We start from the raw sequence: 115,343 nt of genomic DNA on the forward strand, positions 1-115,343 counted from the left end.
GAACAGGTGCAGGAGTTTCTGCGCGTCGTGCCACTCGTCGAACGCGCGATTATTCATTCAGGCGTGATTCTCCTCAAGTACTGGCTGGAGGTGAGTCCCGAGGAGCAGACGCGGCGGCTCGAAGCGCGCATCAAGGACGAGCGCAAGATCTGGAAGCTTTCTCCGATGGACATCGAATCGTACCGGCGCTGGTACGATTATTCACGCGCCCGCGACGATATGTTCGCGATGACCGATACGGAATTCGCACCGTGGCATGTCGTGATTTCGAACGATAAGAAGCGGGCACGCCTGAATCTCATTAGCCATCTATTGAGCCAGATTCCGTATGAGCCCGTGCGACGCGAAGCAATTCAATTGCCGTCGCGACAGAAGGCGAAGAGCTATCAGGAGCCCGCTTATCCGTATAAATATGTACCCGAAAAATTCTGACACGGGTTATACGGTTTGCGTATCCAGACGACTTGCGCACGATATATCAGCGCTGCGAACTTCGGCGGTGTGACGGCGGCTCATGCCCGTATTCCAGCCCTGAAACGCAATGCGGCACGTCATTCCAACGGCGTTCAGGCTATGTGCGGACAGCCTCAATAGACCCGGTGAATCATTCAGTCTTTTTTACTTGGTCGAGATCGAGGGTCAGTCAAATATTAGGGAAAATCTGACAACAAGCCTGTCATTTCATTACGCTTAAGTATATCTTTCTCAAAAGACGCGCAGACGGAACATCGTCTTAGCCGGGCCCGCGGTCGAATACTTCGCTATTAGTGGATCACTGCTGAATTCACAGGTCGGTGCGCTGGCTCGTCAGCGAGAAGGTTCGCGGCCACGCGGCAAGCATCGGCTGCAAACTGCTGCAAATCGACGTTGCTGCTCGACACCGTAAGGCATCCTACGGAGAGTTCGATCATGAATGGTCTCAGGCATCATCATCGCAACGTAGTGTCCGAAGTCGTGGCAGCAGTTGAGCGGCTCATTTCTCCAGGGCGGGTTCGCGCCGCCGCTTCCGGTTCAGCGCTCGAGCTTATGGCGGGCACAATTAGGACACCCATGCATCTGCACGACGCAGGATTCCACCTCCCTCGCGACCGGTCGGCAGCGGGTCAGAATGCCGTGCGTCGGGACCCGCGCAGCACACGCGCGCACAGGCATTCCGCGGTAGCTCAAGCCGGACGGGCGAGCCGATTGAGCGCTGTGCTAGCCGGATATATACCCTGGTGGCACCGCCGCGCGAACGACGCGCCGTCTGCCTACGCAGGCGCCGATCTGAGGCCGCTGCTGGATGCGATGCCTGTTGCGGTGATGGTCGTCGATGACGACTATCGGGTCATGCAGGTCAATGAACCGGCGGCGGCGCTGTTCGGGTATACGACAAACGAACTGTGCAGCCTGTCCTTCATGCAGTTGTGTCCGCGCATGGCGGACGACACCGCGGACGACGCAGCGCACGACACAGCCGATCACACAGCCGACGACACAGATAAGCAGGCCATACCCTCGGGCGCCTTCGTGCCGGGTTCGCGCGCTGGGACCGCAGGCGTGCGACGCATGGCGGTCGCCAGATGCAGGGACGGCGGCGAGCGTCCGGTCAGCGTGCAATGCACGCGATATGAAGCGGGCGCATCGCCGTGGATCGTGACTATCGTCGATCCGTGCGAACACGCGCACGCCACCGCAGACGACCTGAAGAGTGTGCAACCCGCGCGGGTGTCGGATCTGAGCGAAATGGCGGCGGCTCTCGCGCATGAAATCAATCAGCCGCTCACCGCGATTCTCGGCAACGCGCAGGCGGCGCAGCGATTTCTCCAGTCGCCCGTAAGCGACCCTGACAATTTGCGGGAAGCGCTCGCGGACATCGTCGACGACAGCTTCAGAGCCACTGAAATTGTTCGCAAACTGCGCCAGCTGGTCAGAGGCGCGACGCCCGAAACGCGGCCGCTCGCGATCGACACCCTCGTGCGCGGCGCGACCCACCTGATGCGCCGCAGTGCGCTCGCACTTGGCGTAAGCGTCACGCTCGACGTCGAGAAGCATTTGCCGCAAGTACGCGGCGACAACACGCAGTTGCAGCAGGTGATGATCAATCTGTTGCAAAACGCATTCGACGCCGTCGAACAGTGCAGTGCGGAACATCGCGTGGTGTCGGTGAGAATCAGGGCAGCGCCTCAGCAGGCAGGCGTCAGCATCACCGTGAACGATCGGGGGCAGGGGCTCAATGCGGACCAGGTCGGCGACGTATTCAAACCTTTTTTCACGTCGAAGATGCATGGGCTCGGCCTTGGCCTGTCGATCAGCAGTTCGATAATCTCGATGCATGGCGGCCGTCTGTGGGCCGACAACAACGATGATGGGGGTGCAACATTTCACATCCTGCTTCCATCGGCGGGCGGCGCTGAAGGCCTGGCATCCGGTTCTCGCTATACGTCGTGAACGCTTCCGCTCCCGTGGTGTTCATCGTCGATGACGACGAACACGTCCGTACTGCTCTGGCACGACTGATCCGCTCCGCGGGGCATCGCGTGGAAACGTTCGCCAGTGCGGAAGCGTTTATCGAAGACGCCGATCTGGAAGCGTCTCCGGCATGTCTGTTGCTGGACCTGCAACTTCCCGATCTGAGCGGACTCGCGCTCCAGCGCCGGTTGCACGAGTGCGTGCCGGTCATTGTCATCTCCGGTCATGGCGACCTGGATTCCGCCATCGATGCAATGAAGGCCGGCGCGGCTGACTTCCTGCCGAAGCCTGTCCATGACGCCGTGTTGCTCGACGTGCTCGAGCGTGCGCTAGAAAGGGCACGGCGCATTTTCGCGGCGCGCGCGGAACTCGCCGACATCCATAGCCGCCTGAATCAGCTTACGCCGCGCGAGCGCGAGGTGATGATGCTCGTGGTGGAAGGCTATCTGAACAAGCAGGTGGCGAGCGAACTGGGAGCGGCGGAAAAGACCATCAAGATCCATCGCGCACGTGTGATGGAAAAGATGAAAGCCGGTTCGCTTGCTGAGCTCGTCCGTCTTGCCGAGAAGGCTCGTTTGGCACAGAGCGCAGACCCCGGGCGCTAGCGGAACGCACGCGTGTCATCCGTGTACCGGCGTTCTGCCTAACCGCAAATCGTTGCAATTCCTCGCAATCCTTCGCAATCCGTCAGGGCACGAGACCAAAGTCCTATTTCCGTCTACGCGCCGGACGGCTACGCTTCTCTACTCAATCGCCTTTTTGCCGCACCGTCTGAAAGGTCCGACACACCATATGGGTAATGCCACACCAACAACGGCCGTGGTCGACGATGAAGAGTCGGTCGGAAGGGCGATCAAGCGCCTGCTGAGGTCGGTTGGCATGGAGGCCGAGGTCTTCACCACAGGGGAACAGTTCCTCGACAGGCTGTCGTCGGTTCCGTCATTCCGTCCTGGCTGCGCGGTTCTCGACGTTCAGATGCCCGGCATCAGCGGACTCGATGTGCAGCGCCGGCTGGCGGGAAGTCTGATTCGCGTCGTCATCATAACGGCTCACGACGATGCCGCCGTGCGGGAGCAGGTTCTGGCCGCAGGCGCAGTCGGCTATTTGCGCAAACCATTCAACGGTTCGGTCCTGATCCGCACGGTCCAGATGGCGCTGGGCATTCCGCTCACGCCCTGACGCCGCTGTTGCCGCGTCTGCTACGCAGAGGCGCACGCGCCGCGATATGAGACCAAAGTCCCATTGCCCTGCCTTTGCGCGATGACCAAACTGGAATTCCCGCAGCCGTCAGCCGCGCTGACGCCATCCGGAGAATACGGTGATAAAGACCCCGGACGCATTTAGCCGGAGCATGCGATGAATACTGCCTCCGTTACCTGCTTGCTGCCAGGGCTGCCGGTGCGTCTTTCTCGAGCGCTGACGGGCACGCCCGACGATGCTGGGCCTATCCGGCATTCGCAGTCGACACTGCGGCAGTTGCTGATCCCGTTGCTGATGTCGATGCTGGCTCTTGCGCTGCTCGCGCTCGTCGCGGGCTGCGGCAAGAGCGAGGCATTGCCGCAACCCAGTGCGCCCGAAGTCACTGTGATGACGGTGACGCCGCGCGACACGCCTGTGCAGTTTGAATTCACCGCGCAGACAGAGAGCTCGCGCGAAGTTCAGATACGCGCGCGGGTCGACGGCTTTCTCGACCGGCGCGCGTACGTCGAGGGCTCGCTGGTGAAGACCGGGCAGACCATGTTTCTGATGGACCCGAAGCCGTTCGAGGCCGCGCTGCGTACCGCAAAAGGTCAACTGGCGCAGCAGCAGGCGCGGCACCAGGTGGCAAAGGCCAATCTGGCGCGCGTGCAACCGCTGGTGGCGCAGAACGCGTTGAGCAAAAAAGATCTCGACGACGCGGTCGGCGGCGAAGCGCAAGCCGCGGCAGCGGTCATCGCCGCCAAAGGCGAAGTGGACACCGCGAATCTGAACCTCAGCTATACGACGATCAAATCGCCGCTGACCGGCCTGTCGAGCTTCGCGCGGCAACAGGATGGCAGCTACGTCACGGCGACGCAATCGGGATTGCTGACGACCGTCTATCAGTTGGATCCGATGTGGGTCAACTTCAGCATCTCCGAGAATGAAATGCTGAGATACCGCGATCAGATTGCCACCGGACGTCTGCGCTTCCCTCCAAATAACGGCTTCACGGTGTCGCTGGTCCTGGCCGACGGCGGGGTGTATCCGGAGCAAGGCTCCATCGACTTTGCCAATCCTGCTTTCAGCACGGAGACGGGAACCTTCCTCGTGCGGGCCGTGTTCGACAATGCGAAGTCCGTCCTGCGTCCCGGACAATTCGTGCGCGCGCGCGTGGCCGGCGCGATCCGGCCCAACGCGATTCTCGTGCCTCAGCGCGCGGTGCTGCAAGGCTCGAAGAGCCACTTTCTGTGGGTCGTGGACAACGAATCGAAGGGCCATCAGCGGGTCGTCGAAGTCGGTGAATGGCAAGGTGACGACTGGTTCATCACAGACGGACTGAAGGCCGGCGAGCGTGTCGTCGTCGACGGCGCGATCCGCGTGACGGCCGGCGTGCCGCTAAAAATCGTCCAGCGGCCGACAAGCGCCGGCGGCACGCAATAAAGGACGGCAACGATGAGTATTTCCCACTACTGCATCGACCGGCCGATCTTCGCGTCCGTGATCTCCATCGTCATCACGCTGGGAGGCGCGTTGACGATGTTCTCATTGCCCGTCGCCCAGTATCCGGATATCACGCCGCCGCAGATCACGATCTCCGCGACCTATCCGGGAGCGAGCGCCGATGTCGTCGCGAACAATGTGGCCGCACCGATCGAGCAGCAGGTGAACGGCGCGGACAACATGATTTACATGAACTCGTCGAGTTCGTCGACCGGCAATCTGACCATTAACGCGTTCTTCGAAATCGGCACCAATCCGCAACTCGCGCAGGTCGACGTACAGAACCGCGTGAACCTGGCACTGCCGCAGCTGCCGCAGTCGGTTCAGGCGCAGGGCGTCCAGGTGCAGAAGAAGTCGTCGGCATTCATGATGGTCATCGCCATCTATTCGCCGGACCAGCGCTTTAACAGCACGTATATCGCGAACTACGCGAACATCTATGTGCTCGATGCACTGAAGCGCATTCCCGGCGCCAACCAGTCGAGCATCTTCGGTACGCCTGACTACGCGATGCGAGTGTGGCTAAAGCCCGACCGCATGGCGCAGCTCGCCATCACGGCGACCGATGTGCAAACCGCGGTGCAGAACCAGAACCAGCAGTTCGCGGTCGGCCGCATCGGGCAGTCGCCTACGGGATCGCCCGTCGAACAGTCGTTCGCGGTGACGACGAGCGGCCGTCTCGCCGAGCCGGCGCAGTTCGAAAACATCATCCTGCGCGCGGCCAGCGAAGGTTCGGCGATCGTGCGGCTGAAGGACGTAGGCAGGGCCGAACTCGGGCAAAAAGACTATTCGATCCGCAGCCGTTTCCAGGGCAAGCCCGCCACGATCATCGCGGTTTATCAGCAACCCGGCGCAAACGCGCTCGATGTGTCGAAGCAGGTGCGTGCGAGTCTTGCGGAACTCAGCAAGTCGTTCCCGGAGGGCATCAAATACGACATCGCGATGGACACCACGGAGTTCACGCGAGCGTCCATCTCCGACGTGATCCACACGTTCTTCGAAGCGCTGGTGCTGGTCGTGATCGTCGTGTACATCTTCCTGCAAAGCCTTCGCGCGACGCTCATCCCGGTGCTGGCAGTGCCGATTTCGATTGTCGGGACGTGCATGGGCATGGCGCTGCTGGGTTTCTCGATCAACATGCTCACGCTCTTCGGGATGGTGCTCGCGATCGGCATCGTGGTTGACGACGCGATCGTGGTGATCGAGAACGTCGAGCGCAACATGACGGTCCACAAGCTCCCTCCGAAAGAAGCTGCCAAGGCGGCGATGGACGAGGTTGCGGGACCGGTCATTGCGATCGTGCTCGTGTTGTGCGCGGTGTTCGTGCCAGTGGCGTTCGTGAGCGGAATCACCGGTCAGTTATACAAGCAGTTCGCTATCACGATTGCGATCTCGGTGGTCATCTCCGGTCTCGTGGCACTGACCTTGTCGCCGGCGCTGGCCGCGGTGCTGCTCAAGAGTACGCACAAGGAGAAGAAGGGTTTTTTCCGCTGGTTCGAGAATGCGTTCGCGCGAATGACAAGCGGCTATTCGCGCGCGATCCAGTTCATCATCAAGCGCTTCGTACTAGGCTTGCTGATCTTTTTGGGCATGATCGCGCTGACCGTGGTGATCGTTAAAGCCATTCCGGGTGCGTTCCTGCCGCCCGAGGACCAGGGCTATCTGCTCGGCGCGGTCCAGTTGCCCGATGCCGCGAGCCTGGATCGCACGGCCTCCGTATCCGACCAGGTTACCGAGTACTTCATGAAGCAGGAGGCGGTCGGCAGCATCACCACGGTCGACGGTTACAGCTTGCTGGATGTGCAGAACAAGAATAACGCCAGCACCTTTTTCGTCGGCCTGAAGGGTTTCGACGAGCGCTACACGCGCGCGAACCGCAGCACGCAAAACGCAAAAGCGGTGCTGACGGACGCTTACCGGACCTTGTCGAAAGTGACGGCCGGGCTCGTCATTCCGGTCAATCCGCCATCCATTCCAGGCCTCGGCACAACGGGCGGAACCGAAGTCTGGATACAGAGCAAGGGCGACGCGACGATTGATCAGCTCGCCGGCGTCGTTCAGCAATTCATCGAACAGGCGCGCAAGCGCCCCGAACTTTCGCGCGTCACGACGACGTTCAACGCTTCGTCGCAGCAGTTGCTGGTCGAGGTGGACCGTGAGAGGGCGCAGACGCTCGGCGTGCCGATTGAAGACATTTACAGCTCCATGCAGACGATGTTCGGCTCCCTCTATGTCTCGCAATTCAACCGCTCCAGCCGGCTGTGGCAGGTCATCTTGCAGGCTGATCCGGTGTACCGCCTCAGGCCTCAGGATCTGGATCAGATCTTCGTGCGCGGCAAGAGCGGATCGATGATTCCTCTGAGGGCGGTCGCGACTTACCGATACGTCACGGGTCCGGATCTGCTGACCCGTTTCAACAATTTCCCAGCGGTTCTGGTCACGGCGAATGCGGCACCCGGCTACAGCTCGGGCCAGGTGATCAGCACGCTGGAAGAACTCGCCGCGCAGATGCCCGCCGGCTACGGCGTAGCATGGAGCGGTGAGGCTTATGAAGCACGCAAGTCCGGCGGGACCTCCGGCGCGGTGTTCATCTTCGGCCTGATCATGGTGTTCCTGATCCTCGCCGCCCAGTACGAAAAGTGGTCGCTGCCGGTCGGCGTGCTGATGGCGGTTCCATTTGCGCTATTCGGGGCATTCCTCGCGATCATGATGCGCGGCCTCGAAAACGACATCTATTTCCAGATCGGTCTCACGATGCTGGTCGCGCTCGCGGCGAAGAATGCGATTCTCATCTTCGAGTTCGCGGTGATCAACCGGGAGGCGGGCGCGTCGGTCCTGGATGCGACCGTGCGCGCGTCCGAAGAGCGGCTGCGCCCGATCGTCATGACCTCGCTCGCGTTCATTCTCGGCTGCGTTCCGCTCGCCATCGCGGTGGGCGCGTCGGCGAACAGCCGGCATTCGATCGGCACCGGGGTAATCGGCGGAATGCTCGGCGCAACCGTTATCGCGGTGTTCTTCATCCCAATGTTCTATTACGTGCTCGAATCGTGGTCGTCACGCAAGAGCGGACCGAAGACCAAGCCGGGGGCGGACGCCGGCACTCCGGTGCCGGTGACGCCTGTGGTGCCCGTGGTGCCCGCTGCGGGCGGTCCCGGTGCGCCCAACGCCACGCCTTCAGCCAGGCACGAGGACGACTGACATGCGTGGACCGGCATTCGAGCGCCTGCTCGCGGTTCTTGTGCTGACCAGCCTCTACGGCTGTCTGCTCGGGCCGAACTACGAGCGGCCAAAAACCGAGGTGCCGGCCACGTTCCGCTTCAGCATGGAACAAACCGCCGAGACCGCGAACACCGTCTGGTGGGAGCAGTTTCAGGACCCCGTTCTGAACGAACTGATCGCCGCGGCGCTCGCCGATAACCTGGACGTCAAGATCGCCGCTGCGCGCGTCGAAGAATTTCGCGGTCAGTTCGTGACGACTCGCTCCGGGCTCTTTCCGCAAGTGGGAGCCAACTTCGATGCGTCGCGCCAGCGCGCGTCGCAGAGCGGCGCGGTGCCGCTGCCGGCCGGTGTCGGCGCCGTCTATAACCAGGTCGATGCGAGTGTGTCGGCGTCGTGGGAAATCGATCTGTTCGGCAAAATCAGGCGTCAAAGCGAAGCCGCGCGCGCGAATCTCCTCGCCAGCGAAGAGGGCCGCCGCGGGACGATTCTTTCTCTCGTGGCTTCCGTCGCTTCGTCCTACATCAATCTGCGCAGCCTCGACAAACAGTTGGACATTGCCAAAGCGACCGTGCAGAGCCGCGCCGACTCGGTCAACGTATTCACGTTGCGCTTCAAGGGCGGCGAGGTATCGCAACTGGAACTGGCGCAGAGCCAGTCCGAATATCAGGCGGCCCGCGCGACGCTTCCGCAACTCGAAGCGCAGATTGCAGTGCAGGAGGATGCGCTCGCCGTGCTGCTGGGACGCAATCCCGAACCGATCGTGCGCGGCCACGATCTCGATGCGCTGGCCGCGCCGACAATCCCGTCCGGTCTGCCGTCCGATCTGCTCGAACGCCGCCCCGATCTGCTGCAGGCCGAGCAGAATCTGGTCGCACAGAATGCGCTGATCGGCGCAGCGCGTGCGCTGTATTTCCCGTCGATCTCGCTGACCGGGCTGTTCGGCTCGCTCAGCACCGACTTCGCCAGCCTGTTTTCCGGACCCGCGCGCATATGGTCGTTCGCCGGTGCGGTGTCGTTGCCGATCTTCACGGCCGGCAATATCGAAGGGCAAGTGCATCAGGCGGAGGCACGGCAACAGGAAGCGCTTTTCGCCTACCGAAAGGCGATTCAGGTCGCGTTCCAGGAAGTCTCCGATGCGCTCATCAACCTGCAAAAGTCGGGCGAACAACTGAGCGTGCAGGGCGACCAGGTGAACGCGCTCGCCATGTACGCACACCTCGCGCGGCTGCGCTACGAAGGCGGATATACGAGTTACATCGAGGTGCTCGACGCCGAGCGGAGTCTCTTCAACGCGCAGTTGAGCTACACGCAGACGCAGGGCGTCCAGTTGACGTCGTTCGTGAATCTGTACAAGGCAATGGGCGGCGGCTGGGTTATCAAGGCACAGGAACTGACGCAGCCGCCCGCCGTCCAGCAGCCGATAGCGGGCGCGCCGACAGCCGAGGCCCAACGATGACGCGCGCCACTCTTCTCGCCTGTCACGAATGCGACCTGCTGCAACGGGATGCAGGTGTTCCCGAAGGCGGCGTGCTCCGGTGCCGGCGCTGTCATGGCGAGCTTTACCGCAATCGGGCTGACTGGCTCGGCCGCGCGTTCGCGCTCTCGTTAGGCGCGACCGTTTTGCTCGTGATCGCCAACTCGTTTCCGATCGTGGGGCTCTCGGTGAACGGCACGCTGGTCAACACCACGCTGATCGGCTCGGTCCGCGTGCTGTACAGGGACGGAATGTGGCCGATCGCCGGGCTCGTTTTCGCCACCACCATTCTCACGCCCATCCTGCACATTGCGACGGTGCTGTGGTTGCTCGTGCCGTTGCGTTTGAATCGCGTGCCGTGGGCCGCCGGCGTTGTGTTCCGGCTGTCCCGTCTGGTTCAGCCGTGGGGCATGATCGAGGTGCTGATCCTTGGACTGCTGGTCGCGCTCGTCAAGCTTTCCCACATTGCCAGCGTCGTTCCGGGCATCGGCCTGTGGTCGTTCGGCGCGCTCACGCTGACGCTCGCCGCGGTGGGCGCGGCCTTCGATCCACGCAGCCTGTGGCTGCGCATCGGCGCGCTGGAGCAGGGCGGCAGCAACGCGTCCGGCGAGCGTTCCGTGCTGCGCGGCTGGCTGAGCGCGGCCGAGTGCGGGCTGGTGCAATGTCACGACTGCGGCCTGCTTGCGAGGGCGCCCGCCCATGCGCACGAGCTGTCGTGTCCGCGCTGCGGAGCCTCGGTGCATCGTCGCAAGCAGGACAGCCTCGCGCGCACCTGGGCGTTTCTGTTCGCTGCAATGGTGCTGTACGTTCCCGCCAACGTGCTGCCGGTCATGTACACGAGTTCGCTTTTCGGGGCCGCGAAAGACACCATCATGAGCGGCGTCGTTTATCTCTGGACGTCGGGCTCGTGGTTGCTCGCGCTCGTGGTGTTCATCGCGAGCATCGCGGTGCCGATGCTGAAGATACTGGCGATCGCGTTTCTCTCACTCTCGATACAGTTTCATTCGCGCTGGAATCCCGAACAGCGCGCGCGCATCTATCGGGTGGTCGAACTGGTCGGACGGTGGTCGATGCTCGATATCTACGTCATCACCATGCTGGTCGCTCTTGTCCAGTTCAAGGCGCTGGCCACGATCCAGGCAGGACCGGCCGCCGTCGCGTTCGGCGCGGTCGTCGTACTGACCATGTTCGCCGCCATGTCGTTAGACCCGCGTCTGATCTGGGACGAGGCCACGCAAGATCATGCCGGAATCCGGAAACACACCTGAGCTGCCGGATCTTCCGGAGGCCGTGGCTGCGCCGCGCGCACGCTGGCGGCTGCAAGTCGTATGGCTCGTGCCGATCGTCGCCGTGCTGATCGGCGGATGGCTGGCCGTGAAGGCGGTTCTCGACGAGGGGCCGAAGATTGCCATCACATTCATCACTGGCGAAGGGCTGGAGGCGGGCAAGACCAGGATCAAATACCGCGACGTCGATATCGGCGTCGTCAAGGAAGTCAGTTTGTCGAGAGACCACAAGCATGTGATCGCGACCGCCGAGGTCGTGAAGGATGCGTCCGATCTGCTCGTGGACGACACGCGTTTCTGGGTCGTGCGCCCGCGCATTTCCGGCGGCACGGTATCGGGCCTTGGCACGCTGCTCTCCGGTTCGTTCGTCGGAATGGATGCGGGAGGTTCGCCCAAGGCGCGCCAGCAATTCACCGGGCTCGAGACGCCGCCCGTCATCGCAAGCGATATTCCAGGGCGCGCTTTCGTGCTCAAAAGCAAGGACATGGGCTCGGTGGATGCCGGCACGCCGATCTTTTACCGCAGGTTGCAGGTGGGACAGATCACATCCTTCGCTCTCGATCCGGATGGCAGAAGCGTGACCTTGCACGTGTTCGTCAATGCACCGTACGACAAGTTCGTGAGACCCGATACGCGCTTCTGGCATGCGAGCGGCGTGGACATTGCATTGGACACCAATGGCGTGAAGATCAACACGCAATCGCTCGTGTCGATCCTGGTGGGCGGCGTCGCTTTCGACACGCTCGAGCATTCGCTTAACGAGCCGCCGGCCGCGGCCGGCGCATCATTCACGTTGTTCGAGAACCTCGGCGAAGCCATGAAGCGGCAAGACCGCATTGTCACCCGGTTCGTCGCCGAGTTCGACGACTCGGTGCGTGGATTGACGGTCGGCGCGCCGCTCGATTTTCGCGGCATCACGATCGGCGAGGTGAGCGGCATCTATACGCGGTTCGACCGCGAGGCGAGAAAGCTCAGTATCGTGGTGGAGGTCGCCTTCTATCCCGAACGCTTCACGAACCGTTATGAGAGTGGACCGACGGGCGGACCAGTGGTGAAGAACACGCGCGATTTCGCCGATTACCTCGTTTCCAAAGGCCTGCGCCTGCAATTGAGAACCGGCAATCTGCTGACCGGGCAGCGTTACCTCGCAGTGGACTTCTTCCCCGATGCCCCGAAGAGCAAAATAGACTGGAACAAAAATCCACCTCAATACCCGACCGTTCCCAACACGCTGCAGTCGCTACAGGATTCCATGTCGCGGCTCGTGGCGAAACTGAACACCATTCCGTTCGAGGCGATCGGCAAGAACGCGCAAGCAACCCTGCAAAGCGCGAATTCGCTGCTTACGCATGTCGACAAGGACGTGGTTCCGTCAGCGAGAGACGCGTTGACCGCAGCGCAGGGAACCATGACTTCCGCGAACGGCGCGCTGCAGCCGGACTCGGCGCTGCAACAGAATGTCGGCGACGCGATGAATCAGCTCGCGCAAACGGCGGCCGCCGTGCGCACGCTCGCGGATTACCTCGAGCGCCACCCCGAGGCGCTGGTGCGCGGCAAGCGGGAGGAACAGCCATGAGACGCGGGCCTTTGTTTATCGTCGCGATGTTAGCCGCACTAATCGTGCTGCCGGTGCTCGCAGGCTCGCTGCTCGGCGCGTGCGGCAGGTCGGCTACGGCGAGCTTCTACACGCTCGGCCCTGACCGCACGCTCGGGCCGCTTACGCCGGCTACGCCGGTGAACGTGGTGGTGAGTCCGGTCACCGTGCCGGACATACTGGACAGGCCGCAGATCGTGACGCGCCTCGGTAGTAACCAGGTGACGCTCGACGAGTTTGCCCGCTGGGGGCAGCCGCTCAAGGGCGGCATCGCGCGTGCGGTCGCCGGCAACCTGGCGACGCTGCTCGGATCTCAACGGGCGTCGATCTTCGATACCGGTCTGGACGCAACGCGTACGTGGCGCGTGCGGGTGGACGTGATGCGTTTCGATGCAATGCTGGGCGAATCGGTCACGATCGAGGCGCTGTGGACTGTGCTGCCCCCGGGCAAAGCCGTGCCCCTTGCCGGAAAGTCGCTTGTGCGTGAGGAGATGAGCACGCCGGGTTACGAGGCTCTGGTGTCGGCCAGCGACCGGGCGCTCGGCGGCGTGAGCCGCGAGATTGCTGCGGCCATTCAGACGAGCGCGCCTCAATAGGAAATGCGTCGGCCTGGTGTGCTGTGCATTCACGAGCGTTGCAGCGAACAGAAGCCGGCAATGCGTCGCCACTCTGCAGGGCGGCGGCGCCAGTCACGCGACGTATCGCGCAATTTGCTCGACAGAGCGGGGCCTGACGATTGTGGCGGCCGAACGCCAGGTCCGGCTGATTATCAACGCTGTGGCTGCACTTCTGCCCAGCCGGGTCCGGGATCGAACGACGTCATCGCCTTCGCTTTGGCCGCGCTGTCCGGACCCAGGTCACGCTCGTAGACCTGGCCCGCATGACTGACCATGAAACTTTTGATACCCGTGTCGCCGTATCGCACGGGCCACGCGACGACAGCAAAGCCGCCATAGAGCTTGCCATGCGCGAGATAGTCGTAAGCACCGCCTGGTGCGTGCGGTCCTTGCGAGGTCAGCAGCCTGTATTGGTAGCCGTGATAACCGGCATCCGCTGACTGACGCGCGCGCGCCTGAATGAACGCGGGTCCCAACGGGCTGGCCGGCGTGTTTGCCTGCGTCGGCCAGTAGAGGCCGTCCTGTCTTCCGGGCGAACTCGCGAGCTTCGACGCATAGGAAAGCAGGCCGTCGCCATCGTGGTCCGTGAGCGCGTAGTCATGCTGAGCGTCATAGATAGCAAGCATCGTCTGGATGACGGCAAGTTCGTTGCGGCCGATCCGGCGTTCCCGCATTTCTTCGGCGCCCGCGTTCATGTCGAACTGCCATCCTGTTGTCCGCTTCACGAGTGGGATGGGAAAAGTCCAGTTGTCGGTGCCGACCGCAATGCGCGCATGACGATCGTCGATCTGCTGCACTGTATGCGACTGAGCCCATTCATCGAGAAAGCGGCTGCGGATCTGGGCGCCGACGGGTGGAATGAGCGTGCGGAAGTTCTGACCCAGAATGGATTGCAGTGCCGTCTCTTCGTTGCGGCTGACCGCTTCGCCCAATGCGTTCATCGCGGCATCGGGAGAACGAAAGTCTTGCTCCGCATGCGCCGAGGGCAATCCGCCCAGAGCCATTGCACATGCAAACGTGAAGATGCGCAATGCGCTGTTTGCGGTGCGCCGCCGGATTCGTGACATCGATGACATGTTGTGGTCTCCCTAACGTCTTCCACCGCGTCCACCGCCCGCGCGCATGCCACCTCCGCCTCCGCCTCCGCCGCTCGGGCGGCTGAAGTTCGAGCTTTGCATGCTGGAACGCCCGCGATCGGCGCTGCGCTGAGTTGCGCCGCCCGCGCCTACGCCCTGGAAGGCATTGTCGCGCCCTCCGCCGGCAGCACCGCCTGCGCTGCCTGCGCCTACGCCGCCGCCTGTGCCGCCTGCGCGGTCGCTGGCGCGGGACACTTCGCCGGTACTCGGGCGGTTCGAGACGCCGCCGCGATCGCCTGCGCTCGACCTGTCCGCTGTTCCTCCGCGATTGCCTGCATTCGACCTGTCGGCTACCGAATCACGATTACCCGCATTCGATCTGTCCGCCGCCGAATCGCGATTGCCCGCATTCGAGCGGTCGCCGGTTCGGCCTCGATCGCCTGCGTTCGCACGGTCGGCAGTATTGGCACGTGCGCCGTTGCCGGAGTCGCGGCCGCGAAAGTCGTTACGCCCCTCGGCCCCACCGACGTTGCGCGAATACTTGTCGCGAGTGGCATTGTCGCGATACGCGACGCCCTGGCGATGGCTGCCGTCGTGCTGCCAGCGTCCGCCGCCCTGGACCTTGGTGCGATCGAAGTTGCGGTCGATGTTGGCGGCCTTGTTGACGTTGATGTTGACGTCGCCGCCTCCCCAGTTGCAATTACCGAAGATCGCACCGGCGGCCGCCAGCCCGACGCCCCATGCGAAGCCGGTCATCAGCGCGCCGCCCGGATAGTAGGCTGGGTAGGGCGGCCAGTAGGTCGGCGGATAAGTCGGGTAGCTCCACGAGCCGTAGACCACAGTCGGGTTATACGCGGGTACGTAAATGACCTGTGGGTTCGAAGGCTCGATTTTGACAATGGTTTGCCCACCGGCGGGCGCCTGCTCCACCACGACGTTCTGCTGTTCGTTCGACTTCAGGTTGCCCGATTCCTTGGCGCGGGCGCGGAGTCTCTGAACGGCATCGAGTACGTCTTTCTGCTGTGCCAGGAATGCGTCGCCGAGTTTCTGCGTCCAGTCGAGCTTGTCGTTCATCGGCTCGAGAATTTGCGGGAAGGCAACCATCGATTTAACGCTGACATCCCACGGCTGATTCTCGACGGCTTTCACGGCGGCGTCGCCCTTGACTTTCGGATTGGATTTGACCCAGCGCGCCGCGTGCACGATCTCGAGCGGATACGTGGAGGCCATGAGCACCTGCGACAGCACCGAGTCCGGATAGAGAGCGATCGGCGCGACCAGCGCCTCTATTTCTTCGGGCTTGAATGGCTGCGTTGGCGGTGCAGCGTCGTTTTGCGCATGCGCGATACCTGTCGTCATGGCGACGCTCAGGGCGACGGTCAGGGCGACCAGTGACCACCGGCATAGCGCCGTGCTCCATCGTTGATTCCACAGGAACATGGCCGCTCCTTCGGGATGGTAAGAAGGTGTCCGAAATAATCGGGCCGGTTGTGAACGACGGTGAATTGCAGATACTATGCTGAACACGAAATAGTGCTTAATACAATCTTAGAACATCCCCGGGATGTTGGAACCTTAATGCCGATATCATTTGCCGATTTCATGCGGCAGATCGCGAAGTTTTATTCACCGCGAGCCGCTACGCTTCGTTAATCGATGCGGCGCTCGGGGCAATTGCGAGAGCGTGACACGGTCGCCATTCATTCATCGAATGGCTTCGCGGGCGATTGGCGGATTTTTCATGACGATGTCTGAAATGTACCGCCGGCCCGAGAGGTGCCGATACGAACTGGAGTGCGTATGCGCAGCACAGCCATGAAGTCGGCTTCAAACCAGTTGCGCGCGCGGCGCCACCGTGCGAACAGTAGGGCGATAACGTGCGCGGGTATCGTCCTGATTGTGATCTCCTTGCAGTCCCGCGCGCAGGTCGCGCCGGATGCGCTGTCGAGCCGCGCCGTTGTAGGCGGTAACGTGAAACGGCACGCAGATGCGGTACTCGCCGTCATGAGCTACACGACAGTACCCGATGTGACCACCAGTTCGCTTTCGATCAATAGCGGCACCACTGGCAATCCCGGATTCGGCCAGACACAACTGGGCGGTGGCTTCACGCTCAGCAAGTCATTTCCTTTGTATCTGGAAGGCACGCTGGCGTATAGCCGCTACGATCCGACATTCGTCGCCACGGATGGCGCGCAACAGCGGCCGTTGCCGACGCGCTGGAACACGTTCAGCACGACGGCGGGCATCGGGTGGGACTTCCACATCACAGACGAGCTGGTTTTTCGGCCGATACTGAACGGCACCATCGGGCGCGTTTCGAGCGATCTGAGGGTAGGGCAGACGGTTATCAATCGCGTCACGGACAGCAATCTGCAGTTTCTCGACAACGGCTCACTCGACGCATACGGCTATGGCGGCTCGCTCATGCTCGATTACGAGCACTATCGGGAGAACTATGAAATCGACGTCGAACTGCGTGCGACCGATATCTATCTTCGCAGTTTCGGTGGCTCGTCCGAGGCGGTGCAGGGTTCGGCGACCGCGCAGCAGTTCAGCCTGTGGGCCCGCTGGCGCGCGCCTACCGGTTGGCACGCGCTGGACCGGCCGGTGCGCTACGTGCTCGAAACTGCCTATTCGCACTATTTCGGGGACAGCGCGGGCGTACTGGGATTCAACGACCTGACGTCATTGGGTGTGGGACTTGAACTCGATAGCAGCAGGTATCCCGTTGTCATCACCCGCACACGGTTGATCGCAAGGTATGTCTTCGGGCACAACGTGCACGGCGTTTCGATCGGCTTCGCTGTGAGTTTTTAACGTAGCGGGCGGCGAGAAGAATGCGACTCATGTCTTCCTGCCACCGCTGCACGGCCCTCGCGTTGAACGGCGCTGGTTTTCTTCGGCACGTATACGACCAGTTCTGGAAAACATGGCCCCGCCGCACTAATATGTTTAGAGAACCAGCGCTGATTGCCGAGGTCGTGATGAAAAAATCGGAAAGACGGGTTGCGATCGCATTGGTCGGCGTCGCTATCTGGCTGGCTGGTCTCTATGCGACCATCACTGGCTTGCTGTACGACCGCCAACCCGAATTCCGCTATGGCGTACTCGCGGTTTTTCTGGGTATCGCGATCGCGGTGATTGCGCTCAACCTGATATCCGTTCCAGGCCTCTCCAGCAAAAAGAAACCGGTCTCACGATAGCCCTGTGCGTGCTGCGGACCAGCTTCTCACCCGAGTGGCGCGGGCGGTATGTTCTTTCCCTTCTTGATGACGTTCTGGATAGCGTTCCGCTGCAACTGGCTGGCGGAATCAACGCGTATCCGATACACGGAGACATCTCATGTGCCGCTGGCTCGCTTATTCCGGCAATCCCCTTCAGCTTGAAACCGTGCTTTTCAACGCGAAGCATTCGCTGATCGATCAAAGCCTTCATTCGCGTCTCGGCCACACGACCACCAATGGCGACGGTTTCGGGATCGGCTGGTACGGCCATCCGACCGACATTCCGTTTCGCTACCGCTGCATTCAGCCGGCATGGAGCGACCGCAACCTGCGCGAAGCGGCGCGGGCAATCCACGCGCCGATGTTCATGGCGCACATCCGGGCCGCGACCGACACGCCGTCACAGGAGACCAACTGTCATCCGTTTCGTCATGGCCGCTGGCTGTTCGCGCACAACGGTGTCGTGCGCAAGTATCCGGCCGTGCGCCGCGACCTGATGGTCGCGATTGCGCCCGAACTGTTCGCTTCTATCGAGGGCTCGACCGACTCGGAAGTGCTGTTCTTCCTCGCGCTAACCTTTGGTCTGGAACTCGCGCCCGTCACTGCGCTCGAGAGGATGGTCGCGTTCGTCGAAGAAACGGGCCGCCGCCACGGCGTTGAAGAGCCGCTGAACATGACCGTCTGTGCAACCGACGGCGAGCAGATTATCGCTGTGCGTTATTCGAGCGAACGGCAGTCCCGCACGTTGTTTCACAATACGTCGTTCCGTCAAATGCACGAGTTGTATCCCGACGATCCGCGCATTGCGATGGCCGGGCAGGACGCGTTTCTGGTCGTGTCGGAGCCGCTCGCCGATTTGCCGGGCTGGTGGCAGGAGATTCCGGAGAGCACGGCGGTGGTGGCGCGCGGCGGCGAGGTCGAGCGGTTTGCATTCGAGCCCCGAGCGGCTTGAGGATCGTCGCAAGCGCCACGCTTGTCCACGGCGAAGCGTTAATACCCTCTCGTGTAAAGCGAGAGATGGTTGCTCACCGACGTTACACCCGGCACGCTCATCGCGACCTCTGCTGCCTGCTCGATCTGAGGACCGTCCGGCACGCTTCCTGATAATGTCACGACACCGCCACGCGCCTTGACGAATACGTTCGATACGTTGAAGTTGGGCGCTCTGGACAACGCCTTGCGAACGTCGCGGGCCAGCTTCTTGTCCGCCTGCGTGGCACTGCCTGAACCTGCGCCGGGACTCGACGCCACCGGCATGGCGTTGGCGGTTTGCGCATGGACGTTTGGCATTAACGCGACACATCCCGCGAAGACAAAACAACTCACGGCGTGCGGTGTTTTCATGATTGCCTCTCCTGTTGATTCCGACGTTCGTGAATCAAAGATAGCCAACGTTGCGCGCCGATCAAATGTCATTCTGCAAATAACTACGCAGCTTGAAAGGCGCCACGCGGCCCAGTTTTTAAACCAGCCCCGCGAAGTGTAGGACCAAGGTCCTATTGGCCTGGTATATCGGCTGGTTAAGCTTGTAAAGAGCGAGCGGATGGACCGATGAGCTGCCAAGTACTCACAGGTGCCATGCGAGCCTGCAATGATATCGAACTGGAGTGGCCGTGGAATTTGTCCTGTTACTCGCAATCTTTTTGACATCGAGTGGCTTTCTTATAGCGGCTCCGCGTACACCGGAACCGCCTGCCGCCGTCGCTGCCGTGACGCCGTCTGCCGTTGGCTCTATCGCGGGTAGCGAGGTCGCGTTGCCACCACCCTCTGAATCCGCCGCGACGGTAACCGTATCCAGTGCCCATGCTCTGGAGCCGGCCCGTCAGCAGTAACTCGAGGACCACCGCGGCGTTGATCTACGCGCCTTTTCAAAAGCAACATTCAACCGGACGTGAAAAATGAAACCGTTATCGCTTCTTCTCGTGACCGTTGCTGTGTCAGCCTGTGCAAACCAACCCATGCCGCCGGGCGCGCAAGCGGTCGGAGAAAGCCAACGGTCTACGCCTGTCGTCGCGCAATGCATCGCGAAGGACTGGGCCGACCGGTCGCAACAACAGGTCATATCGCAGGTGATCGTGGCGAACGACCAGGCCATGGATGTCTATGTGCCAGGTCAGCAGCCTCCGGGTGGCGCAGCCGCCCTGGTGCGGCCATCGTGGACGGGTAATAGCAAAACGTCGGTCGGCTTCCGTGCAGGTAGCGGGGGAGGCAGCAATGCGATGGGAGATGTAGGAGGCTGCCTTTAGGCGGCGAACAGGTACTCAAATGACTCTGCCTCGAGAAGCATTCACCCCGGTTCACTGACGGGAACGCCGCCCCGGGTCGCGGCAAATGGGTGACGCGATGGATCACATCGTGAATCGACTGCTGCCTGCAGTTGTCGTTGCTTTCATGCTATGCGGTTGCGCTATTACGTTGCCGGGCGCCGGCGGACTCGACTATCAAAGCCGCGCCGTCACGCGTAGCGAACGAGGACTCCGTGTTTCCGGTTCGGTGCTTTCGGCCGAAGAGAGCGAGAGCGTTTATGGCGTAGCGCTCGCAAAAAAGGGCATTCAGCCCGTATGGGTCGAGGTGCAAAACGACGACACGTCCAGCTACTTTCTGATGTCGCCGGGCCTCGACCCCAACTTCTTTCCCGCCTCCGAAGCGGCCGAAGCATTCGCCGGCAGCAAATCGTCGGTTGCAGGCGATGACATCGAGCGACGCTTTCGCGCACTCGCCTTCCGTAACCCCGTGTTGCCGGGCCACACTGTGTCCGGTTATATCCTGACCAATCTCTCCGAGGGCGCCAAGCTCATTCAGCTCGATCTTGTCGCAAGCGGTCGGGCGCAAACATTTTCCTTTCTCATGGTGGTGCCCGGCTTCTACGCCGATTACCACGTTAGCGCGGTGTTTCGCCGTGAGGTCTATCCGCCGGGGAGGATGGTGGACTACACCGACGACGGCGCGTTGCGCGCCGCGCTCGAATCGCTTCCGTGCTGCGCAACCAGCGAAGACGGCGCGAAGAATGGCGACCCGCTCAATCTCGTCATCGTGGGCGGTCTCGACGACGCATTTCCCGCACTCGTTAGACGAGGCTGGAGTCCGACCGAACAGAAATGGTCCGGCTCGATCATGAAGACCGTCACGTCCGCATTTTCCGGCGAGCGCTATGTCAATGCACCCGTGAGCGATCTCTATCTGTTCGGGCGGGCGCAGGACCTCGCATTGCAGAAGGCGCGCGACACCATCCACCAGCGCAATCACTTGCGGCTCTGGCTCAGCCCGATGCGCTACCGTGGCAAGCCCGTGTGGGTCGGTCAGATCAGCCGGGATATCGGCGTGCGTCTGACATTCCACTCGCCCACGCTGACGACGCACAAGATCGATCCCGATGTCGACGAAGCACGTACCGCGCTGACCGAAGACATGGCCTATTCACAGAACCTGCAGAAGATCGGCTTCGTGAAAGGAGTCGGCGCAGCCCCGCAAAGCGCACCGGGCCAGAATCTGACTACCGACCCGTACTACACCGACGGCCTTCGCCAGGTCCTCGTATTCGACCGGCAGCCTACCTCGCTCTCGGGTATCGAATTTTTTCCATGGGAGTCGGTTGCAAAGTTCAACGCCGTGCCCGCGGGAGCAGATCAATGAACGAATCGCCAACGCTTCGGCGTGCGTTGACGCGCGTTGCCGGCAGCGTTGTGCTTCTATTCGTTTGTGGCGGCTGTGCGACCTGGACCGCGCCCGTCAGCCCCGACGATGCGCCGCTGCGTCAGCGTGCGGTCAGCGACACGAGGCAAGGCGCGCGCGTCAGCGTAGCCGTTCTAGGCGCCGACGACAGCAGGCGCATGATCGGCGCCGACATCGGCAGCAGCAACATTCAGCCGCTCTGGATCGAAGTCGAGAACCATACACCGCAAGCGTTATGGTTGCTGCACTCTGGAACCGACCCGGACTACTTTTCGCCACTCGAAGTCGCATGGTCGATGCACACGCTTCTCGGCGGCGCGACGAACGCGGACATCGACAGCCACTTGAACAAGCTTGGATTCAAAAATCCCGTCCCGGCTGGAGAAACGCGCAGCGGCTTTCTATTCGCCAACCCGGACCGGCAGATCAAGCTCGTCAACATCGATCTTTTCGCAAGCAGAACACTGATTCCTTTCTCACTGTTTCTGCCCGTACCGGACGACGCCGCCGACCCGCGTTTCGCGCTCACTCCATTCCAGTACCAGCAGGCGGCTTTGACCGACTACCACGACCTCGCGTCGCTGCGGGCCGCGCTCGAACGGATGCCGCGCTGCGCGACGAGCGAGCACGGCGAGACGGAAGGCGATCCCCTGAATGTGATCGTGATCGGCAAACTGGGAGACATCGGCGCCGCGATGGTGCGCCGTAGCTATCGCCGGGAGATGCGGAAAAGCGACTATTCGCAGTGGCTATTCGGACGCACGCCGGACGTCGTCCTGCGCAAGCAGGCCCAGGCGGGTGCGTTGTCGACTTCATTGCGCGCGTGGCTCACGCCCATTCGCTTTAACGGCGACCCGGTGTATGTCGCGCAAGCCGGACGTCCTGTCGGGGGCCGCTTCGCGCATCACGATACGGCGGATGACACGCTTCATGATGACGTCGACGAGGCCAGGAACTTCCTCATTCAGGACATGATGTATTCGGGCGGTCTCGACAAGCTCGGCTTTGTGTACGGCGTCGGTCCATCGACACAGGCACACCCGCGGACAACGCTGAACGGCGCGCCGTATCACACCGACGGACTACGCGCCGTGATGTTCTTCGCCACTCGTCCGCTCAGTTTTGCGAACGTGGAATTGCTCCAGTGGGTGCCATACCTCGAACAGCGCGAGTCTTCCACGAACCGGCAGAGTGGCGATGCAGGTAAGTAAGGCGCTCCGTCAGCAACGAAGCGGCGCGGTGCGCCGGCGCGTTTTGCATCGGCGGGCATTGAGCAGGCACTGCATCCACGGCGCGGCGCTAGCGGCCATTCTCGCGCTCGCTGCATGCGCAACGAAGCCGCTCATTCCCTACTCGACGGAGACGCCGCCCCTCGCTCTCGTGGAGGCATCGCAGGCCGGCGTGCAAGACAAGCGGGCTCGCTTTCGCGAGATTTACTGTGCGGTGCTCGAAGCGCACGGCTCAGCGCTGCCTGACTACCGTCCTTGCGAAGACGCACTCACACGCGTGGGCGCCGAGCCTGCCGGTACAGGTGCGCCCGTCGATCTCGGGCAATCGGCACGCCACCTCATCGCGGCAGTGGTGCCCGGCATCGGGTACGACTGCTTCAGGCCGTGGCTGAATCCTCCGAACACCGTCGTTCAAAACCTGCGGCAATCCGGTTACGACGGGATCATGCTGAACGTGGACGGGCTGTCGGGCTCGGCGAACAACGCACGCCAGATCCGCGACGCTGTGATGGCCATGCCGATGTCCGAAGGCGCAGCGCAACTGGTGCTGATCGGCTACTCGAAGGGCGCGGCCGATATTCTCGAGGCCGTCGTCGCGTATCCGGAGATTCGCAGCCGCGTGGCGGCTGTCGTCAGCGCGGCGGGGGCGGTTGGCGGATCGCCGCTTGCCAACGACGCCGAGCAATACCAGGCGGACATGCTGCGGCACTTTCCGGGCGCGGCTTGCCACTCGGGAGACGGCGGCGCTGTGCAAAGCCTGCGGCCCGTCACGCGCAGGGCGTGGATGGCCAACCATCCGCTTCCGCGCGATCTGCGCTACTACTCGCTCGTGACCTTTCCGCAGCCCGAGCGCATTTCGTCGATACTCGAATCGAGCTACGAAAAACTCTCACGAGTCGACGCCCGCAACGACAGCCAGGTGATCTTCTACGATCAGGTCGTGCCCGGCAGCGTCTTGATGGGTTACGTCAATGCGGATCATTGGGCACTGGCCGTGCCTGTCTCTCGAACGCACACGACGATCGCATCGTTGTTCGTCACGCAAAATGCCTACCCTCGCGAGGCACTGACAGAGGCGATTCTGCGTTTCGTGGAAGAGGATATGGCAACTTCCGGAATGTGAAGGCAGTGCCTTTATGCAGTACCGCTATTAGCGCGCGGCGCAGCAAAGTAGCGGCGCCGCGCTCTAAAAGCGACCCAGCTTTAAAGCAACTCAAACTTCCGGCTTCAGCCGATACAGTTCCGGCACGAGCGCGAGCAACAGACGCTTCGCCGAAAAAAGCCGCGGCGAGATATGCGTGGCCACATACCACGTCGCCGCCACATTCATGCTGCGCAGCTTCAGATCGGGGCCGACCAGCGCGCTTGCAAAATGCAGATCGCCGAGCGTCTTGCCGATGATCTCCTGCTTGATGCGCGCGCGCTCCGGCGGATCGAGCGCAATGAAAGACAGCGCCGACACCTCGTGAAGCAACCGGTACATGCTGTTGTAGTGGTGCAGCGTCTTCGTCGTGAACATCGTCGAATCCATGCGCAATCTTCTTTTAAAGAGCGCCTGGTTCAGCACTGCCAGCTTAAGTCGTTGCTGCAGCAACAACGCAGCGAAGAAGTGATTGTCCTCATACACGATGCCTTCTATGAAACGCAGATTGCCGATGGCCGAACGCCGCGTGATAAAGCAGCACGGCGAAACAAAATAGCGCCCTTGCCGCAACGATTCGACGACGAACTCTTCCGACCACAACGTCGCGCTTCCGAGCGGCCGGCGGTAGCCGTTGACTTCCTGCTTGTACATCGGCGCATCGTTCGGGAATACCGCGGCTTCGAACATCACCGCGTCGATCTCGGGATTGCTGAATTCGCGGTGGCAGACGCTCAACGTGTCGGTGTCGATCAGGTCGTCGCTGTCCATGTAGTACACATACGTGCCCGTGGTCAGCGAAGTGCCGAGATTGCGTGCCGCGGATTGCCCGCGATTCGGCTGATAGACGTAGCGAAAGCGCGGGTCGCTGTCGCAATAGCGCTGTGCAATCGCGGCGGTGCCGTCCGTGGAGCCGTCGTCGACAAGGATCAGCTCGAAGTCCGTGAAGGACTGGGCCGCAACGCTCGCGAGCGCTTCGTCGAGATAGTGCTCAACGTTGTAGGCCGGCACGATGATGGAAAAAGCGGGCATAAGGCACCTCGATTGTTTGATAGCAGAACCGCAACTCAACCAGCATCCGCGCCGCGTGCTTCCTGACGCGCCCCGGATGCAACCGGCATGAGCGCCGCGCCTCGCGAGGCAGGTGCAACGCCGCGGAAATACAGCCACATGAAGGCCACCGCGCCGACCACCTCGGTCAGGATCACGGCGACGATCGTTCCTTTCGCGCCGCCGTAGCGGGTGAGCGGAACCACATAGAGAAGATGCAGAACCGTCGCGCCGAGAAACACATTCGTGAGCGAACGCGCGCGGCCTTGAGCGAGCAACCCGAGATCGCCGAATACGACAGCGACGCTGATGATGGGCGGCAAGACGGCTTCGAGTCTCAGGAGAGGAATCGATGCATGAAACTGCGGCCCAACCCATGTTTCGATACCCCACGCCGCGAGCAATTCGATGCCGACAAAAAGGCTGATCGATGTCGAGAACACGGCGAGCATCGCCATTCGCATCAGGCGCTGCGCGGCTTGCGGATCGGTCGCGTGGTATTGACTGATGCGCGGATAGAAAGCCTGACTGATCACCATGAACATGGCCTGCGCGGCCACGCGAATCTTGTCCGCCATCGCGAACTGACCGACCACTTCCGGTCCGTGGAAGTAGTTCAGAAGAATCGAGTTGAAGTTCACATAGAAGCTGATCAATACAAAAGAGAGGAACAACGGAAAGCCGTCTTTCAGCGCGTCGACAATCTTTCTCGTGGATATGCCGACGAGTTTCACCAGCCTGTTGCGATGAAGAATCCACAGCGCGCAAATGGCGAGCAGTACATTGCCGAGACTGACGCCCAATGCAGCAAGCGCGGCATCGCCCGGTCCTTTCACTGCAAGATAGACGAAGGCGAGACCGAGAAGCCGCGAAACAAACGTCGGCAACACCAACGCGCGCATGCGTTCCAGGCCCTGAAACAGCCATACCGGCGTAACCGCGTTGGCGACGATGCCGAGAAATAGCGCGCCGAGTACATCGGCGTGATCTCGCAGATCCGGCACGAATGCAATGCCCGCTACGATCAGAAGAAGCGCCGCTGCAACCAGTACGAGCCGCGCGGCCGATGTACTCGTATAGACCTCGGCGAGCCCGTGAGCGTCGCCGCGTTTGACCGATACGAGTCGCGTTGCGGTGAAGTTGAAGCCATAGTCGGTCAGCAGCACCATGTATTGCGCGACAGCCTGACAATAGGCCAACACCCCGAACTCTCTTGCACCGAGTACATGACCCAGGTACGGCAACATCAGCAACGGTACGATGTAATTGCCGCCCTGAATCAGAATCAGATAGAACAGCGTGTTGCGAATCGGAGTCGTCATAAAAATACGCCTGGTGCAATAGTGGCTTTCCTCATGCGTCAAGCCGCTCTACAGGCTCAAATGCCGCTGTGCACGGAATTCGGTGGGCGACATGCCGTACCTTTCCTTGAAGAGACGGCCCAGACGATTACCGTCGCCCATTCCGCACCGCCGCGCAATTTTCCCAACTGGGATATTGGTGGAACTCAGCATTGTCCGGACCACGTCGAAGCGCGTGCGCAGCAGGTACTCCAGCGGCGTCATGCCGAATTCCTGCTTGAAACGGCGCCGGAAATTGCGCTTGCTCATTGCCGCGGATTCGGCTGCCTGCGCAACGGAAATTGGCTTGCTGTAGTTCTCCTGGATCCAGCGTGCCGACTCGCGAACCTTGCTTGCGGTGGTGAGCGATTTGGCGTCGCCTTCGCGTGGCCTTGTGTGCTTGATCGCATTCGTCTGCAGTTCAAGCGCGACCTTTCTGGCGATCTGCGGACCGAGGTCGCGCTCGATCTGCGAAAGGGCTAGCTCGGCGGGCGTTGCGCCGTTAATGCGGGACGCCACGAAGTCATCGTCGAATAGAAAGACAGGTACTGCCAGCCGTGAAGCGTTTTTGTAAACCACTGCGAGCTTCGACCCTTGCGTGATGCGAAGCGATGCCATTGCGCCGTGACGCGTGATCCATGAATGCAGCCGGTCATTCGGTTCCGTTGGCGCCGCCGTGTCGCGGCACGCCACGAAGAACGCGTGAAAATCGCCCACGCTGTAACGGCTCAGTTGTTCCGTGAAGATCGAAATGCCGCACGAGCTTGTGACGACGCCGCCTTCTTCTGACAATACCGTAAGCCGGTACGGCGGGTCTTCGCCACGATGCAGTTGCGCCATGTTCGCAAGGCGAAAAGCATCGCCAATCGCGCCAGTACTTGCCGTGAAGAAGTTCTGCGACACGAGAAGGCCAATGTGCCTCGGCGGTTCCAGACAGTCGGGCTTCTCATCGACGTGCGGCCTGGAGAGTTCAACGAGATCCATCACGATTAGGGCTCCCAATATATTTATCAAATGCACTAAAAGTCTGGCAACAGCCTGAATTGTAGTGAGCGCGGATTCGGTAAAAGTCCGCTAATCGGCGGCGCAGCCGCCAATTGCTTGTCGCGCCTCGCCAATGCGCGGATCTTCTGAAACCGCGGTTATCCGCGCCGCTTTGCGGCCCGGATAGCGTCGGCAATGGAGCAGAAAATCCGCACCGGAATCAATACAATCGCCACCACCAGAAAAACGACAATCACCGCCGCGACATAAACCGTTGCAAAGCCAGTCAATATCACGGTGAACGCAAACCTTTCGGCACGCGAAGCCAAGGGCTGGTCTCGCCAGTGACCCCGCGGCCGGCCTTCTTCCATGGTCGCACTCGCTTAGGCGGAACCCGTGCGGGCGCGGCGCCGAAACTCCGTTGGCGAGACTCCGAAGCGCTTGCGAAAGAGCTTCGCGAGTTGCGACCCGTTGCCCATGCCGCTGCGCCGAGCGATCTTGTCGACCGGAAGATCGGAGTCGGCTAGCAGCCTGCGCGACCGGTCGAGCCGAGCCCTCAACAGGTATTCGGAAGGCGGCGTGCCGATCTGTTGCCGGAACCGGCGCAAGAAGGTTCGTTCGCTGATCGCGGCGCGCTGAGCGACTTCGGCAATCGAAATGTCGTGCTCGCAGTTTTCAGTGAGCCACTGCGCGAGCGCGTGAATCTTCTCGTCTTCGCGCTTCGGCTTAACGGACGTTGCGCCGCTTGCATCATCTGCCTGCGGAAAGAAGCTGATGCGTATTTCGGCGGCGCGTGCAATCACGGCGCCCTGAACTGTGTGGTCCAGGATCCATACCGGCGCAATTAAATCTTGACAATTCAAATTGGACCTTACGATAGAGGCGAGAGTTGCATCCGTATCCGGCGCAATCAGCATTTGCATCTTATCGGCGTGCTCGGGCGCGCGAGGAATAGACATCGCGTTTGCAGTAGCCGATTGATCGAGATGCATTTCGTTTTCGCCGGATTGAAGATCGCGGCTTGAAACGATGTCGATATGTGCATTCGTATTAATTAGACGAAGTACTTGTGCCGCTTTATCAGTCGGCAGGAGGCAACTAGCGGGGCCGAGTTTATTCATGCTGTCTCCTGGTGTTCAAGGTCTAACGAGTTATTGGTAATGCCGCTCAGGTATGACAGTGCTTGTGTTGGGCGCGAGCGAAGAAGCGTTGGAGAAGACGATGCTTACGCAATCTTTCTTCGTTTGGGATTTGAATGGAAGGATACGCTGTAAGGCTGGTTGCGTGCTCACCTAAATTCAGCCTCCACCGGCCAACCTTGGCTGACAACGTAGAGGTGCTCGATGGCGTGCCGCGCGACGAACGAGCGCGGGCGCCGGACGGCTCAACCGCCGGTTCGAGTACTGTGTCAAAGGCGTTAAACCGATAAGAAATGTGGCAAGAAAAACGCGTAATGAAGCCCGTTTCGAAAGTTCTGAGAAGCGGTACAAAATGCCTTAGAAAACGTTTGTTCACACGCTTGAAGCATCGACTCAAGCGCGTCATGAGCGGACAACATCGTGTGCGCAACGGTCACTGCGTTCATGACCATCATTGCGCTCAACCCGCGTCGGTTTGCAATGCGGCTTCGCCGCCTGCATCGGCCGCTTCGTGCAGCGGACGCTTCTGCTGTGTTGCGTTTATCTCCTGCGCGCCGGTGTATTGGCGAATCACGTTGCGGGTGATCTGCTGCACGACGTCATGGCTCTGCGCCGTGCTGTCCGTCAGCACACGAGCCCAGTCTGTCGTACCCACATTAAAGACTTCTCCCGCACTGCGGCGGCCGTCTCGCAGCAGTGGACGAAATAAGCCGATCGCGCCAGCACCGCCCATTTCCCATCCTGTGAGCCGTTCGGTAACCGCAAGCCTTTCGATTGCATCGTCGGGCCAGTCCGGCGGGATGCCGTCCGCTTCATAGCCGACGAGCCGATCTTCTGCGCCAAAGCTTTCACCTTGTTGCAGTTGAGTTCCTGCAAATACCCAATGGTCCGGCCGTTTGACGGTAAAGCCAATTGCCTGACGCTCGCACTTCACCCAGCGGCGACGCCACCGCGACCACGTGCCCCAGTGGCCGCCGCCGTGCTTATAGGTCAGTCCAATCAAATGGCTTTCATTGCCGCTTACGCGCGGATCGAGATCGATCTGTTCCTTGAGTACATCCCAGTTGTCCGCAAGCTTGCGCATCTCGCTGAGTTGACCCGGTTCAGCGCCGATAAACCTCACAGGCCGATAACACGTATTGCCGCTGAAAACAGCGACGTTTCCGCCCTGCGTGACGAAATACGCGACATGTGCGCGCATTTCCTCGCTCCAGTACTCGTGATGACCGACGCTCAGCATGCAGCGGTAGCGAGTCAGGTCGAGCGCGGTCGCGCTGTGCAAGTCGAGATCCGTATAAAAGTCGCAGGCAATGCCTTCGTTGCGCAGCCACCGGATAAACTTCGCGTCCCAGTGAGCGAATTGCTGACGGGTCGAGCGTGTGTCGTAGGGATCGTCCGGTTCGCCGAGCCGTGCGCCGAGTCCGCCGCCGGGGCGAAGCAAGCTCACTTTGTTTGCGGCGCGATAACGGTGAATGCGGTCGTCGTAGAAGCTTCCGCCACCCGTGGAGTTATAGGCGTGGTAGGTGGCCGTCGGAATGATGTACGCGAGCGTGGCGGTGGGCGTGCGTGGCCGTGCGATCACAAGCGCCATGCTGTCGCTGTCGGGCCGTGCTGCGAAGATCGGCCGATGCGCGGCGCACGCGCGCCCGAGTTCCTGCGTCGGCTTTCCTGCGGCGTCGACTTCATAGGCGATCGCCACATAGGCGCCGCTGTGCAAGTTCGCGACGTTCGGGCGAATGTCGATTGTCGGCCAATTCCAATCCTCGTCGAAGCGCTTTGCCGCGCTATTGCCTGTAGATTGGAATACGTATTTGCCGTCCAGCAGATTGGCGGTCACATTGTTCTTACCTGTAACCACCACGCCGCACAGGCTCGTGAGCGAGTCGTCGTCCTGCTGCTGATAAATGGCGATGCTAAAGCGCCTGCCGGGCTGCACCGCGAGTTCAAAGCTGGCTCCCGCAGTAAAGCTCGGATGAATCGGATAGATCTGCATGTTCGCTTTCCTTGCGCGAATAAGCGAGGCAGTGGCCCGCCAATGAGTTCCGATTACATTGCGGCGCGCGGTTTATGTCCGCGCAACCGTTTGCTTGTACACCCATGCGCGCAGTGCGTCTGTGCGCTATGCCTCATTCGACAGTGACGGACTTCGCGAGATTTCGCGGCTTGTCGACGTCGGTGCCGCGTGCGCACGCGGTGTGATACGCAAGCAGTTGCAGCGGCACGACATGCAGGATCGGCGACAGGCTGCCGTAGTGCTCGGGCATGCGGATCACGCGAAGTCCATCGCCACTCGCAATTCGTGAATCCGCATCGGCGAATACATACAATTGGCCGCTGCGTGCCCTGACTTCCTGCATATTCGATTTGAGCTTGTCGAGCAGCGCGTCGTTGGGCGCCACCGTGACGACCGGCATCTGGCTCGTCACCAGTGCAAGTGGCCCATGTTTCAATTCGCCTGCGGGATAGGCTTCCGCGTGCACGTACGAGATCTCTTTCAGCTTTAATGCGCCTTCGAGCGCGATCGGATAATGCAGGCCGCGGCCGAGAAAGAGTGCATGTTCTGTGCGCGCGAACGCTTCTGCCCACGCGACGATTTGCGTTTCCAGCGCGAGCACGCTGTTCAGTTTCGCCGGCAAGCGATGCAGTTGATCGAGAAACGCCGCCTCCTGTGCAGCGGGAAGGCGCCCGCGCTGTTTGCTAAGCGTCAAGGCGAGCAGGAACAGCGCAACTAGCTGCGTTGTGAAGGCTTTTGTCGACGCAACGCCGATTTCCGGTCCCGCACTAGTCAGATGCTGGAACTGCGCCTGCCGCATCATCGTGCTGCTTGCGACATTGCAAATAGCCAACGTGTGCCGATGGCCCTGAGATTGAGCGTGCTTGAGCGCGGCGAGCGTATCGGCGGTTTCGCCCGATTGCGATACGACCACGACCAGCGTATTGGGACTCGCCACACTGCTGCGATACCGGTATTCGCTCGCGACTTCCACTTGCGCCGGTACTTTGGCGAGCGATTCGAACCAGTACTTCGCTGTCATGCCCGCGTAATAACTCGTGCCGCACGCCACTATCAGAAGCGAGTCGATTTCGCGAAACGCGTGCCGCGCCCCCGCGCCGAATAGGTCGGCGGTAATGGTGTGAACGTTTTCAATTGCGTCTGCAATGACACTTGGCTGCTCGAAGATCTCTTTGTGCATGTAATGCCGATACGGGCCGAGTTCCACTGCGCTCGTGCTCGATCGCTGCAATTTGATTTCGCGCTGCACCGCATGGCCGGCGCGATCGACGACCCGTACACCGTCCAGTGTCAATTCCGCTATATCGCCTTCTTCCAGATAAATGAAGTTCTCCACCGTCCCGGCAAGCGCCATGACGTCGGACGCGAGATAGTTGCCTTGCTCTCCCAGGCCGATGACGAGCGGAGAACCGGCCCGTGCACCGATCACCCGGCCCGGATCGCTACTCGCGAATACGGCAATTGCGTAAGCGCCGTGAAGCCGTTCGAGCGCATGGCGAACGGCAGAAAGCAGGTCGCTTTCATGTTCTCCGCCTTGCTTTTTCCACGCATGGTGAATCAGATGCGCGACAACTTCCGTATCGGTGTCCGACTCAAACACGTAGCCGAGTACTCCCAGTTCTTCTCGTAACGCCTCGTGGTTTTCAATGATGCCGTTATGCACGATGGCGATTTCGCCGCTGGAAAAGATCGGATGGGCATTCCTCGTGACAGGCGCTCCATGAGTCGCCCAACGTGTATGTGCGATACCGATCATTCCCGACAGGTTAGCTTCGGCAACTTCTGCCGCGAGACTCGCGACGCGCGCGACGCTGCGCACTCGACGCAGTGCGCCTTGCTGAAGAACCGCGATTCCGCACGAGTCGTAGCCGCGATACTCGAGTCGCCGCAAGCCCTCGGTCAACGTGGAAGTGACATCGCGGCGATCCACTGCTCCTACGATTCCGCACATGGAAGGTCTCCTGATTTCGCAGCGATTCATACGAAAGTACTGGCGCTGTTCGATCTGTTGCATTGCAACCAAGCATAGACATCGCGAGGCGGCGCGAGTCGAGCGCGGCGCGAAACGTTGAACGGTTGTCCGCTTAACGAGCAAGTAACGAGCACGTTGGTTTCGCGCGCAACATTCCTGAAACATATGCATGCCGATCCGTCATTGGACAAATGACATTCATGCTCTCGTGAAATGCCGGTTAAACAGCGAGAATGCGTCGCACTACCGCATTAACCATTCAAGGAGCGATGGATATGTATGCCATTAGCGGTGTGACAGGGCAGGTGGGCGGCGCGGCGGCGCGCGCTTTACTGGCTGCGGGACATGAGGTGCGTGCGGTATTGCGCGACGAGACGAAGGCCGCGCAGTGGCGTGAGCGCGGTGCCGAGATTGCCATTGCATCATTCGAAGACGCCGACGCGCTCGCCGCAGCATTTCGCGGAACAGCAGGCGTGTTTGTGATGCTCGCGCCGAATTTCGCGCCGCAGCCCGGCTATCCGAACGCACATCGGGCAGTTGCAGTGCTGAAAAAGGCGCTAGTCGACGCGCGGCCGGAGCGGGTGGCGGCATTGTCGTCGGTTGGCGGGCACCGTGAATCCGGCCTCGGGCTCATTACTCAAGTGCACATTCTGGAGCAGGCACTGGCGGAACTGCCCGCTTTGCACATACCCACTGCGATCATGCGGCCCGCGTGGTTCATGGAGAACTCGCTATGGGACGTTGCACCGGCGCGCGATACGGGCGTCATGCCGGGCTTTCTGCAGCCACTCGAGCGCGCTTATCCGATGGTCGCGACGGCGGACATCGGCCGCGTGATTGCCGATACGCTCACGCAGACGTGGCAGGGGCGGCGCGTCATCGAAATAGAAGGGCCGCAGCGTTACACGCAGCATGAGATCGCGGCGTTGCTGGGCAGTGTACTGGAGCGCGACGTGAAGGCTCAGGCGGTGCCGCGCGCCGAATGGGAAGCGCGGTTCCAGTCGCAAGGCACGGCGTGGCCGACGCCGCGCATTGAAATGCTCGACGGCTTTAACTCCGGATGGATCGACTTCGAGGGCGGCGCGAACGAGCATGTGATCGGCGAGACCGCCTATCGGACAGTACTGGCCGAACTCGTGAGGCGCGGCGCTCGATAATTACCCTAAGCTGCGAACTACAGACGAAAAGCAAATAACGAATAGCGCGACGCAACGCTTGCGTTTAAAAACAAACCGGCGCCGCGCTATTCGCTTACTCGTTATTCATCGTTGATGTCTGTGCGCCGCCGCTCATTCGCGCTTAAAAGATCGACTTGCCTGTATGCGTCGTCAACCATTCGAGCGCGAGTACACCGGCTAATGAATTGCCGTTTGCGTCGAGTCCCGGCGACCATACGCATACCGCCATTTCTCCGGGCAGCACCGCGACGATCCCACCGCCCACGCCGCTTTTAGCGGGCAAGCCGACGCGGTACACGAAGTCGCCCGCGGCGTCGTAAGTGCCGCAAGTCAGCATGAGTGCCGAAAGACGTTTCGCGGAACTCGTGTCGAGAATCCGCTCGCCGGTGGAAGGCACAACGCCGTGATTGGTGAGAAAGAGCGCGGCTTTTGCCAATTCGACGCAACTCATCGAGATTGCGCATTGGCGGCAATACGCGTCCACCACGACTTCCGGCGGCATTTCCATGTTGCCGAAGCTCGCCATGAAATGCGCCATCGCGCGATTGCGGTGAGCGTGCTGCAATTCCGATTGAGCGACGCGCGAATCGTAGTCGATGCTTGTCTCGCCCGTTACGCGCCGCATGAATTCGACGAGCGCGGTTTCGGCTTGCACGAAACGCCGGCACAGTACATCGGTGACGATCAGCGCTCCCGCATTGATAAACGGATTGCGCGGCTTGCCGTGCTCCGCCTCGAGTTGGACCAATGAATTGAAAGCATTGCCCGACGGCTCGCGGCCCACGCGTTGCCATAGCGCGTCGCCGAGCAGACGGAACGCCATTGTGCAGGCGAATAGCTTCGAAATGCTTTGAATGGAAAAGCGCGTGTCCGCTTCGCCGGTGCGGAATACTTCGCCCGACGCCGTGACGATTGCCATGCCGAAGCTCTCGGCCGGGACTTTCGCCAGTTGCGGAATGTAATCCGCAACTTTGCCCGTGCCGAGATAAGGCCGCAAGTCGCGATGAATCTGCTCGAGAATGGATGCGTAGTTCATGAGGCTCAATCCGGTGGAGCCGCGATTCTACTGGCAAGCATCCGCGAACGGTTCGATTGCGCTCCGCGATACGTGCGATACGCGTGATACGGTCAATGCGCGCCGGCTGCATCCCCGCCGCCGCCTTTGGCGGGCCGCGTAATCCATATCAGCGGAATGATCAGAATAAAGATGACCGCCGATACAAAGAAGATGTCGTTCAGGCCCATCATCGCGGCCTGCGTATTCACGGTGAAATCGAATAGCGCGTGCGCCGATTGCGTATTCAGATGCAGCAGCGATTGCGTCGAATCGATCTGTTGATTGAACAACGGGTTGTCGACGGAAGCGCGTTCGGTGAGCCGTTCATGATGCAGTACCGTGCGATTGTTCCAGGCATTGCCCGCGACGGAGGTGCCCACCGCGCCGCAAAACACGCGCACGAAATTCGACAGGCCGGCCGCCGCAGGAATCTTGTTGGGCGGCTGTCCGGACAGAATGATCGACGTCAGCGGTACGAAGAACAATGCCATCGGAATACCCTGCAATAGCGTGGGTATCACGAGATGCCAGGTGTCGATTTCGATCACGTATTTCGAGCGCATATAGAAGACGATTGCGAAGCCGACAAACGCCATCGTCGAAATGATGCGGGCGTCCGAGCGCGGCAGCACGCGGCCCATCACCGGCGCGAGAATCACGGCGAATATGCCGAGCGGCGCGGTGACGAGGCCGGCGTCGACGGAACGGTAGTTGAGGTACTCCTGCATCCATTGCGGCAATAGCACGAGGTTGCCGAAGAACACGCCATAGGCGACGGAAATGGCAATCGTGCCGCCAAGAAAGTTGCGCTCGCGAAAGAGCCGTAAATCGATGATTGGATTTTCTTCCGTCAATTCCCACACGAGAAAGAATGCGAAGCTGACGAGCGCGGTCAGCCCGAGAATCACGATGACCGGCGACGCGAACCAGTCGAGATCCTTGCCTTTGTCGAGCATGATCTGCAGCGACGCGACCCAGGTAATCAGCAGCCCGAGGCCGACCACGTCGATAGGCGGCTTGCGCGTGGGCGATTCGCGAGTGCGATAGATCATCCACGTGACGCCGGCTGCGAATAGTCCAACGGGAATGTTGATATAGAAGATCCACGACCAGCTATAGCTGTCCGTGATCCAGCCGCCGAGCGCAGGACCCGCGATCGGACCGACAGTGGCGGTCATCGCCCATAACGAGAGTGCGGTCGACGCTTTTTCCTTCGGATACGAGCCGAGCAGAATGGCTTGCGACAGCGGAATCAGCGGGCCCGCCACCGCGCCCTGAAAGACCCGCGCGAGCAGCAGGATCGGCAGCGTCGGCGCAATGCCGCACAGCCAGGACGCGATCACGAACATCAGGATCGCGCCGACGAACAGCTTCACCTGGCCGATGCGCTGCGTGAGCCAGCCGGTGAGCGGAATCGACACGGCATTGGCCGCGGCGAACACGGTGATGACCCACGTGCCTTCGTCGACGGACACGCCCAGGTTGCCCGAAATGGTCGGAATCGCGACGTTCGCAATCGACGTGTCGAGCACGTTCATGAAGGTGGCAAGCGCGACCGCGATGGTCGCCAGCACCAGTTGGCCGCCTTTCAGCGGCGGCGGAGGCGCGGGCGGCGCGGACGTGGGTGCGGGCGCGGGCGACTCCGCAGACGTGGATTGGCTCAAGACATTCTCCCGGATCGATATGCCGCGGACCTCGCGCTCGGCTTTGCGTGTGGCCGTATTACGCGGCGGGTCCGCTGGATGCTCGCAAAAGCATACCTGTAATCATCTTTCGACGTCGCCGCTGCGGGCATTGCAACGCGCCGTGAACGAAGCCGACAGCGTATGCTCGCGGCTGGACAGAACCAAACCGCATAGCGCGACGTCGAGCGCGGCGCGATCAATCGCCATTAAACGTGATCAAACCGCGAACCAACCGCGAACCAACCGAGAATCAACCGCGAATCAATTGAAGCAAAAAGGAAAGGAAAGCAATATGGCCTGGGAACAATTCGAACATGGCTGGCGGCGTGCGCCGCTGCAGGCGCCCGCCAAAGGGGTCGTGATCCTGATGCACGGCGTGGGCAGCAACGCGCGCGACCTCATGCCGCTCGCCGACATCTGGAGCGAGCGTCTGCCGGACATCGCCTTCACGTCGCTCGACGGCACCGATCCCTTCGACGGCGGCTTCGGCGGCCGTCAGTGGTTCAGTCTGCGCGACATCAACGAGGCCAACCGCGAGGCGCGCGCGACGACCGCGTACGCGGCCATGCGACGCATGCTCGAAGCCGAGCTCGCGCATTGGCAGCTTGCTTTCGGACGCCTTGCGCTAGTCGGCTTTTCGCAAGGTTCGATCATGGCGCTGCATCATGTGGCGACGAGCGCGGAAGGCGCCGCGTGCGTCGTCGCATACTCGGGGCGGCTCGCGTCGCCCGTGCTCGCGCGCAACGGCACGCCGCTCACGCTGATTCACGGCGAGGAAGACGAGGTGATCCCGGTGCAGGCGCTCGAACATGCAGCCGACGCGTTCAGCGCGGCCGGCTACACGGTGGATGCGTACGCATTGCCGGGCGTCGGCCATACGATCAGCGCGGACGGCGTCGCGCTCGGCGAGGCCGCGCTGGAGCGCACGCTCGGCGCATTGTCGCGCGATTGATACGTCCGCACGAAAAGCGGGGCTAAAGTTATTGATCGGCTTGCCGTTAACTGCTCATAGCACGAAAATCACGCCCGTCGCGGGACTGCGCAATGCTCGCGGGCTGGGCGACGGGGCGCATTTTCACACTGCCGCGCATGGAATAACGACGCGAATCGGCGACGCGAGCGCGACGCTACCGAGCGACATAACAGAGCCTTCTTATGGCCACACCGACGCCGCATCACCCGCTTTTCGATCGACTGTTCCGCCAGGCAGTGACCGTTGACCTCGGCACTGCCAACACGCTGATCTATACCGACGACGGCGGCATCGTGCTGAATCAGCCGTCGGTCGTCTGCTTCGAGAAGGATCATGCGGGCGGTGCGAAACGCGTGACGGCGGTGGGCGCCGAGGCGCGCCAGCTTCTTGGCCGCGCGCCGCGCAATCTGGAAGCCGTGAGGCCCATGCGTCACGGCGTGATCGCCAACTTTTCCGCTGCCGAGCACATGATCCGGCAATTCGTCGACATGGCGCGTCCGCGGCAATTCTTCAGCCGCCGCGCCGCGTTCACGCTGTGCGTGCCGGCCGGCGCGACCCAGGTCGAGCGCCGCGCAATCAAGGAAGCGGCCGTCGCGGCCGGCGCGTGGAAGGTGAGCCTGATCGGCGAATCGCTGGCGTCGGCGGTCGGCGCGGGCTTGCCGGTGACGGAGGCGACCGGTTCGATGGTCGTCGATATCGGCGGCGGCACGACGGAAGTCGGCGTGCTCTCGCTCGGCGGCACCGCGTACAGCGGCTCGATCCGCGTGGGCGGCGACAGCTTCGATATGGCCATCGTCAGTTACGTGCGCAATCTGTACGGCGTGCTGCTCGGCGAGCAGACCGCCGAACACGTGAAGAAGAACATCGGCACGGCCGTGCGCGACGTGCCCGCCGAGCACATGAACGCGACCGGGCGCAGCGTCGACGACGGCTTGCCGCGCACAGTGCAGTTGAGCAACCACGATATCGCCGATGCAATCGAAGGCCCGCTGCGCCAGGTGATCGGCGCGGTGAAGCGCGGGCTTGAAATGGCGCCGGCCGAACTCATCACGGATATCGCGCACAACGGCATCGTGCTGACAGGCGGCGGCGCGCTGCTCGGCAATCTCGAGCGGCGTCTCACGAACGAGCTCGGTCTCGAGGTGCGCGTCGCCGACGAGCCGCTGACCTGCGCCGTGCGCGGCGCGGGCGCCGCGGCCGCGACCGGCATGGTCGACGAATTCGCTTGCGAATGAGTCGAAGGTCGATCAGGCGGCAGCGCGCGACAGTGCCTGCATAAATAGGCACGCACGCACGCTCACTCACTCGCTCGCGCGGCGAATCACCGCTGAGCGTTCCGCGCGGCTTCGTCAGCCCTTACGATGCGCATCCTTGTCGAGCGCGAGTTCCGCTGCCTCGCCGACGAGACCGTGATAGTAGAGATGCACGCCGATCGCGAGCGAGTCGTTGCGAATTTCGTGGAAGGCTTTCCACGCCTTCGCCGGGTCCTTGAACAGCAGATAGTGCGCTTCGTGCGCGATCAGATCGGCGACTTCGTGCAGACCGTGTCCATGCAACACATCGACGAGCGCATCGAGGCTGCGATGCGTGCGCGCGTCGGTGCGCGGGTAAAGCATGTGCAGCACCGCGACATCCTGCGTCTTCAAAGCCGCCGACAACGCGACGACGATGTCCTGATGGTTCAGCGCGCTAACCGCGCTGTCGTCGCGATGGACGTGGTCCGGAAAAAGCGTTTCAAGAGAGGCGTTCATTCGGTTCTTCCTGTTCTTTCGGCTGACTGCTCTGGCTGATTAAAAGAGGCCCGCCTCTACAGCGGGCCAAAGACAGCGATGTGTTCGCCGGGCAAGCGAAACACGAAGCGAGTATCGCAGACGCACCCCTCAGCCACTCAGTGCCGCGCCAGCAAAACATTGTTTCGGTTAGCGGGCCATCTCGTCCCTTACATCGCGCCTGCCTGCACGTCGCATGCCACTGAAAAAAAACCGAAACTCGCCTGCGATAAGTTCGTCTGACGAGACGAGAGCTTCTACAATCGGAAGCGGCCGGGCACTAACGGGCACCAATGAGCACGAACGGGCACCGACCGGCGGCAACCGCAAGCGAAGCATATGCAGCAGCGAACCATAGGAGCGACCCTGATGCAGCAGCCTGAAGCCCTCGGCGGCCTGTCCCACTCGGGCGGAATCGATCACCGCGAATCCGAGCCGGACGGCGTATTCATCCCGACGGAAAATCTCAACGTTGCAAGCGCCACGCAGCATGTGCTGAAGTCGGGCGACACGTTCATCGTCAACGATCCTCTCGGCGATATTACGGGCGTCGACGACGGCCTCTTCGTCAACGACACCCGCGTCCTCTCGCAACTGCGCCTGACGTTCGGCGGCCGCGCGCCGTCGCTGCTCTCGGGCAGTGTCAGCAGCGACAACACGTCGTTCACCGCGCATCTGACGAACCGCCCGTTGCCGCCGCTCGGCGGCGCCAGCACGCCGGAAGGCGTGATCCACGTCGAGCGCGTGCGCGTGCTGTCGGGCACGGTGTTGAACGAAGCCATCGAACTCACCAACTACGGCACGAGCGACGCCGTCGTGCCGCTGTCCATTTCCTTTGCCAGCGACTTCCGCGACATGTTCGAGGTGCGCGGCCTGAGCCGCGCGAAGCAGGGGCGTATCGAGCCGGCGCGCGTCGAGAACGACGAAGTGCTGCTCGGCTATCTCGGCCTCGACGACGTGGCGCGCAATGTGCAGATCGCCTTCGCGCCGCGGCCCGACAAGCTGTTTGCGGATCGCGCCGACTACACGGTCACGCTGCCGGCGCAGGCATGCGTGTCGATCTATCTGTCGGTCTCGGTTCAGGTGGTCTCGAAGACGCCCGATGCGCCGAGCGCGGGCGTGTCGTCGCCGACTCATCCGCTGAGCGAAGCGCATATGTCGCAGATCGACACCGAGCGCCCGCGGGTCGGCCGGGCGGCGGTGCGCGCGGCGCTGGTCGACGCGCACCTCGTGATGCGCGAGCGGCGGCGCGTGACCGCGCGCGTGCGCTCGAGCAATCCGCTCTTCAATGCGTGGATCGACCGCTCGCTCGCGGACCTTGGCCTGTTGACCACCGACCTCGCGACCGGCCCGTATCCGTACGCGGGCATTCCGTGGTTCTCCACGCCGTTCGGCCGCGATGCGGTGATCACGTCGTTGCAGACGCTGTGGTTGCAGCCGCAACTGGCCGCGGGCGTGCTGCGTTTTCTCGCCGAGCATCAGGCGCAGGAGAACTCGCCGTTTCGCGATGCCGCGCCCGGCAAGATCATGCACGAGATGCGAAAGGGCGAAATGGCCGCCACCGGCGAAGTGCCGTTCGCGTTGTATTACGGCGGCGTGGACACCACGCCGCTCTTCATCGTGCTGGCGGGCGCCTATGCGGCGCGCACGGGCGACGTCGGTCTGATCGACGAATTGTGGCCCGCGCTCGAGCGCGCGGCGGGCTGGGTCGCGGGCGTGTGCGACAAGAACCGCTACGGACTGCTCGACTATCAGCGCGAGTCGGACGGCGGCCTCGCGAACCAGGGCTGGAAAGACAGCCACGATTCGGTGTTCCATGCCGATGGCCGCTTCCCCGATGGCCCGATCGCGCTCGTCGAAGTGCAGGCGTATGCGAGCGCGGCGTTCGACACGATGGCCCACTACGCGAAGCTGCGCGGCATGCACGACGCAGCCGCGCAATACAAGGCGCGGGCGGAAAAGCTGCGCGAGTGCGTCGAAGAAAAATACTGGATGGAAGAGTCGGGCTTCTACGGCATCGCGCTCGACGGCCACGGCGAATTGTGCCGCGTGATGGCGTCGAATGCGGGGCACCTGCTGGCTTTCGGTTTGCCTTCGCGCGAACGCGGCGAATCGGTGGTGCGCGCATTGGACTCGACGCTCTTTCACACCGGCTGGGGCGTGCGCACGCTCGCCGCGAGCCAGTCGCGGTTCAATCCGATGGCGTATCACAACGGCTCGGTCTGGCCGCATGACAACGCGATCTGCGCGCGCGGCCTGTCGCGCTACGGCGGCAAGGCGGCGGCGGTGCGGCTGCTGCAGGCACTGTTTCAGGCAGCGGTCAATTTCGACATGCGTCTGCCGGAGCTGTTCTGCGGATTCCCGCGCCGGCGCGGCGAGCCGCCGACTGCTTACCCGGTCGCGTGTCTGCCGCAGGCGTGGGCGGCCGGCTCGCCGTTCATGATGCTCGAGGCGTGTCTCGGTATCACCATCGACGCCGAACGCCGCGAGGTGTTGATCGAGCAGCCGATGCTGCCCGAGGGCATCGACTGGCTTGAGCTGGGCGATCTGCGGGTCGGCGACGCGTCGGTGTCTATCACGTTCCGCCGCATCGGCGAGAAGGTGGTGGCGTCCGCGGAACAGGGCGACGTGCGGGTGGTTGCGTTGTTGTGAGGGGCGGGTGAGGGTGGCGGTGCGGTGATCCGGCTTGGCGGCCAGTCCGCTCGATGGAGCCATTCGTTAAGCCTTCGATTGGCCTCCAATTGGCCTATTCTCAGTCGGGCTTTTTGAGGCCGCTCGGGTTGGCAGGCGTGCCCGGCGACGCCTCGGGACGCGGCGGCCTCGCGCCGTCCTCGGGAGCGACGATGAGGCCCGCGCCGGGCAAGAGCGACGTGCTGCCGGTCGTCGGTAGGGACGCCGGCGTGGGAGGCGCCGCGGACTGCGGCGCCTGCGGCCGCGCGCTGCCCGTCGAGCCGGGGTTGGAACGCGTGCGGCCTGCGCCTGCGTCCGTCCCCTGCGCGTAGGCCGTTCCCGCAATCACGAGGGTCCACGCTGCGACGGCGGCAAGTCTCGTGAGCATCATGGCGTCCTCCACTGACTTCGGCGCTCGCGCGCGGCGTCGCTGGCGGGCATCGCCGGATAAGCGTCGCCGGTATGCATATCGGATTGTTAGTGCACGCGGCGAGGCGGGTCAATCCGGGGGAAATACGCCGTTTTTCCTGCTCGCCCGCAGCCGCCGACGGGCGGGCTTTGGCCGCTTGCGCGTCGGCCGGCGGCACGCGGATTGCGTCGCTGCATGCGCCAGGTGTTGCACACGGGCTGCAACCAGCGCATTGCAATGGAGGAGGCCATCATGCGAGTGACTATGAAAGGCGTCGTGATGTCGGCGTTGATGCTCGGTTTGTCGGGCGCGGTCTACGCGGAGGGAGCGGCAACGAACGCCGGCGGCGGTGCCGGCGCGGGGCAGGGCGGCAACGGTATGCCGACGCCGAATGCAAGCGGGACGATGGCCTCGCCGTCCGACGGCATGGGCTCGTCGCACAAACCCATGAAAAAGCAGAAGAAGGGGGCGATGGGCGCAGCGGCGTCCGAGGGGGCGGCTAGTAAGTAGGTGGGGTGGGGCGGACGTAGCCGGACTGATGCGGATCGAGGCGGGCGAACGTTGACCGAGTCGACCGAAGCGGATCAGCGGATCAGCGGACCAGCGGACGAAGCGGACCGAGCGGACCAAGCGGACCAAGCGGACCAAGCGGACCAAGCGGACCAAGCGGACCAAGCGGACCAAGCGGACCGAGCGGACCGAGCGGACCGAGCGGACCGAGCGGACCGAGCGGACCAGCGGACCAGCGGACCAGCGGACCGGAGCGCACCCGGGCGCACCCGAGCGGACTAAAGCGCATCGAGCCTGGCGAGCCGAACCAAGCGGCCCGAGCCAGAACGACGTAAATCTCGCCGCGCCGCAGCTACAGCCCTCGCGCCAAACCGCGCATCTCGTCGCTACGCCGCACCGCTCTACGCCGCGCCGACGCTCGCGTCGTAATCCGCGTCCGTCTCCAACTCGCCGTCGTTCCGAGCAATCCGATAGGTGCCTTTACCCGCGTTCTTCGCGCTGTACATCGCCTCGTCGGCACGCCGGATGAGACTGTCGACAGGTTCGTGCGGCTCGGCCAGCGCAATGCCGATGCTCGTGCCGAGGCTGATCGTGCCGCCCGCCGTGAGCGCATACGGTTTCGCGATTTCGCGGATCACGCGCTGCGCGATGGCGACGATCGCGCTCAGCGTCGCCTCTTCGACGATCACAGCGAACTCGTCTCCGCCAAGGCGCGCCGCGAATTCGCCGTGGCGCAGCGTCTGCCGCAGGCGCGCCGCGACCGTCTCCAGCACCTCGTCGCCGGCGGTATGGCCATGCCGGTCGTTGACCTGCTTGAAGCCGTCGAGATCCAGGTACAGCACCGCCGTGCGCGTTTCGCGCCGCGTGTGACTCCGCAACAGGATTCGGTCGAGACACTCGCGCAGTTCGCGCCGATTCGCGAGCCCTGTCAGCGAATCGTGGCGGGCGAGATACAGCACCTTGGCTTCGCTTTGGCGGCGTTCCGTCACATCCTCGATGATGACGACCGCGCTGCCGTCGGGCACCGGATTTCGCCGTAACTCCAACTGACGTCCGTTGCGCAATTCGAGCGCCAGCGGCCGCCGTTTTTCCTGCAGCCAGGCGGTGCATCGTTCGACGAACTGCTGACGCAGCGCGTCGTCGAACTGTGCAAAACCGGCATGGCTGATGAACTCGGGCAGCGGCAAATTCAGCTTGAGCATATCGACGCTCGTGCCGAACAATTGCGCCGTGCGGCTATTCGCAATCACCACCTTGCCCGCGGGATCGAGCGTGCACAGACCGTGCGGCATGTGCGTGAGCGCGGCGTCGAAACGCGCCGCGAGTTCGGCGTGATTCTGCTCGGCGGTCATCAGCGCGACGAGTCCGCGGTAGTGGCGCCGCACGATGGACGTCATCGCCCCGACGTACAGAAGCAGCGGCGGCACGAGTATCCAGGAACCATCGGTCGGCGAGAGCAGCGCGCCGACGCCGATAGGTATCGACACCACGCATATCTGCGCGATCGCGAGGCGCGGCACCGCGGCGTTCCTCGACGCGACGCCGCCCAGGATGCCCGAGGCGACCATGATGGCGAGTGCTGCGAGCGTGGTGTCGGTGGTGCGCACGCAGCCCATCGTCCCGAGCCCGAGCATGAGGCTCGTCGCGACGCACAACGGCGCGTAGGCGGCGGCCCACGGGCCCGGATTCGCCGGTCCCTTGCGGCTATGCGCGACGTAAGCGTGGATAATGCTCAGGCGTCCTAGCAATAGCCAGACGTCGGCGAACAGCCAGACGATCGTCCACGGCTGATGCAGGCGCACATAAGCCGCCGCGGCGACGAACGCGCTGGCGACGATCGACATGACAAGCGGCCGCCGGTTGTCGAAAAGCGTCGACAACAGACGGGCGCGGATAGACGGACACACGGCTGCGCCGAGTTCGGGCGGCGTCGCGAGGATCGACTCAGAAACGGAAAGATTGACTGCCATGAGACCGCTCGAATTAGTGCGGGGCGGAGCTAGGTTCCTTGTCTTATCGGCGGACGACGGCGGTTCTTTATGGGGAATTGCCCGGAGGGGGATGGTTTAGAAGGCGCACCGTAGGCCCGATTTGTTTTAGAGCGTACCTATGAACTCCTTGTAGTCGAACTCAGTCAGCGAACGCCGGACAGATCGCCGCATGACGCCGGAGGCGACCAGAACAGAGCCAAATTTGAGACAGGGCGCAAGGTAGAATATTTTGGGGTCAGTTTGACGAAACGATTGCAGAACCGGCAGGTAAGCGACGCATCATTAGCTCCGCGCAGTCGAGCAACTCACCTCGAGCGCTACGAGACACGTTGTTATAAGAACCAGAACCGCAAAGGGAGTCTTATGGGATGGGGTTTTAGAAAGAGCATAAAAAAGGGGGCTCTGTGAGCCTTTCAAGAGAGAGCAGGCGGCCTTGGACTTCGCCGCGCAGGTCCGGGAGCGGACGACCAATGCGCTCCTGCGGTACTTCTTCTCACACGGCGTCTACGTCGTAAGGGACGACCTGACACAGGCGTTCGTTCTGGAAGACCACAGGGACTTTCTCGAGACGCTCGCGAAGGAGCTCGACGCTACCACGAAAGCCATTCGACTCGCGGCCGACATCGGGTCGATATCGCTCGCTGAGAAGGAAAAGGCGATGCGTGCAGTGTACGAAATCGAGGAAAAGTGCGGCCAGCATCATGGACGCCGGAGTCAGCTTCAGAACGAGGCTGCCACGCTCTTAAACATCGTGCGACGGTGGCCGAGGTCTCCCAACTTCACCGCGACGCTTGTCGTCGGCCTTCTCGGTTCGCTCCTTCTGCTACCAAGCAACATTTCGATGGGTTTGACGCTGCTTGCTGTCACGGTTTCGCACGGCGCCTATAGGCTGTTTGCGTTCAACCGTAAGAAGGCTACCCTGGATGGGCAACTGACTGAAGTCAACGCAAGATTCGATAGTCTGGTCACAGCAGAGGTGTCGCAGCGGCCTGTGCCGCCGAGCGGCCCAGATTACGTCTACGCGAAAGCCATTGGGGTTGGGGTCTTGCTTGGGGGCAGTGCGATGACGGCGTCTTTATACCACTCGTCGCACGGGGCAAATGAGGAAGCAGCGACGCACCAGGTCGCAAGCGCATCTGACAGTACAACGCGCACATCGACTCCGGGCAATGCCGCCTCGGGACAAGGCCAGGGAGATTCCAGCCAGATGACCGGGAAGTTCGGCTGGATGATTGGCAAACCTGCCTTCGAGGTGGTCAATGACCGTCGCTTCCGGGCGGCATTCAACCACGTCTCACGTGACGACTGGAAGAAGATTGCCGCCCGCTTCGCCCTGACGAGTTCCGATGGAATCTTGTTGACGGACGGATACCTCGTAGGCAAGGGCTGTAAGGCTCATGCCTGTGTCTCAGAAACGGCAATGTTCGCAATTAACGCATCGATGGGCAAGGGTGACCTGATTTTCAGGGAAACGGTCGATTACACAACAGGTAAAACTGTTGTCAGGAGCTTTGTCTGGAGCGACTTGCCACTGGAATCAACGCCTCTTGCTGAGTGGGCAAAGCCTGACGACGCTGCCAGCGACTCGGTGGCTGAGACCCAGGACAGTGTTGCGCCTCAGGCCAGCTTTGATTGCACGAAAGCGCGTTCGGACGCTCAGCATCTCATTTGCAGTGACGCAGAGTTGGCCGCTGCAGACGTCGAATTGGCCGCACTGTATGCAAAGGCCAAGGCCGCCGCGACCGACCAGGCTGCTTTTAAAGAGCGCACTCGAACTGAGTGGAACTATCGCGAACAGAATTGCCACGACCGCGAATGTTTGTCCCGCTGGTATGCCGATCAGAAAACGGTTCTGCTGCAACTCGCCGAAACCGGCCACGCTGGAGGTTAGGGTTTGCTTTCGGGTCAGCGGCGGGTTCTTCCGGGCTGGGAACAACTCCTGCGTAGAAGAACGGTCGCAATCAAAACTGGCCCATGCCCCGCACGGCAAAAAATTGAATTCGCAATCGATAAGCGTTGTGGAAGCGGACTGGCTTGTCGAAGAAAGGGCGGGTCAACCCTCCGCGTCCGGTTGGCCGGAGGGTTCCGCTTGCCTGAAGGCGTCCAAATCAAAGGCGTTGTCGGAAATGCGTTTGATGGTCGGATAGTTGTCCAGCGGTATGTCAAATCGGCGGGCGTTCCAGACTTGTGGTGCCAGGCAAATGTCAGCAAGAGTTGGTGCGTCGCCGAACGCGAACTTTCGAACGCGTCTTTCCGCTTTAAGCCGCACCTCCAATGAGCCGAAACCGACATCAATCCAATGCCGGTACCATTGCGACTTCTGCTCATCAGATATGCCGAAGTTTTTCTTCAGATACTGGAGTACCCGCAAATTGTTGACCGGATGTATTTCGCAGGCGACCTGAAGCGCAACGGAGCGGACGTAGGCCCGGTCGGTGGGGTCTCCGGGAAGAAGCGGCGGGTCGGGATACTTCTCGTCGAGGTATTCGATTATCGCCAGAGACTGCGTCAAAACGTCCGGTCCGTTCTCAAGCGTTGGGACGATACCGTCTGGATTTACCCGACGGTATGCTGGTGAGAGCTGTTGGCCGCCATCCTTGAGAAGATGAACGGCCTCGTACTGAAACGGCAGCTCTTTCAAGGCGAGTGCGATACGAACCCGATAAGACGCTGAGCTGCGGAAGTAGCTATACAGCTTCATTCGCCGTCCTCTGTGGCCGGAACCTCGAGTGCGGGCAATATGGCGCCGACGCATGAACCGAACCCTATCCGATAGCCGCCGCCTTGGCACCAGCCAGTCAGAGTAAGTTCGTCGCCATCCTCGATGAAGCCCCGCGTCTCGCCATCGTCGAGTTCGAGTGGTGATTGCCCGTTCCACGTCAGCTCGAGCAAGCTGCCGAACGTCCCAATCTTGTCGTCGGCCGATTCAGATTTCGGCCCACTGATGGTCCCTGAACCCAAAAGGTCTCCGACCCGCACGTTGCAGCCAGCGGAGGTGTGATGCACCAACTGTTGCGCCATCGACCAGTACATGTACTTGAAGTTGGTTCTGGCGATAGTCGTTGGCGACGCAGAAGCCCGAGGCTTCAGTTGTACCTCAAGGTGCAGGTCGACTCCGGCCCTCGTGGCTCCCCGCAGGTATGCCAGAGGCTTCGGCGATTGCGGCGGTTGTTCGACGCGAAACGGCTCCAGCGCTTCCATGGTAACCACCCACGGAGAAATGGTCGTCGCGAATCCTTTCGAGTTGAACGGGCCAAGTGGCTGGTATTCCCACTGCTGGATGTCGCGCGCGCTCCAGTCGTTGAGAAGGACCATTCCGAAGATATGCCCGTCCGCGTCGGCAGCGCAAATAGGTGAGCCAAGTGCGTTACCCACCCCGACAAAAAACCCGGTTTCCAGCTCAATGTCGAGCTTGCGGCACGGCCCATAGGTCGGGCGTTCAGCGTCGGGACTCTTGCGCTGCCCATTTGGTCGGCGAATCGGTGTGCCGCTCACCACGACCGAGGACGCCCGGCCGTTGTAACCGATAGGAATCTCGAGCCAATTTGGCATCAATGCGTTCTTCGGGTCGCGGAACATCGCTCCGACGTTTGTCGCATGTTCTCTCGAGGAGTAGAAATCTGTGTAGCCCGGTATATCGAACGGGAGATGCATGACCGCGTCCGATTGGCGCACGAACGCTCGGTCTTGCAATTCTGCGTTGTCCCGAAGCGCCGAACTGTCTGTGGCCAGCAGCGTCGAAAGCTGAATCCGGATACTTGTCCAGGTGGCTTTTCCCAAGGCTACAAAATCATTGAGCCGGCCCTGACGGAAGACGCTTTTAGGTTGCCCGTCATTGTCGGTGACAACATACGGCACGGCAATCAGTCCTGCGGACTCGAGCTCCGAAACGTCGACAATCAGGTCTCCGATTGCAACACCAACCCGTGCCGTGTCGGACTTGTCGTCGGAGAACACCCCGAAAGGAAGGTTCTGGATGGGAAAGTCGGTGTGGGCAGAATTCGCCGACTCGACCCAGCTCCGAAGGCTTGGGTCAGTCGTCCGACTAAGCATCTGGGTATCGTCTGTTTTGGCTGACATCACTTGACGTCCGGATTGAAGTTGCTTCTAAGACCTTGCCAGCACTCGAAATACTGTGCCTGCAACTGCGAGGCTTCCAGAGCAAACTGAGTGGGCTTGATGAGATTGCGCGTCTCGAACATGAAAGCCATGGTTGAATCAACCTTCATTGGTACTGTCGTGTCGGACGCTGATGCCTTCTCAAACGTGCCGGCGTCGGGGCCATGTCCTGACATGCAGTTGTGCAGGCTGGCGCCTCCAGGCGCAAACCCTTCCGCTTTGGCGTCATACTCGCCGTGAATTAGCCCCATGAACTCGCTGGCAAAGTTCCGATGGAACCAAGGCGGCCGGAACGTGTCTTCGGCCGCAAGCCACCGCGGCGGGAAGATGACGAAGTCGACGGTGTCAACGCCGGGCGTGTCGCTCGGCGAGTGGAGCACCAGAAAAATCGACGGGTCTGGATGGTCGAAGCTGATTGAGCCAATCGTGTTGAAGAGCCGGAGGTCGTATTTGTACGGCGCGTAGTTACCGTGCCACGCTACGACGTCGAGCGGCGAGTGGCCAATGTCTGCGCGCCACAGATTCCCGTTAAGCTTTGCCACGAGTTCAAAATTGCCCTCGCGGACTTCATATGCTGCAAGCGGCGTCAGGAAGTCGCGTGGATTGGCAAGACCGTTCGAACCAATAGGACCGAGGTCGGGTAGGCGTAACAGGGCACCGAAGTTTTCGCAGACATAGCCGCGGGCTTCGCCATCGGGCAACTCGACGCGAAAGCGTACGCCTCGCGGAATGACAGCGATTTCTTGTGGCTCCACGTCGAGAAGACCCAGCTCGGTCGCAATGCTCAGGCGACCGGCTTGGGGAACAATCAGGAGTTCTCCGTCAGCGCTGTAGAAGAACCGGTCTGTCATCGACCGGTTCGTTGCGTACATATGGATAGCACATCCCGACATCGCCTCCGCCGAACCATTGCCAGCCATGGTTACCAGACCGTCAATAAAATCTGTCGGCGTTTCCGGCATCGGAAGCGGGTCCCAGCGCAACTGATTTGGAGGCGTTGGGGGCACACTCGAGAAGTCGCTAACGAGTCTGTCGCTCTGTAACAGCGTGAACGGCATATGGACCGCAGCTGGTCGCACTCGATATAGCCATGAACGACGGTTGTGGGACCGAGGAGCAGTGAATGCCGTGCCCGACAGTTGTTCGGCGTACAGACCGTAGGGTGCGCGCTGGGGCGAATTTCGACCAACCGGGAGAGCGCCGGGAAGTGCCTCGGTGGCGAACTCGCTGGCGAATCCGGATTGGTAGCCAACTGGATGGGCAGAGAAGGCAGACGCGGGCGATGCGCGTTCCAGTAACGGATTGCAGGGCGCGCCCGCCTGAGCAGTCTCACGGCGACTTGGTGTATCTCGCGTCGGTTGTTGCACTTTGGAAACTCCAGATTGAGCTTGTCGTTGAAGCGACCTGTGCGTTCCTGATGTACACAGGCCGGCGCGCCATGCAGGTCAGCCCTCGAGGGTCTCCCACATCTCCTTGTCGCGCTGCGCGGTCCAGATGCGAGGGTCCGGGTACTGCGTTGCTTCGTCGTGTGCTCGCGTGACGTCGAACGGCATGCAATGGTCGAAGATGACCCAGTCGCCGAACTTCGGCTTCAGTGTGGCGTAAGTCTCTTTGTAGATTGCGTTCAAGTCTTTGCCTTCGCTGGAACCGGACTTGACCTTGCTATAGAGCTCGCTGACGAAAGCGCGTGTTCCTGCCAGACCGTCGGCTACTTCCTGTGGCGTCTTGAGAGCAGCGCCTCGGCCGGGAACCAGCTTTTCGGGCTTTAGTGCGGCGATTGCATCGAGCGTGGCAGGCCAGTCCTGGAAATACGCATCGCCTGCATACGGAGTTGCTCCGTACTCGACCAGGTCGCCGGAGAGCAGGGTCTTTTCCTGCGGAAGCCAGACAACCGTGTCGCCCTTGGTGTGTCCACGACCAAGCTGCAGAATTTGCACTTCGAGCTTGCCCATCCAGAGCGTCATCTTTTTCTGGAAGGTAAGCGTGGGCCACGTCAGGCCGGGCACCGATTCAACCGCATTGAAGAGGCGCGGGAAGCGCTCGATTTCGCTCTTCATGTCCTGCTCGCCGCGCTCGACAATCAGGTCGTAGGTGTCCTGACTGGCGATGATTTGCTCAGCGTTATACGCCGATGCTCCAAGTACGCGGACCGCGTGATAGTGAGTTAGCAGGACGTACTTGATAGGTTTGTCAGTGACTTCGCGAATGCGGCGAATCACGTCCTGAGCCATCACCGGCGTCGCCTGAGTGTCCGCGACGAGTACTGCGTCGTCCCCGATGATGATGCCGGTATTGGGGTCGCCCTCAGCGGTGTATGCGTACGCATGTTCAGAAAGCTGTTCGAACGTGACTTTCTTTTCTTCAACGTCCGCGTGGGAAGCAAACTTCTTTTCTGTCGCCATGGCAGAAGACCTCTACAAATTGATTGAAGGGGACAGGGTGGGTTTTGGCCAGCAACCCCGGCATTGATTGAATTATACATAAACGAATACAATCGCATATAGATAATTTCCCGTACCCCTTAGACTGACCCCATACTGGGACGCCAGTCCTGCTGCAATTACAGATATCCGAAGCGTGTGGGTATATGGGGGCGCTGGCTGCCGGCGAGCGGCGCACGGCGGTGATGAACTGGCGCGACGCCAAGACGCAGGCGTGGATTCATCTCATGTGATTGTCGGACGGCGCACTTGAGTCCGTGGATGCCTTCGGCGCTGGCAGGGGCGGGGCGGCGCACTACCGCGAGGCCGACATGCCTGTTGACTGTTCTTAGCGGCCGCGTGGGCCGACGTGCCGCACTGATAGGTGCTCGACGTCAGAGCCTCTGTGTTTCGAAGGGTTTCAGAGAGGTGGCCGCGCCAGTGAGCCCAGCTTTTTCGGGCTCGCCTGCGCAATTAGCATCAAAGCGATGCAGGGATTTGATGGTGGCTTGCGGGAGCGCCGCCGTGCGTGCGTTGGAAGGTCTCAGTCGGTGACTGGCGACGCCCCACGCAGCCGCGAATTGTCTTCGCATTTTTCGGGCGTTGCTGTCGCATCGCGATGCGCTAGGCCTCGTCGCCGGGGATGGCGGAGTAGCCTAGTCGGTAGGATAGGTCCAGTGTGGTCTGGCGCAGGGTCAACGCAAGTTCCCCATCCCAACTTGTATCGAACGTACCTGCGGGCCCAACGAGAGTGATGGCGAGCGCTATGGACCCCGTGAACAGGAATACAGGTGCCGCGATAGCATTTACACCCGGCAAAGGATGGCCCGAAGTGCGGGTCATGCCTTCCTCGCGAATCTTCCGATATTCCTTGAACAGGTCCTGCTTTTCCGTTGTCTTCAGTGCGGTTGCACCGCTGAGCCGTATGCTCTCGTCTGCGAGAGCCTTCTGCACCAAGGACTCTGGCATATACGCGCCGAAAAGTCGTCCCGTTGCCGTGTTGACGAGCGACATGACCGTGCCGACTCGCAAAGTGAGATGCAACGGATAGGAAGGGTCTTCCTGCCGAACGACGACCGGTCCGTTCGGCCCCCAAGTCGTCAAAAAAACGCTCTGTCCGGTTTTCGATGCTAGAGCCAATACGTCCGCCTCGGCTTCGCGCAGAGGATTTAATCGTTGCAGCCCGTACAAGCCAAGGCGCAGCGCGAGGGGACCTGGGGCATAATCGCCTGATGGCTCCATTCGCTGTACCAGTTGAAGCTTGATAAGGCTCACCAGATACGGGAAAAGTTTGGCTGGAGACATGCCGGTGACCCGCGAAATTTCTTTGAGCGGCATGGGCGAGTCAGATTGCGTGAGTGCCAGCAGAATTTCGCTGCCCACTTCAACTGACTGGATTCCCCGCTGGGCTTTTTCGGTGCTTTCGGTGTCCATTTGCGTATCTTGTCGGATTCAGAATCCAAGTGCCTTACGGTGACCAGGAAGCCGGTAAAATCAGCGAAACATGATGTGTTCGTGCACAGAGGATTGCATGGTAACGAAGCAGCGGGCAAAAGAAAATCCGGAAAGCCTCGATTCAAGTGCCCGGAAGGAGCAACGCGGCATTCAGAGCATGGAAGTCGGTGGCCGTTTCCTTCAGTATCTCGCGGACGCTGGCGAACCAGTGACGCTTGCTGAGCTCAGCGCGCGCAGCGGCATTCCCGCGAATCAGGTGTTCACCTATATGGTGAGCCTGCTTCGTACGGGCCTGGTCAAACGCGACCCCGTGACCTCGCGTTTCGAGCCAGGGCCTTTGTCTCTGCGCATGGGGTTGCATGCGCTTCGCATGGTGCCCGCGGTCCGTAATGCCATGCAGCCTTCCACCGACCTTGCGACGCGCGTCGAGCAAAGTGTGCTTCTCGCCGCATGGGGAGACCGTGGTCCGACCGTTCTGCAAAGCATAGAGCCGGCCGCCTCGCTGCATGCAGGTGTTCACGTCGGCACAGTTATGTCGCTCACGCATTCGACGACTGGCCGTGTGTTTGCTGCATACAAGCAGGGTTCCACGCTCGCCGAGCTCGTCGGGGCGGACGTCGGGTCGCAAGCTCCTGATGGTGAACGGCTGACCATGATGCAGTTTGACGCCATTCTGGCGGATATTCGAAAGCGAGGAGTCGCGCGAGGAGAAGGTATGCCGATTCCAGGAATCAACAGCATCAGCGCGCCGGTTTTTGACAACAACGGAGAGATTGTTCTTGTTTTGACGCTCTTCGGCGTTGCCGCGAATTTCGACGTTTCCTGGAAAGGCCCGCTGGTTACCAGTCTTCTTGCGACCACCAAGCTGTTGACTGAACAGAATTCCGCGCCGACGGTACCGGCCGTCTAGGCACGCCTGTTCCATCTGGTTTGCCGTGCGCTTCCTTTGCCAGCTCGCGGCCACCCCGGGTATCTGCTCCGTCGGCATTCCGCTAGGTCCTCGCCAGCTGTGCGGTTTGGCGAGAAACCAGCGACGAAAACACGACTGCGACTAGAAAAAGGCCGAAAGCACAGCCTATAAAAATGGGCGGCGCTGAAAATCTGTCGATGAACCACGCAGCGCAAGCAACGCCTATTGATTGCCCAAAGAAAAGAAAGCACGAAAAGAGCGACACGGCGGTTCCGCGGGCGCTCGGTGCCATCTGCGTGGCATGGGTCTGCAAGGTGTTGTGCAAAGCGTAGAAGCCAAACCCAGCCATGAAGCAGGCGGGTAGCGCAAGCCACCAGGAACTGAGAAGCGCGAGTCCGCCGTATGACACGGCGAGACAGGCACCGCCAAGCCTCGCCAGATTGGCTTCTTCCAAGCGACGGACCAGGAGGCGCGCACATCGGCTGTACGTTAAACCGCCTACCCCATAAAGTGCCACAATCGCGCCCGCCCTCGACATCGGAAGTTCGAATGCCCCGTGTAGGTAGGTCGGGACGAACGATAGCGCGCTGAACGCGAGCGAGCCTTCGATGAAGGTGACGAGGAGCACTGTTCGAGCCCAAGGAATCGCTAACACCTCAAAAGCACGGTACCCGAAACGGCCGGGCGTCGACTTGCTCGACATGTCCGACGAATTGACTTCTCGCAAGACGAAAAGCCCCGCAATCAGATAAATCAGGGCCAGTGAGGCGAACGAGATTCGCCAGGCAGCGGAGTCGGCAAGCAATGCCCCTAGCCACTGACCGGCAATCATCCCGAAAACGGTCGCGCCGAGCAGCCGTGCGAGGATTTCCTGACGCCGCTCATAAGGTACTGTGTCGCCAATCCAGGCCATAGTTAAAGGGACTATTCCCGCGGCCGCAGCGCCGGACACTACCCGGGCCGCGACCAATTGGCCCATATGAACGGACAATGCTGCAGCAAGGTTTCCTACCGTGCAGGCCAGCGTGGTCAGAGCGATTACGCGAACTTTTCCGAACTTGTCTCCCAAAGGCCCGAAGACGAGTTGGGTAAGTCCGTATGCGAGGGCGAACCCGGAAATTGCCAGGGCGGCGCGCCCCATGTTCACACCAAACTCCGCCTGCAGCGACGGTAACAGCGAATCGCAAACCCGCATTGACGCCATGCTGGCAAAGCAGCACGCGCTCAGAAGCCACAAAATTCTCGCGGACAAACTGGTCTCCCTGACATGCAATCGCTGCACGTAGCAACGCACTTGCTTGGAATTATACATACACAACTATATACGCGTACAACAAAATATGATTGATGGCGCTGCGGGACGCCAGGCAGAGCGAATTCAAGGCAAGGGCGGCCAATTCGAACTTGCTGGTCCGAGCCCGTGCGGCGCATAGCCGGAGCTTCGGTAGCTCTTAGACTCATCTAACGAACCGGTGTAGGCACGTTAGGTGTTTACCAACACGTCCAAGCGGTTTGCGGTCTAGATGCACTGAGATAGGTACAAACGAGAATTATATATATGCGAAGCAGGACGTTAATATGTAATCAAGAAGAGTGAGCCTGCCATGGTGCGGTTGCCTTCCAAGTGGGTTCGCGGTCAGTGGGATGGCGTAGGTACTCCGACTGACAGCGGACCACAACTGAAAATAACTGCACTGGAGTTTCTGATGACAACGCGAAGTTCAGTCGGCACGGTCCCTGCACCGACGAATCCCCCATCTGTCGGCACATCGGATGACACCTTGTTTCGCAAAGTGACGCTGCGAATCATTCCGTTTCTCTTCTTCTGTTACGTCATTGCAATCCTGGACCGGAACAACATCGGGTTCGCTCAGTTGCAGATGAAGCACGACCTTTCCTTCACTGACGCCGCGTACAGTTTGGGCGCAGTGTTCTTTTTTGTCGGGTACGTCCTCTTCGAAGTGCCAAGCAACATACTCTTGCATAAGTATGGAGCCAGGAAGACCTTTGCACGAATCATGGTGTTGTGGGGTGCGTGTTCGGTCATGATGGTCGCGGTATCCAACAGCACACAGTTTTACGTCTTACGCTTTCTTCTCGGTGTATTCGAGGCCGGCTTCTTTCCAGGCATCGTTTTATATCTCACGTACTGGTTCCCGGCACGCCGTCGCGCAGGCGCGCTGTCCGTTTTTTATGCTGGTGTCGCCGTCGCCGGTGTGCTTGGGGGTCTGGTCTCTGGCTGGATTATGCGCGGCATGGATGGAGTCCATGGTGCCCACGGTTGGCAGTGGATGCTGGCCATCGAGGGTGCTCCGGCAATCCTGCTTGGTGTTATCGCATTCTTCTTCTTGAAGGACAGACCGTCCGCTGCACCGTGGCTTAGCGCAGGTGAGAAGCGGCGGCTGGAAGACGTGCTGGCGAACGACGGAAAACCTGCCGAGCCGAGCCATTCCCTGCTTGCGGCAGTGGGTAACCCGTACGTCTATGTGTTCGCGTTTGTGTACTTCTGCCTGACCTCGGGCATCCTCCTGTTGCTATTCTGGATGCCGACGATGATTCGCGAATTCGGAATTACCGACATCGTTCAGATTAGTCTGTACTCGGCAATCCCGAATGCAATCGGCGCTGTGGGCGTGATTTTGATTGCTCGTCGTTCTGACCGACGCAACGAACGCAAATGGCATTTCATCGTCTGTGGCGCTGGCGCCGCTGCGGCGCTCGCGCTACTGACTTCGCATGGCCTGGGCTTCGCACTGTCCATGGCGCTGTTGACCGCGGCAGCCGTATTTATTTACGCGGCTCATCCCATCTTCTGGTCTGTGCCCGCTAGCTTCTTTCGCGGTTCCAGCGCTCCTGCGAGCATCGCGCTGGTCAGTACTATCGGTGTAACCAGCGGAACCATCACCCCGTACCTAATCGGTCTTATCAAGACCTACACTGGAAGCATGAACAACGCGTTCTATTTCATCGCATTCATGCTGCTTCTTGCCTGCACGGCGATGTTTTTCGCGTTACGGTCCGAACGAGCGAGCAATTCACATAAAGGGTGAACTGAGAGCCGGAAATGAGATGTACCGGGCGCCTGAAGCTTCGGCGCCCTTTGTTCTTTCGGTGCGGGCTGACGGTGCGGTTTCGTAGCAATTCTCGAATCGCGTGCGCTATGAGTTCGCTAGAGAGAGGGCAACCTGCCCGCCAAACCGGCTATCGGTCTGAAACGGTCACCAGCATCAGATGCCTACGACCATTCGGATTACCTGACCACGAGCGGGTTAATAAGATACGCAGCCGCACGGTCGGCTAAGCCGTCAATCCTTTGCACAAGGCTGCTCTCAATTCGAAACCCATCATGCGCCTCCGCAATATTCTTGAACCACAGTGCGACAAGTACGGTGGGCGCAACAGGCTCTGCCCATAGGCGTTCGCGCCTCGCGCTTTTGTTCGTCCAGTTGAACGATGTTGTCGCAGGCGTCGATTGCCCCTTGTCGGATTCGACAATTACCTGCTCGAACTCAGTTCGTGAGACACCTGCCTTTAGAGCAGCGACGAGAATGACCTTCACGCCTGCAGGCTCTTTGGCCTCGTCTTCATGGTCGACTACGCAAAGCGTCCATCCACGCAGGAAGTTTGGCTCATCTTCGGGAATGTATCGACTCCCGACCGCGGAATCTTGCGCTTTGGACATCAGCTCATCGCTTTCAAAGCAGAGCTCGACGATGCCATCGACATCAAAACATCCCGAACCACCCGCGGACTTCCAGAGAGTTTTGTCAACTCTATTTTGCGTGTATTTCGCAATGCCATTCATACACAAAGCGAGTTGAGCATGGCAGCCAGACCAGTACGCGCGAAAGTCGCTTACTGAAGTGCCTTCCCTGCGCGCCAGCAAAGTCATACGTTTAATCATCTCGTCTCCAGAGTAGGTGAAGCAAGCGGTACTGGCGGCAGACCGCCGCGTAGTCAGAAATTCGATGACAAAGGTGGCGAGCGCAGCGCCTGCACACAAGGCCACCAACGGCATCCAAACGGAAGGGAACAAGCCTTTCCCACGGGGTCCTCAATTTACATCCGCGACAAGGAAATCCGGCATAGGGATTGTACGTACGCAAATATGTACGCGTATGTGTAATTACGGCGTATGATTTGACCATGGCCCAGAAGACGGGGATGGATTATGAGGACGCACTTGGGAAGGGGGCGCGCCTCGCTATCGGAGATGCGTAATGAAGCAGGAAAGCGAATATAGCTGTGACGTGCTAGTTATTGGTTCGGGTTGCTCAGGAATGTCCGCGGCAATCACAGCCGCGTCTGAGGGGCTCAATGTTCTCGTTATCGAGAAAGAGCCCAAGTTCGGCGGCTCAACAGCTCGGTCGGGCGGTTGGCTCTGGATTCCGAATACTGCGCTTGCAAAGGTGCAAGGAATTTATGAAGCGGACGATGCCGCGCGTACGTATCTGCAGCACGAGGCGGGGTCGAGCTTTGATGGTGAGCGCGTCGACGCCTTCATCAAGAATGGGGCGGAAGCTGTGGACTTCTTCACAGCGAAGACAGCTGTGCGCTTCGACATGCCTCTCGTGTTTCCCGACTATCACGCCGAGGCGCCCGGCGGTATGCAAGGTGGCCGTTCCATGGTCACACGTCCGTTCGACGGCCGCGAACTCGGCGCCGCAATTAAGGACCTCGCTCCGGCTCTGCCCGAACTCACCGTATTCGGAATGATGCTTGGTTCGGGCAAGGAAATTGTGCACTTCATGCGGGTGACGAAGTCAATCAAGTCTGCCTGGTACGTCACCAAGCGTCTGTCGCGCCACTTTGCAGACGTTTTGAAGCACGGTCGCGGCATGACGCTGACGAACGGCAACGCGCTTGCCGGTCGTCTTGCGAAGTCGCTCTTCGACCTGAACGTTCCTCTTTGGCTCAACACCAAGGCGCTCAGCCTCACCAGCGACAACGGCCGAATCACCGGTGCGGTCCTTGACCGGGCTGGTTCGAAAGTACGGGTGAGCGCGAACCGTGCTGTTATCCTCGCGAGCGGCGGTTTCCCGTACGACATCGAACGTCGCAAGCAACTCTTCCGCCACGCTCCGACAGGTTCCGAACATTTCTCGCCTTCTCCGACCGGTAACACCGGCGACGGATTGCGCATGGCTGAAGCGGTCGGCGGTCAAGTGACGACAACGCTTCCGAACGCGGCTGCCTGGGTGCCGGTTTCGACGTTGACCAGAAAGGACGGAACAACAGGTATCATGCCGCACTTTATCGACCGCGCGAAGCCGGGCGTTATCTCCGTGCTACGTGACGGCCGTCGGTTCACGAACGAAGGCAACTCGTACCATGACTTCGTGCAAGCGCTGGTGAAGTCGACGCCTGTGGGAGAGGAGATTTCCGCACATCTCATCTGCGACCACAAGACTCTCCGAACGTACGGCCTCGGTAGTGTTGCTCCGTTCCCGATGCCCATTGCCCGCTATCTGCGTGTCGGCTACCTGACGAAAGCATCAACCGTAGACGAGCTGGCCGAGAAGATTGGCGTCAATGCGCTCAACTTCAAAGAGACGGTGCGAGGCTATAACGCCGAGGCGCGACTAGGTCGAGACTCACTCTTCGGGAAGGGAAGCACAGCATATAACCGTTATCAGGGTGACGCTCTTCATTCGCCGAACCCGTGTGTCGCGCCTATCGAGAAAGGCCCTTTCTATGCGCTCAAAATCCGTGTCGGTGACATCGGAACATTCGCTGGCCTGAAGACTGATTCTTCATGCCGCGTGCTCAACTGCGACGGCTCGCCAATCGATGGGCTGTTCGCGGTTGGCAACGACGCATGCAGCATCATGGGCGGGAACTACCCCGGCGCCGGCATTACGCTGGGACCCGCGTTGACTTTCGGCTACATCGCAGGCAAAGCAGTCGCGTCTGCCACATTGGCCCGGAAGGAAGAAACTGTGATGGACGCTCCGGGCGCCAAATTTGCAGTGGTGTCCCATTAACGAAGCGTAGAAATTCCGATGGGCGTGCGTTGCCGCGGTTGCTGTTGCACAGCGGCTCGCGGCTTTTTTTCGCATGTCGGACCTGGTCGAGAAACGCGACGCGCCGACGGTCGGCATCGCCAGGCCCGGGACGATGCTTGTAAACGGGGGGAGGTATGAAGGCTGCCGAATGCGTTGAGCAACTTGCTCCCAGAAGAACCAAGGCCCAGCGTGGAATCCATGCGATGGAGGTTGGAGGGGCGCTTTTGCAGCATCTGGCTGACGCCGGAAGACCTGTTTCGATGCTGGGGCTGAGCGTTGCGACCGCCTTGCCTTTGAATCAGGTCTTCACATACATGGTCAGTTTGGTTCGCACCGGACTGGTTAGACGTGATTCAATGACCCACAGCTTCGAGCCCGGACCGCTCGCACTGAAGCTTGGCCTGCGAGCTTTAGCGCAACTCCACCCATTGCACAAGGCGGTGGAGTTGGCCATTGAACTGCTTAAAGACGAAAATCACGGCGCGTTTGTCGCGATATGGACAGACCATGGCCCCACCGTCATTCGATACCACGGCCCCGAAATGTACCTGCATGTCGGCTTGCATGTGGGGTCGGTAATGTCCATCGCCCACAGCAGCACAGGGAGACTATTCGCCGCGTTCTTTCCGAGGCACACGATTGAACCGATGCTTGCTCGTGAAGTTGCGAAGGCCGAAGCGGTCTCGACGCAATGCTTTGAGGATGTAATTGAGAACTTCGCAGGAGTTGTGCGGAACACAAACCTGTCACGAACGCTGGGTGTGCCAATCCCAGGCGTCGACAGCCTGAGCGCACCCGTTTTCGACCGCGGGCAGATGGTGCTTTCAGTTACCATTTTCGGCCCCTCAAGCACGCTAGATACTTCTGATACCGGAACCGTTGCGAGGGGACTGCTTCAGCTCTCTGAAAAGCTGTCTTCATAAGGCCTTGGGAATCGAAGACTTCGGTGGTCCATGCAGCCCGGCAAGCTGGTGGTTCGCGAAAATGCGCAGCTTTTGGTGCTGGCGTCGGCACGTAGTATCTGCAAACGGATTTCGCTGCGAGAACCGCGAACGCCACGCTTCTTTCTTCTCCGGCGTAGACAGTGTTGCGCAAAAAAGCCCGCTAAGCGGGCTTTAGCAGGACAGACCTTAGATAGCTAAAAATCCACCATCTACTGCGAGGGTTACGCCCGTCACGTAGCGGGACATTCCAGACGCCAAGAATATTGTTGGGCCGACGAGGTCTTCGGTTTGGCCAACCCGACCCATGGGGATGCGTGACATAAACGCCTCGAGACGCGCCGGATTCTCGCGTGTTGCAGCCGTCATCGGGGTCTCGATGACGCCCGGCGCCAATGCATTTACGCGTACCCCATGAGGTGCTAGTTCAGCGGCTAGCGACTGCGTGAACATCTTGATTGCACCTTTGGATGGGGAATAGCCGAGGCTAGCGCCTTGTCCAGCATAAGCGGCTATAGAGGCAACGTTGATAATCACGCCTTTGGTCGTCTTGATGGCATCAAGAAACGCATGTGTGACGTTGAACGTGCCTTGAACGTTCACATCCATCACTTTTTTCCAGTTCTTTGCTGCGTTCGGGCTCGTCGAATTCTCGCGAATGATGATGCCAGCATTGTTCACAAGTACGTCGACGGGCCCAATGTCGTTGTGGACTTTGTCGGCAAGGGTGTAACAAGCGTCTGCGTTGGTGACATCGAGCTCGAACGGCCACGCTTTCCCGCCCTGCTTCTCAATAAGCGCGGCGGTTTCGCTGACGTGTTCGAAAGCAATGTCGCTAACCACAACCTTGGCACCAGACTGAGCAAGGCCGAGCGCGAGGGCACGCCCATTGCCTTGCCCGGCGCCGGTTACGAAAGCCACGCGGTCTTCGAGCAGACGTGGCGCGATGTACTGAGGGAACGACATGGTTTCTCCTTGATGTCTGATGGATATACGGCCAGCAACGCTGCTGCTGTAGTCTTTCACATGGACATATGTAATTGCATAGGTGTAATTACCCACATCGAGACACCACATTGCCATCGATATTGCGATAGCTCTGATGCGTTGCTTGCGACTTAGCGCATGGCTCCGTCTGGGCCCGCGTGGTGTGGGGGTTTTCGCCGTCCGAATCGTCTTTGAGATGAATGTGAAGCTGCGGGATAGGGATTTGCACCTATGCAAAAGAAGTGGCGAATGTTTAATTTCGTGGCGTAGTATCTGGTCTATCGGGGGGCACCCCTCCCTCACGACAACGAGCGTCGCAAACAAGTCTTTCATGCGTGACACGGTGCATCCCTTCGAACCGAGTGAGCGTGAATCGCTGCACCGATTCGTTCTACTACATATATAAAGCGAAATCGGCTTGTTGCCTACGACAGGCCGTTACAAGTGAGGGCGCTCGGGCGCCACTGCTGACGACGCGGACCAAAGAATTATTAAGGAGACGTTGAATGTCGAAGAATAGAGTTGTTCAATGCGCTGTAGGTGCGAGTCTCGGTCTGGCTGTTCTTCCTGCATGTGCTCAGTCGAGCGTGATTCTGTACGGCATTGTCGACACGTCTATCACCTATCAAAACAGTCAGACAACTCTTGGCTCGACGACGCCAGGAAAGTCCAACGTTCGCATGCAGTCGGGTGTATGGAACGGAGACCGTTGGGGGCTGCGTGGCACAGAGGACCTCGGTAACGGCTATCAGACGTTGTTTGTCCTGGAGTCGGGTTTCAATCTCGCGAGCGGCGGGCAGCAGTTCTCGAACGCCATGTTCGGCAGACAGGCGCGCATCGAGTTGTCGAACCCGGCCTACGGTGCGTTGTCAGTGGGCCGTCAATATAGCGCTTACTACGTGATGCTTTCGCCGTGGGTTCCTGCGTTCTATCAGACCGGGTACGGTTCGCATCCTGGCGACCTTGACGGCCTGGATACCTACTATCGCTCCAACAACGCGATTTCTTATACAACGCCGACGTTCTACGGCATTACAGCAAGTGGCCAATTCGCACCCGCCGGCGTGCCCGGAAGTTTGAATCAGGGGTCGACCTGGAGTGGTGGACTTCAGTACAAGGGTGGCAATTTCGGTCTTGCCGCGGGCTTCTGGCGCATCAATAACTCAACCCCCGGCGGCGGCCCATACGGCGCGGAATCTTCTGTGAACTCGTCTGGCCAGCAGGGCGTGTCTGCCATCACTAATGGTTACAGCCAGGCGCAGGCTCAGCAGCGCTTTGCTGTCGATGGCGGCTACGTCTTCAACCAGAACTGGGACATCTCGTTTGCATATTCGAACGTGCAGTACATCCCGGGTGTGAATTCCAAGTTCACGGACACGGCTGTCTGGAACACGGTGGGCAGTGTGCTTCATTGGAAGCCGGCCGCTGCATTCGATTTATCGCTTGGCTACAGCTACACCTGGGCTTCCAAGGCGAACAACATCACGGACGCAGCAAAGTACCACCAGGTGGTTCTCTCCCAGTATTACGCGCTGTCGAAGCGCACAGGTTTATACGCGCTCGAAGGATACCAGCGTGCGTCGGGTCAGACGCTGGGTAACCCGGGAACTGGCGCAATTATCAATGCAACACCGGCCATCGGTGACAGCTTCCAGACAACCCCGGGGGCGAGCCGCTCCTTGGTCGCGGTCAGTCTGGGTGTCGTGAGCAAGTTCTGATTGATTGAAACGACGATGGGATGAATACGCCCATCGAATGCTGAAGCAACAGGTTGGAGACATCATGAAAGCAATTCGCGTCATCACAGGAATCGTAGCCTCGCTCAGTTTTGCTGCGGCGGTCCCCGCCGCGTCGGCGCAGGAAATAAAGATTGGCTTCAACGGCGACCTTTCTGCGTCGCCCTCCGCACAGAGCGGACAAGCCGCTGTCCTTGGCATGCAAGCTGCAATAGCTGATGTGAATGCGGCGGGTGGACTGCTCGGCAAAAAACTGACGCTCGTCGTGCGCGACGATGTATCACAGCCGCCCAAGTCTATCCAGAACATGACGGACCTCATCGACAACGAAAAGGTTGTTGCCGTCTTCGGTCCGACGAACTCTGGAAACGCAATGGCATGGAAGCACATCGTCAATCAGAAGAAGATGCCGGTTATTGACAACGTCTCGTCGGGAACTGACATCACCAAGCCGATGAGCTCCGGTGCGGACAACTACATGTTCCGTGTCTCGATGGTCGACCGTGAGCAAGTCGCGGCGCTGATGGCGTATGTAAAGAAGACGGGTAGTGCGAACAAGGTTGGCTTCATGACTGAGACGACAGGCTACGGTCAAGGCGCTCTCAAAGACATGAAGTCCATCGCCAACATGCAGGGAATTACTCCCGCTGCAATCGAACAATTTGGCGTCGGCGACACAGACATGACTTCCCAGTTGAACAAGCTCAAGGAAGCAGGCGTCGACACAGTCATCATCTGGGCGCAGGGTACTCCTATCGCTCAGGTCATGCGGAGCATGGAGAAAGTCAACTACTACCCGCGTACGCTCAGTTCGTGGGCGGCGGACAACATCACTTTCTATGATGCAGCCGGAAAGACGTTGGCAGAGAAGCCGCTCTTTCTGCGTACCGTCAGTGAAAATCGAACGCCGGCGCAGGACCGGCTGTTCACCCGCGTTGGGTCTCAGTTGAAGGCGCCGAGCTCGTTCTCGTTTGCGCTGCACGGCTACGACTCCGTGATGATTCTGGTTCAGGCAATCAAGCAGGCGAACAGTACCGATGGCTCGGCAATCCGTGTTGCGCTCGAGAATCTCAATGCACCGGTGCAAGGTCTGCTTAAAACCTACAACAAGCCTTTCAGCAAGACAAATCACGAAGCACTGGTAGCCAAAGACTTCGTGTGGGTGCACTGGAAAGATGGCCGACTCGTGCCGTACAGCGATGCGCTCGTTGCGTCCCTGACTCCGGCCGACTACAAACAGTAACGGCCCCATTGATGGTGGCGGCGCCGCAAGTGCCGTCACAGCGGAGAACACTCATCATGGAAGCTATCTTTCAGGCGTTAATCAGTGGATTGGCGGTGGGCGGCGCATACGCGCTTGTGGCGCTGGGCTTCAGCATTACGTTCACTACGACGAAAACGCTCAACTTTTCTCACGGCGAGTTTGTATCGAGCGGCGCATTCATTGGAATGAGCGCGATGCTGCTGCTTTTGGGAAAGCCAATCACCTCGACGACTTTCGGTGGGGCCGTTCCTGGCGTGAGTGCACAACTGTTGGCGCTGGTTGCCGCACTCGTGGTGATGGGCGCGCTCGGATGGCTCCTGTATGCCGTCGGCGTGCGTCCTTTCGCAAAGCAGCCTGGGATGGCGTGGGTCATGAGCACCCTCGGCTTCGGCGTGGTCTTGGACAGTATTGGGCTTGCCATCTGGGGGCCCAAGCCGGTTGTGGTTCCGTCGCCTGTGGGCGACTCTGTGATTCATCTCTTCGGAGTCGGCGTGCGCCCGCAAGAGCTAATTCTTCTGGCGGTGGCCATCTTCGTGATGATTGTATTCGACATCGTCATGCGAAAGACAATGGTCGGCAAGGTGATGCGCGCTGTCGCTGCCAATGGCAACGTCGCGAGCCTGATGGGCATCAACACGAATGCTGTGATGATTGGAGCCTTCGTGGTGAGTTCGGCGTTGGCTGGTCTCTCTGGCTTTCTCATTGCTCCCATCACTCAGGCTTCTCTGTTCATGGGCCTGGCTATTGGCCTGAAGGGCTTCTCGGGCGCGATGGTGGGCGGCCTGAATAATCCCCGCGGTTGCGTTATCGGTGGTTTCGCGCTCGGAGTTTTCGAGTCGACCGTCAATCTATGGCAGGCCCAGTGGCGCGAGATTGCGGTGTTCGCGGTGGTAATTCTTGTCCTGGCTTTCAAGCCGACAGGCCTCTTTGGCAGCCGGCTCGTGGAGAAGGTATGAAAAAGTACAGCCACATAGCAGGCGTATGTGCCATCGCGGTCGTGCTCGGCGCCGCCGCGCTCTCCATCGGAAACGACTATTACCTGCACATTGCGTTCATGATGTGCGTCTACTACCTGTGTGCCGCTGGCATGAATGTCCTTGTCGGCTTCGCGGGGCAGAAGTCGCTCGGTCAAGCGGGACTGTTCGGAGCGGGAGCGTATGCAGTCGCACTTCTCACATCGCAGACGGAAATCAACCCGTGGGCGGCCATGGCCATCGCAACGGCCACCTCGGGCGTCTGCGGGGTGCTCATCGCGCTGCCGTCGCTTCGGGTCAAGGGCCCGTACCTGGCCATGGTCACACTCGCGTTCGGCATCGTTGTGGAACGGCTGGTCAGCGACTGGACAGACGTGTTTGGCGGAGCCCAGGGCATCTACGGGATTCGTAGCCCGGAAATAGGTGGGCAGCCGATGTCGCTCGGTCAGTGGGTGTGTGTCGGACTTGTTTTTTGCGCGGTTACTCACCTGTTGCTTCGCAACCTGCTGAATGGAAGGTTTGGTCGTGCGTTCCTTTCGCTTCAGGCTGACGAAATTGCATCGTCGTCGGTGGGCGTTCGCGTCTATCGAGGCAAAGTGATTGCGTTCGTGATTGCAGCGGTGACGTGTGGACTTGCTGGCGCAATGGTCGCTCAGCAAAACCAGTACATCAATTCTGATTTCATATCGTTTCAGCTCTCCATTTTCATCCTGCTGCTCGTTCTTTTTGGCGGAGCGGGAACGAAGCTTGGACCCGTGGTCGGCGCAATCGTCCTGACGTTGCTCGACGCACTTCTTGCACGTTGGCCTTCGGTTCAGCACACGCTGTATGGGCTGCTTCTCCTGTTTGCGCTCTATGTGATGCCCGGGGGCGTTGTCGGCGCGCTGTCCAAGCGGGTCGGGCGCGAGAGTCAAGACTCGAAGGAAGAATACGCTACCGCGGGCGGGCACGTTACGACGCTCTTGCGCGGCGGCCGGGCGAACAGCGCAGAACTGCTGACAGTCACGAAGCTCTCGAAAGCATACGGTGGCGTGAAGCCCGCTCAAGAGATTTCATTCGCGTTGAAGCGAGGTCATATCCACGCGCTCATCGGCCCGAACGGTGCCGGCAAGAGCACGATGATTAACATGTTGACGGGCGTTGTCCGTCCGGATAGCGGGTCGATTCGCTTTAACGGGAAGGAGGTTGGTGGAAGCGCGGTTTATTTCATCTGTTGCATGGGGATGGGACGTACCTTCCAGAACCTGAGACTCTTCGCCGACTTGTCGGTTCTTGACAACGTAATGCTTGGTCGGCACAGCCGGATGAAGAACGGCTTGTTTGCCTCCTTGTTCGCGACTCCGAAGGCGCGTCACGAGGAGGAAACCACGAGGCGACGTGCCCGCGAGCTGCTTGAGCTGGTTGACCTAGGTCACCTGGCGAGCCGTCCCGCAGGGAGCCTGCCGTACGGCCTGCAACGTCGGGCCGAACTCGCCCGTGCACTCGCCACCGAACCGGAACTGCTACTGCTGGACGAGCCGGCAGCGGGTTTGAACCCACAGGAAACGGCGGAGCTGGGAGAGCTGCTTCTTCGAATCAGCAAATTCGGCGTCAGCGTCCTGATGGTCGAGCACCACATGGACCTCGTCATGTCGATTTCCGACCACGTCATCGTGCTCGACTACGGCATCAAGATTGCCGAAGGCAAGCCTTCAGACGTCCAGGTTAACCCCCGCGTTGTCGAAGCGTATCTCGGCGTCGACGAAGCTGAAGCTGCGTGAGAGAGGAGCAATGATGCTCAAAGTCGATTCAGTAATGGTCTCGTACGGTGCGATTCATGCGGTGAAGGGTGTGAGCCTCGAGGTAAAGGAAGGCGAGGTCGTCACCATCATCGGCGCGAACGGTGCAGGGAAAAGCAGCCTTCTCAAGAGCATCGCGGGGTTGCAGCCGGTCACCTCTGGCCGCATCACGGTTGGCGGCCGCGACTGCACGCAGTTGCCGGCCCACATGCGCCTTGGTTTGGGGATTGCATTGTCCCCCGAGGGGCGGGGCGTTTTTCCCGACCAGACCGTGCGTGAGAACCTTCTTCTCGGAGCCTATTCCCGCAAGCAGCCGATGTCCGCGACCGAAGCGGCGATCGAGCGTGAGTTCGACCGGTTTCCACGTCTTCGCGAACGCCAGAACCAGCTTTCGGGAACGCTTTCCGGGGGCGAGCAGCAAATGCTCGCAATTTCGCGCGCCTTGATGAGTCAGCCGCGCATGCTTCTTCTCGATGAGCCTTCGTTGGGTCTGGCTCCCCTGGTCATCCGCGACATTTTCGATGCCATCCGTAGTCTGCGCGAGGAGGGTCTCACCATTCTGCTGGTTGAGCAGATGGCGAAGCAGGCCTTGGGCGTTGCTGACAGGGCATACGTGCTCGAGGTTGGCAACATCACGCTCGAGGGCTCTGGGCGCGACTTGCTGAACGACCCAAAAGTCAAAGCGGCATATCTGGGCGCACATTGACAGCGCCGACCTTTCGACCTGAAGTCACAACACTGGAGGATTGATGAGCACGGTGCGCATGGGGCTTATTTCAAAGAAGCCCGAATGGTCGAACGATGAGTTTTACAAGCATTGGCTCGACCATCACGGTCCGTTGGTGAAAAACGCAGCTGGACTTAGTCAGTATTGGCAGAACCACATTGTCGACCGTGTTCAGCGGGGAATCGACTTCCAACGGGAGCCGTGGGAATTCGATGGTTTCTCGCAACTGTGGATTTCGGACCCGGACAAGCCATTCGGCGAGGGGGAGCTCCCGCAAAGAATCATCGAAGACGAGAATCATTTTCTCGGCCGCCTTCATATCCTGACCGTCAAGCAGACGACGGTCGTGGAAGTGCCGGAAGACGCGTCTCGTGCGAAGCTGAAGAAGCGGATTTCTCTCATCCGCCGGCGCCCCGAGCTTTCGGAACAGGACTTTCTGAACGAGTGGAAAGTACATGCGGATTTCGTTCGCACGATGCCCGGCGTCAAAGGCTATCGGCAGAACGCGGTAGCGCAGCGACAGCTACAGAAAGGCATACCCTGCGGTTACGAAGCCCTGCCCATCGATGGGGTCGTTGAGTTCTGGTTCGAAAGCACTGATTCGCTACAACAGGCGTTTGAATCAGAAGTCGGATTGAAGACGATGGAACATGCGAAAACATTTCTCGCCGGCATCACCGCGTTCCTTGTCGAGGAGCACCGAATCATCTGACACCGCTGGACTTGTGTGACTGCCCGCGTCCCGGCCACGGCGCGTGCTGCCGTTGTGGCGATGGTGCAAGTGGATTACATCATTGTAGATGAAGTTAGGAATGCATAATTGTCTTATCTAATGATTGGCGAGACACCGATGGAGGTCGATATGAAACGTTCAGGTCGTGCAGCGCTGCTTGCAGCCGCGGCAATTCTGTTATCCGGCACGGCGGTTTCCGCGCTTGCGTCCACGCCTTTTCCGGGTGGAGTATGGAGCCCGGGTAATCCGACTTACGGGACGGCATTAGACAAAAGCATCCCGGTCACCATGAGCGATGGAACAGTGCTGATGGTCGACGTGTCCTACCCCACCGACTTGCATACCGGTGCTCGGGCGAAGGGTCCGTTCCCTGTCATCCTCACTCAAACGCCATACCTTGGGAATCCGTCCACGGCTGGTGATTACTTCGTTCAGCGCGGCTACATCTATGTGACGGCATCGGTCAGAGGGACTCGAAACTCAGGCGGGGAATTTTCGTTCTTCGGCAGCGACGGGAAAGATGGCGCCGAGATAGTCCAATGGGCCGCCACCAAGCTGCAGAATTCAAACGGCAAGATTGCTCTGCAAGGCGGTTCCTGGTCAGGACTCAACCAATACACGACGGCGCTGGCAGCCGGAAAAAATTCACCAATCAAGGCTCTAGCGCCTTTTTGTGCAGGGGCAGAGTTTTACCGTGAGACATACTTCGCGGGCGGTATCCCTACACAAACTGGCCAGTTCCCGCTAGGTTTCGGAGCGGCGGTTGGTAACAATCATGGCGCGACCGCATACGGCCAGGCCATGGTCGATGAAATCAACGCGGGTGGTCCCAGGGCTTATGACAGGGATTTTTGGAAGGTGCGCTCTCCCGGCACGTTCGCTCGTCAACTCGCAGACCTCGACATTCCGACGCTCATTTGGAGCACGCACCAGGACATTTACGCTGAGAGCTCTATGTCCATGTACGCATATTTGCAGAACGCGAGAAGCGGCCAGTACGTGTACGGGCCTATGCGTCCGAATCAGGATGTCACTGGCCGCTATCAGGTGATTATCAGCCAGGGCGGTCACTGCCAATTTGACGAGCAGACGACTGGGCAGAACATTGCAAACAACATCACGCTGGAATGGTTCGACACCTGGCTTAAAGGCAAAAAGACGGGGATGGCCGATACGAAGCAGCCGGTCCACGTCCACGAGTTGATTTCCAACAACTGGATTAGCACCGCGGCTTACCCCGTTGCACCTGTGTACAAGCAATACTTTCTGACGCCCCGGGGAGCTTTGTCAAAGAAGCCTTCGAATCAATCGGCCGAAGTTAATCTACTTTGGGCGCAGCCAGGTGCCGGGAGCACGGCCCAATTTGATGGCCCGATTCTGAAAAAGGGAGCGACGCTTGCCGGCCCGATGAGCGCGTCATTCTATGCCTCGTCGACCACGCCGAATCTGGAACTTATCGCGACGGTGCAGCTTGTCGGTGCCGATGGGACCGTCACACCACTTTCCAATGGCACTGTCCTCGGGAGCCTCTCGAAGAATGACCCGAATCGGTCCTGGCTAGATAAAAACGGAGTGCCGGTAAAGCCGTATGGCGAGTACTTCGCTGACCACTATGTGCCAGCGGGCAACATTCGACGGTATGACTTTGTCATCTCGCCGAAGTTTGCTGCCATCCCCGCGGGAAGCAAGGTCCGCCTCATCGTCAGCACCCAGACTCCGTCGCAGCAATCGAATGGCATAACTTCTTCGCCGCCGGCTAACTCACAATGCTCGCCGGTACTGGGCACCGATGCATGCTTTCCTACGCACCCTCAGGTGGTGGCATTGACGGGAAGTACCGTGTCGCTCTACGTCGGCTCGACCCTTCCGTCGTCTCTGAATCTGCCTTTGCTGAAAGCTGGCTGCTTTAAGTCTGAAGGCAATACCAGCCTCCCGTATTGGGACTCCGATGCGGGGAAGAAGGACGGGCCCGTCTGCCAGGAGGCAGACGACGACTGAGTGTTATTCGCTGCGGCAAGCGGTTCGGCCCTGTCCTTAAGGACGGGGCGTTTCTCGAAAGGGAAAATCTTCGATTACAGGCCGGCCACGTGAGTCCGGCCGGTCGCTCCATCGCTGCAGCGGCATTCGTTACGTGGTGCGGACCTCAGGGAAGATGCGGTTGACAATCATCATGCCGATGGTGGTCCAATATTCGGACTCTGCTTGCTCAGTCTTCAGGGACTCGTGCTCCACAATACCCGCGTTCATCTCGCTCACCAGAAAATCCTCGAGGTCTCTTAGGCTTGAGAAGCTCATCAGACTTATTCCGTCAAGCGTCGCTGCCTCAGGGTGAAAAAACGGCTGGCCCGGTTCTCGGCCACCGATGTTGTGAAGCTGGGCATAACGTTTGACCAACTGACTGCCTTCGCAGCGACTGCTGACATAGGGGCCATGGTCCTCGAGCCACCACTGCTGGAACGTTTCCCGTGCCTCGCTTTTTCGACGCACATGAAGCTTGACCAATGTGACTGCTTCATTTCCCGATTCGCTGGGAATGATGATGTGCTGTCGAGCAAGTACCGGCGCGATGTCACGAAACATCGTCAAGTCCTCGGGAAGAATCTTGGTGCGCACCCGCTCGTTAGCGAAGACAGCAGCGATGTCGTCGATGCTCTCAAAGTTGAGATACGCGACGCCGTCCCAGCGCGGCCGTTGATAGGGTTCGATGTGTCCCAGAATTGTCGGCCAGAGTTTTCCATTTTCGTCGACTGGGGCACGATACGGGGGCGCGTTAAAGCTCGTTGGCCCTGGAGCGAATCGATGCAGTTGCTCATAACGCAACAGTCGCTCTAAGCTGCGGTCATTGCCCTCTTCGATGTGTGTGAAACGTACTCCATGCACCTTTCGCCAATACTCCCCCCAGTGCTCGAAGCTGACGTTTGGATTACTCTCGAAACCAATGGCGGAAGGGTTTTTCGCAGGGTCTCGTAATGGATGGCCAGACTTGTCGAGCGTGTAACCGTCGCCCACTCGACGCACGCCGATTGGAGTCGTGTCCGCACGGGAAAGCAACGAAAAGAGAACTGTCAGCGGCCCGCTTCCACTTGGTCGAGTTTGGACGTAGGGCGGTCGAAACAGCTTTTCGACAACGAAGTTAGACATGGGTGACCTTCGGACGATTTGAAAGACAAAAATGGGAAGCGAGACGTCTACCGCAACCAAGCTGACATGTCGCCGGGCAGCGCCCTTTGTTCGATACACGTGAGCGGCATTAAGGCGAAACCGGCGGAGACTCCACGCCGACACACTGACGAACGTTCATTTTGATTTCATTGTCATTCCTGTCCGTGACCTGGGTCCCGGCCTGGAAGATGGAGTCTTGAAGTCTGTCGAGTTCGATAACCCTCGCATCTGGCGCCACGATTGCCTTCAAGATGGAACGTAGGGAGCGTAATCCACGTAACCCTCTGCGCCGCCACCATAGAAGGTCGCCGGATTTGCGGGGCTCAGTGGCCAATCATTCTGAAGACGGGCAACGAGGTCGGGGTTGCTGATGAATGCTGCGCCGAATGCGACGAGGTCGATGACGTCATCGTCAATCGATTCCTCCGCAAGTTCTCGCGACATACCCCCTGCAAGAATGAGCGCAGTATGCGGCAGATGGCCTTTCATGAGACGCAGGAGGTCCATAAATCCTGACTCGGCTTCCGGTTCTAGAGCGTTGTCCAGGCGCGAGTATCCAGACTGATTCATGACGTGAACATACGCGAGCTTTTGCTTCCCGATTTCGCGGCAGAGCTCAGTGTATGTCGCATCAATGGCCGGATAGAAGGGCATGTCGAATAGCTTGCCGTAGGGGGAAATTCGAATGCCGACCCGCTCAACACCGATACGTCCAGCAACGGCATCGATGACTTCGAGGGTGAAGCGCAACCGATTCGCAATGTTGTTGGCTGAGTAGCAATCGCTCCGGTCATTGACGAGCGGGTTCATGAACTGCTCGAACAGATAGCCGTTCGCGCCATGAATTTCGACTCCGTCAAACCCCGCCTTCATAGCATTCTCGGCAGCCCGAGCGAAATCTTGGACGATACGCCGAACTTCCTGCGTCTCGAGCTGACGAGGCGTGGGCGTGTCTACGGAGTTGGGCTTCCCGCTATCGTCGTAGGCGAAGGCCTTCGCGTTCACTGCCTGTTTGGAACTGGCGCTGACGGGGGCCTTCCCATCGTGCTGAATCGAAGGGTGGGAAACGCGACCGACGTGCCAGAGCTGCGCGAAAATCTTTCCACCGGCGGCGTGAACGGAATTGGTAGTCAGGCGCCAGCCGGCAACTTGCTCCGGCGTGTAAATGCCTGGGTTGAAGAGATAACCCGTTCCTTCTCGCGAAATCGATGTGCCTTCACTGACAATTAGACCAGCAGTCGCGCGCTGCGTGTAATAGAGGGCAATGCGTTCATCAGCGACTTCGCGCGTCGCGCGTGCTCGCGTGAGCGGAGCCATGACGATGCGATTCTTTAGTGCGGTGCCAGAGAGATTGAATGGTTCAAAAATGGTTTTCATAGATGGGTTTGTGCGACCGTGTCCGGGAGTTAGCGTGCTCTCGGATGCACTTCGTTAGTGCGAAGGGAAGTGCGGAAGAACTTCCGAAGCGAGCTCATCCATCAGCTCGGCATACGGGCGGCGACTAACCTTGGGATTGAGCGCGATATGATTTACGCCTGCCGCTTGAGCATCGTGCAGAAAGTTCGCAAGGCCCTTGCTCCCGGCTCGAAATCCGCCGCGCGTGCGGATAAGCGGCTCATTCTGGTCCTCTACCAGGTCGAGGAAGCCACCTATACCAAGAGGCTTGAATTGTCCGGAGCCGCATGTCTCTTCAACCTGAACGTGCCATTGTTTCGCGAATGATGGCAGCCGTTCGGGCACCGGCGAGGAGCCAATGAGTCCGTCCATGTTCTCAGCAATCCAGGCCAGGCTTTGTTGTGCTCGCCCGATTGCAACAGTCGGCGTCCTACCGAATGGTGGCTTCGGTACAAGGTCGTGCGTCCCACTCGAGCTTCCGAATCTAAGCGAAGAGAACCGGGGAAAGTCCTCCTGCAGTACTTTCGTGAAGACATCAAAAGCATCACGGAAGCGCTCGCCTCTCGAGTCGAAGTCGATGCCGAAGAGAGGGTACTCGGCCGGGCGGTCGCCAGACGAGAGCCCCAAGACCATGCGCCCGCCCGACAGCTGGTCAAGCGAAGCTATCTGCTTGGCAAGAATCAACGGCTCGCGCATTGGCAGGACAATTCCTGCTGTCCCCAGCGCTATCTTCTGAGTGAAGGCAGCGAGATAGGCGATGTATGGGATGGGGTCGAAGACCTGACCAACATCGCCGTAGTCTGGGTCATAGAACGGGACGTCGCGCATCCAGAGGGCAGCAAAGCCGAGATTATCGGCTTTCCGAGCCATCATAACGTGGTCTCGCATCGTCGGCGCCGGCCTGTCGGGATGGGTTTCAAGCGGCAGAATCAGGCCGACGGTCAACTTCTGTCGCGAAAAGAGCCGCGCATAAGCGGGCTGCTCCGAAAGCTGGGCGCGGCTTAAGCCCTGCTCAACGTTGGCGTTCATACGTGTTCTCCATGTTGCCTCCATTCTAATTTCGTCCGAAAAGGCCAGTAACCGCCTAAAATTCCACTTACTTCATCCCTCGATTCTTAAACGATGTCGAAAGATAGATTCGATGGACTCAGCGAGTTCGTCCTGTCAGCCCAACAGGGGAGCTTCACCGCAGCCGGCGCTCGGCTTGGTTTGACCAGCAGCGCGGTCGGCAAGGCCGTCACTCGGCTAGAGGGACGTATTGGGGCCAAGCTGGTTCATCGAACCACGCGGCGTCTCACCCTAACGAACGAAGGAGAGGCTTACCTGGCCAGCTGTCTGCGCGTGCTCGAGGATTTGGACGAGACGGAGAGCTTTTTGGCCACAGGGCACCAGGAGCCGGTGGGTCGAGTCAGAATTGAGTTGCCGGCCACCTTTGGCCGGCGTCACGTGCTTCCGTCGCTGCTCGAACTTTCGCGCCGCTATCCTCGGCTGGACATTTCGGCGAATTTCAGTGAACGGCTGGTCGACCTTATCGCCGAAGGAGTCGATGTTGCAGTTCGAATCGGCCAATTGAAGGATGACGCTGACATTGCCGCGCGACGACTCGGACAACAGCGTCTTGTGATTTGCGCCTCACCTCGATACTTTCGAGAACACGGGCGACCTAAAGACAAGGCAGACCTGCTTCTGAATCACGACTGTATTGCGGGGTTGCAACGAAGTCGCCGGTCCGCGTGGCTGCTTCGAAATGACGCTGGCGAGTTTGAGCTCACGCCGGTAAGAGCGCGGCATGAGTGGGGAGACGGTGAAGCGATGCTCAATGCTGCGGTAGCAGGTTGCGGAGTGGCTCAGCTTCCAACTTGGCTTGTAGGTGCGCATCTGCGCAACGGGGACCTGATTGAAATCCTCAGGGAATGGTCTGGTGGAGAGATGCCGGTTCATGTCATCTGGCCGAGAACAAAATATGTTCAACCACGAGTCAGAGTGGTGATTGACGAGCTCATCCGGTTGTCCAACGACGTTAGCTCCGGGTTCAGCCCTTGCTGACCGCCGACATCGTGAAAAGACAATATTGAGAGTGTCGATCTGCAAATCAGTAGGTTATAGGACTTCCTCGCAGGCCAGTTTTGTTTGCAAGCGCTTTGGCCTAACCTATTGGTTGCACGGCGGTTGGCGTTGGCAGAATTTCCGTTCGACGATCGTGCTCTCGCTTGTAAACAGTGCAACAGCCGTGCGGCGTAGTTTGGTACATGTTTGGGTGCGTCACTGTCCGCTCGGAAGGCGTGCTTTCGAATCAACGAGCTACGGCACTCAGGCCAGTTTGGATTTCGAATCCTGGTCTGATCTGGCGACCCCTAGGCCAGTTGATTTTGCGAAGTTTTGCTGGGACAACTTGCATTGCGACCGGACAGGTATTGTTTGCGAGCCATCACCGCACCCCCCACCGTGCTTCAGCCCCACCCCCCGGTGGTAACATTTGTTGTCGCCTCTACAACCCTTCGCCGGACCATCGCATGCCAGACAGTTTCGACCAGCTCGCCGCCCTGATCCGGGCGCGCTTCTCCGAACTGAGTCCGCAATTCCAGATGGGCGCGGGCTTCCTGCTCGATCATCCGGACGAAGTCGCGGTCTCGTCGATGCGCAAAGTCGCCGAGCGCGCGCAGGTGCAGCCGGCGTCGCTCGTGCGTCTTTCGCAGCAGCTCGGCTTTCCTGGCTGGAACGAATTGCGCAACCTGTTCGTCGCACGCGTGCGCACGCGGCCCGAGCCGCTGACAAGCCGCGCGCGCTCGCTCGTCAAATCGAAAGACGCGCTCGCCAATGATCTGCTCGTCGCGCAGCAGCACAATCTCGAAGTCACCGCGGCGCACAACGGCCGCGCAATCGTCGAGGCGGCGCGGCTCTTGCGACGCGCGCCGCATGTTCATGTCGCCGGTTTCCGTTCGTGCTACTCCGTCGCCTTCGGGCTCGTGTACGGCTACCGGTTCTTCCGCTCGTCGGTGTCGCTGCTCAACGGCGAGGCCGGCACGCTGGAAATGCAACTGCGCACCGTGGAGCGCGACAGCGCCACCATCGTGATCAGTTTCGCGCCGTATTCCGTCGAAGCCGCGCGCGTCGCCGAAGCCGCGCTCGAAAAGGGCAGCAAGCTCATTGCGATCACCGACAGTGCCGTGTCGCCCATCGCGCTCAATGCGGACAAGGTGTTGATCTTCTCGCACGAAAGCCCCTCGTTCTTTCCGTCGCTCGTGGCGGCCACGGCGATCGCCGAATCGCTGGTCGCGCATCTGCTCGCACTCGAAGGCGCCGACGCCGTCGAGCAACTCGGCATCGCCGAACAATCGCTGCACGCGAAGGGCGCTTACGTGCCTTGATTTCCGTTCCTCGACGACCGGTGGTGTCGTTTTATCCTGTTTGACAACAAATGTTGTTTCAACGTATAAATGCGTACCGATTGTTGAGTGAGCGGGAGCGGTGCGATTCATGCGAAATCTGCAAGTAGTGGAGATAAAAGGCGAGCCGTATGAAATCGGCTACGCCCTCGGCGAACTGGCAAGGCCCGTGTTCGCCGATTACATGGCACAAAGCAGCGCGTGGCGCGCGGTCAGCCGATGGCGCGGCGCGTCCTTCGTAGCGGCGCTGCGCGACGCGGCCCGTGTCCACTTTCCAGCGTTGCTGACCGAACTGGAGGGCATGGCGGCGGGCCTGCGCTGGCCTGTCGAAGACGTCCTGCTATGGAACTGCCGTGGCGAACTGATTCATCACGTGCCCGACGGCTGCACGACGCTCGCCGCCATTGGAGCCGATGCACGCCTCATCGCCCATAACGAAGACGGCGATCCTTTCCTGCGCGAGCGCTGTGTATTGGTCGACGTGCAGCCCATCGGCAAGCCGGGCTTCGTGAGCTTCTATTACCCAGGCTCGCTGCCCGGACATACGTTCGCGGCGAACCGCGCCGGCCTCGTGCAGACGATCAACAACTTGCGTATTCGCACGCCCACGGTCGGCGTGCCGCGCATGATTCTGGCGCGGGCCGTTCTCGACGCCGGCTCGCTCGACGAAGCGCTGCACACGCTGCGCACTGCGCCGGCTGCGAGCGGCTTTCATCACACGCTCGGTTGCACCGGAGACCCGCGCGTGTTCAGCGTTGAGGCCACCGCGCAGCGCTGCTCGGTGCAAAGCGTCGGCACGCGCGCCGGTCACGCGAACCATATGATTCACGCGGGCTGCGAAACGCAGGCGCAGATCGTCACCGAGTCGTCTCGCGACAGGCAGCTTCGCGTGGATGCGCTGTTGCGCGCCGCGGCCGGTCCGCTGAATGGAGACGCGTTGCTGGCCATGCTGCACGATCGCGCGGCTGCGGGCTTGCCGGTCTATCGCGACGATCCCTCCGATCCCGACGACGAAAACACGTTGGCCACCGCGCTCTTCGAAATCGGCAATGCAGGCGTGTCGATGCAGGTCGTGCGCGACGGCCAGCGCGTCTTCGACACGTTCATTCCCCGCACGGCGCCTCAGTCCGCTTCCTCATCGAGCGCCGCCATTCTTCATAAGTGAAAGCCATGTCCACCGTATTTCATCGTTCGCCGAAGCAGTCGTTGCCGATTGCCGTTGCCGGCGACGGCATCGAGATCATCGACTCCACCGGCAAGCGCTATATCGACGCATCGGGCGGCGCCGCCGTGTCGTGCCTCGGCCACAGCAACCAGCGCGTGATCGACGCGATCAAACGGCAGGCGCAACAGTTGCCCTACGCGCACACGTCGTTCTTCACGACGCAGCCCGCCGAGGAACTCGCGGACCGGCTCGTCGCCGCCGCGCCGCAAGGTCTCGAGCACGTGTATTTCGTGTCGGGCGGCTCGGAGGCAATCGAGGCCGCGCTGAAGCTCGCGCGGCAATACTTCGTCGAAAAGGGCGAGCCGGGCCGGCGTCATTTCATCGCGCGGCGGCAGAGTTATCACGGCAACACGCTCGGAGCGCTCGCGATTGGCGGCAACGCGTGGCGGCGCGAGCCGTTCCTGCCGATGCTGATCGAAGCGCATCACGTGAGCCCGTGTTACGCATATCGCGAGCAGCGCGCGGACGAAACCGACATCGAATTCGCCCAGCGCCTCGCCAATGAACTCGAGCAGAAGATTCTCGAACTCGGCGCCGATTCGGTGGCGGCTTTCGTCGCGGAGACAGTGGTCGGCGCGACGGCGGGCGCGGTGCCGCCGGTGCGCGAGTACTTCCGCAAGATTCGCGCGGTGTGCGACCGCTATGGCGTGCTGCTGATTCTCGACGAAATCATGTCGGGCATGGGCCGCACCGGCTACCTGTACGCATGCGAGGAAGACGGCGTCGCGCCGGACGTCCTGACCATCGCCAAGGGACTTGGCGCCGGTTATCAGCCGATCGGCGCTGTGCTCGTGAGCGAGCGGATCTATCGGGCTATTGTCGGCGGAACGGGCTTTTTTCAGCATGGCCACACGTACATCGGTCACGCGACCGCGTGCGCCGCCGCGCTCGAAGTGCAGCGCGTGATCGCCGACGACAAGCTCTTGCCCAACGTTCTCGCGCGCGGCGAGCAATTGCGCGGGCTGTTGCGCGAGCACTATGCGAAGCATCCGCATATCGGCGACGTGCGCGGGCGCGGGCTTTTTGTCGGCGTCGAACTGGTCAGCGACCGCGAGACCAAGGCGCCTTTCGACGCAAGCCTGAAGCTGCATGCCGCGATTCGCCGCGAAGGATTCGCGCGCGGCTTGATGGTGTATCCGATGGGCGGCACGGTCGACGGCAAGATCGGCGATCATGTGCTGCTCGCGCCGCCGTTTATCTGCACCGCGCGCGACATCGACGAAATCGTGAGCCGCCTCGCCGATGCGATCGACGGCGCGCTGGCCGCGATCTGAGCGCAGGCCCCGCCCGCCGCGGTTGCAATCGTCCGCTGCGATTGCCTTCATTTTCACCAGAGAGAGAAAGACCACCATGACCGAGCGCCTGCCCGCCTTCCAGCTATCCGATGCGACGCCCGAACAAAAGGCCGTTCTCGACGAGATTTTGTCCGGGCCGCGCGGCAACCTGAACGGACCGTTTCTCGGCTGGATTCATAGCCCGGAACTCGCGCAGCAGGCGCAGCGCCTGGGCGCGTTCTGCCGCTATCGCACGGGCTTGCCGCTGCGTCTGTCCGAACTCGGGATTCTCGTGACGGCGGCGCGCTGGCAGGCGCAGGCCGAGTGGTACATCCACTATCCGATTGCGCTCGAAGCGGGCGTGCGCGAAGCCGACGCGGAAGCGATCCGCAACGGACTGCAGCCCGACTTCGAAGACGCGGACGACGCGCTTATCTACGACTTCGCAAGCGAACTGTACGACACGAAGCGCGTGTCCGACGCGACGTATGCGAGGGCGCTCGCGCGCTTCGGGCATGAGGTCGTGATCAATCTCGTCGGGCTTCTCGGCTACTACGCGCTCGTCGCGATGACGCTCAACGTGTTCGACATGCGCGCCAACGGGCAACAGAATCTGCCGTTCGCCGAATAGTTTTTTTCGTCGGCAGCGTGACGGCTTGGCGGCCGTATCGCGCCAGGCCGTCGCGGGCGCATGGACACCTTCACGGCATTGGCACACGGAACCGCCTATGATGAAGGTCGGTCCACGTCCGCGCCCGTCACGCAGCGCCGCACTCGCGACCGACGCCTCAAGCCGCGGAAACCTCGGGCTGGACCGCCGCGGCGGTACTCGCGATCAGTCGTGCAGCGTGCGAAGCAGGGCACAAACAGGAGAGAACGATGAAGCGCAAGGCATCAGCAGTCTGGCAAGGCGGTCTGCAAGACGGCAAGGGCTCCATTTCCACCGACAGCGGCGTCCTCAAGGAGACTCAATATTCGTTTTCCACGCGCTTCGCGGACGGCATCGGCACGAATCCGGAAGAGCTGATCGCGGCCGCGCATGCGGGCTGCTTCTCGATGGCGTTGTCGGCGGAACTGGGCAAGGCGGGCATCACGCCGGAACGTATCGGCACGACCGCAACCGTTTCGCTCGACAAGGACGGCGGCGGCTTCACGATCACCGCCGTGCATCTGGACGTCGCGGTGAAAATTCCCGGCGGCGACAAGGCTGCGTTCGACAAAGCCACCGCGGACGCAAAGGCGGGCTGTCCCGTGTCGAAGGTGCTGAACGCGACCATCACGATGGACGCGAAGCTCGAAACCTGAGCGGACCTCGGCACGCGGTTAGCGGCGAGCGATGCCGGCGCGCATTGCATCGCCTCGCCGCGCTTCAAAACTTCCCGGCAACCCGCGCCGCAGTGCCGGCATCTTGCGCCGGCGCGGCGCTTCTCAATGGCATCCGCGATGAAAAACCAGGCCGAAAAAGCGGCGCAATTCCAGGCGCTGCACGCAGCGCAAGAAGCGTTCGTCATTCCTAACCCGTGGGACATCGGCTCGGCGCGGCTGCTCGCGCTGGCCGGCTTCAAGGCGCTCGCCACCAGCAGCGCCGGCTACGCGTTTTCGCGCGGCTTGCCGGATAACGCAGTAGGCCGCGCGCAGATGATGGTCCACCTCGCCGAAATCGCGCGAGCCACCGATCTGCCCGTCAGCGCCGATCTGGAGAACGGCTTCGGCGACGCGCCCGAGGAGTGCGCGAAGACCATCCACCTGGCGGCGCAGGCGGGCGTGGTCGGCGGCTCGATCGAAGACGCCACCGGCCGCGCCGACGAGCCCATCTATCCATTCGAGACCGCCGTCGAGCGCGTGCGCGCCGCGGTCGAAGCGGCCCGCGCGCAGCCGTTTCCCTTCACGCTGACCGCGCGCGCCGAGAACTACCTGTGCGGGCGCCCGGACCTCGACGACACGATCCGCCGCCTGCTCGCCTATCAGGAAGCGGGCGCCGACGTGCTGTATGCGCCGGGGCTCAAGACGCGCGAGGAAATCGCTGCCGTGGTGAACGCACTGGAACGTCCCGTCAACGTGTTGATGGGCTTGCAGGGCGTGCTGCTCAGCGTCGATGAATTGCAATCGATGGGCGTGCGCCGCGTGAGCGTCGGCGGCTCGCTGGCGCGCGCGGCGCTCGGCGCCTTCTTGCGCGCCGCGCATGAGATTCGCGACGAGGGCACGTTCAATTACACGAAGGACGCGGCGAGCGGCAATGAACTCAACGAGTCCTTCGCAACCGCCGAGCGAAAGTGGCCGACGCCGGGGTGACAAGGCACGCGTAGCATCACCAACTCACCCAGCGCCTGGTAGCCCTCAGATGGACCGCACGAAGGCCGCGGATACACCCTGCTGGAACTCCGAAGAGCTCGGTTACGACCACGTCCTGTCCAAACGGACGGACATCTACGCGATCTACTCTTACGACAAGCTGAGCGCGCACCCCACTGGCAATACTTTTGCGGTCGGCGTTCGTCATACCTTCTAACCTGACCTGGTCCGCATTACCTGCTTGATAGGACCCAGCGCGCGCCATTCCTCCCGGTCCGATAGGGAACGCGCACTGCGGGGCAGAAACGACGAAGCCTGGAAGGTGTTTGTGGAGAAAGGCGCCCACTCATTCTCGAGACAGGCGCTGCGGCCGTTATCGAGCCAGGTAGAAATCCATGGGGATAAGTTCAACGGCCCATCCGCCTTCTTCGCCCAGAGTGGCGGCCGGGTGCATGGACGCGATGCGCAACGCCTCGTCAAGGCTATCCGCTTCGATGATAAACAGGCCGCCCACGACTTCCTTCGACTCGGTGTACGGTCCATCGGTCACTTGCGTTTTGCCACTGCGCGGGCGAAGTGTCCTCCAGCCGTCCAGATCGCCAAGCGACGCGGAAATCAGAACCTTGCCGGTAGCACGCATCTTCTCGTCCAACGCGGGGCATCGGCTCACCAGTTCCTTGACGTCGTCCGGTGGCATCGCGGCAAACCTTTCGGGGGTGAAGTAGGCCAATCCGAGGTATTTCATAGGAGGTCCTTTGAGTGGGTATGTACTGACGACGAAGCTGATGGTCGGGAATCGACAATGTTTTCGGAAAATTTTGTGGCAGGTCCTGCCGACCTCGCCGCTTCGGGTCGTAACGTTCGCGGTCGCCAGACGCTTGGCCATGTCGAGTGGCAGGCGCAGCACGAGGCGGGTCTGCGCCTGCGCGGTGACTTCGAGGCGACCGCGACGCCCGTGAGTTCGAGATAAACCGCGCCCGACTCGAACAGCTCTTCATACAGCCGCCACGACGTCTTCCCGTCGTCCGACTCGTAGCAATCCAGTGTGGCTGTCGTGCCCATATGCAGTTCGTCAAATCCGGCGCAAAGTCAGGGAATGACGTCGCAAAACGTTGAAAGTTTGCTGTTAGTTAAGTACTCAGGTTATGTCTATGCTTTGAAGGCCACACCCTGAAACACCCCGCTGGGCCGAGTGGCATCCCAATCCTTTTGCAGGAAAGGAAAATATGCCGCTCAATACATCGTCGCTGCTCGCGCCCGATGGTGCGCACAGGCTACCTGCTGTCTCCGTCGTCGTCTGCCTTCTAGGTCTTTCGTGCGCCGCCCCGGTGCTCGCCGCCGGCGTCCTGCCGCAAGGCGGCGCCTACGTAAGCGGTAGCGGCTCCATCTCGACTTCCGGCAATACACTGACCGTCACGCAACCGGGCTCATCGCGCGGCGTGATCAACTGGAACAGTTTCTCGATCGGCAAGACCAATACCGTCAACATCGACAACGGCGCGGGCGCGACGCTCAATCGCGTAACAGGCGGCACGCCGTCGATGCTTCTCGGCAAGCTCAACGCAACGGGCAGTGTCTATCTGATCAACCCGCAAGGCGTGGTGGTCGGTCAGCAGGGCGTAATCACAACAGGCGGGCGCTTCGTTGCCTCGACACTCGACACCGACAACGAATCGTTTATGGCCGGCGGTCCTCTCACGTTTTCCGGTCAGTCGACGCAGCGCGTGGTGAATCTCGGCAACATTGGCTCGACCAACGGCGATGTGCTGCTTATTGCCGCGAGCGAAGTCGACAACTACGGCAACATCAGCGCGCCGAACGGCACCGCCGAGATCGCGGTAGGCAACAAGGTGCTCTTGCAGGACTCGTCGAGTTCGCAACAGATGTTCGTGCAGACGGCAAGCGGCGGCGCGATCGTCAACACGGGTGCAGTGGAAGCGGCGCAGGTGAACCTTCAAGCCGTCGATGGCAACATCTACGCGCTCGCCGGCAACGCCGACGTCTTGCGCGCGACCGGCACCGCTTTGCGCGACGGTCACGTGTGGCTCGTCGCCGGTCCGAGAGGACAGGTGATTCTCGCGGGCAACATCGCCGCGAAGAACGCGGGCGGCAAAGGCGGCACGGTCGATATGGACACCGGGCTCTTCACCTTCTGGGGCGACTTCGCGAAGGTCGTGGCGGGTCAGTGGAACGTCAGGCTGCCCACCTACACGTTCGACAACGGCGCATCGCGCTCCTTCACGCGAAGCCTCAACGACGGCACATCCATTTCGATGACGACCACCGGCGCGAACGGCCAGAGCGGCGACCTCGTTGCTGATCAAAGCATTCAATGGACCGGCGGCGCATCGCTCGCGCTGAACGCGGCGCATAGCCTGACAGTCAGCCCGGGCGTCACGTTGAGCAACCAGGGCAGCGGCGCGCTGACACTGCGCACGGACGCGGCGAGCGTGAACAATGGCGGCAGCCTTACGAACAACGGCACGATCGACTGGTCGCGAAGCACCGGCACGGTGAGCGCGCTGTATGACATGAACGGCAGTTATTCGCCCGGCACCCTGCTCGCGAACAGTGCGTGGGTGGCGCCCGACTACAGTGGACTGGTTACGCAGATCACCGGCTACAAGCTGGTCAATACGGCGCAGGATCTTCAGAACATCGAGAGCGATATGAACGGCAACTACGCGCTCGGCCACGACATCGACGCGACGGGTTACGCGTTCAAGACGCTCGGCTTCGCGAGCAAGACTGCGTTCACCGGGCAGTTCGACGGCATGTGGCATAGCGTGTCGAATCTCCATCCAGACATCTCGTTCATCAGTGATATTGCCGCAAACGCCGTAGTGCGCGACGTCAGCCTCCTCGACGCGTCAGCGGGATATTCACTACCGTCCGGACTGTTCGCCGGCATTCTTGCCATGAGCAATCACGGCAAAATTATGAATACGTTTACGTCGGGCGTCATCGGCCCGCAGTCCAATTTCTCGACCACGTCGATGGGCGGCCTCGTCGGCACCAATTATGGAACGATCGGGCGTTCCGGAAGCAGTGCCAGGGTCTACCACGGCAGCGCAGGTGGCGGTCTGGTCTATGACAATCAGGGAACGATATCGCAGTCCTACGCTACTGGCATCGTGTACGCGGTTGCGTCGCGTGGCTCATCCGCCGGGCTTGTACACGACAACAGCGGAACGGTATCGGAGGCGTTCGCGACAGGCGGCGTCTACTCAACCCTGCGCGGCGGCGTCTGCATATCTTGCACCGGTCTTGGCAGCGACGTGTACTGGAATACCGAAACGACAGGAGAGGCCCAGAGCGGCGGGAATCTGCCCGCTTCGAACGGACTGACCACTGCGCAGATGAGCGACCCAAAGAGCTTCGTGGGCTGGAACTTTGGCAGCGATGGCGCGTGGGCGATGCCGGCCGGCGCCACGCATCCGGTGCTGCGCTGGCAAGTCGAACATTGAACTTTGATCCGTGCCGCCAGCCGTCGGCGCCCTCCGGCGAGTTCCAAGGTGCAACCGATACCGCGACGCTGTTCAACGCGCTCATCGTTCGTCAACGGTGCATTCAGCGACGCTACCGCCTGATTTTCCAACCCCGTTTGAGCGAGGCACGAACGGAGCCACGTATGGAAACGTTCGCGACGTCATCTTACGTAGGACAGGCCGAACACTCGGCACCAAAGGGGCGGAAGAATCGACCGTCAGGCGCTTTTCTTCGCAGCGGCCGGAAACGGCAAGCTGTGAAGCCGTTCGCCGGTGGCTGCAAAAATCGCATTCGCGACCGCAGGCCCGACTGGCGCGACACCCGGCTCGCCGACACCCGTGGGCGCCTCGCCCGAGGGCACGATATGCACTTCGACCTTGGGCATCTCGGCGATTCGCAGTACCTGGTAGCCGTCGAAGTTGTTCTGCTCGACCTTGCCGTCCTTCAGCGTGATCGCGCTGTGCAACACCGCGCCGAGACCGAAGCCGATCCCGCCTTCCATCTGTGCTGCGATGATGTCGGGATTGATGGGCGTACCGCAATCCACTGCGCAGACGACACGCTCTATCTTCACGTTACCGTCCTTGTCGACGGAGACTTCCGCAACCTGCGCGACGAACGTCTTGAACGCCTCGGCCACCGCGATGCCGCGTCCGCGGCCTTTCGGCAACGGTTTGGCCGGGTCCCAGCCCGCTTTCCGCGCGGCGAGTTCGAGCACGGCCCGCATGCGCGGTTCGTGCGCGAGCAGATCGCGGCGGAACACGAACGGGTCCTTGCCTGCTGCATGCGCGGCTTCGTCAATGAACGCCTCGACCGCGAATGCCGTGTGCGAGCTGCCGACCACTCGCCACCATAGCACCGGCACGCCGGTCTGCGTGGTCGTCAGTTCGACCGAGATGTTCGGAATCGCGTATGCCATGTTGGCGGCTCCCTCGACGGAAGTCGCGTCGATGCCGTTCTTGATCATGGCGCTCGCGAACGGCGTGCCGCCGAGGATCGACTGGCCGACGATCCTGTGCCGCCAGCCGACCAGTTTGCCGTCCGCGCTCAGGCCCGCGTCGAGCTTGTGGAAGTACATCGGCCGGTAGAAGCCGCCGTGGATGTCGTCCTCGCGGGTCCACTGCAGCTTGACGGGCGTGCCGTTCGCGCCCAGCGCCCTGGCGATCGACACGGCCTCGACGATATAGTCCGACCGCGCGTTCGCGCGCCGCCCGAAGCTGCCGCCCGCATACAACGTGTGAATCTTGACCTGCTGCGGGTCGAGCCCCGCCGTGCGCGCGGCATTGCCCTGGTCGACGGTCTGGAACTGGTCGCCGGCCCAGATCTCGCAGCTATCGGCGGTGAGCTTGACGACGGCGTCGAGCGGCTCCATCGGCGCGTGAGCAAGGTAGGGGAACGAGTAGGTGGCGGAGATCTTCTTCGCTGCGCCCGCGAGCGCCTGCGTCGCATCGCCGTCCTTGCGGGCGGATGCGCCGGGCTGTTCGGCGAGCTGCCGGTATTCGGCCATGATCGCGTCCGAGCTGCGCTTCTCGGCCTTCGAATCGTCCCATTCGATCTTCAGGGCGTCGCGGCCCTGCTTGGCCGCCCAGAAGCCCTTCGCGACCACCGCTACGCCGCCCGGCACCTGCACGACCGAAACCACGCCCGGCACGGCTTTCGCAGCCGACGCGTCGAACGATCTGACCGTCGCGCCGAAGAGAGGCGGACGCTGCAGCAACGCGACCAGCATGCCGGGAAACGTCACGTCGAGCGTGAACTGCGCGGTGCCGTCGGTTTTCGGAGGGACGTCGACGCGCGGCGCCTGGTGGCCGATCAAACGAAAATCCTTCGGTGATTTGAGCGCGACCTTGTCCGGCACCGGTAGCCGGGCCGCGGCCGACGCGAGCGAGCCGTACGTCGCGGTCCGGTTCGTGGCCGCGTGATGAACGCTGCCGTCGCGCGTCGTCAGCTCGGACGCGGGCGTCCGCCACTGCGCGGCGGCGGCGGAGACCAGCATCGCGCGCGCTTTCGCGCCGGCTTCGCGCAATTGCATCCACGAGTTGGCCATCGCCGAACTGCCGCCCGTGCCCTGCATGCCGAACGCGAGATTCGCGTAGCGCTTCGCGTCAGCGGGGGCGCTTTCGACGCGGACGTCCTGCCAGTTCGCATCCAGTTCCTCGGCGACGATCGTCGCGATGCCGGTGTACGCGCCCTGGCCCATCTCGACGTGCTTGGCAATGACGGTCACGCTGTTGTCCGGCGCGACGCGCAGGAAGGCGTTGGGTGCGAACGCCGCCTCGGGCGCCGTGGCGGCGAGCGCGCGGCGGCCCGTGCCCGCCCATTCGAAGCCGATGGTGAGGCCGACTGCCGCGACTGCGCCGGCTGCTTTGAGGAAGGTCCGGCGCGACGGGCGCACGGCATCCGGGAGATCGAGATCGGTCGTCATGGTCAGGCCTTCAGGGTGGCAGCGGCTTCGTGAATGGCCGCGCGTATGCGGGCGTAGGTCGCGCAGCGGCACAGATTGCCGTTCATCGCGGCGTCGATGTCGGCGTCGGTGGGCGTGGTGTTGCGTTCGAGCAAGGCGGTCGCGGACATGATCTGACCAGACTGACAGTATCCGCACTGCGGCACCTGCAGCTTGACCCATGCCGCCTGGATCGCTTTCGCAGGCCGGCTTTCGATACCTTCGATAGTCGTGATGCGCTTACCCGCGACGGCGGCGAGCGGCAGCACGCACGAACGCGTGGCTTCGCCTTCCAGATGAACCGTGCAGGCGCCGCATTGCGCCATGCCGCAACCGAACTTCGTGCCGTGCAGGCCCGCGTTCTCGCGAATCGCCCAGAGAAGCGGGGTAGTGGGATCGGCATCGAGCGTAACGTTCTTGCCGTTCAGGACAAACGATGTGGACATGGAACCTCTCCGTGGGGAAGGCCCGAACTTGGCGCCGGGTGTACGCGGCAGTGTGACCGAGTGCGTGCCGTTACGCTTACACAATCCTGCAAAATTATTGAACAATGCTGCAAATGGAGCAGCACAACCGTCGTTGCGCGGCAGCGCCTGGTTATGCTCGGTTCCGTCAACGGAGCTCAACGCGCATGAAACAGAATTCTTCCTGGCTGGATGCTTCGGCGTCGCGCGAAACGGCACGCCGCGAGCTGGCCGCGCTCGTCAGCCGCTTCGCGCCCGTGGACGGCGCGCATCAGACGGCGATTCCCTCGCTGGCGTTCTACCGGTACTCCACGCCCGTCGATCTCGGCTGCGGCGTGGCGAGCCCCGCGTTGGTATTCGCGGCGCAAGGCGCCAAGAGGGTCGTGGTCGGAGGGCAGGCTTACGACTACGATCATCTGCATTGCCTCGTGACGTCCGTCGATCTGCCGATGACATCGCGGGTCACGCGAGCGTCGTCCGACGCGCCGTACCTGTGCGTGAAGCTCGCACTCGATCCGCAGTGCATCGCCGAGCTGGCGACGCAAGTGCGTCTGCCGGAACCGGGCGCCGCGTCGGCGGGCGAAGGCATCGCGGTCGGCTCGCTGTCGGCGCCGGTTTTCGATGCGGCGCTGCGGCTCGCGCGATTGCTCGATACTCCGAATGACATCCCGGTTCTCGCGCCGCTTATCGTGAAGGAGCTGCTCTATCGGCTGATGACAAGCGAGCAGGGCAAGCGGCTGCGGCATATCGCCGTCAACGGGAGTCCGACGAACCGGATCGCGCGGGCGATTGAGTGGATCCAGAATCACTACACCGAGGTTTTGCGGATGGAGATGCTCGCGCAGCACGTGAACATGAGCGTGTCGTCGCTCCATCACCACTTCAAGAACGTCACGACGCTGAGCCCGCTGCAATATCAGAAACAGTTGCGACTGCAAGAGGCCCGCAGAATGTTACTTGGGCAGAACGGCGATGTTGGGTCGGTGGCGATCAGGGTCGGGTATGACAGCCCTTCCCAATTCAGCCGCGAATATAGCCGGCTCTTTGGGGCGCCTCCACTTCGCGATGTGGCGCAGCTAAGGCGCCGGAACATGGTGGGGTTCGGAGAGTAGGCTGGCGACGGCTAAGTCCGTCCGTATTGGAAAAGCAGGCCGATCCAGACCGTCACGCATTCCCTTACGCCCGCCCATCCTGATGCACGCGGGGCCCATATTTACGTGCCGTGTTCTGATTTTGGTCATCGCGCTTTTTTGCAATCGAGGTCAACGGTTATCTGATTCCGTCACGAGCCAAGCACTTCGATGCCTTCCAGGACTCCTGCACCGACACAGATATGCTTGATCTCCGTGAAGTCCGCTAGCGCGTCGTAGCCGTGCAACCGGCCCAGTCCGCTCTGCCGATAGCCGCCAGTTTCGGCCTCTGCGAACAACCTGTTGTGGTCGTTGATCCAGACGGTCCCGTCTCGCAGCGCACGCGCAATCCGGAAAGCCCGAGCGGAGTCGTGGGTCCACACGCTCGCGGACAGGCCAAAAACGGTGCTGTTTGCCTTTTCAACGGCTTCCTTTTCGGTCTCAAAGGTCTCTAACGTGACGAACGGGCCAAAGATCTCGTCCTGGCAAAAGAAGGCGTGAGGTTCTCCGTGCTCGACCAGCGTCGGTGACAGAAAGGCGCCCGGTCCGCTCGAAGTCCCGCGCAAGAGCACGCGATCTGCAAGGTCACACGCTCGTTCAACCGTGGTCTGGACAGCGTCGCGGGACGCAGCATCGATCAGCGCGCCAATGTCGGAAGCGGGATCGATCCCTGGGCCAACCTTGAGGCTTGCGAGTGCTTTGACGAGTTCGTCTCGCATTTGGTCCGCCTTTGACACATGCACGAGTATTCGCCGTGCAGCGGTGCATTGTTGTCCGGAGATGATGGTCGCGGCCCGGGCAAGACGAGGTGCAATGGCCTTAACGTCGCTGTCCTCGAAGACGACACAGCACGATTTGCCGCCCAGCTCAAGCGACAATCGCTTCATGCTGTCTGCAGCGGCGCGCATGATTCGCTTGCCGACTTCCGTCGAACCCGTAAAGCTGATCACATCGACATCGGCGGACTCGACCAGTCGCGCAGCGGCTTCTGCGCCGTTTTCGAGAAGCAGATTGACAGCACCGGCGGGAAGCGCCGGCTGGTCGAGACAACGGATCATTGCCGCGGTGATCAATGACGTCTGGGCAGCCGGCTTGACGATGGCCGTGCATCCGGCAGCGAGGGCGGGCGCAAGGGACCGCACGAGCAGCACGGCGGGAGCGTTCCACGGCACGATGATCGCAGCAACGCCGGCGGCCTCGCGCAACATCGTCGAGATGGTGCCTGGCTCGGGCTCGATGACGTGACCGGCAATGTGGCGCGCGAGTCCCGCGTAGTAGCGCACTTCGGAAATCGCGGCGCGTATTTCTCCTCGCGCCTGCCCAATAGTCTTGCCGTTTTCACGCGTCAGCAATTCCGCTAGCGGTTCCACCGACAACTCGAGAGTCAGGGCCCAGCGAAGCAGAACATCCTGCCGTCGACGGGCATCCTGTGCCCACGTTGTGCGATCGAACGTATGGCGGGCAGCCGCGACGGCGGCGTCCGCCTCTTGCGTGTTCGAGTTGACGAACCGGCCGAGCGTCTCTCCGTTCGAAGGATCAGAGCTTGCGAGCACGGGCTTGCCGGCCCATTCGCCGGCGATCCAATTCATAGCGTCTCTTTCCATTTAACTATCCAGTGGGCGTGGTTGTTAAGAATCGACAGGGTCGGATGCGCCGGCCGATACCTTCCGTAGTTCGTCGGCAATGATCGCTGTTAGCGCTTCCGTAGCAGCACTTATCGGACGGCGAGGGTGACTGATTCGCACGATGTGCCGCACGATTCGCGGCGCAAGGATCGGATGCGCGCGCATGGTGCCGCGCTGCACCGAACGTTCGACCACGATGCGAGGAAGGATCGTGGCGAACCCCGTGTTTTCGACGAGCTTGACGATGGCGCTCAGAACATCGATCTCGAAACGGGGCGCCAGAAGCACGTCTGCGGATTGCGCGGCCGCGTCGAGCACGCCGCGCAAGCCGTGACGTTTTGTCGGCAACACAAGATCCAGTTCCTGCACTTGTGCGAGCTCAATGACGGGTGGCAATGTGGGTCCGCCATTCACGCCGGTTGCCAACACCATTTCTTCGTCCAGCAATGGCTCCGAGTCGAGAGATAAGCGGGCGCGTGGCCGGTTGATCAACGCGGCTTCAAGCTGTCCGCCTGTCACGAGATCGATAAAAGTCGCACTGTAGCCGTCGGCTACCGTTACTTCGACGTGCGGGTACTGCTCGTGAAAGCGCGAAAGCGCATCCGCAAGCACGCTCTCGCTGACAGACGCAATCAGTCCTAGGGAAACGTGTCCAGACACGACCTCATCGCGCTGCATCAGTTGTGTCTGCGCTTGCTTGAGATCGCGCATGATCGGCAAATAAAGGCGATACATCAAACGACCGGCAGCAGTTGGAGTCATTCCATGTGCGCCGCGCTCGAACAAGGTCTGCTTCAACTCGTCTTCGAGCTTGGCGATCTGCATGCTCAAAGCCGGTTGAACTATGTTTAGCCGTTTGGCCGCACGAGTTACCGATCCGTCTTCGAAGAGAGCGATGAAGTACTGAATTTGTTTGAGATCCATTGGGCAGCGCTCGTCGTGATACCTGTTTCGCCAATCATATGCGCTGATACGCGATGAGTCGAGATATCAACATCTTTGTCGGTGTACTGTGATTCGTACCGTTGGCGCGTATCAAAAGCCCGGTCCGTCTTCCCTTTTTTACTTGGTATCAAAACGGGGACTGTCTTGCATCAGTATCCGTACGGACATCAGTACTTCTGATGCCTAGGTTCAAAAATTAATATTATCGCTTATACCGTGGCGTCGATATTCTGCTCTTCAATCTGCCGGTGTTAGCACCTCCGAGGCCGGCAGCAATGGAGAGAGACTCAAAATGAATTCACGCGAAAGCTCGCCGATGACGTCCCTGGGCGCCCCGGCGAACGACGTCGGGCCTGCGCGCACCTTGCGTCACTGGCTTGCACATCTGAGTCGGAGCGGCCGCGTCGCGGCGATCGACAAGCCCGTTGCGCTCGAGCACGAACTCGCCGCGATCGCCAAGTGCCTGGACGGCACGCAGGCGGCCTTCTTCACGCAGCCGGGCGGCCATGCGGTGCCCGTCGTCAGCGGTTTCATGTCGAAGCGTGCGTGGATTGCGGAAGCGATGGGCGTCGATGAATCCGCGTTGCTCGCGCGTTTCTCCGCTGCGGCCGCCGCGCCGCTCGAATCGAAACTCGTCGGACGTGAAGAGGCGCCGTGTCAGCAAGTGGTGCATACGAACGGCATCGATCTTCACGCGCTGCTGCCGATTCCCACGCACAGCGAGTACGACAACGGCCCCTACCTTACGGCGGGCCTCGTGATCGCGCGCAATCCGCGCACCGGCGTGCAGAACGTTTCGATCAACCGCATTCAGGTGCATGGCCAGGATCGCATGGCGATCCTGCTGCTGCCGCGGCATCTCTACGCATTTCATCGCGAGGCAGAAGCCGCAGGCGACGCGCTCGACGTGGCAATCGCGATCGGTGTCGATCCGCTCACGATGCTTGCGTCGCAAGCGATCACACCCATCGATCATGACGAGCTGGAAATTGCGGGCGCGCTGCATGGTGCGCCGCTGCCGGTCGCGCAATGTGTGACGAATGGTGTGCACGTGCCGGCGTTTGCGGAGATCGTCATCGAAGGGCGGATTCTGCCGAACGTCCGCGAGCCCGAGGGCCCGTTCGGCGAGTTTCCGAAGTACTACAGCGCGAGGGAAGCGCGCGAAGTCATCGAGGTGACCGCGGTGACGCATCGGCGTGATCCGATCTTTCATACGATCGTGCCCGCGGAAATGGAGCATCTGCTGCTGGGCGCAATTCCGCGCGAAGCAACGCTGCTCGCGCATCTGCAGCGCAGCCATCCGGCGGTGAAGGACGTTCATCTGTCTGTCGGCGGCGTGTGCCGCTATCACCTGTGGGTGCAGTTCGACAAGAAGCGCGAAGGCGAAGCGAAGAACGTCATTCTGTGCGCGTTCGGCGCGCATTACGACATCAAGCAGGTCGTCGTTGTCGATACCGATGTGAACGTGCACGATCCCGCCGAAATCGAATGGGCCATCGCGACGCGCTTCCAGGCCGACCGCGATCTCGTCGTGATCGAAGGCGCGCAGGGTTCGCCGCTCGATCCGTCGACGACAGTCGGCCAGCCCGACGACGCGCCGTCGCATCTGCAAGGCGTGAGCGCGAAGATGGGCCTCGATGCGACGCGCCCCGTCGTGTATCCCGCGCATGTGTTCACACGCGTGCGCATTCCGGGGCAAGACTCGGTGGATCTGCACACACTCGTCGCCGCTGACAACAGCGCGTTCGACGCCTACTTGTCGCGCGATCATGACTGAACGCAAGAAGCGCATCGTCGTCGGTATTTCGGGTGCGAGCGGCGCTGTGATCGGCGTGCGCCTGCTCGCCGCGTTGCGCCGCCTCGGCACGCACGAAACGCATCTGGTCGTGTCCGCTTCCGGCGCGGTGACGGCGGCGCAGGAACTCGGCCTTGCGCGCGGCGACATCGACGCGCTCGCCGACGTCGTGCACAACGTACGCGACATTGGCGCCGCGGTCGCGAGCGGATCGTTTCTGACTGAAGGCATGGTGATCGCGCCGTGTTCGATGAAAACGCTTGCGAGTGTCGCGAACGGCTTCGCGGACAACCTGCTCACCCGCGCGGCCGATGTGATGCTCAAGGAGCGCCGCCGCCTCGTGCTGGTCGCGCGCGAAACGCCGCTCAATCTCGCGCATCTGCGCAACATGACGCTCGCCACCGAAATGGGCGCGATCGTGATGCCGCCGGTGCCCGCGTTCTATGCGCATCCGCAGACCATCGAGGACGTGGTCGATCACACGGTCGGGCGGATTCTCGATCTGTTCGGTATCGACCATGAGGAAATTGCGCGCCGCTGGAACGGTCTTGCCGACGAATTCGGCGGCCGCGCCGCGCGTGAGGAGTAACGTCATGAATCAGCGCGAAACCGCATTTGCCGACATAAACGCGCGTGTCGCCGACAACGGGACGCGCGACGCGAGCACACCGCGGCGTCACATCGGGCGCTCGATGCAGCGCCTCGAAGACCCTGCGATCCTGACAGGCCGCGGCCGCTATGGCGACGACATCGCTGTGAAGCCGGGCACGCTGCACGCCGCGATTCTGCGTTCGCCGCACGCGCACGCGGAGATCCTGTCGATCGATACGCAAGCCGCAGCCAAAGTCGCCGGCGTGCGCGCCGTGCTAACGCGCGACGATCTGCGTGCGTGGTCGCGTCCCTTCGTCGTCGGCGTGAAGTCGCCAATGGAGCAGTGGGCGCTCGCGATGGACCGCGTGCGCTATGTCGGCGAGCCGGTCGCGGTCGTGATGGCCGAATCGCGTGCGCTCGCTGAAGACGCGCTCGATCTCATCAAGGTCGACTACGCGATGCTCGATCCCGTGACGTCGATCGAACAGGCCGCGAGCAACGAAGGCCCGGCGCTACACGAACGCGTGGGCAGCAACGTCATCAGCGACCGGTACTTCCGCTACGGCGAGCCCGAAGCGGCCTTCGAACGCGCGCCGCATCGCGTGAAGCTGGTCGCGCATTATCCGCGCAATACCTGTGCGCCGATCGAGTGCGGCGTAGTCATCGCCGAGTACCTTTCCGGCGATGAAGGCTACGACGTCACGTCGAATTTCATGGGACCGTTCTCGCTGCACGCCGTCATGGCGATGGCGTTGAACGTGCCCGCCAATCGTCTGCGTCATAAGGCACCGCGCGATTCCGGCGGCAGCTTCGGCGTGAAGCAGGCCGTGTTTCCGTACGTGGTGCTGATGTGCCTCGCGTCGCGCAAGGCGGGCGCGCCGGTGAAATGGGTCGAGGACCGGCTCGAGCATTTGAGTGCGGCCACATCGGCGACCGCGCGCCTCTCGACAATCGAAGCGGCGGTCGAAGCGGATGGCCGCATCGTCGCGCTGTCCTACGATCAACTGGAAGACGTCGGCGGCTACGTGCGCGCGCCCGAGCCCGCGACGTTTTACCGGATGCACGGCTGTCTGACGGGCGCGTACGCCATCCCGAATCTGCTCGTGCGCAACCGCGTCGTGTTGACCAACAAGACGCCGACCGGACTCGTGCGCGGCTTCGGCGGACCGCAGGTGTACTTCGCGCTGGAGCGGCTGATCCAGCGCATCGCCATCGAGTTGAAGCTCGATGTGCTCGACGTCTATCGCCGCAACTTCGTTCCCGCCGATGCCTTCCCGTATCGCGCGGCAGCGGGCGCGCTGCTCGATTCGGGCAACTATCAGGAAGCGCTGCGCCGTTCGATCGACGACGGCGGATACCACGAACTCGTCGCGCGCCGCGACGCCGCGCGACGCGCAGGGCGGTTCTATGGCATAGGCTTCGCGGCGATCGTGGAGCCGTCGGTCTCCAACATGGGCTATATCACGACTGTGATGCCCGCCGACGCGCGCAAAAAAGCCGGACCGAAGAACGGCGCGATCGCGAGCGCGACGGTCAGCGTCGATCTGCTCGGCGGCGTGGTGGTGACCATCGCGTCGACGCCTGCGGGGCAGGGCCACATGACAGTGTGTGCGCAAGTCGTGGCCGACGTGCTCGGGCTCGATCCGAAGGACATCGTCGTCAATGTCGAGTTCGATACGCACAAGGACGCCTGGTCCGTCGCGGCGGGCAATTATTCGAGCCGCTTCGCGGGCGCGGTGGCAGGCACCGTGCATCTCGCCGCGACGCGCGTGCGCGACAAACTCGCGCGCGTGCTCGCCAGGCAGTTCGACTGCGCGGCGAACGACGTGCGCTTCGAAGGCGGGCGCGTCTATCCGCGCGACGCCGCGGACCGCGCGCTGCCGTTCGCGCGCGCAGCGAGCAATGCGCCGCACTGGGCGCCCGCGCTCCTGCCCGAAGGCGAAGAGCCGGGCCTGCGCGAAACCGTGTTCTGGTCGCCGCCGCACATGGATGCGCCCGACGAGCACGACCGCATCAATACATCGGCGGCGTATGGCTTCGCATTCGACATGTGCGGTGTCGAAGTGGATCGCACGACCGGACGCGTGCGCATCGACCGCTATGTGACCGTGCACGACGCCGGCACCATCCTGAACCCCGCACTCGCCGATGGCCAGATTCGCGGCGCGTTCGCGCAAGGCGTCGGCGCGGCGCTGATGGAAGAGTTCCGCTACGGCGCGGACGGCAGTTTCCAGTCGGGCACGCTCGCCGACTATCTGATGCCGACGACATGCGAAGTGCCCGATCCGCTCATCGTGCATCTGGAAACGCCTTCGCCTTTCACGCCGCTCGGCGCGAAGGGCCTCGGCGAAGGCAACAACATGAGCACGCCGCCGTGCATCGCGAATGCGGTGGCGGATGCGCTCGGTGTCGAAGACATTCGCTTGCCGCTCACGCCGCCCAAAGTGATGGCGATGATCGGCATCGACGATCCCGAACCGTCGCGGCCGGAATATCGCGAAGCGCCTGCCACGAAGCCCGCGACGCCTGGCGGCGGACGCGCGCTGACGGCGCAGGGCGCGGTCGATCTGCCCGCGACGCCCGAAGCCGTGTTCGCCGTGCTGCTCGATCCGAAGGCGCTGGCGAACGTCATTCCCGGCTGCCACGCGCTCGAAGAAACGGCACCGAACCAGTATCGCGCGGACGTGACCGTCGGCGTCGGCATGATCAAGGCCCGTTTCGAAGCGCGTATCGGCTTGTCGGAGATCGAGGCGCCGCGTCGCCTGCGTCTCGCGGGTGCGGGCATCTCGCCGCTCGGCAGCGCGCGCGGCAACGGTCTCGTCGAACTGACGCCGCACGGCAGCGGCACGCGGCTCACGTACGACTACGAAGCCCAGGTGTCGGGCAAGGTCGCCGCGGTCGGCGCGCGCATGCTCGAAGGCGCGGCGAAGGTCGTGCTGAAGCAGTTGTTCGAATCGCTCGGACGGCAGGCGGCGGGCAAGCCGGTAGAAGCGCATGGATCGTGGATCGCAAGACTCCTCGCCCGTTTCAGGAGACCCACATGAAGCCCGCACCGTTCGATTACCTGCGCGCGATGACCACGCAAGACGCGCTCGACGCGCTCGCGCAATACGGCGAAGACGCGCGCGTGCTGGCAGGCGGCCAGTCGCTGATGGCCGTGCTCAATATGCGGCTCGCACAGCCCAAGGTGCTCATCGACATCTCGCGTACTGCGGAGCTCGATGCCGTGCGCGTCGACAGGCAAGCGGCGCATCTCGTCGTGAACGCCGCGGCGACGCAAGGCAGCGTCGAATGGCGCAGCACGCTCGCCGACGAAGCGCCGCTGCTCGCGATGGCTTTCCCGCATATCTCGCACTTCCAGATTCGCAATCGCGGGACCGTGTGCGGTTCGATCGCGCATGCGGACCCGAGCGCGGAGTTGCCACTCGTGCTTTCCGCGCTTGGCGGCGACGTGATGCTGCGCTCGCGAAGGAAGCGCCGCACGCTCGCCGCGCAGGACTTCTTTCAGGGAATGCTGATGACCGCGCGCGAGCCGGATGAACTTGTTGAAGCGGTGCGCTTTCCGCTGCGCCGCCCGGGCGAGCGCTATGCATTCACGGAATTTTCCGCGCGGCACGGCGATTTCGCGATCGTCGCGTGTGCTGCGGTCGTCACCGACGAGTCGATCCGTATCGCAGTCGGCGGCGTCGCGGACCGGCCGGTGACGGAGCAATGGCCGCGTCTGCAGGGCGACGACCTGCGCGGTGCACTGAACGATTTGAGCTGGAAACTGAACGCGCAGGACGACGCGCACATCGGCGCGAAATATCGCCGGAATCTGGTGCGGCAACTCGGATGGCGCGTGATCGAGGAGGCAAAGTGAGCAAGACGGACACCATCATGCGGCACGGCGAAGCGCAGCGGATCGCGCTGACGCTGAACGGCCGCGAACGAAGCGGCCATTGCGAGCCGCGCGAACTGCTGTCGGACTTCATTCGGCACGAACTCGGCGCGACGGGCACGCACGTGGGCTGCGAGCATGGCGTATGCGGCGCATGTACCGTGCAGGTCGATGGCGTCGCGGCGCGCTCGTGTCTGATGCTTGCCGTGCAGGCCGATGGCCGGCGTATCGATACCGTCGAGGGCCTCGCGCCCGATCAGACGCTTGGCGACCTTCAGCAGGCGTTCCAGCGGCATCACGCGCTGCAATGCGGCTTCTGCACGGCGGGAATTTTGATGTCGTGCGCGGATTATCTGCGGCGCGTGCCGAATCCATCCGAAGAGCAGGTGCGGCAGATGCTGTCGGGTCATATCTGCCGCTGTACGGGTTACACACCCATCGTGGCCGCGGTGCTCGACGTTGCGGCGCGCCGCCGGGCCGAGGCAGGCACAACGGAGGTCGAACATGCTTGATCTCGGACGCACGTTCCTGCAGAGCGTCGAGCGCAGTCCGCACGCGCTCGCGCTCGTCGATGGCGATGTGCAACTGACCTACGCGCAGTGGCATCGCATGATCCTGAGTGTCGCCGACGGTCTGCGCGAACTGGGCCTGCAACGCGGCGACCGGCTGCTCGTCGTGCTGCAAAACCGCTGGGAAATGGCGACGCTGCATTGGGCCGGACAGTTTGCAGGCATCGTCATCGTGCCGATCAACTGGCGCGCGAAGCCGGACGAACTGGACTACTGCGTGACCGACTCGGGAGCGAAGGCGATCGTCTACGAACCCGTCAGCGCCGCTGCCGTCGCGCAGAGCGCCGCCGCACAAAAAGTGCCGCGTATCGGACTCGACGATGCTCCTGGCCGCACCGCCGCCTTCGATACGCTCATCGTCGAACGAACGCGCAGCGGCGCTGCGAGCGACACGACGCACGCCACCGCCGACGACATCTCGCTGATCCTCTACACATCGGGCACGACGGGCAAAGGGAAGGGCGTGCCGCGCCGGCATCGGCACGAACGCGCGGGCGCGCTTGCACACGTCGCGCAGAACCTGTACCGGCGCGGCGAACGCACGCTCGGCGTGATGCCGCTCTATCACACGATGGGCGTGCGCTCGCTGCTCGCGATGGCGCTCGTGGATGGCCTTTTCGTTTGCGTGCGGCGCTGGAACGCGAAGCTCGCGCTCGAATGCATCTCGAAGCACGCGCTCACCTGCCTCTATCTGGTCCCGACGCTTTATCACGATCTGCTTGCCGACAGCGCGTTCCCGAACACGGATACCTCGTCGGTCAGAAAGCTCGGCTTCGCCGGCGCACCGATGAACGACGGCCTGCTCAAGCGCCTCTCGGCCGCGTTCGAGCCGGAGCTGTTCGTCAACCACTATGGTTCGTCCGAGGTCTACACGTTCAGCATCGATCAGGATGCAACCAGGAAACCCGGCAGCGCGGGCCGCGCGGGCATCAATACGCGGCTGCGCGTGGTGAAGCTCGATGCCCTTTCTCCCGATGAGATCGCCGACACCGGCGAAGAAGGGCAGATCATCGTGGACCTGCTCGGCGACGAAGCTTTCGAAGGCTACTGGCATCGTCCGGACGCGGATGCGAAGAGCTTGCGCGACGGCTGGTACTTCACCGGAGACACAGGCTATCTCGACCGCGACGGCGATCTCTATGTGACGGGCCGCGTCGACGACATGATCATCAGCGGCGGAGAAAACATCTCGCCGGTGGATATCGAATCGCTGTTGTCGCTGCATCCCGCCGTCGACGAAGTCGCGGTCGCAGGCGTCAAGGACGAGCGCTGGGGCCAGCGCGTGGTTGCTTTCATCAAGCGCCGCGAGTACGTCGATTCGGAATCGCTCGATGCATGGTGCCGCCAGTCCGATCTCGTCAACTTCAAGCGTCCGCGCGATTACGTTTTCGTCGACGACATTCCGAAGTCGCCGGTCGGCAAGATTCTGCGCCGCAAGCTGCAAGCGGGCGAGTACACGACCGATTCGAATACGCAGGCCGCACGACCTGCAGAAACCACAATCACCAAGGAGTAACCCACAATGAGCGATCTCAACCACCGCGGCCAGACGCTGCTGCAAGATCTCGACGGCTTCTCGGTCGACATCGACGCGCAGCGCGAGCGCGCGGACATCGTGCTGCACCGTCCGCCGTTCAACGTCATTTCGATGCACGCACGCGACCAGTTGCGCGCCGTGTTCGAAGCCCTCGACGAGGACGACCGCGTGCGCGTGATCGTCGTGCGCGCGAAGGGGGAGCACTTCTCGAGCGGCGGCGACATCAAGGGCTTTCTGGAAGCGTCGCCGGAACACGTATCGAAGCTCGCGTGGAATATCGCGGCGCCCGCGCGCTGCTCGAAACCGGTGATCGCGGCGAATCGCGGCTTCTGCTTCGGCGTGGGCTTCGAGTTGTCGCTGGCATGCGATTTCCGCATCGTCACCGATACGACGTTTTATGCGCTGCCGGAGCAGAAGCTCGGCCAGATTCCCGGCTCGGGCGGCTCGGCGCGTTTGCAGTCGATGGTCGGCATCGGCCGCACGAAGGACATCGTGATGCGCTCGCGCCGCATCCCGGGCAAGCAGGCGTACGACTGGGGCATCGCGGTGGACTGCGTAGCCGATGCGGAACTGGAGTCGGCGACCGATGCGCTCGTCGACGAACTGCGCGCGTTCTCGCCGCTCGCGCAACGCACCGCGAAGAAGCTGCTGAACGATACGGAAGACTCGCCGCTCTCGATTGCGATCGAACTCGAAGGGCATTGCTATAGCCGGCTGCGCGCGTCGGACGATTTCCGCGAGGGAGTGGAGGCTTTCCACGGCAAGCGCAAACCGGTGTTTCGCGGCAGCTAGGCCCGAAGCACTCAGCCATCCGCAGCACAACAACAAACAAACATGACGCCGCGGACAACGGCTACCGGCAACACCTTGACGTTTCTGGCGACGTACATTGAAGGAGACAATTGATGGAAACGACATTAGCTGGCGCGCGGAATACGGCGACGCAAAGCAATAGAAGCATTGTTATAGCCGCCGCCGCATCCTGTTTTGGATGGGCGCTCGACCTGTTTGACCTGTTCATTCTGCTGTATGTCGCGCCTGTCGTCGGCAAACTGTTCTTTCCATCGGATCATCCAACGCTGTCTCTCGCAGGCGTGTATGCGTCGTTCGCCGTGACGCTGCTGATGCGGCCCATCGGCTCCGCTCTCTTTGGATCGTACGCGGACCGGAATGGGCGCAAGCGTGCAATGCAGATTGCCGTGTTCGGCGTGGGCATAAGCACGGCCGTGTTTGGGACGCTGCCGACGATTGCACAGGCTGGTGTCATAGCGCCCATCCTGTTTGTGCTTCTTCGCCTGGTGCAGGGCGTGTTTGTGGGCGGTGTCGTTGCTTCCTCGCACACGTTGGGGACGGAATCCGTGCCGCCTCACTGGCGAGGCGCGGTTTCGGGCCTGATCGGCGGGGGTGGGGCCGGCATCGGCGGACTGCTTGCCTCTATTGTCTTTTTCATCGCGTCGGCGCTGTTTCCGGGTCCGCAATTCGAAGTGTGGGGATGGCGCGTCATGTTCTTTGCCGGATTGATAACCTCGCTCCTCGGCGCGCTGTTGTTCCTGAGACTCGAGGAGTCTCCGTTCTGGAAAGAGCAGCATGCGCGAAAGGCTGCACGCAAGGCCGCCGTGTCGAAGCAATCTTCGCCGCTGCGAACACTCTTTTCCTCCGAATATCGCCGGGTCATGATCGTCAACGTCATCATGACAACGTCTAGCGGTGCGGGTTATTACCTCTGCTCTGGCTATTTGCCGACCTTCCTGAAGGTCGTCAAGCACCTGCCGAACGGTACGACTTCAACCATTCTCATGGCGACCGGTTTGCTTTCAATAGCAGCAGCGATAGCAATCGGTGCGGCGAGTGACTTTTTCGGCCGCAAAAAAGTATTCATCGGAGCGGGCGTTCTGCGCCTTGCACTGCTTCCCATCCTGTACATATTGATGACGAAGACAGACAGCGTGCCTCTATTGGCGGGCTACACGCTGCTCCTCGCAGTTCTTGGCGGGGCAAGTTACGCGCCGCTGCTGATCTTTCTGAATGAGCGCTTCCCCACAGCGATTCGGGCGAGCGGCACCGGGCTTTCGTGGAATATCGGATTTGCGCTTGGCGGCATGATGCCGACGTTCGTCTCGCTTCTCTCAGCAAGCGAGCAGCAGTTGCCCGCGACGCTGTCGTGGTTTCTTCTCGGTGTTTCGGCGCTCTTCCTCGTCGGGGCATTCATCGTCCCGGAAACACGAGGCAATCTGGAGGCGAGCCGAAGAAGCGAAGCCGGCATGCCTGGAGCGTGACGATTAGCGATGCGAAGCTTTGGTGCTGGACGGGCGACTGACGAAACTCTGACTGTTTTTCAAAAGACACGTATGGCAAACGAAAACCGGGACATTACCGGCGCACGCATCCTGGTCGATGCATTGCGTGCGCAGTCGGTCAACACGATCTTCACCGTTCCAGGCGAGAGCTTTTTGGCGGTGCTGGACGCTCTGTACGATGTCGTAGATGACATCAAGCTCGTGGTTTGCAGGCACGAGAGTGGAGCCGCGAACATGGCGGAGGCGCATGGCAAGCTGACCAATCGACCAGGCGTCTGTTTCGTGACGCGAGGGCCAGGAGCGACAAACGCATCAATCGGAATACACACCGCGCGGCAAGATTCCACGCCCATGATCGTTTTTGTTGGGCAAGTCGCACGCGATACGCTCGAGAGGGAAGCGTGGCAGGAGATCGACTACCGGCAGATGTTTGGTCAGGTGGCCAAGTGGGTCACTCAAATCGATTCGGCAGCCCGGGTCCCCGAGTTGATCAGCCGCGCCTTCCACGTCGCAACGTCGGGCCGTCTAGGGCCTGTGGTGATCGCCTTGCCCGAAGACATGCTCGTTGAGACGGCACCAGTAGAAAAGGTCGTGCCGCCACTCCCTTATCAGACGATCACGATGCAACCGGCGAGCGAACAGTTGGCCCGCGTTGAGAAGCTGCTGTCCGAGGCATGCAAGCCGATCGTTCTTCTCGGCGGCGGGGCCTGGAGCCGCGAGGCCTGCGACGATCTGCGCCAGTTCGTGACCAGGTTCGATTTGCCGGTTGTCTGCACATTCCGGCGACAAGACCTGTATGACAACCGCGATCGACATTACGCCGGCGAAGCGGGTCTGGGAATGGATCCGGCGCTTGCCGCGCGCTTACGGGAAGCAGATTTGCTGCTTGCGATTGGACCTCGCCTCGGCGAGACGAGCACACTCGGCTACGAGCTTTTTTCTATCCCAACGCCCGCAGTGAAGCTCGTGCATGTGCATCGCGACGCGAACGAACTGGGACGTGTGTACCGGGCGGATCTCCCCATCAATTCGGGTATGGCGGAATTCGCGCGCGCCGTCGCCAGGCTTGAATCGCCGAACAAGCCCGTGTGGACCGATTGGACGCAGGCCGCGCACGCCGACTATGAGGCTCGACGCGCGCCTCCCCCTAATAGCGGTTCAATCGATCTGGGCGCTGTCATGGCTCACATCGACGAAGCGTTGCCCGAGGATGCGATCGTAAGCAACGGCGCGGGCAACTATACTCTTTGGGTTCAACGATTCTTCCGTTATCGCGGTTGGCGCACTCAGCTTGCTCCAACGAGTGGCGCGATGGGATATGGATTGCCCGCCGCCATCGCCGCGGCGCTTCAGAAACCTGATCGACCCGCGGTCTGTTTCGCCGGAGATGGATGCTTCCTCATGACCGGTCAGGAGTTGGCAACTGCCGTGCAGTACGATGCGCGAGTCATTGTGATCGTTGTCGATAACGGCATGTACGGCAGCATTCGAATGCATCAACATCGTCACTATCCTGGACGGGTCATTGGCACGACATTGCAGAGTCCCGATTTTGTCGGACTTGCCCGCGCTTATGGTGCTTACGCGGAAAGCGTTGAGCGCACGGTGGACTTTCCAGACGCATTCCAACGCGCACGCGAGGCAGGCCGCCCGGCAGTTCTCGTCCTGCGCACCGATCCCAACCTGCTCACGCCAAATATGATTATCGGTCCGGGGGTCTGATGCGTCTCAGCAATCACCTGTCGATCGCGGACCTGGAGCGAAGCGCGTCCCGGCGGCTGCCGGCCAGCATCTTCGGCTATGTAAGCGGTGGCGCGGAAGACCACCGCGCCGTAGTGGGAAACCGCACGGCTTTCGATCGTTGGGTACTCGTACCGAGAATGCTCACTGGCGTCGCCGAGCGCTCGCAGGAAGTGGAGATTTTTGGGCAACGTTACACGTCGCCGGTGGGAATAGCGCCGATGGGGCTCGCCGGGCTCTGTGCCTATGAGGGTGACCTGCAACTCGCGGCGGCCGCTCGCGACGCGAAAGTGCCCTTCGTTCTGAGCGCAGCGTCGACCGTTCCCCTCGAAAAGGTGGCAATGGCAGCACCCGGCAGTTGGTATCAGGGGTATTTGAGTGCCGACCGATCGACGATCACGCCATTGCTCGCGCGTATCGAAAGGGCCGGGTTCGGTGTTCTTGTGATTACTGTTGACGTGCCATTGGCCGCGCAACGGGAAAACGAACTGCGCAACGGTTTCAGCGTACCGCTGCGGCTAAGCCGCCGCCTGGTCTATGGTGGTCTGGCAAGGCCCAGATGGCTTCTGTCGACGTTTGGACGCACGCTGCTTACGCAAGGTGTTCCGCATTTCGAAAACTTCACGGCCAACCGGGGCGGACCGATCATCACCGGCGCGACCGGCGACCACCGCAGTGGCCGTGCAGCGCTCTGCTGGAACGACATCCACTGGATTCGAAGTCAGTGGAAAGGGACACTGGTGGTGAAGGGAATCCTTCATCCCGACGATGCCCTCCGGGCCAACCAGGCAGGCGCGGACGGCATTATTGTCTCTAATCACGGCGGGCGGCAGCTCGACGGCGCGCTTGCAACGCTCGATGCGCTTCCGGCCATTACTGCCGTTGCCGGCGACATGCCGGTTATCCTCGACAGTGGCGTTCGCCGCGGCACAGACGTTATAAAGGCGCTGTCGCTGGGGGCGCGTATGGTCCTCGTGGGCAGACCAGCGATGTACGGCCTGGCCGTCGGCGGTCATGCGGGCGTTCGGCATGCGTTGCAGTTGCTAAGAAGAGAGATCGACGTAGACCTCGCATTGCTGGGATGTCCGAGGATCGAGAACCTCAATAGGGACTTTGTTGTGCAGGTTTCGCGTGAGTCGTGGCATGCGGCTCATGGATAGTGAATATCTGCCCATGCAATCACGCAATTGAACGAACCACGCCCCCATCGACACGCAACGCTGCACCCGTCGTTGCGGACGCCTGCTCAGAGCATGCATACACAACCATGTTCGCAACTTCGTCCGTAGTGGCGAAACGATTGATCAGCGATGTGGGCCGCGACTTCTTCAGGAACTGTTGTTCAGCCTGCTCTTGCGTGATCCCTTGCTCTCGCGCGGTCGCCTTCATCCAGTTCGACAGGATTTCAGAGTTGGTCGGGCCGGGCAGCACGGCATTGACGGTCACGCCCGTGCCGGCAACCAGTTCGGCTAGCCCCCTCGACACCGCGAGCATCGCGGTCTTGGTCACGCCGTAGTCGATCATTTCTTTCGGAATGTTCAGCCCTGACTCGCTACTGACGAACACGACGCGCCCCCAGCCCTGTTTCGCCATTTTGGGCACGTAATAGCGGGCGGTGCGAACGCCGCTCATCACGTTGAGCTGGAAGAGGTCGAGCCATTCGCTGTCGTCCTGTGCGAAAAAGTCGTTTAGCCGCGCTGTGCCTGCGTTGTTGACAAGAATGTCGGCCTCCGGCGCGTGTGCAAACAGGGCCGCGCAGCCTTCGGCTGTCGCAACGTCGGCGGCCACGCCGGTCAATTCCGCATTCGGCAGAATGGCGCGCATCTCGCGCAGCGCAGCATCGACCCGCTCCTGGGTTCGGCCATTAAGTACGACCACAGCGCCGGCGCGCGCGAGCCCTTCGGCAATTGCCCGTCCGATGCCGGCAGTGGAGCCCGTAACGATTGCCTTGCGGCCATTGAGTTCGATCTTCATAGCGCTTATCTCCGTTCTGCTTCTAGTTCTGCTTCGGCGGCCCGGGCGAGGCATTCGACCCAATCCTGGTGATAGCGATAGAGCGCGCCAGGATGTCTGCTACCGATCAGTTCCACAAAGAACTGGCCTTGCTGTGTCTCTTCGGTCAGCAGGTGACAACCTTCTTTCGTTGGCGTGATCACCCAGCCGTGATAGGCGCTCGAACCCGTTTCATCGCCATCGACCGTTGTGGCCCACGCGAGCCGGCGATTCGGCACGCATTCAGTGACGACCAGTGACATCGGATAGCCGACCGTCACGCGGCTGTAGCGTGTGCCGAGCGCGAGTTCCGACTCGCCGGACAATATCCGGACCTGATCTTCGGCCGGAAAGTATCGCGACCAGCGCTCGGCGTCGACGAGCAGTTTCCAGACCACTTCCGGTGGCGCTTTCACGTCGATGTCGTTGAGCGCGTAAATTGCCGAGGTACGCGGGTCATAGCGTTCCGGCCAGTTGACTTTGTCGATCATGTATCGAATCCCTCTTTTTCGGTTGGGTTAGCCGCGGGAATGCTCACGCGCAGTGGCGATCTGGGCGAGGTTCCTGAGCAGCTTCTCGTGGGTGAGCCAGAACACGTCGGGTGCCTGCTTCGCGAGTTCCAGCCAGTGCGGTCCCTGCATCGTCTCCTCTGTCCACAGATGACACCCGCTTGCGGTAGGCGTGATGATCCAGGCGTGGTAGGCCCTGGACGCTGTGGAGACCTTTGGATAGCCGCCCCACGCGATGCGGGTCATCGGCTCGAACTCCTGCACGGATGCGAAGACGTCCTGGCCGGCGAGGTTCGTCTCGAAGCTCGTACCAAGGCCAAAGTGATCGCCTCCGTCAAGCGGCTGCACGTGCTGAACACCGGGATAGAAAGCTGGCCAGGAGTTGAAATCGGTGAGCAGGGACCAGATTGTTTCGACCGATGCCGAGACCTCGAGCTCGTTGGTGAAATGGATCGGAGAGCGGCTCGGTTTCATCTCCTCGGGCCACTTGATTGTTTCGTACATGGTGGTTCTCTAACGGGTGAGCGATGGATTTTGATGCTGCCGACGGAGGCCCGGCGCGGGACTCACTCGGGTTTGATGAGATGCTGGAAGATGAGCGGCGCCCAGTTGTGGCCTCTCGCCTGTACGAGCGAGCCGCCTACGCGGAGCGAGCCCAGGTCATCTTTGTTCTCCTGCTTTGAGTCAGCTTGCGGAGAATAGTAATTTGCGCCGAATCGAATGATAATCACGCGAACTATCATAGGATCTATTCCACACTGGAATTAGTTGTCGAATGGACGTAGCCGGAGTCGCGGGATGGATCGGTTTGACGAATTGAACGCATTTTTTGCCGTCGTGGAGGCAAGCGGCTTTTCCGCAGCCGCGCGAAGGATTGGCGAGTCGCAGTCCGCCATCAGTAAGGCCGTGAACGCGCTGGAAAAGCGCCTCGGCGTGGCGCTGCTCCGTCGCAGTACGCGCAAGGTGACGCTGACCGATCAGGGCCGGCTGTACTACGACCGCATGCGTCCACTGGTGGACGAAATCCAGGTGGCGGATAGCGAGCTGACCAGCACCACGCTCGAGGTTTCGGGCCTCATCAGGATCGCGGCGCCCTCGACGTTCGGTCGCCTGCACGTGCTTCCACTGATTCCCGGATTGCTGGCGCGACATCCTGGCTTGCGCATCGATATGGTGCTGTCGGACGCCGTGCGGGATATGGTGGAAGACAGGATCGATCTTGCGATTCGCGTGAGTCCCGTTGAAGAGCCCGATTCGGTGGTGCGTCGTGTGGCTGCCACCTCACTCGTGTGCGCCGGATCGCGCCGTTATTTCGAGCGGCACGGTGTACCCCGGACTCCTGCCGATCTCGCGGATCACAACTGTCTGGTCTATGGCGAGATGACGGACTGGCCGTTCGTCGGGCCGCAGGGGCCGTTCAATTTGCCGGTGCGGGGCAATCTGTCGTCCAATAGCGTGGAGACGATTCTTGCGGGCGTGCTGGCCGGCGTCGGCATCGGCATGTTCCACCGCGCTTCGCTGGTCGGCGAGTTCCAGCAATCGGACATCGTCACCGTACTGGATGATTTCGTGCAGCAGCCAAGGGAGGTCAGCTTGATCTGGCCCAAGCGACGGTTTGTGCCGACCCGCGTGCGCAGTGCGACGGATTTTCTGGCCGGTGCGCTTGCGGAGCGGATTTAGCTCCAGGACGGTTTGCCTGCAAGCCGCCACGCTGTTCCAAGGCTGCGGTTACTCATCCCCGCGGGTCAGGGTTGGCGTTTGCCGCGGCCACCAGCGAGTTTGCCAGCCGGCTTGGCTGAATTCGCAGCGGCTTTGCTGCGCGGCTTTTGGACGCTGAATGGACTACCGCTGGACAACCTTGTGGCTTTATCCGCGGCCACTGCGCGCTGCGCCGCAGGCTTGCGTTTGTTTTCGCCAATTTGCGGGCGCGGCTTTTTGCTGGTCAGTTGGCTGGCGCCCGGCGCAGCCTGTGGCGCTTTGGGCTTCTTGGGCTTTTTGGGTTTCTTGATGGTCTCGCCCATCGCGCTGGTTTGCGGCACGCGGTGTTCGGCTTCAAAACCCGGCTCCTCTTCACGGCGCAGCGTTTGCCGGATCAGCGCTTCAATCGCGGCCAGTTGCGGCGCTTCGTCGGCACACACAAGGGACACCGCTACGCCGCTGGCGCCAGCGCGGCCGGTACGGCCAATGCGGTGCACATAGTCTTGCGCCACGATCGGCAGATCAACGTTGATCACCAGCGGCAGGTCGTCGATATCCAGCCCGCGCGCAGCCACATCGGTGGCGACCAGCATATTGACTTCGCCCGTCTTGAAGCGCTCGAGCGCACGCATGCGCGCGGGTTGCGGTTTGTCGCCGTGGATGGTGTCGACCGCATAGCCCGCTTCATCCAGCATGGCCGCCAGGTAATCCACGCCATTGCGGGTCTTGACGAACACCAGCGCGTGCTCCCAGTTGTTCTGAGCCACAAGGTGCATGAATAGATCAGGCTTGTTCCTTTTATCCACCGGCACCACCCACTGCCTGATTTTGCTGGCCGTGGCATTGGGCGGGCTGACGCTGATGTCGACGGGGCCATGCAGAATGCCCGCCGCCAGGGCGCGGATATCATCCGTAAACGTGGCCGAGAACAGCAACGTCTGGCGCTCTGCGGGCAACGCGGCGAACACAGCGTTGAGCTCGCGCGCAAAGCCCAGATCCAGCATGCGGTCGGCTTCATCCAGTACCAGCGTTTGTACCTGATCGAACTGCACTGCGTTCTGGCGATTGAGATCGAGCAAACGGCCCGGCGTGGCAACGAGCACGTCCACGCCTTTGCGCAACTTCATCATCTGCGGGTTGATACTCACACCGCCGTAGGCGGCCAGAAATCGTAAATCGAGGCCTTTACCGTAATCGATGAAGCTTTGCAGCACTTGTTCAGCCAGTTCACGGGTGGGCACCAGCACCAGAACACGCGCGCGGTTGCTCGACACCGCCGGGCCCTGTTGCACCAGCCGTTGCAACAGCGGCAGCGCAAAACCCGCCGTTTTTCCAGTACCGGTTTGTGCCGCAGCCATGACGTCCTTGCCACTGAGCACAGCAGGAATCGCCTTGGCCTGCACCGGCGTAGGTGTCTGGTAATTGAGGTCCCGCATGTTACGCAGCAAGGGATCGATCAGGCCAAGCGACGCAAAAGACATTGGCGTATTCCTGTCTAAAACCGCAGATTCTAGCGGTTACCGCCTGATTGCGCCGCGCTGGAAGCTGTACTACGAGACACCGTTGAGCAGTACTGCCGCCAGTGGCAGCGCAATTGCATCAACAGCAAACGCGCCACTGGCCGCAACCAGCCACATCCCGCCAGGACGGAAGAAGGGCGGCTCGGTGCGAAAGTGAATAGGTCGGCCAATAGCCCTGTTAATGGCTCGGTTGCCAGCGCAGGACAGGGTGACTCGCGCCGGCCGGCATGACCCACGCGCCGGTCGGTCCGAAGTCCCAGCCGACGAAGCTTGCCGGATCGCTCATCTGCGCGGTGGTGAGGCCGTTGGATGCCGGCAGTTGCGGGCCGGTTCCGGCGCTGACGCTGCGGGTCGTCGTCTGTTTGTCCCAGTAGACGTTGGCGGAGATCCCCGCGTTGGGGTCCGGGTGGTTGTACGCCGCGATGCCGCCGAAGCTGGTGGGCGTATCCGGCGGCGCGCAGCAATAACCTTGCACCAGCCCGGCCGCAAACGACTGCTCGATTGTGCCGGCGTTCTCATAGACGAGGCCGCCGGTGCTCAGACTGCCATACGAGGTGCCCGTTGCATACGATTGTGAGATGCTACCGCCGTTGAAGCCTGCCAGCGCTCCGGCCACGCCGTGATTGCCCGCACTCGCAACGCCGGTTGCATAGGATTGCAGAATTGTCCCTTCATTGAGGCCGACCAGTCCGCCGAGCAAACCGGCCGACCCGACGAACGCGCTGCTCCACGAGCGCTCGATCAGGCCGTCGTTGCGTCCCACCAGTCCGCCGCTCGTCGCACCTTCGAACGATGCGGTGCCGCGCGTCCCACTCGTATAGGCGTACGTGATCGTGCCCTGGTTCAGGCCGGCCAGAATGCCGAACGCGATTCCCGCGGGAAAATAGACATATGTGCTGAGCTTCGCATTCGTCATCCCCACATTGCGCACGACTCCCGTCGGCCCGATCACACCGAACAGTCCCAGCCCCGGCACCGGCGAACCTTGTTCGCGCTGTGAAAACCTGTCTATAACGTGGCCCATGCCGTCGAATTGTCCGGAGAAGGGAGTGGTGGCATTGCCGAGCGAAGAGAAAGCGAATGAGGTATCGGTCGCACTGGCGTCGAGATCCTTGCCCAGCGCATAGTTGCCCGCGAGGTCGAGCGAGATGCCCTGCAGGTCGGTCAACGAATTGACCAGCTTATAGCCGGTCACCTGCGTGACGAGACCGCTATACGGAGCCGCTGTCCATGCGGCGTTTGCGAGGTTTATCCCGGCGGTATAGCTGCCGTTCATGTCGTAGAGCGCGCGGACGATGCCCGTACTCTTCGACCAGTCGATCGTGCCGTTGTTGATGACGCTGCCGCCGTTGTCGATGCCCGGTGCGTCGGCGCGCAAGGTCAGATTGCCTGCGCCGTCGTTCGCGAGGGTCGTACTCGTCGCTATGGAGACGTCGTGGTAGGCGGCAAGCGCGAGAGAAGCGGGACCGTGCCAGCGCACGCTCGATGCGACACCCAGGTCGCCCGTCGCGCCGTTGGCACCCGTCGCGGTGATATCGACAGAGGTGCCCGAGTTCAGGCTGCGCTGCAACGCATGTGCAGCGGCGCCGTCGATTGTGAAAGCAGGCGTCGAGAGATTCCACTGGCCTGCATGCACCACCGCGTGCCCGCCCAATTCCAGTTGCGCCGCTTGCGTGTCGACCGTTCCGCCGCTGCCGTCGGCGTTGCTTGCGGCGATCTTGCCGAACTGCCCGACACGGCCGCTGTCGGCAACGAGCCACACATGGCCGTCGCGGCTCGCAGTGCCCGTCGCGCGGATACGCGTGCCTCTTCCCGCCAACGCATACACATTGCCGTCGGCGGCCTGCAGACTGATCTGAGCGGCGGTTATCCGCCCCTTGTTGGAGACCGTGCCCTGACTGCCTGTCTGCACGAACACCTGCTTGCTGCCGGCCGAATCCTGCAGCAGCACCTGCTCGCCCGTGGCCAGCTCCGCCGTGCCGTTGAGCGCTGCGACCGTGCCGGCGTTGACGACGTCGTGTCGCGCAATCAGGAATATGTCGCCGCCGCTCGAACTGATCTTGCCGAGATTGATCACGGATGCGTTCGAGGTGCCCGACAGCGTGAGCGATCCTCTGCCCTGCATGAAGGCGTCGTTGCAGATGTCCAGCGTCGACGCAACGAAACGTCCGCCGGTCGTAATAACGCCCGATGGTCCGACGACGATTCCCTGCGGATTGATCAAATAGACGCTGCCCGTCGCACCGAGCCTGCCGAGGATGGCAGAGGGTGAACCACCCGTCACCCGGTTCAGCGTCGCGCCGGAGCCGTTATCGAACGTGACGCTGTTGGTTTTGCCGATCGAAAAGCTGTTCCAGTCGATCACCCCGCGCGTTGAACCTGGCTGCGTGATCAGGAGGCCGTTGCCCTGGCTTGCGATCGCGCCGGTGCCGGCCACATATGTGCCGCCTTGTGGAAGGCCGCCCGCCGCGAGCGCCACAGGTGTCAGGGACAGCCCACTCAGCGAAATGCCGATGGCCAGCAGGAAGGCTGCGTTTGAATGTTGACGCCGCAGTGTGCGTCGCGCAGGCCGAGCAAGTTTTGGATGTGACATACACCCCCCTTCTCCGCGTACGAGCGGAAGGGCTGCAGATGACCCGCAGAGCCGAGCGCAAATGCGTTGGTCACAGCGTCTGAAGAATAGCTGCTGGCCCTGTGCATGCCTGCCGATATCTCTGCGTTTTGCGCCTTATTTGCGCCTTATTGTCGCAAGAGCCAAAGACGCTGATCGAGCGTCGGTGCGGCTCTGCGGGCGAGGCAAAGACGTCTGGAACTATTGCAACGGTGAGTATCCATGGTCGACCCTGCGCGAAAGCAGCCGACAACCAAAGATTCAAAACAGCTTCCATTTTTCGAGGCCTAACGCGCGGCAGTCCCGCGGCGTTTCCGAGTCTATTGCTCAATTTTTGCGGTCTATTGTGCAGGGACAAGTGACAATGCACGCGCCGCGCAGCCTACGAGATTCCGGGTTGATTTGTTGAACGGTTAGTCATAATATCGGTTGCATGAAGCCAACCGGTCAACCCCATTCCTCGCCGAAGAAGGCGGGGCCTATCGGCTCGCGCGGCCGGCCACGCGAGTTCGACACGCACGCCGTGCTCGCCAGCGCAAGCCAGGTGTTCTGGAACCACGGCTATCACGCCACCTCCATCGACGACCTTTGCAAAGCCACCGGTCTGCAGCGGGGCAGTCTGTACGGCGTATTCGGCGACAAGCACGGCATCATGCTCGCCGCGCTCGATCATTACGCCGAGGGCTCGGTGGCGCGTCTCGCCGAGCGGCTGAACGCGCCGGTGCCGCCGGAAGAGGCGCTGCGCAATGCATTGCTGCATTACGCGCGGGTCGCGTGCGGGTTGTCCGGCGAGCGGAGCTGCTTCATCACCAACACCACGCTCGAAATGCAGCCCGGCGACGACGAGTTGCGCAGCCGCGTCGCCGCCATTCAGCGCCGCATGGCTACGTTGCTGGCGGCATCGGTGATCCGCGGTCAGGCAAGCGGCGCATTCAATTCCACGCTCGACGAAAAAGCCGTCGGCGATTTCCTGCTGTGCGTCATGCAGGGTCTGCGCGTGCTGGGCCGCGTCGCCCATAAGGAAGACGCGCTGACCGGTATCGTCGATGTCGCGATGCGAGCCCTCGTCTAAATTTTTTTGCCGATTTATTGAACGATCAGTCATGAAATCTGAGCCTGTTTCGCCGTCTTCGTCTATCTCGTCCTCTTCGTCCGCTGCGTTGGCCGGCGTGTCACGCGCAGCAGGTTGCAGCGCCTCGCGTGTCGCCGTGTGTCCCGGCTCGGTTGCGGCGAGCGCCGCGCACGGCGCGCACACCGCGCCTGCGGCCGACCCGCCCGCGCCGCGCTTCGCGCGCCAGGGCCTTGCACTGGCCGTGCTGTTCGTCGGCGCTTTTCTCGCGCCGCTCGACTACTTCATCGTCAACCTCGCGCTGCCGTCGATTCGCACCGGCCTGAACGCGACCGACGCGCAACTGCAACTCGTCGTATCCGCCTACGCGTCGGTGTACGCGGTCCTGCTGATTACCGGCGGACGGCTCGGCGATCTGTTCGGCCGGCGCCGCATGTTCATGACGGGCATGGCCGCCTTCGTGATCGCGTCGGCGCTGTGCGGTTTCGCGACGAGCGGCCACATGCTGGTGATCTCGCGCATCGTCCAGGGCATGGCCGCGGCGATCATGGCGCCGCAAGTGCTCGCCACGATCCGCGCCGTCGTGCCGCTGCATCAGCAAACGCGCGTGATGAGTTTTTACGGCTTCGTATTCGGCCTCTCGTCGATCGTCGGGCAGCTCGGCGGCGGCGCGCTGATTACGTATCACCCATTCGGCCTCGACTGGCGAATCATCTTCCTGATCAATATTCCGATCGGTGTCGCGGCGTTTTTCGGCACCTGGAAGTTCGTGCCCGAGAACCAGCCGGCCACGCGCACCGGCCTCGACATGAAGGGCGTCGCGCTGCTTTCCGCGGTGTTGCTGCTCGTGATCTATCCGATGACGCACGGCCGCGAAGCCGGCTGGCCAGCATGGACCTTCGCGATGTTCGCGCTCGCGGTGCCGGCGTTCGCGCTCTTCGTCGCCACCGAAAAGCGCGTGGAGCGCGGCGGCGGGCATCCGCTCGTCGATCTGCAATTGTTCCGCAATCGCGCGTTCGCGCTCGGCCTCGTGCTCGCGTTTCTGTTCTATTGCAACAGCGCGTTTTTCCTGACCTACGGCATCTATCTGCAAACCGGCCTTCACTGGACGCCGCTCGCGTCCGGTATCGCCATCATGCCGTTCGCGATCGGCTTCGTGATCGGGCCGCTGACTTCGCCGGCGGTCGTGAAGCGCATCGGCGGGCATGTGCTCACGCTGGGCTTTTCGATGATGACGCTAGGCTTCACGATAACCGGCTGGGCCGCAAGCGAAGCGGCCGCGCCGGACCTCGCGTTCTACGCGGGTCTCGTGTGCGCGGGCGTCGGTCATGGTTTGCTGCTGCCGTCGATCATGCGCATCGTGCTGCTGGAAGTCGCGCCGGAAAAAGCGGGGCTTGCGTCGGGCGTGGTTTCATCGACCTTGCAGATCGGCTCGGCGTTCGGCACCGCAGCGATCAGCGGCGCATTCTTCGGCGCACTCGGCGGGAGCGGCGCAGGTTCGACGCCGGCCGCGTACGCCCACGCGTTCCAGTTGAGCCTGGCCATTAACGCGGTGCTGATGTTTCTTTGCATCGGCTTGAGCGTGCTGCTCGTGCGCCATCAGCAGCTCGTGTTGCGGCGCTCGGCGCGCACGCTTTGAAAACGACGCGCCAGGTAATCGTTTTCATCGCTATAACATCGCGAAAATTATTAAGCTGTTTCACACGGTTTTCATTTTTAATTGCAGCGCATTTACCGATGAGCGAGTCATTCATAGGTAATTGAGAATCGCTGGCAAATAGCATCGCGTCGTTATCCGCGCCGAAATCTGTTTCACTTATGAAGCATTTTTGGCCATGCAGTTTCTACCCGCACCACGGCCCGTGGCAGTAATTCTTGCGGTCTGTGCGCTCCCGCACACGGCTGTCCGCGGGCCTTGCGGGGAGCGCCTCCGGTTTAACCCGCAATTGCAGTGCGTCATAATGTCTTTATCGCCGCTATGAAATCGCTTTCAATAAAAAGCGCTTGCCGTCTTTAATTTCGATTGTTAATCTGAACGCGCTTTAGAGGTGTTCTTCAGTCGGTCCTGAACAAGTCGGACCGATGCCTGGCGCAATCATTCAAATACTGCCAACGGTTCCGTAGAGGATTGAAAATGCTAACCGCTACCATTGACGCACTTGCCGCGCCGCCCGCCTGCTTCACCGCCGGCGACGTCGTCACGTTGAAAGACGGAGGCCCGCGCATGACTGTCACGTATGCGGGACC

At 61.2% G+C, this 115,343-nt stretch carries 94 protein-coding genes and 1 pseudogene (2 of these 95 only partly in view); 58 read left to right on the top strand and 37 right to left on the bottom strand.

Translation table 11 applies throughout. The features are described from left to right. From ppk2 to P0D87_RS04445, 10 genes are all read left to right on the top strand, one after another. Window positions 1-432: the 3' portion of a polyphosphate kinase 2 gene (gene ppk2 / locus P0D87_RS04400; RefSeq protein ID WP_053859238.1), read on the top strand. Its footprint begins 390 nt before the window's first position; 432 of the gene's 822 nt are visible here — the last part of the coding sequence; the start codon falls outside the window, past its left edge; it ends in the stop codon at window positions 430-432. Between the two features lie 762 nt (window positions 433-1,194). Continuing rightward, on the top strand, window positions 1,195-2,430 hold the full coding sequence (locus P0D87_RS04405) for a PAS domain-containing sensor histidine kinase (RefSeq protein WP_321175884.1): 1,236 nt from the start codon (window positions 1,195-1,197) through the stop codon (window positions 2,428-2,430). Next, complete coding sequence (locus P0D87_RS04410) at window positions 2,427-3,056, top strand: response regulator transcription factor (protein ID WP_006046776.1); 630 nt, start codon at window positions 2,427-2,429, stop codon at window positions 3,054-3,056. Before P0D87_RS04405 ends, P0D87_RS04410 begins: the two co-directional genes overlap by 4 nt. A gap of 187 nt (window positions 3,057-3,243) precedes the next feature. Further along, entirely contained in the window at window positions 3,244-3,630 is a 387-nt protein-coding gene (locus P0D87_RS04415) for a response regulator transcription factor (RefSeq protein WP_029965773.1), read from the top strand. 177 nt (window positions 3,631-3,807) lie between these two features. Further along, window positions 3,808-5,073, top strand: a complete 1,266-nt coding sequence (locus P0D87_RS04420; RefSeq protein ID WP_006046778.1) for an efflux RND transporter periplasmic adaptor subunit — start codon at window positions 3,808-3,810, stop codon at window positions 5,071-5,073. 12 nt (window positions 5,074-5,085) lie between these two features. Beyond that, window positions 5,086-8,331 carry an efflux RND transporter permease subunit gene (locus tag P0D87_RS04425; protein ID WP_053859236.1) on the top strand — a complete coding sequence of 1,082 codons (3,246 nt, stop codon included), beginning with the start codon at window positions 5,086-5,088 and terminating at the stop codon, window positions 8,329-8,331. A gap of 1 nt (window position 8,332) precedes the next feature. Next, a complete protein-coding gene (locus P0D87_RS04430) occupies window positions 8,333-9,808 on the top strand; it encodes an efflux transporter outer membrane subunit (RefSeq protein WP_053859235.1) in 1,476 nt (491 codons plus the stop codon). Then, on the top strand, window positions 9,805-11,094 hold the full coding sequence (locus P0D87_RS04435; protein ID WP_053859234.1) for a paraquat-inducible protein A: 1,290 nt from the start codon (window positions 9,805-9,807) through the stop codon (window positions 11,092-11,094). Before P0D87_RS04430 ends, P0D87_RS04435 begins: the two co-directional genes overlap by 4 nt. Continuing rightward, on the top strand, window positions 11,069-12,688 hold the full coding sequence (locus tag P0D87_RS04440; RefSeq protein ID WP_006046782.1) for a PqiB family protein: 1,620 nt from the start codon (window positions 11,069-11,071) through the stop codon (window positions 12,686-12,688). The genes P0D87_RS04435 and P0D87_RS04440 overlap by 26 nt, the downstream gene beginning before the upstream one ends. Beyond that, on the top strand, window positions 12,685-13,302 hold the full coding sequence (locus tag P0D87_RS04445; protein WP_006046783.1) for a PqiC family protein: 618 nt from the start codon (window positions 12,685-12,687) through the stop codon (window positions 13,300-13,302). Before P0D87_RS04440 ends, P0D87_RS04445 begins: the two co-directional genes overlap by 4 nt. A 173-nt stretch (window positions 13,303-13,475) precedes the next feature. On the opposite strand, the gene P0D87_RS04450 is transcribed toward P0D87_RS04445, so the two are convergent. Then, entirely contained in the window at window positions 13,476-14,399 is a 924-nt protein-coding gene (locus tag P0D87_RS04450) for a DUF2950 domain-containing protein (protein WP_053859233.1), read from the bottom strand. 12 nt (window positions 14,400-14,411) lie between these two features. Then, window positions 14,412-15,839, bottom strand: coding sequence for a DUF3300 domain-containing protein (locus P0D87_RS04455; protein WP_053859232.1), 1,428 nt, complete (start codon window positions 15,837-15,839; stop codon window positions 14,412-14,414). Window positions 15,840-16,199: 360 nt separating this feature from the next. Here P0D87_RS04455 and P0D87_RS04460 point away from each other — a divergent pair, with 360 nt between their 5' ends. From P0D87_RS04460 to P0D87_RS04470, 3 genes are all read left to right on the top strand, one after another. After that, window positions 16,200-17,219, top strand: a complete 1,020-nt coding sequence (locus tag P0D87_RS04460) for a hypothetical protein (RefSeq protein ID WP_006046786.1) — start codon at window positions 16,200-16,202, stop codon at window positions 17,217-17,219. 29 nt (window positions 17,220-17,248) lie between these two features. After that, window positions 17,249-17,605 carry a DUF2964 family protein gene (locus P0D87_RS04465; protein WP_321175862.1) on the top strand — a complete coding sequence of 119 codons (357 nt, stop codon included), beginning with the start codon at window positions 17,249-17,251 and terminating at the stop codon, window positions 17,603-17,605. Between the two features lie 139 nt (window positions 17,606-17,744). Next, window positions 17,745-18,578, top strand: coding sequence for a class II glutamine amidotransferase (locus tag P0D87_RS04470; protein WP_006046788.1), 834 nt, complete (start codon window positions 17,745-17,747; stop codon window positions 18,576-18,578). A 38-nt stretch (window positions 18,579-18,616) separates the two neighbouring features. Here P0D87_RS04470 and P0D87_RS04475 read toward each other — a convergent pair whose 3' ends face one another. Continuing rightward, the gene (locus tag P0D87_RS04475) at window positions 18,617-18,970 is read right to left on the bottom strand and encodes a BON domain-containing protein (protein ID WP_053859231.1); all 354 of its coding nucleotides are present in this window, start codon (window positions 18,968-18,970) and stop codon (window positions 18,617-18,619) included. Between the two features lie 554 nt (window positions 18,971-19,524). Between P0D87_RS04475 and P0D87_RS04480 the strand changes: the two genes are divergently transcribed. The 4 genes from P0D87_RS04480 (at window position 19,525) to P0D87_RS04495 (ending at window position 23,650) form a co-directional block, all read left to right on the top strand. Then, window positions 19,525-19,872 carry a hypothetical protein gene (locus P0D87_RS04480; RefSeq protein WP_082367094.1) on the top strand — a complete coding sequence of 116 codons (348 nt, stop codon included), beginning with the start codon at window positions 19,525-19,527 and terminating at the stop codon, window positions 19,870-19,872. Window positions 19,873-19,969: 97 nt separating this feature from the next. Then, window positions 19,970-21,259 carry an LssY C-terminal domain-containing protein gene (locus P0D87_RS04485; RefSeq protein ID WP_053860721.1) on the top strand — a complete coding sequence of 430 codons (1,290 nt, stop codon included), beginning with the start codon at window positions 19,970-19,972 and terminating at the stop codon, window positions 21,257-21,259. After that, entirely contained in the window at window positions 21,256-22,509 is a 1,254-nt protein-coding gene (locus P0D87_RS04490) for an LssY C-terminal domain-containing protein (RefSeq protein WP_053859230.1), read from the top strand. The genes P0D87_RS04485 and P0D87_RS04490 overlap by 4 nt, the downstream gene beginning before the upstream one ends. 58 nt (window positions 22,510-22,567) lie before the next feature. After that, window positions 22,568-23,650 (top strand): lipase family protein, encoded by a 1,083-nt coding sequence (locus P0D87_RS04495; RefSeq protein ID WP_321175861.1) that lies wholly within the window; start codon window positions 22,568-22,570, stop codon window positions 23,648-23,650. A gap of 90 nt (window positions 23,651-23,740) precedes the next feature. Here P0D87_RS04495 and P0D87_RS04500 read toward each other — a convergent pair whose 3' ends face one another. From P0D87_RS04500 to glmS, 7 genes are all read right to left on the bottom strand, one after another. Next, window positions 23,741-24,700 carry a glycosyltransferase family 2 protein gene (locus tag P0D87_RS04500; RefSeq protein ID WP_006046794.1) on the bottom strand — a complete coding sequence of 320 codons (960 nt, stop codon included), beginning with the start codon at window positions 24,698-24,700 and terminating at the stop codon, window positions 23,741-23,743. A 35-nt stretch (window positions 24,701-24,735) separates the two neighbouring features. Further along, entirely contained in the window at window positions 24,736-26,040 is a 1,305-nt protein-coding gene (locus P0D87_RS04505) for a flippase (protein ID WP_006046795.1), read from the bottom strand. A 48-nt stretch (window positions 26,041-26,088) separates the two neighbouring features. Beyond that, the gene (locus tag P0D87_RS04510; protein WP_006046796.1) at window positions 26,089-27,042 is read right to left on the bottom strand and encodes a GlxA family transcriptional regulator; all 954 of its coding nucleotides are present in this window, start codon (window positions 27,040-27,042) and stop codon (window positions 26,089-26,091) included. Window positions 27,043-27,200: 158 nt separating this feature from the next. Then, complete coding sequence (locus tag P0D87_RS04515; protein WP_006046797.1) at window positions 27,201-27,413, bottom strand: hypothetical protein; 213 nt, start codon at window positions 27,411-27,413, stop codon at window positions 27,201-27,203. Window positions 27,414-27,425: 12 nt separating this feature from the next. Next, complete coding sequence (locus P0D87_RS04520) at window positions 27,426-28,163, bottom strand: AraC family transcriptional regulator (RefSeq protein ID WP_006046798.1); 738 nt, start codon at window positions 28,161-28,163, stop codon at window positions 27,426-27,428. A 478-nt stretch (window positions 28,164-28,641) separates the two neighbouring features. Beyond that, entirely contained in the window at window positions 28,642-30,174 is a 1,533-nt protein-coding gene (locus tag P0D87_RS04525) for a N,N-dimethylformamidase beta subunit family domain-containing protein (RefSeq protein WP_171799963.1), read from the bottom strand. 133 nt (window positions 30,175-30,307) lie between these two features. After that, window positions 30,308-32,146 (bottom strand): glutamine--fructose-6-phosphate transaminase (isomerizing), encoded by a 1,839-nt coding sequence (gene glmS / locus P0D87_RS04530; RefSeq protein WP_053859228.1) that lies wholly within the window; start codon window positions 32,144-32,146, stop codon window positions 30,308-30,310. A 296-nt stretch (window positions 32,147-32,442) separates the two neighbouring features. Here glmS and P0D87_RS04535 point away from each other — a divergent pair, with 296 nt between their 5' ends. Next, entirely contained in the window at window positions 32,443-33,324 is an 882-nt protein-coding gene (locus tag P0D87_RS04535; RefSeq protein ID WP_053859227.1) for an NmrA family NAD(P)-binding protein, read from the top strand. Window positions 33,325-33,466: 142 nt separating this feature from the next. On the opposite strand, the gene P0D87_RS04540 is transcribed toward P0D87_RS04535, so the two are convergent. Together P0D87_RS04540 and P0D87_RS04545 are read right to left on the bottom strand one after the other, a co-directional pair. Continuing rightward, the gene (locus P0D87_RS04540; RefSeq protein WP_006046802.1) at window positions 33,467-34,381 is read right to left on the bottom strand and encodes a glutaminase; all 915 of its coding nucleotides are present in this window, start codon (window positions 34,379-34,381) and stop codon (window positions 33,467-33,469) included. 92 nt (window positions 34,382-34,473) lie between these two features. Further along, on the bottom strand, window positions 34,474-36,066 hold the full coding sequence (locus P0D87_RS04545; protein ID WP_006046803.1) for a DHA2 family efflux MFS transporter permease subunit: 1,593 nt from the start codon (window positions 36,064-36,066) through the stop codon (window positions 34,474-34,476). A gap of 313 nt (window positions 36,067-36,379) precedes the next feature. On the opposite strand from P0D87_RS04545, the gene P0D87_RS04550 reads away from it, so the two are divergent. Next, window positions 36,380-37,039 carry an alpha/beta hydrolase gene (locus P0D87_RS04550; RefSeq protein WP_006046804.1) on the top strand — a complete coding sequence of 220 codons (660 nt, stop codon included), beginning with the start codon at window positions 36,380-36,382 and terminating at the stop codon, window positions 37,037-37,039. A 203-nt stretch (window positions 37,040-37,242) separates the two neighbouring features. After that, window positions 37,243-38,295: a rod shape-determining protein gene (locus tag P0D87_RS04555; RefSeq protein WP_006046805.1), complete on the top strand. Its 1,053-nt coding sequence runs from the start codon at window positions 37,243-37,245 to the stop codon at window positions 38,293-38,295. Between the two features lie 114 nt (window positions 38,296-38,409). Here the strand turns inward: P0D87_RS04555 and P0D87_RS04560 are convergent, their stop codons facing one another. Further along, window positions 38,410-38,811, bottom strand: coding sequence for a hypothetical protein (locus P0D87_RS04560; RefSeq protein WP_006046806.1), 402 nt, complete (start codon window positions 38,809-38,811; stop codon window positions 38,410-38,412). Window positions 38,812-39,198: 387 nt separating this feature from the next. Between P0D87_RS04560 and P0D87_RS04565 the strand changes: the two genes are divergently transcribed. Then, a complete protein-coding gene (locus P0D87_RS04565; RefSeq protein ID WP_053859226.1) occupies window positions 39,199-41,481 on the top strand; it encodes an amylo-alpha-1,6-glucosidase in 2,283 nt (760 codons plus the stop codon). Between the two features lie 100 nt (window positions 41,482-41,581). Here P0D87_RS04565 and P0D87_RS04570 read toward each other — a convergent pair whose 3' ends face one another. After that, window positions 41,582-41,890, bottom strand: coding sequence for a hypothetical protein (locus P0D87_RS04570; protein ID WP_082367093.1), 309 nt, complete (start codon window positions 41,888-41,890; stop codon window positions 41,582-41,584). 270 nt (window positions 41,891-42,160) lie between these two features. Here P0D87_RS04570 and P0D87_RS04575 point away from each other — a divergent pair, with 270 nt between their 5' ends. Next, window positions 42,161-42,418, top strand: coding sequence for a hypothetical protein (locus P0D87_RS04575; protein ID WP_053860718.1), 258 nt, complete (start codon window positions 42,161-42,163; stop codon window positions 42,416-42,418). 82 nt (window positions 42,419-42,500) lie between these two features. Here P0D87_RS04575 and P0D87_RS04580 read toward each other — a convergent pair whose 3' ends face one another. Both P0D87_RS04580 and P0D87_RS04585 read right to left on the bottom strand, forming a co-directional pair. Next, complete coding sequence (locus P0D87_RS04580; RefSeq protein ID WP_408636735.1) at window positions 42,501-42,677, bottom strand: hypothetical protein; 177 nt, start codon at window positions 42,675-42,677, stop codon at window positions 42,501-42,503. Between the two features lie 142 nt (window positions 42,678-42,819). Beyond that, window positions 42,820-44,388 carry a sensor domain-containing diguanylate cyclase gene (locus P0D87_RS04585; protein ID WP_053859224.1) on the bottom strand — a complete coding sequence of 523 codons (1,569 nt, stop codon included), beginning with the start codon at window positions 44,386-44,388 and terminating at the stop codon, window positions 42,820-42,822. Window positions 44,389-44,842: 454 nt separating this feature from the next. Here P0D87_RS04585 and P0D87_RS04590 point away from each other — a divergent pair, with 454 nt between their 5' ends. Continuing rightward, complete coding sequence (locus P0D87_RS04590) at window positions 44,843-46,300, top strand: lysozyme inhibitor LprI family protein (RefSeq protein WP_053859223.1); 1,458 nt, start codon at window positions 44,843-44,845, stop codon at window positions 46,298-46,300. Between the two features lie 162 nt (window positions 46,301-46,462). On the opposite strand, the gene maiA is transcribed toward P0D87_RS04590, so the two are convergent. The 5 genes from maiA to P0D87_RS04615 form a co-directional block, all read right to left on the bottom strand. Further along, complete coding sequence (maiA, locus tag P0D87_RS04595) at window positions 46,463-47,110, bottom strand: maleylacetoacetate isomerase (RefSeq protein ID WP_053859222.1); 648 nt, start codon at window positions 47,108-47,110, stop codon at window positions 46,463-46,465. After that, window positions 47,107-48,489 (bottom strand): fumarylacetoacetase, encoded by a 1,383-nt coding sequence (gene fahA / locus P0D87_RS04600; protein WP_053859221.1) that lies wholly within the window; start codon window positions 48,487-48,489, stop codon window positions 47,107-47,109. The genes maiA and fahA overlap by 4 nt, the downstream gene beginning before the upstream one ends. Next, a complete protein-coding gene (hmgA, locus tag P0D87_RS04605; RefSeq protein WP_053860717.1) occupies window positions 48,489-49,823 on the bottom strand; it encodes a homogentisate 1,2-dioxygenase in 1,335 nt (444 codons plus the stop codon). The genes fahA and hmgA overlap by 1 nt, the downstream gene beginning before the upstream one ends. A 150-nt stretch (window positions 49,824-49,973) precedes the next feature. Further along, window positions 49,974-50,930, bottom strand: a complete 957-nt coding sequence (locus tag P0D87_RS04610) for an MBL fold metallo-hydrolase (protein ID WP_116117929.1) — start codon at window positions 50,928-50,930, stop codon at window positions 49,974-49,976. Between the two features lie 642 nt (window positions 50,931-51,572). Beyond that, on the bottom strand, window positions 51,573-52,382 hold the full coding sequence (locus tag P0D87_RS04615) for an IclR family transcriptional regulator (RefSeq protein ID WP_053859220.1): 810 nt from the start codon (window positions 52,380-52,382) through the stop codon (window positions 51,573-51,575). Between the two features lie 97 nt (window positions 52,383-52,479). Here P0D87_RS04615 and P0D87_RS04620 point away from each other — a divergent pair, with 97 nt between their 5' ends. Continuing rightward, window positions 52,480-53,313, top strand: coding sequence for an IclR family transcriptional regulator (locus P0D87_RS04620; protein ID WP_171799961.1), 834 nt, complete (start codon window positions 52,480-52,482; stop codon window positions 53,311-53,313). An 82-nt stretch (window positions 53,314-53,395) separates the two neighbouring features. Here P0D87_RS04620 and P0D87_RS04625 read toward each other — a convergent pair whose 3' ends face one another. Then, window positions 53,396-54,565, bottom strand: coding sequence for an MFS transporter (locus P0D87_RS04625; protein ID WP_321175860.1), 1,170 nt, complete (start codon window positions 54,563-54,565; stop codon window positions 53,396-53,398). A 454-nt stretch (window positions 54,566-55,019) separates the two neighbouring features. Between P0D87_RS04625 and P0D87_RS04630 the strand changes: the two genes are divergently transcribed. After that, a complete protein-coding gene (locus P0D87_RS04630; protein ID WP_053859218.1) occupies window positions 55,020-56,363 on the top strand; it encodes an MFS transporter in 1,344 nt (447 codons plus the stop codon). A 200-nt stretch (window positions 56,364-56,563) separates the two neighbouring features. Here P0D87_RS04630 and P0D87_RS04635 read toward each other — a convergent pair whose 3' ends face one another. After that, the gene (locus P0D87_RS04635) at window positions 56,564-57,217 is read right to left on the bottom strand and encodes an EthD domain-containing protein (RefSeq protein WP_171799960.1); all 654 of its coding nucleotides are present in this window, start codon (window positions 57,215-57,217) and stop codon (window positions 56,564-56,566) included. 316 nt (window positions 57,218-57,533) lie between these two features. Here P0D87_RS04635 and P0D87_RS04640 point away from each other — a divergent pair, with 316 nt between their 5' ends. Together P0D87_RS04640 and P0D87_RS04645 are read left to right on the top strand one after the other, a co-directional pair. Next, window positions 57,534-59,297 (top strand): FAD-dependent oxidoreductase, encoded by a 1,764-nt coding sequence (locus tag P0D87_RS04640; protein WP_053859216.1) that lies wholly within the window; start codon window positions 57,534-57,536, stop codon window positions 59,295-59,297. Between the two features lie 155 nt (window positions 59,298-59,452). Then, window positions 59,453-60,241 carry an IclR family transcriptional regulator gene (locus tag P0D87_RS04645; protein WP_082367089.1) on the top strand — a complete coding sequence of 263 codons (789 nt, stop codon included), beginning with the start codon at window positions 59,453-59,455 and terminating at the stop codon, window positions 60,239-60,241. Between the two features lie 207 nt (window positions 60,242-60,448). Here P0D87_RS04645 and P0D87_RS04650 read toward each other — a convergent pair whose 3' ends face one another. Further along, window positions 60,449-61,225: an SDR family NAD(P)-dependent oxidoreductase gene (locus P0D87_RS04650; protein WP_053859214.1), complete on the bottom strand. Its 777-nt coding sequence runs from the start codon at window positions 61,223-61,225 to the stop codon at window positions 60,449-60,451. A gap of 527 nt (window positions 61,226-61,752) precedes the next feature. Here P0D87_RS04650 and P0D87_RS04655 point away from each other — a divergent pair. The 7 genes from P0D87_RS04655 (at window position 61,753) to P0D87_RS04685 (ending at window position 70,456) form a co-directional block, all read left to right on the top strand. After that, a complete protein-coding gene (locus P0D87_RS04655; RefSeq protein WP_408636736.1) occupies window positions 61,753-62,964 on the top strand; it encodes a porin in 1,212 nt (403 codons plus the stop codon). Between the two features lie 64 nt (window positions 62,965-63,028). Continuing rightward, entirely contained in the window at window positions 63,029-64,225 is a 1,197-nt protein-coding gene (locus tag P0D87_RS04660; protein ID WP_053860715.1) for an ABC transporter substrate-binding protein, read from the top strand. Window positions 64,226-64,278: 53 nt separating this feature from the next. Further along, entirely contained in the window at window positions 64,279-65,202 is a 924-nt protein-coding gene (locus P0D87_RS04665; RefSeq protein WP_053860714.1) for a branched-chain amino acid ABC transporter permease, read from the top strand. After that, complete coding sequence (locus P0D87_RS04670; protein ID WP_053859212.1) at window positions 65,199-66,980, top strand: branched-chain amino acid ABC transporter ATP-binding protein/permease; 1,782 nt, start codon at window positions 65,199-65,201, stop codon at window positions 66,978-66,980. The genes P0D87_RS04665 and P0D87_RS04670 overlap by 4 nt, the downstream gene beginning before the upstream one ends. Window positions 66,981-66,993: 13 nt before the next feature. Continuing rightward, window positions 66,994-67,704 (top strand): ABC transporter ATP-binding protein, encoded by a 711-nt coding sequence (locus P0D87_RS04675; protein ID WP_053859211.1) that lies wholly within the window; start codon window positions 66,994-66,996, stop codon window positions 67,702-67,704. Window positions 67,705-67,747: 43 nt separating this feature from the next. Next, window positions 67,748-68,437, top strand: a complete 690-nt coding sequence (locus tag P0D87_RS04680) for an EthD domain-containing protein (protein WP_053859210.1) — start codon at window positions 67,748-67,750, stop codon at window positions 68,435-68,437. A 150-nt stretch (window positions 68,438-68,587) separates the two neighbouring features. Beyond that, the gene (locus tag P0D87_RS04685; protein ID WP_171799959.1) at window positions 68,588-70,456 is read left to right on the top strand and encodes a CocE/NonD family hydrolase; all 1,869 of its coding nucleotides are present in this window, start codon (window positions 68,588-68,590) and stop codon (window positions 70,454-70,456) included. Window positions 70,457-70,585: 129 nt separating this feature from the next. Here P0D87_RS04685 and P0D87_RS04690 read toward each other — a convergent pair whose 3' ends face one another. The 3 genes from P0D87_RS04690 to P0D87_RS04700 form a co-directional block, all read right to left on the bottom strand. Continuing rightward, window positions 70,586-71,599, bottom strand: a complete 1,014-nt coding sequence (locus P0D87_RS04690; protein WP_053859208.1) for an EthD domain-containing protein — start codon at window positions 71,597-71,599, stop codon at window positions 70,586-70,588. Window positions 71,600-71,866: 267 nt separating this feature from the next. Further along, window positions 71,867-72,997 carry an alkene reductase gene (locus P0D87_RS04695; RefSeq protein WP_053859207.1) on the bottom strand — a complete coding sequence of 377 codons (1,131 nt, stop codon included), beginning with the start codon at window positions 72,995-72,997 and terminating at the stop codon, window positions 71,867-71,869. Window positions 72,998-73,051: 54 nt separating this feature from the next. Then, complete coding sequence (locus P0D87_RS04700) at window positions 73,052-74,044, bottom strand: LLM class oxidoreductase (RefSeq protein ID WP_053859206.1); 993 nt, start codon at window positions 74,042-74,044, stop codon at window positions 73,052-73,054. 93 nt (window positions 74,045-74,137) lie between these two features. Between P0D87_RS04700 and P0D87_RS04705 the strand changes: the two genes are divergently transcribed. The 8 genes and pseudogenes from P0D87_RS04705 to P0D87_RS04740 all read left to right on the top strand — a co-directional run. Further along, complete coding sequence (locus P0D87_RS04705; RefSeq protein ID WP_053859205.1) at window positions 74,138-75,061, top strand: LysR family transcriptional regulator; 924 nt, start codon at window positions 74,138-74,140, stop codon at window positions 75,059-75,061. A gap of 467 nt (window positions 75,062-75,528) precedes the next feature. After that, on the top strand, window positions 75,529-76,383 hold the full coding sequence (locus tag P0D87_RS04710) for a MurR/RpiR family transcriptional regulator (protein ID WP_006046906.1): 855 nt from the start codon (window positions 75,529-75,531) through the stop codon (window positions 76,381-76,383). 109 nt (window positions 76,384-76,492) lie between these two features. Next, complete coding sequence (locus P0D87_RS04715; protein ID WP_053859204.1) at window positions 76,493-77,566, top strand: C45 family autoproteolytic acyltransferase/hydrolase; 1,074 nt, start codon at window positions 76,493-76,495, stop codon at window positions 77,564-77,566. A gap of 5 nt (window positions 77,567-77,571) precedes the next feature. After that, window positions 77,572-78,900: an aspartate aminotransferase family protein gene (locus P0D87_RS04720; protein ID WP_053859203.1), complete on the top strand. Its 1,329-nt coding sequence runs from the start codon at window positions 77,572-77,574 to the stop codon at window positions 78,898-78,900. Window positions 78,901-78,976: 76 nt separating this feature from the next. Continuing rightward, the gene (locus P0D87_RS04725) at window positions 78,977-79,531 is read left to right on the top strand and encodes a carboxymuconolactone decarboxylase family protein (RefSeq protein ID WP_053859202.1); all 555 of its coding nucleotides are present in this window, start codon (window positions 78,977-78,979) and stop codon (window positions 79,529-79,531) included. Window positions 79,532-79,779: 248 nt separating this feature from the next. Further along, window positions 79,780-80,205, top strand: coding sequence for an OsmC family protein (locus P0D87_RS04730; protein ID WP_029965723.1), 426 nt, complete (start codon window positions 79,780-79,782; stop codon window positions 80,203-80,205). 138 nt (window positions 80,206-80,343) lie between these two features. After that, on the top strand, window positions 80,344-81,192 hold the full coding sequence (locus P0D87_RS04735; protein WP_053859201.1) for an isocitrate lyase/PEP mutase family protein: 849 nt from the start codon (window positions 80,344-80,346) through the stop codon (window positions 81,190-81,192). A 100-nt stretch (window positions 81,193-81,292) separates the two neighbouring features. Further along, window positions 81,293-81,409: pseudogene (locus tag P0D87_RS04740) on the top strand (porin); the annotation flags it as partial. Window positions 81,410-81,565: 156 nt separating this feature from the next. Here P0D87_RS04740 and P0D87_RS04745 read toward each other — a convergent pair. Beyond that, on the bottom strand, window positions 81,566-81,937 hold the full coding sequence (locus P0D87_RS04745) for a YciI family protein (RefSeq protein ID WP_029965714.1): 372 nt from the start codon (window positions 81,935-81,937) through the stop codon (window positions 81,566-81,568). Between the two features lie 481 nt (window positions 81,938-82,418). On the opposite strand from P0D87_RS04745, the gene P0D87_RS04750 reads away from it, so the two are divergent. Beyond that, complete coding sequence (locus tag P0D87_RS04750) at window positions 82,419-84,659, top strand: two-partner secretion domain-containing protein (protein WP_053859200.1); 2,241 nt, start codon at window positions 82,419-82,421, stop codon at window positions 84,657-84,659. 239 nt (window positions 84,660-84,898) lie between these two features. Here the strand turns inward: P0D87_RS04750 and P0D87_RS04755 are convergent, their stop codons facing one another. Then, window positions 84,899-87,106: a xanthine dehydrogenase family protein molybdopterin-binding subunit gene (locus tag P0D87_RS04755; RefSeq protein ID WP_006046915.1), complete on the bottom strand. Its 2,208-nt coding sequence runs from the start codon at window positions 87,104-87,106 to the stop codon at window positions 84,899-84,901. A gap of 2 nt (window positions 87,107-87,108) precedes the next feature. Beyond that, window positions 87,109-87,570, bottom strand: coding sequence for a (2Fe-2S)-binding protein (locus P0D87_RS04760; RefSeq protein ID WP_029965711.1), 462 nt, complete (start codon window positions 87,568-87,570; stop codon window positions 87,109-87,111). A 185-nt stretch (window positions 87,571-87,755) separates the two neighbouring features. Between P0D87_RS04760 and P0D87_RS04765 the strand changes: the two genes are divergently transcribed. Then, window positions 87,756-88,700, top strand: a complete 945-nt coding sequence (locus P0D87_RS04765) for an AraC family transcriptional regulator (protein WP_006046917.1) — start codon at window positions 87,756-87,758, stop codon at window positions 88,698-88,700. Between the two features lie 170 nt (window positions 88,701-88,870). On the opposite strand, the gene P0D87_RS04770 is transcribed toward P0D87_RS04765, so the two are convergent. Both P0D87_RS04770 and P0D87_RS04775 read right to left on the bottom strand, forming a co-directional pair. Then, window positions 88,871-90,322: an aldehyde dehydrogenase family protein gene (locus tag P0D87_RS04770; protein WP_053859199.1), complete on the bottom strand. Its 1,452-nt coding sequence runs from the start codon at window positions 90,320-90,322 to the stop codon at window positions 88,871-88,873. A gap of 24 nt (window positions 90,323-90,346) precedes the next feature. Further along, window positions 90,347-91,267, bottom strand: coding sequence for a LysR family transcriptional regulator (locus tag P0D87_RS04775; RefSeq protein ID WP_006046919.1), 921 nt, complete (start codon window positions 91,265-91,267; stop codon window positions 90,347-90,349). Window positions 91,268-91,604: 337 nt separating this feature from the next. On the opposite strand from P0D87_RS04775, the gene P0D87_RS04780 reads away from it, so the two are divergent. The 10 genes from P0D87_RS04780 to P0D87_RS04825 all read left to right on the top strand — a co-directional run bounded on the left by P0D87_RS04780 (window position 91,605) and on the right by P0D87_RS04825 (window position 104,857). Further along, window positions 91,605-93,065, top strand: coding sequence for a UbiD family decarboxylase (locus tag P0D87_RS04780; RefSeq protein ID WP_408636755.1), 1,461 nt, complete (start codon window positions 91,605-91,607; stop codon window positions 93,063-93,065). Continuing rightward, a complete protein-coding gene (locus P0D87_RS04785; RefSeq protein ID WP_006046921.1) occupies window positions 93,058-93,672 on the top strand; it encodes a UbiX family flavin prenyltransferase in 615 nt (204 codons plus the stop codon). Before P0D87_RS04780 ends, P0D87_RS04785 begins: the two co-directional genes overlap by 8 nt. A gap of 4 nt (window positions 93,673-93,676) precedes the next feature. Further along, complete coding sequence (locus P0D87_RS04790) at window positions 93,677-96,718, top strand: xanthine dehydrogenase family protein molybdopterin-binding subunit (RefSeq protein WP_053860713.1); 3,042 nt, start codon at window positions 93,677-93,679, stop codon at window positions 96,716-96,718. Beyond that, window positions 96,715-97,536, top strand: coding sequence for an FAD binding domain-containing protein (locus P0D87_RS04795; protein ID WP_053859197.1), 822 nt, complete (start codon window positions 96,715-96,717; stop codon window positions 97,534-97,536). The genes P0D87_RS04790 and P0D87_RS04795 overlap by 4 nt, the downstream gene beginning before the upstream one ends. Beyond that, window positions 97,533-98,066, top strand: coding sequence for a (2Fe-2S)-binding protein (locus P0D87_RS04800; RefSeq protein WP_053859196.1), 534 nt, complete (start codon window positions 97,533-97,535; stop codon window positions 98,064-98,066). The genes P0D87_RS04795 and P0D87_RS04800 overlap by 4 nt, the downstream gene beginning before the upstream one ends. Further along, window positions 98,059-99,639, top strand: coding sequence for an AMP-binding protein (locus P0D87_RS04805; RefSeq protein ID WP_053859195.1), 1,581 nt, complete (start codon window positions 98,059-98,061; stop codon window positions 99,637-99,639). Before P0D87_RS04800 ends, P0D87_RS04805 begins: the two co-directional genes overlap by 8 nt. 6 nt (window positions 99,640-99,645) lie before the next feature. Next, a complete protein-coding gene (locus P0D87_RS04810) occupies window positions 99,646-100,452 on the top strand; it encodes an enoyl-CoA hydratase/isomerase family protein (RefSeq protein ID WP_006046926.1) in 807 nt (268 codons plus the stop codon). Window positions 100,453-100,565: 113 nt separating this feature from the next. Further along, window positions 100,566-101,936 (top strand): MFS transporter, encoded by a 1,371-nt coding sequence (locus tag P0D87_RS04815; RefSeq protein ID WP_006046927.1) that lies wholly within the window; start codon window positions 100,566-100,568, stop codon window positions 101,934-101,936. Between the two features lie 72 nt (window positions 101,937-102,008). Further along, the gene (locus tag P0D87_RS04820) at window positions 102,009-103,679 is read left to right on the top strand and encodes a thiamine pyrophosphate-binding protein (protein WP_053859194.1); all 1,671 of its coding nucleotides are present in this window, start codon (window positions 102,009-102,011) and stop codon (window positions 103,677-103,679) included. Then, window positions 103,679-104,857 (top strand): alpha-hydroxy acid oxidase, encoded by a 1,179-nt coding sequence (locus tag P0D87_RS04825; protein ID WP_053859193.1) that lies wholly within the window; start codon window positions 103,679-103,681, stop codon window positions 104,855-104,857. The genes P0D87_RS04820 and P0D87_RS04825 overlap by 1 nt, the downstream gene beginning before the upstream one ends. A gap of 19 nt (window positions 104,858-104,876) precedes the next feature. Here the strand turns inward: P0D87_RS04825 and P0D87_RS04830 are convergent, their stop codons facing one another. The 3 genes from P0D87_RS04830 to P0D87_RS04840 are packed head-to-tail and all read right to left on the bottom strand — an operon-like array spanning window position 104,877 to window position 106,702. Continuing rightward, window positions 104,877-105,671, bottom strand: coding sequence for an SDR family NAD(P)-dependent oxidoreductase (locus P0D87_RS04830; RefSeq protein WP_053859192.1), 795 nt, complete (start codon window positions 105,669-105,671; stop codon window positions 104,877-104,879). A gap of 5 nt (window positions 105,672-105,676) precedes the next feature. Further along, window positions 105,677-106,180: an SRPBCC domain-containing protein gene (locus P0D87_RS04835; RefSeq protein ID WP_053859191.1), complete on the bottom strand. Its 504-nt coding sequence runs from the start codon at window positions 106,178-106,180 to the stop codon at window positions 105,677-105,679. Between the two features lie 27 nt (window positions 106,181-106,207). Beyond that, window positions 106,208-106,702, bottom strand: a complete 495-nt coding sequence (locus P0D87_RS04840) for an SRPBCC domain-containing protein (RefSeq protein WP_053859190.1) — start codon at window positions 106,700-106,702, stop codon at window positions 106,208-106,210. Between the two features lie 294 nt (window positions 106,703-106,996). Between P0D87_RS04840 and P0D87_RS04845 the strand changes: the two genes are divergently transcribed. Further along, window positions 106,997-107,878, top strand: a complete 882-nt coding sequence (locus P0D87_RS04845; RefSeq protein WP_053859189.1) for a LysR family transcriptional regulator — start codon at window positions 106,997-106,999, stop codon at window positions 107,876-107,878. Window positions 107,879-107,943: 65 nt separating this feature from the next. Here the strand turns inward: P0D87_RS04845 and P0D87_RS04850 are convergent, their stop codons facing one another. Together P0D87_RS04850 and P0D87_RS04855 are read right to left on the bottom strand one after the other, a co-directional pair. After that, window positions 107,944-109,377: a DEAD/DEAH box helicase gene (locus P0D87_RS04850; RefSeq protein WP_053859188.1), complete on the bottom strand. Its 1,434-nt coding sequence runs from the start codon at window positions 109,375-109,377 to the stop codon at window positions 107,944-107,946. A gap of 217 nt (window positions 109,378-109,594) precedes the next feature. Beyond that, window positions 109,595-112,009: a two-partner secretion domain-containing protein gene (locus tag P0D87_RS04855; RefSeq protein WP_053859187.1), complete on the bottom strand. Its 2,415-nt coding sequence runs from the start codon at window positions 112,007-112,009 to the stop codon at window positions 109,595-109,597. A 451-nt stretch (window positions 112,010-112,460) separates the two neighbouring features. Between P0D87_RS04855 and P0D87_RS04860 the strand changes: the two genes are divergently transcribed. The 3 genes from P0D87_RS04860 to P0D87_RS04870 form a co-directional block, all read left to right on the top strand. Continuing rightward, window positions 112,461-113,099: a TetR/AcrR family transcriptional regulator gene (locus tag P0D87_RS04860; protein ID WP_006046939.1), complete on the top strand. Its 639-nt coding sequence runs from the start codon at window positions 112,461-112,463 to the stop codon at window positions 113,097-113,099. Window positions 113,100-113,130: 31 nt separating this feature from the next. Beyond that, window positions 113,131-114,735: an MFS transporter gene (locus P0D87_RS04865; protein ID WP_053859186.1), complete on the top strand. Its 1,605-nt coding sequence runs from the start codon at window positions 113,131-113,133 to the stop codon at window positions 114,733-114,735. A 495-nt stretch (window positions 114,736-115,230) separates the two neighbouring features. Then, on the top strand, window positions 115,231-115,343 hold the beginning of the coding sequence (locus P0D87_RS04870) for a YodC family protein (RefSeq protein WP_006046941.1). The gene runs 157 nt beyond the window's last position; 113 of the gene's 270 nt are visible here — the first part of the coding sequence; its start codon is at window positions 115,231-115,233; its stop codon lies off the right edge, out of view.

Source organism: Paraburkholderia sp. RL17-368-BIF-A, assembly GCF_046054045.1.
Classification (GTDB): Bacteria; Pseudomonadota; Gammaproteobacteria; order Burkholderiales; family Burkholderiaceae; genus Paraburkholderia; species Paraburkholderia graminis.

What these genes read in the sequence shown, in the direction of transcription:
- P0D87_RS04415 (WP_029965773.1), top strand. Translation starts at nt 3,244, where the DNA reads ATGGGTAATGCCACACCAACAACGGCCGTGGTCGACGATGAAGAGTCG.
- P0D87_RS04420 (WP_006046778.1), top strand. Translation starts at nt 3,808, where the DNA reads ATGAATACTGCCTCCGTTACCTGCTTGCTGCCAGGGCTGCCGGTGCGT.
- P0D87_RS04425 (WP_053859236.1), top strand. Translation starts at nt 5,086, where the DNA reads ATGAGTATTTCCCACTACTGCATCGACCGGCCGATCTTCGCGTCCGTG.
- P0D87_RS04430 (WP_053859235.1), top strand. Translation starts at nt 8,333, where the DNA reads ATGCGTGGACCGGCATTCGAGCGCCTGCTCGCGGTTCTTGTGCTGACC.
- P0D87_RS04435 (WP_053859234.1), top strand. Translation starts at nt 9,805, where the DNA reads ATGACGCGCGCCACTCTTCTCGCCTGTCACGAATGCGACCTGCTGCAA.
- P0D87_RS04440 (WP_006046782.1), top strand. Translation starts at nt 11,069, where the DNA reads ATGCCGGAATCCGGAAACACACCTGAGCTGCCGGATCTTCCGGAGGCC.
- P0D87_RS04445 (WP_006046783.1), top strand. Translation starts at nt 12,685, where the DNA reads ATGAGACGCGGGCCTTTGTTTATCGTCGCGATGTTAGCCGCACTAATC.
- P0D87_RS04450 (WP_053859233.1), bottom strand. Translation starts at nt 14,399, where the DNA reads ATGTCATCGATGTCACGAATCCGGCGGCGCACCGCAAACAGCGCATTG.
- P0D87_RS04455 (WP_053859232.1), bottom strand. Translation starts at nt 15,839, where the DNA reads ATGTTCCTGTGGAATCAACGATGGAGCACGGCGCTATGCCGGTGGTCA.
- P0D87_RS04460 (WP_006046786.1), top strand. Translation starts at nt 16,200, where the DNA reads ATGCGCAGCACAGCCATGAAGTCGGCTTCAAACCAGTTGCGCGCGCGG.
- P0D87_RS04465 (WP_321175862.1), top strand. Translation starts at nt 17,249, where the DNA reads ATGTCTTCCTGCCACCGCTGCACGGCCCTCGCGTTGAACGGCGCTGGT.
- P0D87_RS04470 (WP_006046788.1), top strand. Translation starts at nt 17,745, where the DNA reads ATGTGCCGCTGGCTCGCTTATTCCGGCAATCCCCTTCAGCTTGAAACC.
- P0D87_RS04475 (WP_053859231.1), bottom strand. Translation starts at nt 18,970, where the DNA reads ATGAAAACACCGCACGCCGTGAGTTGTTTTGTCTTCGCGGGATGTGTC.
- P0D87_RS04480 (WP_082367094.1), top strand. Translation starts at nt 19,525, where the DNA reads ATGAAACCGTTATCGCTTCTTCTCGTGACCGTTGCTGTGTCAGCCTGT.
- P0D87_RS04485 (WP_053860721.1), top strand. Translation starts at nt 19,970, where the DNA reads ATGGATCACATCGTGAATCGACTGCTGCCTGCAGTTGTCGTTGCTTTC.
- P0D87_RS04490 (WP_053859230.1), top strand. Translation starts at nt 21,256, where the DNA reads ATGAACGAATCGCCAACGCTTCGGCGTGCGTTGACGCGCGTTGCCGGC.
- P0D87_RS04500 (WP_006046794.1), bottom strand. Translation starts at nt 24,700, where the DNA reads ATGCCCGCTTTTTCCATCATCGTGCCGGCCTACAACGTTGAGCACTAT.
- P0D87_RS04505 (WP_006046795.1), bottom strand. Translation starts at nt 26,040, where the DNA reads ATGACGACTCCGATTCGCAACACGCTGTTCTATCTGATTCTGATTCAG.
- P0D87_RS04510 (WP_006046796.1), bottom strand. Translation starts at nt 27,042, where the DNA reads ATGGATCTCGTTGAACTCTCCAGGCCGCACGTCGATGAGAAGCCCGAC.
- P0D87_RS04515 (WP_006046797.1), bottom strand. Translation starts at nt 27,413, where the DNA reads ATGGAAGAAGGCCGGCCGCGGGGTCACTGGCGAGACCAGCCCTTGGCT.
- P0D87_RS04520 (WP_006046798.1), bottom strand. Translation starts at nt 28,163, where the DNA reads ATGAATAAACTCGGCCCCGCTAGTTGCCTCCTGCCGACTGATAAAGCG.
- P0D87_RS04525 (WP_171799963.1), bottom strand. Translation starts at nt 30,174, where the DNA reads ATGCAGATCTATCCGATTCATCCGAGCTTTACTGCGGGAGCCAGCTTT.
- glmS (WP_053859228.1), bottom strand. Translation starts at nt 32,146, where the DNA reads ATGTGCGGAATCGTAGGAGCAGTGGATCGCCGCGATGTCACTTCCACG.
- P0D87_RS04535 (WP_053859227.1), top strand. Translation starts at nt 32,443, where the DNA reads ATGTATGCCATTAGCGGTGTGACAGGGCAGGTGGGCGGCGCGGCGGCG.
- P0D87_RS04540 (WP_006046802.1), bottom strand. Translation starts at nt 34,381, where the DNA reads ATGAACTACGCATCCATTCTCGAGCAGATTCATCGCGACTTGCGGCCT.
- P0D87_RS04550 (WP_006046804.1), top strand. Translation starts at nt 36,380, where the DNA reads ATGGCCTGGGAACAATTCGAACATGGCTGGCGGCGTGCGCCGCTGCAG.
- P0D87_RS04555 (WP_006046805.1), top strand. Translation starts at nt 37,243, where the DNA reads ATGGCCACACCGACGCCGCATCACCCGCTTTTCGATCGACTGTTCCGC.
- P0D87_RS04560 (WP_006046806.1), bottom strand. Translation starts at nt 38,811, where the DNA reads ATGAACGCCTCTCTTGAAACGCTTTTTCCGGACCACGTCCATCGCGAC.
- P0D87_RS04565 (WP_053859226.1), top strand. Translation starts at nt 39,199, where the DNA reads ATGCAGCAGCCTGAAGCCCTCGGCGGCCTGTCCCACTCGGGCGGAATC.
- P0D87_RS04570 (WP_082367093.1), bottom strand. Translation starts at nt 41,890, where the DNA reads ATGATGCTCACGAGACTTGCCGCCGTCGCAGCGTGGACCCTCGTGATT.
- P0D87_RS04575 (WP_053860718.1), top strand. Translation starts at nt 42,161, where the DNA reads ATGCGAGTGACTATGAAAGGCGTCGTGATGTCGGCGTTGATGCTCGGT.
- P0D87_RS04585 (WP_053859224.1), bottom strand. Translation starts at nt 44,388, where the DNA reads ATGGCAGTCAATCTTTCCGTTTCTGAGTCGATCCTCGCGACGCCGCCC.
- maiA (WP_053859222.1), bottom strand. Translation starts at nt 47,110, where the DNA reads ATGAAGCTGTATAGCTACTTCCGCAGCTCAGCGTCTTATCGGGTTCGT.
- fahA (WP_053859221.1), bottom strand. Translation starts at nt 48,489, where the DNA reads ATGTCAGCCAAAACAGACGATACCCAGATGCTTAGTCGGACGACTGAC.
- P0D87_RS04610 (WP_116117929.1), bottom strand. Translation starts at nt 50,930, where the DNA reads ATGGCGACAGAAAAGAAGTTTGCTTCCCACGCGGACGTTGAAGAAAAG.
- P0D87_RS04615 (WP_053859220.1), bottom strand. Translation starts at nt 52,382, where the DNA reads ATGGACACCGAAAGCACCGAAAAAGCCCAGCGGGGAATCCAGTCAGTT.
- P0D87_RS04620 (WP_171799961.1), top strand. Translation starts at nt 52,480, where the DNA reads ATGGTAACGAAGCAGCGGGCAAAAGAAAATCCGGAAAGCCTCGATTCA.
- P0D87_RS04630 (WP_053859218.1), top strand. Translation starts at nt 55,020, where the DNA reads ATGACAACGCGAAGTTCAGTCGGCACGGTCCCTGCACCGACGAATCCC.
- P0D87_RS04635 (WP_171799960.1), bottom strand. Translation starts at nt 57,217, where the DNA reads ATGATTAAACGTATGACTTTGCTGGCGCGCAGGGAAGGCACTTCAGTA.
- P0D87_RS04640 (WP_053859216.1), top strand. Translation starts at nt 57,534, where the DNA reads ATGAAGCAGGAAAGCGAATATAGCTGTGACGTGCTAGTTATTGGTTCG.
- P0D87_RS04645 (WP_082367089.1), top strand. Translation starts at nt 59,453, where the DNA reads ATGAAGGCTGCCGAATGCGTTGAGCAACTTGCTCCCAGAAGAACCAAG.
- P0D87_RS04650 (WP_053859214.1), bottom strand. Translation starts at nt 61,225, where the DNA reads ATGTCGTTCCCTCAGTACATCGCGCCACGTCTGCTCGAAGACCGCGTG.
- P0D87_RS04655 (WP_408636736.1), top strand. Translation starts at nt 61,753, where the DNA reads ATGTCGAAGAATAGAGTTGTTCAATGCGCTGTAGGTGCGAGTCTCGGT.
- P0D87_RS04660 (WP_053860715.1), top strand. Translation starts at nt 63,029, where the DNA reads ATGAAAGCAATTCGCGTCATCACAGGAATCGTAGCCTCGCTCAGTTTT.
- P0D87_RS04670 (WP_053859212.1), top strand. Translation starts at nt 65,199, where the DNA reads ATGAAAAAGTACAGCCACATAGCAGGCGTATGTGCCATCGCGGTCGTG.
- P0D87_RS04675 (WP_053859211.1), top strand. Translation starts at nt 66,994, where the DNA reads ATGCTCAAAGTCGATTCAGTAATGGTCTCGTACGGTGCGATTCATGCG.
- P0D87_RS04680 (WP_053859210.1), top strand. Translation starts at nt 67,748, where the DNA reads ATGAGCACGGTGCGCATGGGGCTTATTTCAAAGAAGCCCGAATGGTCG.
- P0D87_RS04685 (WP_171799959.1), top strand. Translation starts at nt 68,588, where the DNA reads ATGAAACGTTCAGGTCGTGCAGCGCTGCTTGCAGCCGCGGCAATTCTG.
- P0D87_RS04690 (WP_053859208.1), bottom strand. Translation starts at nt 71,599, where the DNA reads ATGTCTAACTTCGTTGTCGAAAAGCTGTTTCGACCGCCCTACGTCCAA.
- P0D87_RS04695 (WP_053859207.1), bottom strand. Translation starts at nt 72,997, where the DNA reads ATGAAAACCATTTTTGAACCATTCAATCTCTCTGGCACCGCACTAAAG.
- P0D87_RS04700 (WP_053859206.1), bottom strand. Translation starts at nt 74,044, where the DNA reads ATGAACGCCAACGTTGAGCAGGGCTTAAGCCGCGCCCAGCTTTCGGAG.
- P0D87_RS04705 (WP_053859205.1), top strand. Translation starts at nt 74,138, where the DNA reads ATGTCGAAAGATAGATTCGATGGACTCAGCGAGTTCGTCCTGTCAGCC.
- P0D87_RS04710 (WP_006046906.1), top strand. Translation starts at nt 75,529, where the DNA reads ATGCCAGACAGTTTCGACCAGCTCGCCGCCCTGATCCGGGCGCGCTTC.
- P0D87_RS04715 (WP_053859204.1), top strand. Translation starts at nt 76,493, where the DNA reads ATGCGAAATCTGCAAGTAGTGGAGATAAAAGGCGAGCCGTATGAAATC.
- P0D87_RS04720 (WP_053859203.1), top strand. Translation starts at nt 77,572, where the DNA reads ATGTCCACCGTATTTCATCGTTCGCCGAAGCAGTCGTTGCCGATTGCC.
- P0D87_RS04725 (WP_053859202.1), top strand. Translation starts at nt 78,977, where the DNA reads ATGACCGAGCGCCTGCCCGCCTTCCAGCTATCCGATGCGACGCCCGAA.
- P0D87_RS04730 (WP_029965723.1), top strand. Translation starts at nt 79,780, where the DNA reads ATGAAGCGCAAGGCATCAGCAGTCTGGCAAGGCGGTCTGCAAGACGGC.
- P0D87_RS04735 (WP_053859201.1), top strand. Translation starts at nt 80,344, where the DNA reads ATGAAAAACCAGGCCGAAAAAGCGGCGCAATTCCAGGCGCTGCACGCA.
- P0D87_RS04745 (WP_029965714.1), bottom strand. Translation starts at nt 81,937, where the DNA reads ATGAAATACCTCGGATTGGCCTACTTCACCCCCGAAAGGTTTGCCGCG.
- P0D87_RS04750 (WP_053859200.1), top strand. Translation starts at nt 82,419, where the DNA reads ATGCCGCTCAATACATCGTCGCTGCTCGCGCCCGATGGTGCGCACAGG.
- P0D87_RS04755 (WP_006046915.1), bottom strand. Translation starts at nt 87,106, where the DNA reads ATGACGACCGATCTCGATCTCCCGGATGCCGTGCGCCCGTCGCGCCGG.
- P0D87_RS04760 (WP_029965711.1), bottom strand. Translation starts at nt 87,570, where the DNA reads ATGTCCACATCGTTTGTCCTGAACGGCAAGAACGTTACGCTCGATGCC.
- P0D87_RS04765 (WP_006046917.1), top strand. Translation starts at nt 87,756, where the DNA reads ATGAAACAGAATTCTTCCTGGCTGGATGCTTCGGCGTCGCGCGAAACG.
- P0D87_RS04770 (WP_053859199.1), bottom strand. Translation starts at nt 90,322, where the DNA reads ATGGAAAGAGACGCTATGAATTGGATCGCCGGCGAATGGGCCGGCAAG.
- P0D87_RS04775 (WP_006046919.1), bottom strand. Translation starts at nt 91,267, where the DNA reads ATGGATCTCAAACAAATTCAGTACTTCATCGCTCTCTTCGAAGACGGA.
- P0D87_RS04780 (WP_408636755.1), top strand. Translation starts at nt 91,605, where the DNA reads ATGACGTCCCTGGGCGCCCCGGCGAACGACGTCGGGCCTGCGCGCACC.
- P0D87_RS04785 (WP_006046921.1), top strand. Translation starts at nt 93,058, where the DNA reads ATGACTGAACGCAAGAAGCGCATCGTCGTCGGTATTTCGGGTGCGAGC.
- P0D87_RS04790 (WP_053860713.1), top strand. Translation starts at nt 93,677, where the DNA reads ATGAATCAGCGCGAAACCGCATTTGCCGACATAAACGCGCGTGTCGCC.
- P0D87_RS04795 (WP_053859197.1), top strand. Translation starts at nt 96,715, where the DNA reads ATGAAGCCCGCACCGTTCGATTACCTGCGCGCGATGACCACGCAAGAC.
- P0D87_RS04805 (WP_053859195.1), top strand. Translation starts at nt 98,059, where the DNA reads ATGCTTGATCTCGGACGCACGTTCCTGCAGAGCGTCGAGCGCAGTCCG.
- P0D87_RS04810 (WP_006046926.1), top strand. Translation starts at nt 99,646, where the DNA reads ATGAGCGATCTCAACCACCGCGGCCAGACGCTGCTGCAAGATCTCGAC.
- P0D87_RS04815 (WP_006046927.1), top strand. Translation starts at nt 100,566, where the DNA reads ATGGAAACGACATTAGCTGGCGCGCGGAATACGGCGACGCAAAGCAAT.
- P0D87_RS04820 (WP_053859194.1), top strand. Translation starts at nt 102,009, where the DNA reads ATGGCAAACGAAAACCGGGACATTACCGGCGCACGCATCCTGGTCGAT.
- P0D87_RS04825 (WP_053859193.1), top strand. Translation starts at nt 103,679, where the DNA reads ATGCGTCTCAGCAATCACCTGTCGATCGCGGACCTGGAGCGAAGCGCG.
- P0D87_RS04830 (WP_053859192.1), bottom strand. Translation starts at nt 105,671, where the DNA reads ATGAAGATCGAACTCAATGGCCGCAAGGCAATCGTTACGGGCTCCACT.
- P0D87_RS04835 (WP_053859191.1), bottom strand. Translation starts at nt 106,180, where the DNA reads ATGATCGACAAAGTCAACTGGCCGGAACGCTATGACCCGCGTACCTCG.
- P0D87_RS04840 (WP_053859190.1), bottom strand. Translation starts at nt 106,702, where the DNA reads ATGTACGAAACAATCAAGTGGCCCGAGGAGATGAAACCGAGCCGCTCT.
- P0D87_RS04845 (WP_053859189.1), top strand. Translation starts at nt 106,997, where the DNA reads ATGGATCGGTTTGACGAATTGAACGCATTTTTTGCCGTCGTGGAGGCA.
- P0D87_RS04850 (WP_053859188.1), bottom strand. Translation starts at nt 109,377, where the DNA reads ATGTCTTTTGCGTCGCTTGGCCTGATCGATCCCTTGCTGCGTAACATG.
- P0D87_RS04855 (WP_053859187.1), bottom strand. Translation starts at nt 112,009, where the DNA reads ATGTCACATCCAAAACTTGCTCGGCCTGCGCGACGCACACTGCGGCGT.
- P0D87_RS04860 (WP_006046939.1), top strand. Translation starts at nt 112,461, where the DNA reads ATGAAGCCAACCGGTCAACCCCATTCCTCGCCGAAGAAGGCGGGGCCT.
- P0D87_RS04865 (WP_053859186.1), top strand. Translation starts at nt 113,131, where the DNA reads ATGAAATCTGAGCCTGTTTCGCCGTCTTCGTCTATCTCGTCCTCTTCG.